The organism is Xenorhabdus bharatensis (assembly GCF_037996705.1).
Classification (GTDB): Bacteria; Pseudomonadota; Gammaproteobacteria; order Enterobacterales; family Enterobacteriaceae; genus Xenorhabdus; species Xenorhabdus bharatensis.
Genome location: NZ_JBBMXG010000006.1, coordinates 115,343 through 219,827, shown reverse-complemented (window position 1 = coordinate 219,827; position 104,485 = coordinate 115,343). Strand labels below are relative to the sequence as shown.

Annotated in this window: 93 protein-coding genes, 1 tRNA gene, 4 pseudogenes and 1 riboswitch (1 of these 99 only partly in view); of the genes and pseudogenes, 58 read left to right on the top strand and 40 right to left on the bottom strand. The window is 43.4% G+C overall.

The window, feature by feature from the left end; translation table 11 throughout:
- The 3 genes from AAC855_RS08260 to pyrB form a co-directional block, all read right to left on the bottom strand.
- Positions 1 to 2,348, bottom strand: a 2,348-nt coding sequence (locus AAC855_RS08260; protein ID WP_340609110.1) for a trypsin-like serine protease, incomplete at its 3' end; no start/stop codon positions are given.
- A gap of 22 nt (positions 2,349 to 2,370) precedes the next feature.
- Positions 2,371 to 4,155: a hypothetical protein gene (locus AAC855_RS08255; protein ID WP_340609109.1), complete on the bottom strand. Its 1,785-nt coding sequence runs from the start codon at positions 4,153 to 4,155 to the stop codon at positions 2,371 to 2,373.
- A gap of 640 nt (positions 4,156 to 4,795) precedes the next feature.
- Positions 4,796 to 5,734 (bottom strand): aspartate carbamoyltransferase, encoded by a 939-nt coding sequence (pyrB, locus tag AAC855_RS08250; protein WP_340609108.1) that lies wholly within the window; start codon positions 5,732 to 5,734, stop codon positions 4,796 to 4,798.
- 409 nt (positions 5,735 to 6,143) lie between these two features.
- On the opposite strand from pyrB, the gene AAC855_RS08245 reads away from it, so the two are divergent.
- Positions 6,144 to 6,896, top strand: coding sequence for a hypothetical protein (locus AAC855_RS08245; RefSeq protein ID WP_340609107.1), 753 nt, complete (start codon positions 6,144 to 6,146; stop codon positions 6,894 to 6,896).
- Between the two features lie 130 nt (positions 6,897 to 7,026).
- Here AAC855_RS08245 and rnz read toward each other — a convergent pair whose 3' ends face one another.
- Together rnz and rtcR are read right to left on the bottom strand one after the other, a co-directional pair.
- Positions 7,027 to 7,944 carry a ribonuclease Z gene (rnz, locus tag AAC855_RS08240; RefSeq protein ID WP_340609106.1) on the bottom strand — a complete coding sequence of 306 codons (918 nt, stop codon included), beginning with the start codon at positions 7,942 to 7,944 and terminating at the stop codon, positions 7,027 to 7,029.
- An 11-nt stretch (positions 7,945 to 7,955) separates the two neighbouring features.
- Positions 7,956 to 9,533 (bottom strand): RNA repair transcriptional activator RtcR, encoded by a 1,578-nt coding sequence (gene rtcR / locus AAC855_RS08235; RefSeq protein WP_340609105.1) that lies wholly within the window; start codon positions 9,531 to 9,533, stop codon positions 7,956 to 7,958.
- 1,096 nt (positions 9,534 to 10,629) lie between these two features.
- On the opposite strand from rtcR, the gene AAC855_RS08230 reads away from it, so the two are divergent.
- From AAC855_RS08230 to AAC855_RS08210, 5 genes are read left to right on the top strand one after another with little or no spacing between them, the layout of a single operon-like run.
- Positions 10,630 to 11,661 (top strand): slipin family protein, encoded by a 1,032-nt coding sequence (locus tag AAC855_RS08230; protein ID WP_340609123.1) that lies wholly within the window; start codon positions 10,630 to 10,632, stop codon positions 11,659 to 11,661.
- 11 nt (positions 11,662 to 11,672) lie between these two features.
- Positions 11,673 to 12,899: an RtcB family protein gene (locus AAC855_RS08225; protein WP_340609122.1), complete on the top strand. Its 1,227-nt coding sequence runs from the start codon at positions 11,673 to 11,675 to the stop codon at positions 12,897 to 12,899.
- A 25-nt stretch (positions 12,900 to 12,924) separates the two neighbouring features.
- Positions 12,925 to 13,722, top strand: a complete 798-nt coding sequence (locus tag AAC855_RS08220) for a nucleotidyltransferase domain-containing protein (RefSeq protein WP_340609104.1) — start codon at positions 12,925 to 12,927, stop codon at positions 13,720 to 13,722.
- A gap of 25 nt (positions 13,723 to 13,747) precedes the next feature.
- Positions 13,748 to 14,293 (top strand): RNA 2'-phosphotransferase, encoded by a 546-nt coding sequence (locus AAC855_RS08215; RefSeq protein WP_340609103.1) that lies wholly within the window; start codon positions 13,748 to 13,750, stop codon positions 14,291 to 14,293.
- 46 nt (positions 14,294 to 14,339) lie between these two features.
- Positions 14,340 to 14,960, top strand: coding sequence for a LysE family translocator (locus AAC855_RS08210; protein WP_340609102.1), 621 nt, complete (start codon positions 14,340 to 14,342; stop codon positions 14,958 to 14,960).
- A gap of 71 nt (positions 14,961 to 15,031) precedes the next feature.
- Here AAC855_RS08210 and argF read toward each other — a convergent pair whose 3' ends face one another.
- Positions 15,032 to 16,045 (bottom strand): ornithine carbamoyltransferase, encoded by a 1,014-nt coding sequence (argF, locus tag AAC855_RS08205; protein WP_340609101.1) that lies wholly within the window; start codon positions 16,043 to 16,045, stop codon positions 15,032 to 15,034.
- Between the two features lie 270 nt (positions 16,046 to 16,315).
- Here argF and rraB point away from each other — a divergent pair, with 270 nt between their 5' ends.
- Positions 16,316 to 16,738 carry a ribonuclease E inhibitor RraB gene (gene rraB / locus AAC855_RS08200; RefSeq protein WP_340609100.1) on the top strand — a complete coding sequence of 141 codons (423 nt, stop codon included), beginning with the start codon at positions 16,316 to 16,318 and terminating at the stop codon, positions 16,736 to 16,738.
- A 52-nt stretch (positions 16,739 to 16,790) separates the two neighbouring features.
- Here the strand turns inward: rraB and AAC855_RS08195 are convergent, their stop codons facing one another.
- Positions 16,791 to 17,294, bottom strand: coding sequence for a GNAT family N-acetyltransferase (locus AAC855_RS08195; protein WP_340609099.1), 504 nt, complete (start codon positions 17,292 to 17,294; stop codon positions 16,791 to 16,793).
- 613 nt (positions 17,295 to 17,907) lie between these two features.
- Between AAC855_RS08195 and AAC855_RS08190 the strand changes: the two genes are divergently transcribed.
- Positions 17,908 to 18,921, top strand: coding sequence for a zinc metalloprotease (locus AAC855_RS08190; RefSeq protein WP_340609098.1), 1,014 nt, complete (start codon positions 17,908 to 17,910; stop codon positions 18,919 to 18,921).
- A 92-nt stretch (positions 18,922 to 19,013) separates the two neighbouring features.
- Here the strand turns inward: AAC855_RS08190 and AAC855_RS08185 are convergent, their stop codons facing one another.
- From AAC855_RS08185 to AAC855_RS08170, 4 genes are all read right to left on the bottom strand, one after another.
- The gene (locus tag AAC855_RS08185) at positions 19,014 to 19,787 is read right to left on the bottom strand and encodes an amino acid ABC transporter substrate-binding protein (protein WP_340609097.1); all 774 of its coding nucleotides are present in this window, start codon (positions 19,785 to 19,787) and stop codon (positions 19,014 to 19,016) included.
- A gap of 40 nt (positions 19,788 to 19,827) precedes the next feature.
- Positions 19,828 to 20,592: an amino acid ABC transporter ATP-binding protein gene (locus AAC855_RS08180; protein ID WP_340609096.1), complete on the bottom strand. Its 765-nt coding sequence runs from the start codon at positions 20,590 to 20,592 to the stop codon at positions 19,828 to 19,830.
- Positions 20,576 to 21,283: an amino acid ABC transporter permease gene (locus AAC855_RS08175; RefSeq protein WP_340609095.1), complete on the bottom strand. Its 708-nt coding sequence runs from the start codon at positions 21,281 to 21,283 to the stop codon at positions 20,576 to 20,578. Before AAC855_RS08175 ends, AAC855_RS08180 begins: the two co-directional genes overlap by 17 nt.
- A gap of 97 nt (positions 21,284 to 21,380) precedes the next feature.
- Positions 21,381 to 22,163, bottom strand: coding sequence for an amino acid ABC transporter substrate-binding protein (locus tag AAC855_RS08170; RefSeq protein ID WP_340609094.1), 783 nt, complete (start codon positions 22,161 to 22,163; stop codon positions 21,381 to 21,383).
- Between the two features lie 439 nt (positions 22,164 to 22,602).
- On the opposite strand from AAC855_RS08170, the gene AAC855_RS08165 reads away from it, so the two are divergent.
- Genes AAC855_RS08165 through AAC855_RS08145 form a run of 5 tightly spaced genes read left to right on the top strand, consistent with a single transcriptional unit; the run spans position 22,603 to position 26,538 of the window.
- Positions 22,603 to 23,304 (top strand): AzlC family ABC transporter permease, encoded by a 702-nt coding sequence (locus AAC855_RS08165; protein ID WP_340609093.1) that lies wholly within the window; start codon positions 22,603 to 22,605, stop codon positions 23,302 to 23,304.
- A gap of 2 nt (positions 23,305 to 23,306) precedes the next feature.
- Positions 23,307 to 23,651 carry an AzlD domain-containing protein gene (locus tag AAC855_RS08160; protein ID WP_340609092.1) on the top strand — a complete coding sequence of 115 codons (345 nt, stop codon included), beginning with the start codon at positions 23,307 to 23,309 and terminating at the stop codon, positions 23,649 to 23,651.
- Positions 23,629 to 24,654: a LeuA family protein gene (locus AAC855_RS08155; protein WP_340609091.1), complete on the top strand. Its 1,026-nt coding sequence runs from the start codon at positions 23,629 to 23,631 to the stop codon at positions 24,652 to 24,654. Before AAC855_RS08160 ends, AAC855_RS08155 begins: the two co-directional genes overlap by 23 nt.
- An 11-nt stretch (positions 24,655 to 24,665) precedes the next feature.
- A complete protein-coding gene (locus tag AAC855_RS08150) occupies positions 24,666 to 25,523 on the top strand; it encodes a sugar phosphate isomerase/epimerase family protein (RefSeq protein WP_340609090.1) in 858 nt (285 codons plus the stop codon).
- Positions 25,510 to 26,538 carry an FAD-binding oxidoreductase gene (locus tag AAC855_RS08145; RefSeq protein WP_340609089.1) on the top strand — a complete coding sequence of 343 codons (1,029 nt, stop codon included), beginning with the start codon at positions 25,510 to 25,512 and terminating at the stop codon, positions 26,536 to 26,538. The genes AAC855_RS08150 and AAC855_RS08145 overlap by 14 nt, the downstream gene beginning before the upstream one ends.
- Before the next feature lie 54 nt (positions 26,539 to 26,592).
- Here AAC855_RS08145 and AAC855_RS08140 read toward each other — a convergent pair whose 3' ends face one another.
- The 3 genes from AAC855_RS08140 to pepA all read right to left on the bottom strand — a co-directional run bounded on the left by AAC855_RS08140 (position 26,593) and on the right by pepA (position 31,664).
- Positions 26,593 to 29,490 (bottom strand): valine--tRNA ligase, encoded by a 2,898-nt coding sequence (locus AAC855_RS08140; protein WP_340609088.1) that lies wholly within the window; start codon positions 29,488 to 29,490, stop codon positions 26,593 to 26,595.
- Between the two features lie 13 nt (positions 29,491 to 29,503).
- A complete protein-coding gene (locus AAC855_RS08135; RefSeq protein WP_340609087.1) occupies positions 29,504 to 29,968 on the bottom strand; it encodes a DNA polymerase III subunit chi in 465 nt (154 codons plus the stop codon).
- Between the two features lie 187 nt (positions 29,969 to 30,155).
- Entirely contained in the window at positions 30,156 to 31,664 is a 1,509-nt protein-coding gene (pepA, locus tag AAC855_RS08130) for a leucyl aminopeptidase (protein WP_340609086.1), read from the bottom strand.
- Between the two features lie 280 nt (positions 31,665 to 31,944).
- Here pepA and lptF point away from each other — a divergent pair, with 280 nt between their 5' ends.
- The 3 genes from lptF to AAC855_RS08115 all read left to right on the top strand — a co-directional run bounded on the left by lptF (position 31,945) and on the right by AAC855_RS08115 (position 35,201).
- Positions 31,945 to 33,048 (top strand): LPS export ABC transporter permease LptF, encoded by a 1,104-nt coding sequence (gene lptF, locus AAC855_RS08125; protein ID WP_340609085.1) that lies wholly within the window; start codon positions 31,945 to 31,947, stop codon positions 33,046 to 33,048.
- The gene (lptG, locus tag AAC855_RS08120; protein WP_340609084.1) at positions 33,048 to 34,124 is read left to right on the top strand and encodes an LPS export ABC transporter permease LptG; all 1,077 of its coding nucleotides are present in this window, start codon (positions 33,048 to 33,050) and stop codon (positions 34,122 to 34,124) included. Before lptF ends, lptG begins: the two co-directional genes overlap by 1 nt.
- Positions 34,125 to 34,532: 408 nt before the next feature.
- Entirely contained in the window at positions 34,533 to 35,201 is a 669-nt protein-coding gene (locus AAC855_RS08115) for a hypothetical protein (RefSeq protein ID WP_340609083.1), read from the top strand.
- Between the two features lie 62 nt (positions 35,202 to 35,263).
- Here the strand turns inward: AAC855_RS08115 and ampH are convergent, their stop codons facing one another.
- On the bottom strand, positions 35,264 to 36,526 hold the full coding sequence (ampH, locus tag AAC855_RS08110; protein WP_340609082.1) for a D-alanyl-D-alanine-carboxypeptidase/endopeptidase AmpH: 1,263 nt from the start codon (positions 36,524 to 36,526) through the stop codon (positions 35,264 to 35,266).
- Between the two features lie 395 nt (positions 36,527 to 36,921).
- Between ampH and AAC855_RS08105 the strand changes: the two genes are divergently transcribed.
- The 5 genes and pseudogenes from AAC855_RS08105 to AAC855_RS08085 all read left to right on the top strand — a co-directional run.
- Positions 36,922 to 37,006 (top strand) — tRNA-Leu (locus AAC855_RS08105).
- 198 nt (positions 37,007 to 37,204) lie between these two features.
- Complete coding sequence (locus tag AAC855_RS08100; protein ID WP_340609081.1) at positions 37,205 to 38,260, top strand: tyrosine-type recombinase/integrase; 1,056 nt, start codon at positions 37,205 to 37,207, stop codon at positions 38,258 to 38,260.
- Positions 38,261 to 38,303: 43 nt separating this feature from the next.
- Positions 38,304 to 38,627 carry an IS630 transposase-related protein gene (locus AAC855_RS08095; protein WP_340609080.1) on the top strand — a complete coding sequence of 108 codons (324 nt, stop codon included), beginning with the start codon at positions 38,304 to 38,306 and terminating at the stop codon, positions 38,625 to 38,627.
- Between the two features lie 22 nt (positions 38,628 to 38,649).
- The gene (locus AAC855_RS08090) at positions 38,650 to 39,135 is read left to right on the top strand and encodes an IS630 family transposase (protein WP_340609121.1); all 486 of its coding nucleotides are present in this window, start codon (positions 38,650 to 38,652) and stop codon (positions 39,133 to 39,135) included.
- Positions 39,136 to 39,144: 9 nt separating this feature from the next.
- A pseudogene (locus AAC855_RS08085) lies at positions 39,145 to 39,372 on the top strand (integrase); the annotation flags it as partial.
- 67 nt (positions 39,373 to 39,439) lie between these two features.
- Here AAC855_RS08085 and AAC855_RS08080 read toward each other — a convergent pair.
- Positions 39,440 to 39,607 carry a hypothetical protein gene (locus tag AAC855_RS08080; RefSeq protein WP_340609079.1) on the bottom strand — a complete coding sequence of 56 codons (168 nt, stop codon included), beginning with the start codon at positions 39,605 to 39,607 and terminating at the stop codon, positions 39,440 to 39,442.
- Positions 39,591 to 40,769 (bottom strand): IS701 family transposase, encoded by a 1,179-nt coding sequence (locus AAC855_RS08075; protein WP_340609078.1) that lies wholly within the window; start codon positions 40,767 to 40,769, stop codon positions 39,591 to 39,593. Before AAC855_RS08075 ends, AAC855_RS08080 begins: the two co-directional genes overlap by 17 nt.
- An 850-nt stretch (positions 40,770 to 41,619) precedes the next feature.
- Between AAC855_RS08075 and AAC855_RS08070 the strand changes: the two genes are divergently transcribed.
- The 3 genes from AAC855_RS08070 to AAC855_RS08060 all read left to right on the top strand — a co-directional run bounded on the left by AAC855_RS08070 (position 41,620) and on the right by AAC855_RS08060 (position 46,960).
- Positions 41,620 to 42,261 (top strand): hypothetical protein, encoded by a 642-nt coding sequence (locus AAC855_RS08070; protein ID WP_340609077.1) that lies wholly within the window; start codon positions 41,620 to 41,622, stop codon positions 42,259 to 42,261.
- Between the two features lie 66 nt (positions 42,262 to 42,327).
- On the top strand, positions 42,328 to 44,325 hold the full coding sequence (locus AAC855_RS08065) for a DNA methyltransferase (protein WP_340609076.1): 1,998 nt from the start codon (positions 42,328 to 42,330) through the stop codon (positions 44,323 to 44,325).
- 4 nt (positions 44,326 to 44,329) lie between these two features.
- On the top strand, positions 44,330 to 46,960 hold the full coding sequence (locus AAC855_RS08060) for a DEAD/DEAH box helicase family protein (protein ID WP_340609075.1): 2,631 nt from the start codon (positions 44,330 to 44,332) through the stop codon (positions 46,958 to 46,960).
- A gap of 66 nt (positions 46,961 to 47,026) precedes the next feature.
- On the opposite strand, the pseudogene AAC855_RS08055 reads toward AAC855_RS08060, so the two are convergent.
- Positions 47,027 to 47,422, bottom strand: a pseudogene (locus tag AAC855_RS08055) (transposase); the annotation flags it as partial.
- A gap of 68 nt (positions 47,423 to 47,490) precedes the next feature.
- Positions 47,491 to 47,613: pseudogene (locus tag AAC855_RS08050) on the bottom strand (IS256 family transposase); the annotation flags it as partial.
- A gap of 76 nt (positions 47,614 to 47,689) precedes the next feature.
- On the opposite strand from AAC855_RS08050, the gene AAC855_RS08045 reads away from it, so the two are divergent.
- The 4 genes from AAC855_RS08045 to AAC855_RS08030 all read left to right on the top strand — a co-directional run bounded on the left by AAC855_RS08045 (position 47,690) and on the right by AAC855_RS08030 (position 50,648).
- A complete protein-coding gene (locus tag AAC855_RS08045) occupies positions 47,690 to 48,028 on the top strand; it encodes a P-loop NTPase family protein (protein WP_340609074.1) in 339 nt (112 codons plus the stop codon).
- 481 nt (positions 48,029 to 48,509) lie between these two features.
- Complete coding sequence (locus tag AAC855_RS08040; protein ID WP_340609073.1) at positions 48,510 to 49,793, top strand: dicarboxylate/amino acid:cation symporter; 1,284 nt, start codon at positions 48,510 to 48,512, stop codon at positions 49,791 to 49,793.
- 292 nt (positions 49,794 to 50,085) lie between these two features.
- Complete coding sequence (locus AAC855_RS08035) at positions 50,086 to 50,364, top strand: type II toxin-antitoxin system RelE/ParE family toxin (RefSeq protein ID WP_340609072.1); 279 nt, start codon at positions 50,086 to 50,088, stop codon at positions 50,362 to 50,364.
- Positions 50,364 to 50,648 carry a HigA family addiction module antitoxin gene (locus AAC855_RS08030; RefSeq protein WP_340609071.1) on the top strand — a complete coding sequence of 95 codons (285 nt, stop codon included), beginning with the start codon at positions 50,364 to 50,366 and terminating at the stop codon, positions 50,646 to 50,648. The genes AAC855_RS08035 and AAC855_RS08030 overlap by 1 nt, the downstream gene beginning before the upstream one ends.
- A 35-nt stretch (positions 50,649 to 50,683) precedes the next feature.
- Here AAC855_RS08030 and AAC855_RS08025 read toward each other — a convergent pair.
- The 4 genes and pseudogenes from AAC855_RS08025 to fruB form a co-directional block, all read right to left on the bottom strand.
- Positions 50,684 to 50,812, bottom strand: a pseudogene (locus AAC855_RS08025) (type II toxin-antitoxin system Phd/YefM family antitoxin); the annotation flags it as partial.
- Between the two features lie 161 nt (positions 50,813 to 50,973).
- Positions 50,974 to 52,674: a PTS fructose transporter subunit IIBC gene (fruA, locus tag AAC855_RS08020; RefSeq protein ID WP_340609070.1), complete on the bottom strand. Its 1,701-nt coding sequence runs from the start codon at positions 52,672 to 52,674 to the stop codon at positions 50,974 to 50,976.
- A 7-nt stretch (positions 52,675 to 52,681) separates the two neighbouring features.
- Positions 52,682 to 53,665 (bottom strand): 1-phosphofructokinase, encoded by a 984-nt coding sequence (gene fruK, locus AAC855_RS08015; protein WP_340609120.1) that lies wholly within the window; start codon positions 53,663 to 53,665, stop codon positions 52,682 to 52,684.
- An 11-nt stretch (positions 53,666 to 53,676) separates the two neighbouring features.
- Positions 53,677 to 54,837 carry a fused PTS fructose transporter subunit IIA/HPr protein gene (gene fruB / locus AAC855_RS08010; protein WP_340609069.1) on the bottom strand — a complete coding sequence of 387 codons (1,161 nt, stop codon included), beginning with the start codon at positions 54,835 to 54,837 and terminating at the stop codon, positions 53,677 to 53,679.
- A gap of 927 nt (positions 54,838 to 55,764) precedes the next feature.
- On the opposite strand from fruB, the gene potA reads away from it, so the two are divergent.
- Genes potA through potC form a run of 3 tightly spaced genes read left to right on the top strand, consistent with a single transcriptional unit; the run spans position 55,765 to position 58,500 of the window.
- The gene (gene potA, locus AAC855_RS08005; RefSeq protein WP_340609068.1) at positions 55,765 to 56,880 is read left to right on the top strand and encodes a spermidine/putrescine ABC transporter ATP-binding protein PotA; all 1,116 of its coding nucleotides are present in this window, start codon (positions 55,765 to 55,767) and stop codon (positions 56,878 to 56,880) included.
- Positions 56,864 to 57,724, top strand: a complete 861-nt coding sequence (potB, locus tag AAC855_RS08000; protein ID WP_099109014.1) for a spermidine/putrescine ABC transporter permease PotB — start codon at positions 56,864 to 56,866, stop codon at positions 57,722 to 57,724. Before potA ends, potB begins: the two co-directional genes overlap by 17 nt.
- The gene (gene potC, locus AAC855_RS07995) at positions 57,721 to 58,500 is read left to right on the top strand and encodes a spermidine/putrescine ABC transporter permease PotC (RefSeq protein WP_228857681.1); all 780 of its coding nucleotides are present in this window, start codon (positions 57,721 to 57,723) and stop codon (positions 58,498 to 58,500) included. The genes potB and potC overlap by 4 nt, the downstream gene beginning before the upstream one ends.
- A gap of 42 nt (positions 58,501 to 58,542) precedes the next feature.
- On the opposite strand, the gene AAC855_RS07990 is transcribed toward potC, so the two are convergent.
- Together AAC855_RS07990 and AAC855_RS07985 are read right to left on the bottom strand one after the other, a co-directional pair.
- On the bottom strand, positions 58,543 to 58,929 hold the full coding sequence (locus tag AAC855_RS07990; protein ID WP_340609119.1) for a type II toxin-antitoxin system death-on-curing family toxin: 387 nt from the start codon (positions 58,927 to 58,929) through the stop codon (positions 58,543 to 58,545).
- Positions 58,929 to 59,150, bottom strand: coding sequence for a type II toxin-antitoxin system Phd/YefM family antitoxin (locus AAC855_RS07985; RefSeq protein ID WP_340609067.1), 222 nt, complete (start codon positions 59,148 to 59,150; stop codon positions 58,929 to 58,931). Before AAC855_RS07985 ends, AAC855_RS07990 begins: the two co-directional genes overlap by 1 nt.
- A gap of 223 nt (positions 59,151 to 59,373) precedes the next feature.
- On the opposite strand from AAC855_RS07985, the gene potD reads away from it, so the two are divergent.
- The 9 genes from potD to AAC855_RS07940 all read left to right on the top strand — a co-directional run bounded on the left by potD (position 59,374) and on the right by AAC855_RS07940 (position 69,462).
- Entirely contained in the window at positions 59,374 to 60,426 is a 1,053-nt protein-coding gene (potD, locus tag AAC855_RS07980; protein ID WP_340609118.1) for a spermidine/putrescine ABC transporter substrate-binding protein PotD, read from the top strand.
- Between the two features lie 377 nt (positions 60,427 to 60,803).
- A complete protein-coding gene (locus AAC855_RS07975) occupies positions 60,804 to 62,204 on the top strand; it encodes an RtcB family protein (RefSeq protein ID WP_340609066.1) in 1,401 nt (466 codons plus the stop codon).
- 466 nt (positions 62,205 to 62,670) lie between these two features.
- The gene (locus AAC855_RS07970; protein WP_340609065.1) at positions 62,671 to 62,994 is read left to right on the top strand and encodes a DUF3761 domain-containing protein; all 324 of its coding nucleotides are present in this window, start codon (positions 62,671 to 62,673) and stop codon (positions 62,992 to 62,994) included.
- Positions 62,995 to 63,662: 668 nt separating this feature from the next.
- Positions 63,663 to 64,442: a protein bax gene (locus AAC855_RS07965; protein ID WP_340609064.1), complete on the top strand. Its 780-nt coding sequence runs from the start codon at positions 63,663 to 63,665 to the stop codon at positions 64,440 to 64,442.
- A gap of 239 nt (positions 64,443 to 64,681) precedes the next feature.
- Complete coding sequence (locus AAC855_RS07960) at positions 64,682 to 66,103, top strand: MBOAT family O-acyltransferase (protein ID WP_340609063.1); 1,422 nt, start codon at positions 64,682 to 64,684, stop codon at positions 66,101 to 66,103.
- On the top strand, positions 66,090 to 67,238 hold the full coding sequence (locus AAC855_RS07955) for an SGNH/GDSL hydrolase family protein (RefSeq protein WP_340609062.1): 1,149 nt from the start codon (positions 66,090 to 66,092) through the stop codon (positions 67,236 to 67,238). Before AAC855_RS07960 ends, AAC855_RS07955 begins: the two co-directional genes overlap by 14 nt.
- Positions 67,213 to 68,430 (top strand): SGNH/GDSL hydrolase family protein, encoded by a 1,218-nt coding sequence (locus tag AAC855_RS07950; RefSeq protein WP_340609061.1) that lies wholly within the window; start codon positions 67,213 to 67,215, stop codon positions 68,428 to 68,430. The genes AAC855_RS07955 and AAC855_RS07950 overlap by 26 nt, the downstream gene beginning before the upstream one ends.
- A 195-nt stretch (positions 68,431 to 68,625) precedes the next feature.
- The gene (locus AAC855_RS07945; protein ID WP_340609060.1) at positions 68,626 to 68,988 is read left to right on the top strand and encodes a type II toxin-antitoxin system HigB family toxin; all 363 of its coding nucleotides are present in this window, start codon (positions 68,626 to 68,628) and stop codon (positions 68,986 to 68,988) included.
- Positions 68,989 to 69,462 (top strand): helix-turn-helix domain-containing protein, encoded by a 474-nt coding sequence (locus AAC855_RS07940; protein WP_340609059.1) that lies wholly within the window; start codon positions 68,989 to 68,991, stop codon positions 69,460 to 69,462. It begins immediately after the preceding gene.
- Between the two features lie 56 nt (positions 69,463 to 69,518).
- Here AAC855_RS07940 and gntU read toward each other — a convergent pair whose 3' ends face one another.
- The 3 genes from gntU to gntR all read right to left on the bottom strand — a co-directional run bounded on the left by gntU (position 69,519) and on the right by gntR (position 72,609).
- Positions 69,519 to 70,856 (bottom strand): gluconate transporter, encoded by a 1,338-nt coding sequence (gntU, locus tag AAC855_RS07935; protein ID WP_340609058.1) that lies wholly within the window; start codon positions 70,854 to 70,856, stop codon positions 69,519 to 69,521.
- Complete coding sequence (gene gntK, locus AAC855_RS07930) at positions 70,853 to 71,392, bottom strand: gluconokinase (protein ID WP_340609057.1); 540 nt, start codon at positions 71,390 to 71,392, stop codon at positions 70,853 to 70,855. The genes gntU and gntK overlap by 4 nt, the downstream gene beginning before the upstream one ends.
- 221 nt (positions 71,393 to 71,613) lie before the next feature.
- On the bottom strand, positions 71,614 to 72,609 hold the full coding sequence (gene gntR, locus AAC855_RS07925; RefSeq protein WP_340609056.1) for a gluconate operon transcriptional repressor GntR: 996 nt from the start codon (positions 72,607 to 72,609) through the stop codon (positions 71,614 to 71,616).
- Between the two features lie 188 nt (positions 72,610 to 72,797).
- Here gntR and AAC855_RS07920 point away from each other — a divergent pair, with 188 nt between their 5' ends.
- The 4 genes from AAC855_RS07920 to AAC855_RS07905 all read left to right on the top strand — a co-directional run bounded on the left by AAC855_RS07920 (position 72,798) and on the right by AAC855_RS07905 (position 76,644).
- Positions 72,798 to 73,226, top strand: coding sequence for a bleomycin resistance protein (locus AAC855_RS07920; RefSeq protein ID WP_340609055.1), 429 nt, complete (start codon positions 72,798 to 72,800; stop codon positions 73,224 to 73,226).
- 138 nt (positions 73,227 to 73,364) lie between these two features.
- On the top strand, positions 73,365 to 74,357 hold the full coding sequence (locus AAC855_RS07915; protein WP_340609117.1) for a hypothetical protein: 993 nt from the start codon (positions 73,365 to 73,367) through the stop codon (positions 74,355 to 74,357).
- A complete protein-coding gene (locus AAC855_RS07910; protein ID WP_340609054.1) occupies positions 74,357 to 75,508 on the top strand; it encodes a BamA/TamA family outer membrane protein in 1,152 nt (383 codons plus the stop codon). The genes AAC855_RS07915 and AAC855_RS07910 overlap by 1 nt, the downstream gene beginning before the upstream one ends.
- Positions 75,502 to 76,644, top strand: coding sequence for a DUF4056 domain-containing protein (locus tag AAC855_RS07905; protein ID WP_340609116.1), 1,143 nt, complete (start codon positions 75,502 to 75,504; stop codon positions 76,642 to 76,644). Before AAC855_RS07910 ends, AAC855_RS07905 begins: the two co-directional genes overlap by 7 nt.
- 104 nt (positions 76,645 to 76,748) lie before the next feature.
- Here AAC855_RS07905 and AAC855_RS07900 read toward each other — a convergent pair whose 3' ends face one another.
- From AAC855_RS07900 to plsY, 3 genes are read right to left on the bottom strand one after another with little or no spacing between them, the layout of a single operon-like run.
- A complete protein-coding gene (locus tag AAC855_RS07900; RefSeq protein ID WP_340609053.1) occupies positions 76,749 to 77,786 on the bottom strand; it encodes a zinc-dependent alcohol dehydrogenase family protein in 1,038 nt (345 codons plus the stop codon).
- A 36-nt stretch (positions 77,787 to 77,822) separates the two neighbouring features.
- On the bottom strand, positions 77,823 to 78,410 hold the full coding sequence (locus tag AAC855_RS07895; protein WP_340609052.1) for a GrpB family protein: 588 nt from the start codon (positions 78,408 to 78,410) through the stop codon (positions 77,823 to 77,825).
- 57 nt (positions 78,411 to 78,467) lie between these two features.
- Positions 78,468 to 79,127, bottom strand: coding sequence for a glycerol-3-phosphate 1-O-acyltransferase PlsY (plsY, locus tag AAC855_RS07890; protein WP_340609051.1), 660 nt, complete (start codon positions 79,125 to 79,127; stop codon positions 78,468 to 78,470).
- A 115-nt stretch (positions 79,128 to 79,242) separates the two neighbouring features.
- Here plsY and folB point away from each other — a divergent pair, with 115 nt between their 5' ends.
- Positions 79,243 to 79,596 carry a bifunctional dihydroneopterin aldolase/7,8-dihydroneopterin epimerase gene (gene folB, locus AAC855_RS07885; RefSeq protein ID WP_340609115.1) on the top strand — a complete coding sequence of 118 codons (354 nt, stop codon included), beginning with the start codon at positions 79,243 to 79,245 and terminating at the stop codon, positions 79,594 to 79,596.
- 161 nt (positions 79,597 to 79,757) lie between these two features.
- Here folB and AAC855_RS07880 read toward each other — a convergent pair whose 3' ends face one another.
- The 4 genes from AAC855_RS07880 to AAC855_RS07865 form a co-directional block, all read right to left on the bottom strand.
- Positions 79,758 to 80,057, bottom strand: a complete 300-nt coding sequence (locus AAC855_RS07880; protein WP_038264287.1) for a helix-turn-helix domain-containing protein — start codon at positions 80,055 to 80,057, stop codon at positions 79,758 to 79,760.
- A 2-nt stretch (positions 80,058 to 80,059) separates the two neighbouring features.
- Positions 80,060 to 80,410, bottom strand: coding sequence for a type II toxin-antitoxin system RelE/ParE family toxin (locus tag AAC855_RS07875; protein ID WP_340609050.1), 351 nt, complete (start codon positions 80,408 to 80,410; stop codon positions 80,060 to 80,062).
- A gap of 248 nt (positions 80,411 to 80,658) precedes the next feature.
- Entirely contained in the window at positions 80,659 to 81,819 is a 1,161-nt protein-coding gene (locus AAC855_RS07870) for a multifunctional CCA addition/repair protein (protein ID WP_340609049.1), read from the bottom strand.
- A gap of 88 nt (positions 81,820 to 81,907) precedes the next feature.
- Entirely contained in the window at positions 81,908 to 82,528 is a 621-nt protein-coding gene (locus AAC855_RS07865) for a TIGR04211 family SH3 domain-containing protein (protein ID WP_340609048.1), read from the bottom strand.
- Between the two features lie 288 nt (positions 82,529 to 82,816).
- Here AAC855_RS07865 and AAC855_RS07860 point away from each other — a divergent pair, with 288 nt between their 5' ends.
- The 3 genes from AAC855_RS07860 to hldE all read left to right on the top strand — a co-directional run bounded on the left by AAC855_RS07860 (position 82,817) and on the right by hldE (position 88,166).
- On the top strand, positions 82,817 to 83,776 hold the full coding sequence (locus tag AAC855_RS07860; RefSeq protein WP_340609047.1) for a CYTH domain-containing protein: 960 nt from the start codon (positions 82,817 to 82,819) through the stop codon (positions 83,774 to 83,776).
- A 16-nt stretch (positions 83,777 to 83,792) separates the two neighbouring features.
- Positions 83,793 to 86,654 carry a bifunctional [glutamate--ammonia ligase]-adenylyl-L-tyrosine phosphorylase/[glutamate--ammonia-ligase] adenylyltransferase gene (gene glnE, locus AAC855_RS07855; RefSeq protein ID WP_340609046.1) on the top strand — a complete coding sequence of 954 codons (2,862 nt, stop codon included), beginning with the start codon at positions 83,793 to 83,795 and terminating at the stop codon, positions 86,652 to 86,654.
- A gap of 87 nt (positions 86,655 to 86,741) precedes the next feature.
- The gene (gene hldE / locus AAC855_RS07850) at positions 86,742 to 88,166 is read left to right on the top strand and encodes a bifunctional D-glycero-beta-D-manno-heptose-7-phosphate kinase/D-glycero-beta-D-manno-heptose 1-phosphate adenylyltransferase HldE (protein ID WP_340609045.1); all 1,425 of its coding nucleotides are present in this window, start codon (positions 86,742 to 86,744) and stop codon (positions 88,164 to 88,166) included.
- 119 nt (positions 88,167 to 88,285) lie between these two features.
- Here hldE and ubiK read toward each other — a convergent pair whose 3' ends face one another.
- Complete coding sequence (ubiK, locus tag AAC855_RS07845) at positions 88,286 to 88,585, bottom strand: ubiquinone biosynthesis accessory factor UbiK (protein ID WP_340609044.1); 300 nt, start codon at positions 88,583 to 88,585, stop codon at positions 88,286 to 88,288.
- Positions 88,586 to 88,880: 295 nt separating this feature from the next.
- A riboswitch (FMN riboswitch) is annotated at positions 88,881 to 89,082 on the top strand.
- Between the two features lie 119 nt (positions 89,083 to 89,201).
- On the opposite strand from ubiK, the gene ribB reads away from it, so the two are divergent.
- Positions 89,202 to 89,855 carry a 3,4-dihydroxy-2-butanone-4-phosphate synthase gene (gene ribB / locus AAC855_RS07840; RefSeq protein ID WP_340609043.1) on the top strand — a complete coding sequence of 218 codons (654 nt, stop codon included), beginning with the start codon at positions 89,202 to 89,204 and terminating at the stop codon, positions 89,853 to 89,855.
- A gap of 331 nt (positions 89,856 to 90,186) precedes the next feature.
- A complete protein-coding gene (gene ygiD, locus AAC855_RS07835; protein WP_340609042.1) occupies positions 90,187 to 90,963 on the top strand; it encodes a 4,5-DOPA-extradiol-dioxygenase in 777 nt (258 codons plus the stop codon).
- 133 nt (positions 90,964 to 91,096) lie between these two features.
- Here the strand turns inward: ygiD and AAC855_RS07830 are convergent, their stop codons facing one another.
- The 3 genes from AAC855_RS07830 to tolC form a co-directional block, all read right to left on the bottom strand.
- The gene (locus tag AAC855_RS07830) at positions 91,097 to 92,257 is read right to left on the bottom strand and encodes a glutathionylspermidine synthase family protein (RefSeq protein ID WP_340609041.1); all 1,161 of its coding nucleotides are present in this window, start codon (positions 92,255 to 92,257) and stop codon (positions 91,097 to 91,099) included.
- A 23-nt stretch (positions 92,258 to 92,280) separates the two neighbouring features.
- Positions 92,281 to 92,955: a DUF1190 family protein gene (locus AAC855_RS07825; protein WP_340609114.1), complete on the bottom strand. Its 675-nt coding sequence runs from the start codon at positions 92,953 to 92,955 to the stop codon at positions 92,281 to 92,283.
- Positions 92,956 to 93,136: 181 nt separating this feature from the next.
- Entirely contained in the window at positions 93,137 to 94,507 is a 1,371-nt protein-coding gene (gene tolC, locus AAC855_RS07820) for an outer membrane channel protein TolC (protein ID WP_340609040.1), read from the bottom strand.
- Positions 94,508 to 94,725: 218 nt separating this feature from the next.
- Between tolC and nudF the strand changes: the two genes are divergently transcribed.
- The 8 genes from nudF to folA all read left to right on the top strand — a co-directional run bounded on the left by nudF (position 94,726) and on the right by folA (position 104,428).
- Positions 94,726 to 95,397, top strand: a complete 672-nt coding sequence (gene nudF / locus AAC855_RS07815) for an ADP-ribose diphosphatase (RefSeq protein ID WP_340609039.1) — start codon at positions 94,726 to 94,728, stop codon at positions 95,395 to 95,397.
- A gap of 106 nt (positions 95,398 to 95,503) precedes the next feature.
- A complete protein-coding gene (cpdA, locus tag AAC855_RS07810; RefSeq protein WP_340609038.1) occupies positions 95,504 to 96,343 on the top strand; it encodes a 3',5'-cyclic-AMP phosphodiesterase in 840 nt (279 codons plus the stop codon).
- On the top strand, positions 96,343 to 96,951 hold the full coding sequence (gene yqiA, locus AAC855_RS07805; protein WP_340609037.1) for an esterase YqiA: 609 nt from the start codon (positions 96,343 to 96,345) through the stop codon (positions 96,949 to 96,951). Before cpdA ends, yqiA begins: the two co-directional genes overlap by 1 nt.
- 131 nt (positions 96,952 to 97,082) lie before the next feature.
- Positions 97,083 to 98,978: a DNA topoisomerase IV subunit B gene (gene parE / locus AAC855_RS07800; protein ID WP_340609036.1), complete on the top strand. Its 1,896-nt coding sequence runs from the start codon at positions 97,083 to 97,085 to the stop codon at positions 98,976 to 98,978.
- Positions 98,979 to 99,017: 39 nt separating this feature from the next.
- Positions 99,018 to 101,273 carry a DNA topoisomerase IV subunit A gene (parC, locus tag AAC855_RS07795; RefSeq protein ID WP_340609035.1) on the top strand — a complete coding sequence of 752 codons (2,256 nt, stop codon included), beginning with the start codon at positions 99,018 to 99,020 and terminating at the stop codon, positions 101,271 to 101,273.
- 77 nt (positions 101,274 to 101,350) lie between these two features.
- A complete protein-coding gene (locus AAC855_RS07790) occupies positions 101,351 to 102,082 on the top strand; it encodes a 1-acylglycerol-3-phosphate O-acyltransferase (protein WP_340609034.1) in 732 nt (243 codons plus the stop codon).
- Positions 102,083 to 102,413: 331 nt separating this feature from the next.
- A complete protein-coding gene (ftsP, locus tag AAC855_RS07785) occupies positions 102,414 to 103,838 on the top strand; it encodes a cell division protein FtsP (protein ID WP_340609033.1) in 1,425 nt (474 codons plus the stop codon).
- Positions 103,839 to 103,942: 104 nt separating this feature from the next.
- Positions 103,943 to 104,428 (top strand): type 3 dihydrofolate reductase, encoded by a 486-nt coding sequence (gene folA, locus AAC855_RS07780; RefSeq protein ID WP_340609032.1) that lies wholly within the window; start codon positions 103,943 to 103,945, stop codon positions 104,426 to 104,428.
- Between the two features lie 56 nt (positions 104,429 to 104,484).
- On the opposite strand, the gene apaH is transcribed toward folA, so the two are convergent.
- On the bottom strand, position 104,485 holds a 1-nt sliver of the coding sequence (gene apaH, locus AAC855_RS07775; RefSeq protein ID WP_340609031.1) for a bis(5'-nucleosyl)-tetraphosphatase (symmetrical) ApaH. Its footprint extends 836 nt past the window's final position; a 1-nt sliver of its 837-nt coding sequence is all that appears in the window; its start codon lies beyond the right edge, outside the window; only part of the stop codon is in view: it crosses the right edge, with 1 base visible at position 104,485.

Genomic DNA, 104,485 nt, shown 5'->3' with positions numbered 1-104,485 from the left:
TCACCGGGAAGACTGGCAGTTCCTGATACCGTCGTAACGGTATCTGAGATATTTTCCGGGTTTGTAAGGTCAACGTCAGGGGTTTCGATTTCAAAATATGTTTTTTGTAAGAAATCTGACAAAAGATGAGGCTCAATATTGAGTCCTAGAGGGATAAACCTGTCCATGACCTCAATATAATAAAGCCCGTCTTTCAATTCAGGAGGAAGCGATAAACTCCAATTTGGAAAATCATGTCTTTTCCCAAAATTACTATATTGTATTGGTAATTCGGAAAAATATTTACCCTCTTTCAATGGGATTTTTACGTAGATATTATTATCATTTCTATTGCATTGAGGGGAATTTGAAGGTGAATGACTGCTTTTTTTCATGCAGATAGAATATTCTGAAGGCAAAAATGTATCATCATTTGAGAGAGTATAACGTTGATTATCACCACCAAAACCAGCGAATGTTTGATTTTGTGTATTAGTGGATAAGATTTTTATTGGTGATTCAATCTTATATTCTTTATTAAAAGAAGGCATAAAATATCCGCCTTCAGATTCGAAAGAGTCATGATACCATAACTTTGGATCACTCGGGTCAACGTTATCCAGTTTTTGTATTGCATTGATATCGACAATCTGTATTGGGATTGAATCAAAATCTTCGTTTGATAAAAAAGAATTTCTTAAATGAAAATTATTTTTATCTTGATGGTTATTTTTACAACTTGCATAATAACCGTTAAAAATACAGACTAGTTTTGCATTGTTAGCATAATTTACATTATATTCTAATATTTTTCTATATATGCTTCCTTTTCTATTTTTGTTTGGCTCAACATTTAAAGTGGAATAATCTTCTGGTTTTAAACTGATGCTGACTTGATCGCTGATTTTTTTCTTTTGGGCTTTTTGAGATATAGTTATATTATAGTTGTCATCTTTTCCTAAATTTTTAAGATTAATATCAGGCATTATACTGCATGACCATAGTCCATTCTCACCTGTTTCTATCAATTGATTGTTTTTTAATCCAGAGCATAATATATCCTGTGTATAACTTTCTTTACCATACTTAGGGTTAGATCTTAATGTCAATTCTATATCAGAACCAGGAGCGGCGTATCCATGTATGGTAAAGTTTTTGGTTAGAACTATTGATTTATTTGATGGATAAATAATACCAGCTTCTTGCTCTGCACTGGGTATTTTTGCTGTTATGGTATCACTCTTCCATGATTTATCATTTCTATTTAACTCTTCAGCTGTAATAGTAATTTCATATTCATTTTTTTCCTTAATTTTTTTAGTAAAATAAGAATCATATGGGATATAACATTTCCATTTTCTGTCTACGCCTACCTTACATTGAGTATTTTTTTCATCTTTGTGATCAATGGAGTAACGAAGATTGATCTCAGTAAATTGATGTCCGAATCCCTCTACAGGTATGTTTTTTCTCCTTTTACTTAAATTTTGACCCCAATCCGGATTATAGATCCATATTTGTTCCATTATGTGAGAAAACCAATTGCCTAGGTTTCTTTTTTCCTTAAAGGCGGTCGTAAAATATTTACCTGTAACATCTGAAGCGAAAAAGAATGGACGAACTTTATTTCTATCCTTAACTTTAAGAGTATCCTTTGTTGTGGATGCAACACCGATGATTGTATCATGCCAAATAATTGGGCCACCAGAGTCTCCAGATTGTATAACTCCTGACTTTAAATCTTCATTTTCTTTTATAAGAATCCCATGATTTGCCTTATAATCTACAGCATTAGTGACAATATTAACATCGGCTCTCTGCTGTTTTTCTCCGGCATTTTTTATCTGATTTCCTGTTGTTGGATCAATTCCCAAATTACCATAGCCATAGATAGAAGCGTTATAATAATTTTTATCTATTTTTTCATAAGCTTCATTATAGTCAAAGAAACGACGAACATGACCATAATTATCTAAACTAATAGGATTATCTAATTTTATTAATGCAAAATCCGCATCCCCAAGGTATTTAGTGAAATTTTTATATGGTGCAGTACCCATTACTTTTTTTTCGTAATTTTCAATCGAATATGTTTCAATTTTTTTATTGTCACCCTGGCAATGTGCTGCTGTTAAAACATAGCCTGGAGAGATCAGAGAACCACTACATGAAAAAATATATTTCCCTGATTTATCTTGACCATGAATATTCACAACCCAAGGTTTGCATTTACTATTTTTACTATCAATACAGCTTTCTTCTCCTCCAGCAATTGTTTCTATTGGATGGGGGGGCAATACAGTATCTGAAAATACATTTATACTGTAAGATAATAAAGAGAGGATAAAAAACACTTTAAATATAATCATAGCAGCCTCCTTAATGGGGAGATTAATTATTTTTTTCAATGCAAGTCATATGGTCATTACCTCCAGTACATTCCAGTTTTTTATCTTTCCTTGCTGGATAATTTCTATTATCAGATGTTTCATGGATAGTAAAAAAGTATACTCCTCGTTTAGCATAATATTCATTGTCTGAACTCCAATTTCCTCTTTCATCAGGAATTATTTCTTCCGATTTTACATCATCAGAAAATATTATTATTTTAGGGTGGAGGCTTTCTTTGAACTCACTGATTTTTTTATCCTCTGTAGGCATGGAAGTTCCATAGAAGTGGATAAATACATTATCGATGATTTCATATTTTACAGAGAAATCTTTTGATTTCAGTATAGTGACTTCGTCATCGCTATTTTGAATAGGAATATTTGGCGTTCCTGTGTTTTTAGCTTTAATTTTTATAAAGCCGGCAGGGGGATTACTCATTTTTGCTTGCCAATTATTTCCAATGCGAGAAATAATTGGGAGAACATGTTCACCATTTGAATAATAGTTTGCAATTACATCGAGAGGTGTTTTTTCCGTTACTTTCCCTTCAATTACAATCTGTTTAGGATTGTCGTCTGTTGAAATAATAAATTTATGCATAACAGGTTTTGTGATTTTTACCGGACAACGTGCTACTCCAAATTTAATTTCTCTTTTTCCGGGTAGATTATTTTCCCCTTTCCTATTCTGGTTAAAAAACACAGATGCTTTATAGTAATTAAAACATTTTGATGTTAAACCTTTAATGCTCCATGTGCCAGAATTAAAATCAACATCAGGGGTATATTCTTTCGTTGGTTCAGAAGGATGAGTGTAATCAGGATCATCAAAACTGGAAATTGATACTTTGATTTTTTTAGCATCATCTGGAATTTTAGAATTAATTAAACCGGATATGTCATATTTTCCATCAGGTATAATTTGAGCATCCTTCATTGACGTTATGGTTGCACCACATGGTGGCCCTTTAATAGTAATTCCTGAATTTTCAATACCCTCAATACTAATTTTTCTGGGAATTATTTCGCAGTTTATCCAAACCTTTGCCTGCCATTGAGCCCCTTTTTCTTCTGTAATCTCAACTTTATATTTATTTTGGTCAAAATTAGTAACAATATAAGGTAACGATTCATCTTTCATAAGACCCTGTCCCATAATAGTGATATAGTTATTTTGGGCTTGTTCTTGTGGAGCGGAGGAAGTAATTTTTGGTGGTGTAAAAATATAATCATCCTTGAGATCTATGTTGATACTATAGCCATCCTCAATCAAAATTCCATGATTTAAACAGCTATAGTCTTTTTTGCAAATAGCGTTGATTTCAAGAGAACAATCGGATGTATTAACCGAACTAAGCCATGGCCCTACAATTGAGTCTGGATGTATTAATAATTTTAAATGACATGATTTATATGCTTGAAGGTTATGATAGGTAGTTGCAGTCCATTCCACGAATTTCTCTTCACCGAGGCAGCTGAATATTGTATCGTAATCTATAATGTTTTCACCATAACTTTCTCCACCCTTCACATAGATATATTCATATCCATGATCTTTTATGCATTTATTATTAATCATGTGAATCTGTAACTTACCAGATTCACTGCTGTTTTTAAAAATTAGATTATATTTTGATGAAAGAATGTTTATATTTTTTACTGAATTATTACTCTCGTAATTTGGAATGAAAGAATGGTTTTTTAAGCTATTTGCATAGCCTCTACTAAGACAAGGGAATAATATGGATAGCGTTATTATATATAAGTTTAATTTATTTATTTTCATATAAAAACCTTAAATAAAAAACATATCACCATGATGGCAAGTTAAATCTATGGAGGTTTTTTATTAAATATAATTTATAAAAAATGTAATGGGATACATTGTGGAAAATCTAGAACCGACCAATTCCATTAAAGGAAAAAGAGCCCATACTTAAGTATGGTAAAGCATCTCAATAATGTCCAAGTTTGGAATTATTTTTTATATTCCTTTTTATATCAGTGCGTTCTCATTGGTTTTGGTCAACTATCCCACAAATGTAAATTGTGAGCGTATCCACTACGATATTTCATCAGGATTACATGTGCGTAATTTCATTTCATCCTTTCAGCATGTGAAAGTTATCAATACATTGCAGAGATATCTGACTATAAAAACAATAGTGGGGTTTTTAGAGGTTCAATCTTTCATTTGATGAATTGAATTATTGGAATAGTATTTAGAGAGGTATTCAATTTTTTGAATCAATATATGACAGTGTATCATCTTTATGATTAGTATTTTTCTGTATTTCTTTATTTTTTAAGGGTTTTTGAAGAAATGATATCAAAGGGGATTGAGAAGAATAATATTATGACTAAGAGCTAATTACCTTAGTCATAATATTTATAACTGCTTATTTATGTTAATTAATTATTCAGCATTAATCTATAGCAACATTTTCATTCAGTACCAGTGACAGCAACGCCTGACGAGCATAAATTCCATTACCCGCCTGCTGGAAGTAATACGCATAAGGCGTTTTATCTACATCAACAGTGATTTCATCAATACGTGGCAGGGGATGGAGTACTTTCAGGTTCTCTTTGACATTCACCAAATCTGCCGCACGTAGCACAAACTGGGCTTTGATATTGGCATATTCAGAAGGATCAAGACGCTCTTTCTGAACGCGGGTCATATACAGAATATCCAGCTCAGGCAGCACATCTTCAAAATTATTGTGAATGCTGTAGCTCACCTGTTTTTCATCCAGCATATGCAGAATATAGTTCGGCATAGAAAGCGCATCGGGCGCGATAAAGCAGAAGTGGTTGCCCTCAAATTTCGCCAGTGCCTGCGTCAGTGAATGGACAGTACGGCCATATTTCAAATCACCAACCATCGCGATTTTCAGGTGATCCAGTTTGCCTTGAGTTTCCTGAATGGTAAACAGGTCTAGCAGTGTCTGGGTTGGATGTTGGTTTGCACCATCGCCGGCATTAATGATCGGAATATGACCGGAAAATTCAGAAGCAAGACGGGCAGCACCTTCCTGTGGGTGACGCATGACAATCGCATCAGCATACTGGCTGATAATAGAAATAGTATCGGCGAGCGTTTCACCTTTTTTTCCCAATGAGGTGTTACTGCTGTCCGCAAAGCCAACCACAGAGGCACCAAGCCGCTGGATAGCCGTTTCAAAAGAGAGACGGGTGCGTGTAGAGGCTTCGAAGAAGCAGCTGGCGATGACTTTGTGCTTCAGTACATCAGTCTGTGGATTGGCTTTCAGGGCGGCTGCCGTCTGCAATACCAATTCAAGATCTGTGCGGCTCAAATCATTAATTGAAATGATATGCTTGCGATATAACGGGTTAGCCATGTTGACATTCCTCTTTTATGACTTTTAGCCTTGGACTGGGCAGACGAAAAAAAGCCCCTCAATTGAGGGGCTTTTAAATGTTCGGTTAGTAATGGGGAAAACAATACGCTCAGGCTGCCCGTTGGCAGTGCTTCGTTAGATTGGCGTTTTGCAATGCAGTATTTCATGTTTTCTCCCGACAAATCGTCGCGCATTATACTCGCGATTGTATTCACTGCAAGATTTGTTGAGAAAAATTTTTGTTTCAAGCAGTGACCCGCAAACGAAGGTGTGCAGGCTATTATCATTCTTTATGATGAGATAGAACTATTTATATTAGTCGCTGTTATCATTGTTAAAAAATAATTTCCCGCTTAATAAGACAGGCTATAATACGTTGTTTTTTATTTTTTTATAAAGAGGATAATTTATGCCTTTTTCACAACCTTTTAGAAATGAGTTTTTTGAGGGTGATCTTATATATGGATTAACTAATGAAAGAGAGAAATATATCAGTGGGTTAGATAATTTTAAAATCGTTGAAAAGAGACTTCCTAAATCAATTTCGGGACAAGAATTTTTTAAACCGACAATGATGAATTATTATTTGATTCCAGTTGAAGAAAGAGAAATGAAGGATTTTGTAGATAAATTTAGGAATAATGCCTGGGCACGTAGTATTCCATGGATGCGTGAGAGAGATAAGGAATACAGAGGCTATCTTAATATTGCTAGTTTTCCTGAGTATGAAAAATATAAAGAAAGTTACTATTCACATCTTAGGAGCCATGAGAAGTATCATACTGTTCTTGAAGAAAATACAACGAAAAATCCTGTCACTATAGGAAGGAAATGTAAAGGAGGAATATCATGGGTCACTATGAGTGATTGCCAGCTTACTGAGGGGATGCATATACATTTCATACTCGATGCGTTAAATATGGAAGCAGTTGTAAATAAATCAAATGTAATGGGTAAATCTATAACAGCAAAAGAGTTGAGATGGATTTATCGGAACAGATATAGTAAAGAAGTTGCGAGTAAAATTCAATTCTGGATGAATAAAAAACCTGTTTCTCCTCCTTGGATTTCAAATGAAGCATTATGGATAAAGTATAAACCGAAGAGAATAACTGATTGTGGTATAAATAAAGGATTATCTAAATTATTTAATATGGATTAGTTTAATCACTCAGGGGATAAAATCCCGTCATTTAAGGCGGGATTGTTAATTTTTTAATTTTACTTTTCTATATGAAATAGAATCGAAAAATTATTAATATTATTTTTTAAGTTAATCTATTTTTATAAAACTATTTAACGACAAATACCGCAAAATCTTCAGCTAAATCAGTATTCGGAAATATTTCCCGACATTCAGCCAGTAAACGTGGACAATCTTCTTTACCATAACGTCCGCTGATATGCGTTGCGATAAACTGTTTTACCTTGGCATCACGCGCCAGTGTTGCCGCCTGTTTAGTGGTGGAATGACCACGCTCATTGGCTTTTGCGGCAAACGCATGTTCCAGCGTGATTTCATGTACCATGACATCAACATTAGCCGCGAGTGTCAGGGCTTCCGGCGTGGGTTCGGTATCCCCGAAAATCGCTAATGATTTGCCACGAATTGGGGCTCCCAGATAATCTTTACCGGAAATTGTCCGCCCATCCTCCAATGTGACCGTACCGCCTTGTTTTAGGGTTTGCATCCACGGGCCACGGGGAATTCCATCCTGATCCAGCTTCTGTGCATCTAGAGTACCGAGCCTGTCATGTTCTTCAATCCGATAGCCATAACATTCCACACGGTGATTCAGGGGATAAGCGGTGACTTTCATTGTGCCGTCATCAAAAAGTAATCCGGGTTGTACTTCAATAATTTCGAGGGGATAGGTCAGAAAGGAGCTGCTTAGTTGCAATGTGGTTTCCACAAACTGGCGTATCCCTTTTGGCCCGTATAGTGTTAATGGATCGGTGGAGCCGCCCATTGATCGGCTGCATAGTAAGCCGGGCAGACCAAAGATATGATCCCCATGCAAATGAGTGATAAAAATCTTTTCCAGTTTGGAGATTTTAATCGGAGAGTGAAGGATCTGGTGCTGTGTTCCTTCACCACAGTCAAACATCCACAGTGCGCTGCGGATCTCCTGTAAGTCGAGAATAAGGCTGGTGACATTGCGTTCTTTAGTCGGGACACCCGCGCTGGTCCCCAGAAATTTTAGTTCCATATCGTTTTCTCCTAATTTTGCTGAATATTTTCCCAGTCTAAGCCGAATCGGGCGAGATATTTACGTAATCTATCGGCATCATTGGGTTGTTTCTTTTGTTGGCGGGAAACAGCGAAGAGCTTACGACCGGCCTCGGATAAACTGGCAGATCCCCGGCAAACGTTGATAACGGTTTCTAATTGCTGGCGATCAAATAGATCAATTTCTGCTAAATGATCCGGTAGTAGGGAGGAACTATTTTCTCCTCGCCAGTGTTGTCTGAGGCGGATGATTTCTTCTTCTGCCAAGTGCTGATTGATGCGGCCATTTTCAGCAAACGTTGCCATGCGGGTGACTGATGCACTTAATTCACGGAAGTTTCCCCGCCACTTGGCCTGTTCTGAGCAGGCAAAACGCAGGTAAATCTGCCGGGCTTCTTTATCAAAACGAACCTGTGTTTGCTGTATTTGTGCATAGCGGGCCAGTTCATAGTCGATATTTGGTTCAATATCTTCACGACGCTGAGCCAGTCCGGGTAACTGATAAGTCCACATATTAATACGGGCATATAAATCTTCACGGAATTTTCCCTGAGTAACCCTATCCCGCAGATCCCGGTGAGTGCCGGCAATTAACTGAAAGTTGCTGTAAACTTCCCTATCAGCGCCATACGGCAGAAAGTTTTTTTCTTCAATCGCCTTCAATAACATCGCTTGTTCATCAAGTCCTAACTCGGCCACTTCATCCAGAAATAAAATACCACCATCGGCTTCGCGTAATAGGCCGGTTCGCTGCTGTATTGCCCCTGTAAATGCCCCTTTGACGTGTCCAAACAGTGTAGACATGGCATTATCACCGCGCAATGTTGCACAGTTTACTTCGACAAAACGCCCTTTAAGCAGATGGCGTGATTGGCGGAGTTGATAGATACGCCGAGCCAGAAAGGATTTGCCGGCTCCGGTTGGCCCGGTCAACAGGATCGGTGCGGAAGAGCGCAGCGCAACACGCTCAATCTGTTCTATCAGGTGGTTAAAGCTGGCATTGCGCGTAGCGATGCCGGATTTCAGGAACGCCACTTGCTCTTGTTGTTCACGCAGAAAGCGGCTGGTTAGCGTGGTATAGCGACTGAGATCTAAATCGATAACAGTATAGACTCCTTCAGGATGACTATCGCGGTCGCCATTTCTGGGAGATGTTTGAATCAACTGAGCTGGCAGATAACGGGCTTCAGTCAGCAAAAACCAGCAAATCTGGGCAACGTGAGTACCTGTCGTGATATGTACCAGATACTCTTCATTCTCAATATCGAAAGGATAGCGAACCGCAAAATCAAGCAGGGCGGTATAAACTTCTTCAAAATCCCATGGATCATTAATCTGAACTTCTTGCAGAATAACCCGGGTCTGTGGGGAGGTTTCTTCAATATCTTCTTTAACCCTTTGTGCCAGACTGTAGTTATCTGCCTGATAGAGTAATTCCAGCCTGTCAATTGGCAGCTCAGGCTGCTGGCATAGCCCAATAGTAGGACGCCATTTTGTCCAGCGATTCGCTTTTTTCCCACGTCTATCTAATGTTGTTCCTAAAACCCCAATAGCAACTCTGCGTTTCATCCTTGCCTCTGTTATTGATTATCTAAATTTATAAAAAACGATATAAAAAGATAAGAAAATCAAATGACAAAAACAATCATTGAAAATAGGGAAAAATAAAAAACTTTAATTTTCATTATGATAATAAATATTTTTGCCTATTTTCAAAGTTGGCACGGGATTGGCAATAACTATAAGCGTCAACATGCTGGAATTGCATGGGTTCTGAACCCAGCCGGTACATCAGTAATGGCATGAGGCCATTTCACTGTATGTATTCCGCCAGCGAGGGACGTTTAGCGAATAATACAGGGTTACATTGGGTTCGAGTCCCAAGTTCGCACCATATAAGGGATATGGTCTTTTACTCTCCAAGTAAAACACAAAATAAAATATAGAAGTGAAAACCCCTGTGACTGCCACTTGAGAGTCACCGCTTTGAAAACCCGGTAGATGATGCTGGGTTAAGGGCAGAATACTGAGCTGCTGCTGTCTGAGTACCGATGTATTTCCCCCTTGGCTTCGCCCTGATGCCCAGTTTTCAGAGTGCAGGGAATGAAAAGGAAAAATAACTATGATGAAGAAAATAAAAATATTGCAGGGACAAATTGGTTTACTGGCAAAAGAAGGTGAGTACTTACGGGTTTTAACCGCAGGTGAATATCGTTTTAGCGATTGGTTTAACAAATTGCAATTGACGACTTTTAACCTTAGTGGTGGCGCAATAGAAGCAAAATTGGCAGAGCATTTGCGCCAGTATCATGCCGATTGGGTCGAACAGTATTGTGATGACATCCAGCTGGCTGAAGATGAGATGGGGCTATTGTATGAGTATGATTTACTGAATGAAATTATACCATCTGCAACTCGCCGCCTATATTGGAAAAATAGTGGGTTACGCCGGTGTGAAATCCGTAAAACGACGGAACAGGAAATTTCACCTGAATTAGTCTCCCTGTTGCACGCTGCAAAAACCCATAAACGCACTGTGAAAGGGTTGGATAATATCCTGATTGCACAGATCCCAGTATGGCAGGTCGGCATTTTGAAAATTGATGGCACTGTACAGGAGCTGTTACAGCCAGGTCTGTATGGATATTGGCGTGTTGGCTATGACATCTCTGTGGAAATTGTCGATACCCGTTCACAAGCTAAGGTTGAAGACAATCTGGCAGAACATCTACGTCAGCAGCATAGCGATTGGGTCGATGAATTTTGTGATGGTATTGAAATTGCCGATGATGAAATGGGGTTGCTATACGAGCATGCTGTGTTGGTCGAAATTCTGCCTCCGGCAACCCGTAGTTTGCAGTGGAAGAATGGAAATCCCCGCCGCATAGAGGTACTGAAATCCTCTGAGCTGGAAGCTGATGCTGAATTGGTTTCACTATTAATGTCTGCTATGGCGCGAAAACGCAGTGTGAAAGGCTCAGATAGTGTATTGATTACTCAAATCCCGGCTTGGCATGTAGGGGTTTTGAAGGTTGATGGAATTGCACAGGAATTATTACAGCCGGGATTAAAAGGTTATTGGCGTGTCGGGCATGATGTGTTTGTTGAAATTGTTGATACCCGGTTACAGGTACTGGAAATCAGCGGTCAGGAGATACTGACCCGTGACAAGGTAAATCTGCGCATTAACTTATCCGCTAACTGGCGTTATCAGGATGTTCTGATGGCATATGAACAACTCAGTGATCCAGTTTCATATCTGTACCGAGAGTTGCAATTTGCTTTGCGTGAAATAGTAGGCACGCGCTCACTGGATGAATTGTTGGAGAATAAGCAGGTTATTGATGATCTGGTTGGTGAAAAGATCCAGCAAATTGCCCGGCGTTTTGGGTTGGAAGTGGCATCACTTGGTGTGAAAGACATTATTTTGCCCGGCGATATGAAGACTATTCTGTCGCAGGTTGTGGAAGCAGAAAAGTCTGCACAGGCGAATGTTATTCGTCGTCGGGAAGAAACTGCAGCAACCCGATCGCTTCTGAATACCGCAAAAGTGATGGAAAACAATCCGATTGCCTTACGCTTGAAAGAATTGGAGACACTGGAAAGTATTGCGGAACGTATTAATCAGATCTCAGTGTATGGCGGTTTAGATCAAGTATTAAACGGATTGGTACAAATTAAAGGAGAACAAAAATGACGATAACTGAAATGAAAACCAACGCTTATAACTTATTGACTCAGGATAATGGTGCTCCGGTAAAAATGTGGACGAATGGGGTGCCCGTTGATCCAAAAGCGATTACTCAATTACAAAATACGGCCAAGATGCCTTTTGTATTTAAGCACTTGGCAGTGATGCCGGATGTGCATGTCGGTAAAGGTTCTACTATTGGGAGTGTAATCCCGACTCGTGGCGCTATTATCCCGGCAGCCGTTGGGGTGGATATTGGCTGCGGAATGATTGCTGTGCGTACTTCATTGGTGGCATCGGATTTACCGGATAATTTGCTGAATATCCGCCATGCTATTGAAGCTGCTGTACCACATGGTCGTACTGTGAACCGCGGCGGGCGGGATAAAGGTTCCTGGAATAAGGTGCCGGAAATGGTGGATCAACATTGGGCAACGTTGGCTGATCGCTTTAAACATATCACCGATAAATACCCGAAACTGCTGAACACCAATAACCGTCAGCACTTGGGAACGTTGGGAACAGGGAACCATTTTATTGAGCTGTGCCTTGATGAAGCGGATCGCGTTTGGGTAATGCTGCATAGCGGTTCCCGTGGAGTAGGAAATGCCATTGGTAATCTGTTTATTACACTGGCGCAGAAAGATATGCAGCAACATATCGCTAACTTGCCTGATCGTGATTTAGCGTATTTTGAGGAAGGAAATCGTTACTTCGATGATTATATGGAAGCAGTGGACTGGGCACAGGACTTTGCGCGCCAGAATAGGGAAGTGATGATGCATCGTGTACTTGAGGCGTTATCACGCGAGATACCAAAACCGTTCACAACACAGCAGGAAGCGGTGAATTGCCATCATAACTATGTACAGCGTGAGCAGCACTATGGTGAAGAGGTTTTGGTAACCCGTAAGGGAGCAGTATCCGCCCGTAAAGGCCAGATGGGGATCATTCCGGGTTCGATGGGGGCAAAAAGTTATATTGTCCGAGGGCTTGGAAACGAAGAGAGTTTTTGCTCATGTAGCCACGGCGCTGGGCGTGTAATGAGCCGTACTGAAGCGAAAAAACGCTTTACAGTGAATGATCAGAAACAAGCGACTGCGCATGTGGAATGCCGAAAAGATAGTGATGTCATCGACGAGATCCCGATGGCGTATAAAGATATTGATGCAGTAATGGCTGCCCAATCTGCATTGGTGGAAATCGTGCATACTTTACGTCAGGTAGTTTGTGTAAAAGGTTAGAAAAATCGCAGTAGGAAAAAAGAAAATGGAAAGGGAAGCAGAAATCGTCAGCCCGGAAATGCGGGCTCGTATTAAAAGAGAGCTGTATAAAATCGAACAGAAGTATGGTGTGCGGATACTGTATGCCTGTGAGTCTGGCAGCCGAGGATGGGGCTTTGCATCACCGGACAGTGATTATGATGTGCGATTTATTTATGTTCACCCCGTGGACTGGTATCTCAAAGTGGAAGCCGGGCGGGATGTGATTGAACAGCCGATATGTGATGAACTGGATATCAGTGGCTGGGAATTGCGTAAGGCTTTAAAACTGTTGAAGCAGGCAAACCCCACTTTAATGGAATGGCTGGATTCTCCCGTCATCTATTATGCAGATGCGGCTGCGACGAATGGACTGAAAGCGATGGTGCCGCATTTCTTTTCGGATATTAAAGCGCGTTATCACTACCTTTCAATGGCGAAGAAAAACTTCAGGGGTTATTTGCAGGGTGAGCAAGTGCGGCTAAAAAAATACTTTTACGTATTGCGTCCGTTACTGGCTGTACGTTGGATTGAGATGGGTAAAGGTACTCCCCCTATAGATTTTGAAACGCTGGTGGCTGGTACAGTTTATGATCCTCAATTGAAAGCAGAAATTGCAGATTTACTGCGAATTAAACGCACTGTAAATGAAGCAGAATATGGCGCGCGTAAACCGAAAATTCACGCTTTTATTGAATCAGAACTGGATGAAACATTAGTGCGTTGTGAACTTCAGGGTCATCGTGAACGCAGTCAGGATCTACTTGATAGTTATCTGAAGCGTTGGGTAATGAAGAATAGATAAAAAACGCCGATTACTGAGGGAAAATATGGATCATATCGATACTAAAATCAGCAAATTTTTAAGTTACGTATTGCGTCATCAGCCTGAATCTATTGGCTTAACACTGGATAGTGAAGGCTGGGCGGATATCAGTACGTTGGTTAAATGTGCTATGAAGCAGGGAAAGCGGCTGAATTACGCGATGATTGAGAAAATTGTTGCGACCAACGATAAAAAACGCTTTGCTATTTCGGAAGATCGGAAACGTATCAGGGCTGTACAGGGGCACTCAGCCAAACGGGTAGATATCGCTTATCTGGAAAAGAGACCTCCGGCCGTTTTATATCACGGTACAGCAACCCGCTTTCTGGATTCTATATTTAAACAAGGGCTGGTGGCGGGAAATCGCCATTATGTGCATTTATCGGCAGATGAAGTGACCGCGATTAAGGTGGGTCAACGACACGGCAAAGTTGCTGTTCTAAAGATTGATGCTCAATTAATGTATGAGCAGGAAATTAAATTTCATCAGGCAGAAAACGGTGTCTGGTTGACTAAGGCGGTTCCTGTCGCATATATCAGTATGAAGTAACATCATAATTAAACATGTTTATGCACACTTAACTCTGGAGATAAAAATGACAGTTTTGGATTCTCTATTGGCATTTATGGTTGCTGCTACATTATTAACATTAACGCCTGGTCTGGATACGGCTTTAGTTTTAAGAACTGCTGCGGCGGAAGGTGGGAAAAAAGCCTTTCAGGCCGCGCTTGGGGTTGATGCCGGATGTTTTATATGGGGAGCGATGGTGGCATTTGGTTTGGGTGCATTAATTGCTGTGTCTGAACTGGCATTCAATATTCTGAAATGGTGTGGTGCGCTGTATTTATGTTGGTTGGGTCTCCAGATGATCCTGCGTCCTAATTCCGATCTTGGGGGGGATAGTACTTCTTCGGTTAAAACGTCGAACTGGTTTATCAGGGGTATGTTGGGAAATGTGCTGAATCCAAAGGTAGGTGTGTTTTATGTCTCTTTCTTGCCTCAGTTTATTCCTCAGGGGCATTCACCCATGATCTGGACATTTGGCTTAGTTGCTATTCATGTCGCACTGGGTACGATATGGTCACTGATTCTGATTTTTGCCACACGTCCGCTTTCCCATGTGTTAAAGCGTACGAATGTCATTAAGTGGATGAATCGGGCGACGGGAGGATTATTTCTGTTTTTTGCGGTTAATCTGGCGTTAAGCCGGCGGTGAGTGATGGAGAATAGTGGCTTGTTTCAGCGAAAAAGACAAGCGGTGCTTAAGTGCACCGCATAATACTTTAATCATAAATCCAGCTCCTGTACTAATGTAGCCACCATAACAGCCTTAATCGTATGCATACGGTTTTCTGCCTGATCAAAAACAATGCTGTATTCTGATTCAAACACATCATTCGTCACTTCCAGACCTCCTGATAAGTTGAATTCTTCCGCAAGCTGTTTACCAAGAATAGTTTCTTCATCATGAAAAGCCGGCAGGCAATGCAGGAATTTCACATTTGGATTTCCCGTTAGTTTCACGAGATCCATATTGACCTGATAAGGCGTTAATAATTCAATACGCTCCTGCCAGACATTTTTAGGTTCACCCATGGAGACCCAGACATCGGTATAAAGGAAATCGGCTGCCTGTACGCCCGTCGCGATATCTTCCGTCAGGGTGATTTTTCCACCTGTTTTCGTTGCCTGTTTTTGGCATTCATTCACTAATTGAGCATCTGGCCAGCAGGTTTTTGGTGCAACCAGACGTAAATCCAACCCCGTCAATGCCGCAGCTTCCAACAAGGTATTACCCATGTTGTTACGGGCATCGCCCAGATAGGCCAGTTTGATTTCAGTTAATGGCTTTCTACAGTGTTCCTGCATCGTCAGTAAATCTGCCAGTAGCTGAGTCGGATGAAACTCATCCGTCAGCCCATTCCAGACGGGAACACCAGCATATTTTGCGAGTGTATCGACTATTGCCTGCCCATAGCCACGGTACTGAATACCATCATACAAACGCCCAAGAACCCTTGCTGTATCACTGATCGACTCCTTATGCCCAATCTGGCTGCCGCTGGGGCCTAAATAGGTGACATTAGCCCCTTGATCATGTGCTGCAACTTCAAATGCACAGCGTGTGCGAGTGGAGTCTTTCTCAAAAATCAGGGCGATATTCTTTCCTGCCAGTAAGGGCATTTCTTTACCTGATTTTTTATTCGCTTTTAATTTCGTTGCTAAGGATAAGAAAAACGCAATCTCTTTAGGGTTGTAATCAAGTAATCTCAGGAAGTGGCGCTGAAAAAATGGATTCATATGGCATTTTCTCCATAGGGCAAAATTGAATTAATATGCACTATATATCGATAAAAAATCTTATTGCAAGCGCTATATACACAATGGATTTCAAGATGTGTCGCGGCAGCAGATGAAGTGTGTATTGAAGATTTAAGGATAGCCAAGAGAATCGTGACCCGGCGCTTAAGGCCTGTACTTTTGGTTTAACAGCATGGGATAGCTATATCCTTTGCAAAGAAAAGATGGGAGAATGCGGAACAGGATAGCCAACTGACAGAGGGGATTGGCATGGCAGACCCACATGCACTGGAAGAACAGCGCGAAGAAACTCGCTTGATCATCGAAGAGTTATTGGAAGATGGCAGTGATCCTGATGCGCTTTATATCATTGAACACCATTTTTCAGCGGACGACTTTGACCGTCTGGAGAAAGCCGCAGTTGAAGCATTTAAACTTGGTTATGAAGTGACAGATGCAGAAGAGCTGGAAACAGAAGATAGCGTTATTTTGATGTGTTGTGACGTAGTCAGTGAGAGCCGCCTGGAAGCTGATCTGATTATCGCTCAGGTTGAGCAATTGATGGATTTGGCTGAAAAAATGGGTGTGAATTATGATGGTTGGGGAACTTATTTTGAAGACCCTGATGCGTCAGATGATGACGATGATGTAGGTGATCTCTTCCCGGAAGAAGATGAACACAGATTACACTGAGTTTTTCTATCGCATTTGCCCCACGGTTCACGCGGGGCATATTATTATCGTTTTACAGCATCTTAACCATTCTGACCTCACAATCACTGTGCCCAGTATTGCCTAATGGCGCATCAAGGTAACTGAACCCCAGCTTTTCATACAGAGCGATGGCGGCTTTCAGGTTTTCTGTCGTTTCTAAATAACAGCGAGTGAAACCCTGTTCCACCCCGAATTCCAGTGATTGTTTTACGATTTGTCTGGCAACACCCTTGCCCCGTAATACTGACGAAAGATACATTTTTTGCAGTTCACAGGTATCACTATCACCTCCTGACAGCGGAGCAACGCCACCACCTCCAACAACTTTCCCCGCCATTTCAACAACCCAGTATGCACTGCGGGGCTGGCTGTAAACTTCGTACAGAGTATCCAGAATTGGGTCAGCAACGGCGAAGCCTTTGTCAGCGGTTAAACCGTGCTCGGCGGATACCTCGCGAATAATGGTGGCAATATTAGGGTTATCTTGTTGGGTAATAGGGCGGATGATGTAGTCGGATGTTGTATTTTTGACCATTGTTCCCTCGTTATGTATTTTGATTTTTTTGGTACTGGATGACAGGCTTGACTAAGCGCTTTGGGTAATAGCATGAATTGAATATATCCTGAAATCAACTGTATATAAAAGGATTTAATTTTATTTTCTCAACCTATTTAAAATTTTTTATGGCAAAATAGCAGAATTAAAAATTAGACACTATAATAAAGAATTATGGTCACGAAAATATAGAACTTCACTGGTTCTTTCTGGTTTTTATTTTAGCTTAATTATTATTTTTATTTAATTGTCATAAAATGTATTTTTGTTCCCTGTGTGCATCTTTCATGTGATGTAATTACTTTGAAAATAATGAGACGCAATTCATTTTAATATCATATCAAATTTTTCGGAATGATTAATTAACATGGAAAATTTAATTTTATTTATTGTTTTTATATATTTTTAATTTTTTTCGCATGGCTGGAGTCATTTTGCACAATAAAATTGATGGTTTAATGATGGTTATTTAAATTTTCTCCAAAGCTGAAAGTTTATGTGGAATGTATTACAAACTCGGATGATCAGGAGAATGAACTGATAGTACTATTATGGGCTGGATGGGATATTTGGTAATGTAGGAGAAACTATAATGAATCTAATAAAGAAAATATTTATTTTAATATTCATGGTATCGTCGTTTCCGCCATTTTCTGCCATAGCAGATAATAAAACGCTATCTGATAGTGATCCCAAAAACTTTGTTGTCGGTTTATTTTTTGATGAAAATGGTGATACCTACAATCCTCTAGTAGGGTATGGCAGTGTACTACGATATACACTGTCTGATCCAAATTTATCAATACAGTATACACACCATGATGATGTTGAAAATATTCCGATTGCACCACTTATGCAACGCGCTGCAGTATATTGGAGTCGTGTGACAGCACCACATTTCACTGTTAGGGAAAGGAGAGAAGGAGAATCTGCAAATTTCATTTTGCAAACGATGCTACCTGTTATGCTAGATAGTAGTAATGCAGACCTTTATCTTGGGAATTTAGAGGCATACACTGTTTTCCCACATTCGAGAGAATATGCAGAGGATGTGAGGGACTACGGCATCACATCAGCAGGGATATTTTTCCGGCCAAGTACTCTTATAACAGATGATGTTTTCACCAACTGGGAAGACGCTATGGGGAGAGGTAGATCTTTTAGAGAGTATGCAGAGCATAATACATATGCACTGATACTTCATGAGATGGGACACGCTCTAGGATTAGCTCACCCTGATGAGATTGTTAATGGGCCAAGTTTCGTTACAGATATACATCCACGCATTTATAGAACGAATTTGTACGATGTATATTGGTTGCCCGATAGCCATGAAACTCCAATAATGCTTCAACATTTAACCGATTTTTTACTCACTCTACGGCAAAGACTTGGACAAGATTTAACGCTGGATAATATTGCTGTATCTGAACAGGAAATAAATGTGATATTAAGTCAACTTTCTTTTGATTGTCGTCCACATCGGGAAAATTTCGACATATCTTCTCGTTCACTTTCGCTTACAAAAAGTAAGTATTGTAATCATAGTACCGTTTATCCTCTGGCAAAAAGGATAGTACCAATTATTACGGCTCTGTCGCATTAATGTAGATTTAGAGTAGCTCGATCAGATTATATCCGACGCTTTGCAGAAGATAATGCAATTGAAGAATATAATCTGATCAGTTGGTTAACTAATTACTTAGAAATATCAGTGCCAAAGTATTTCTCGGAAATACGGGCGTAAGTTCCGTCATCTTTCATGCCTTGCAGTGCTTTATTAATCGCTTCGACTAATTCAGGATCACCTTTGCGCATTAAAACGGCCGATTTACTGGCATCAGTCTGCTGAGCGACAATTTTAACCGGTGCATTCGGGCGTTGGTTTTTGAAGTCAAGAAATGACAAACGATCATTCAGAGTGGCATCAGCCCGACCGGTGGCAACTAAATCAACGGACTGATTAAAACCATCCGTGCTGACCAGCGTAGCACCATAAGATGTTGCTAATTGCCCGTAGTTGCTGGTTAAAGATTGCGCGGATCGTTTTCCTTTGAGGTCATCAAAGGATTTGATGCTGTTATTGTTATCACGGGTGATCAGAACAACCTGAGATGTTGTGTAAGGGATTGAAAAGCTGAATTTGGCTTCCCGTGCAGGAGTCACACCAACCTGATTAACAACCGCATCAAAGCGTTTAGCATCCAGCCCTGCAATTAAACCATCCCACTTTACTTCCGTAAACTCAGGTTTAACATCCATACGACGTGTAATTTCTCTGGCAATATCGACATCAAAGCCGGTTAATTTATTGCTGGCATCATGGTAGGTAAATGGAGGATAAGTCCCTTCTGTACCAATTTTAAATACGCCTGAGGCTTTTATGGCATCAAAATCTTTACCGGCATAGCTGGGAGCAGAGATAGCAAGAGTCACGGCACCTGCAAGCAGCAATTTTAAGAATACTTTCATGATGTTCTCCAAATGAATTTTTAAAAAATGTTGTGGCTTTCTATATTTGCCAGTCCGGTAAAGTTTCAGTCAGAGTTGAAACAAACTCGATGGTGCGCTGGTGATCCGGGCGGGTGAACATGTGTTTGGCGCTTCCCGATTCGATAATTTCCCCGAATTCCAGAAAGATAACATCATGGGCAAGATTAGCAGCCAGACGCAGATCGTGCGTTGCCATTAACATTGTTGTCCCTTCATCTGCTAACTGTTTCAGTACAGAAACGACTTCTTTTGATAGTTCAGGGTCAAGGGCTGAAGTCGGTTCATCACATAATAATACCTTTGGTGATGGTGCCATCGCTCTGGCGATTGCAACCCGCTGCTGCTGACCACCGGATAATGTGGTTGGCCACACATCCGCTTTATGCGACATTTCAACCTTTTTCAGTAGCTCCATCGCCCGCTCTCTGGCACGTTCGCGGGGCCATTTCTGTACCCAAATCAGCCCCTCCATGATGTTTTCAATCACAGTGAGATGAGGAAAAAGCTGGAAATTCTGGAATACCATGCCGGTTTGCAGACTAAAGCGCTGGATTTCCTTGTGGGAAAGGCGTTCTTTGCCGGTAAACGTAATTTTTTCTTTCCCCAGCATAAGTTGGCCGGCTTGTGGAATTTCCAGCAGGTTAATGCAGCGTAACAGGGTGCTTTTCCCACTGCCGGAAGGCCCAATAAGGGCCGTCAGGCTGCCTTCCTTAATCGTCAGGTTAATATTTTTCAGCACCTTTTGTCCGTCGAAACTTTTTTCAATGTTAGAGAGCTGAATCATTATTGACTTCCTTATTATTGCCATTTTTAGCGTATTGCTGGGAGAACTTGTTTTCCATACGGGTTTGCAGTGCTGATAACAGCGAACTCAGGAGCAGATAAAGGACGGCTGCTTCGGTGTACAGGATCAGGGGCTGGTATGTCACAGCGGCGATGCGCTGTGCAGCCAGAAACATTTCCGGTACGGTAATAACAGACGCCAGTGAGGTATCTTTCACCAGCGAAATAAAGGTATTTGACAGTGGAGGAATAGAAACTCTTGCTGCTTGTGGCAGAACGATACGTCGCAGGGATTGCCACCAACTCATCCCGATAGAATGGGAGGCTTCCCATTGGCCTTTAGGAACCGAATTAAGCGCAGCCCGGATAACTTCTGATGTGTAAGCACCAACATTCAGCGTAAAACCAATCACGGCAGAGGTGAATGCTTCCAGTGTAATGCCAATGCTGGGCAGTGCATAAAATATCAGAAACAGTTGCACTAATAGTGGTGTCCCGCGGATCAGCCAGACATAAAAACGTACAACTACAACCAATGGCTTAGGCCCGTAAAGCCTGATCAGGGCAACGATAAACCCCAGTGTAAGCCCGAGGGCAAATGTGATCAGGGTGAGGGGAATAGTGAATGTCAGGCCTGCGTAAATCATCGGCCAAAGAGAATCCAGTGCTAAGCTGAGCCAGGATGGAGTCATATATCGTTCCTATATTAACATCAAAAAGTATTTATTTTTTATAAGATTGTTTTAGTGATGATATGGCAATAAGAGAGCATCCTTATATAAAATAAAGTTATAGCTTAGAACTGGCGGATCCGTGACTAAAATACTTGTCCCAGATACGTTGATAAGTTCCGTCAGCGTTGATTTCAGTAATGGCTTCATCGATTGCAGCTTTTAACTCGGTATCGTTTTTACGTAGGAGTACCGCAGTCTGTGCTGCATGGGTATCCGTTGCCACAATGTGTACCGGTGCTTCCGGGCGATGTTTTTTATAATCGAGGTAAGACAGTTTATCGTTGATGGTGGCATCTGCACGGCCCGTACTGACAAGCTCAACTTCTTGATTAAAGCCATTTGTCCCGATAATTTCTGCTCCGTGCTGACGCGCAATCTGGGCGAAGTTATTGGTTAAAGTATGGGCGGATTTTTTACCTTTTAAATCACTAAACGTTTTAATCGTATTGTTATCGGTTCTGGTAATCAGAACAGCTTCTGAAATGACATAAGGTAAGGAGAAAATATATTTTTTCTGGCGTTCGGGAGTAATAGCAATCTGGTTCATCACCGCATCTGATCGTCCGGCATCCAGACCCGCAATCAGCCCATCCCATTTCCCTTCAATAAATTCAGGTTTGACTTTCATTCGCTTGGCAATTTCACGACCGATTTCTACATCAAATCCCGTTAATTTTCCCGAAGTATCATGATAACTGAATGGAGCATATGCACCTTCTGTCCCGATCCTGAATATACCAGAGGACTGTATCTTATTTAGGGTGGATTCTGCATAAGTTAAATGTGTAAAGCCCAGTTGGATAATTCCTGCCAAGAATATCTTCTGTATAATTTTCATTTTACCTTCCTGATAATGAGAGTTATTATCAAATATAATACATGACTGGCTTTTTAGTCCCAATGATTTATATATAATATGAAATTATATATTGTATTTTAATTCTCATATGAAAATATTGTGAGAAAACTAATAGTTCATACCTGTTCTTGTAAACAATGTTGATTACTTCCATTTTTTAATACTAGATAAACACTTTTTAAAAAACATATTTGTTTTTTTGTTTTTTATATCTATTTGATTTTAATTGATTTTATTTTTGTTATTTAAGGGGGTTATTAACTCTGAATAAAAACAATTAAATGTGAAAACTACATTAATAATAATTGTTCTCAATAAGATAGCGTCAAAAACATTGAAGCATCATTTTTTTTAATGTAATGTTTTTCCATATTGTTATTTTCTGTGTGAATTTATTGATATTAAAAGTTGGGGTTCAATGCAAAGTTCATTATTTAGAAAAGGAATGTTAGATTCATTACCTGTTTGCATTTCTTTTTTCCTCATTTTTGCATCCGTTGGTGCTCTGTATCAAAATAAAGGGCTTTCATTAATAGAAGCAATGGTGGGTTCTGTATTCACTTTTGCTGCACCTTTGCAGGTCGCGGTTGTTAATTATCTTGCTAATGGCGCACTTTTATCAGTGATCATACTAACTCTGATCATTAACTTCCGCTTTTTTCTGATGTCGATGGTTATGTCGCAGTATTTTCATGGCATCTCAAAAAGCAAGGTTGTATTGTCAATGTTGGCATTCAGTGCCAGCACATATACTGTGACCCACGCTCATTTAGTTGCGGAGAAGATCCCTGAAGGAAAGGCACAGTTTAATTATTATCTGGGTGTATCTGTCCCTAGTTTTGTGATCGCTGTTCTTGCAACCTTATTGGGGTATGTGTCTTCAGATTATTTGAATTATGATTCAATCTCTCTTTTTCTCGTAATGTTAATTCCGATTCATTTTTCCTCTCTTACCGCTAAGCGGGCCGGAAAAGATTTGTCCGTTTTTGCTACGCTGGTAGGTGGGTTATGTGCACCATTCATCAATGAATTAAATATTCAGCTTATGGATATAGCAATACCCATTATAGTTGGAATGTGCATTGCATTTTATGAATTAAAAATTAAAAAGGGAGCCTGAGCATGATTATGATCTTATTGATGGGAGCGATCAGTTACCTTCTTCGGGTTATGCCATTTTTAATGGGTAACAAGAAAATTAAGAAAGATGGTTTTCTTATTACCTCTTTAGATTATGCAGTATGTTTTATCCTTGGCAGTATTATTGTAAATATATCTCTTGGTAATATAAAAATCAGCGAATTAATTTATCATTTTGAAATTAAGTATGCTCTTGCAATTATTACGGTTATAACTGCTTATTTTATCAGTAAGCGCACAGGCTCTATATTAAAGAGCTTAATTATATCATCTGTTTTATTTACATTAATATCATGGTGGGTTAATGAAAAAAATATGTTTTTTTGATACGACATTGAGAGATGGTGAGCAGGGGATTGGGTGTTTACTCTCGAATGAAAAAAAGTTGAAATTGTTACCACGTTTAATTGATTTAGGGGTTGATTCTATTGAGATTGGCATGGTAACAGATGAAGATAGTGAAAAGTTTTTTTATGAGGCCGCATCATCTAATATAGATTTTAAAGATACTTATATTGCCTCTTTATGCCGATTAAAACCTGATGATATTAAAAGAACAATTTTAGCTTTAAGTCGATTTAAAAAGACCAAATTAAACTTGCTGTGTGTTGGCTCAGAAATACATATCAGAAAAAAGTTTGATTCTACCAAAGACAGTATATTATTGATGCTGAAAGATTCTTTGGAATATATCGCTAATAGTGATTACACAGGTAAAGTATCAGCTATTTTAGAAGACTCATCAAGAGGGAGTTATGATCTTTTAGAAGAGAAAATTGAGTTGCTGACAGCTTACCATGTCAACGATATCTGCTTTGCCGATACAACAGGTTGTGCTACACCGCTATATATCAGTAATCTGATTAGTTATTTTAAAAATAAGTTTCCGGGTATACGGTTCTCTGTTCATTGCCACAATGATTTAGGGCTGGCGGTTGCTAACTCAATCAGCGCAATCGATGCCGGAGCAGATGAAGTACAGGTGACACTGGGTGGAGTCGGTGAGCGTTGTGGTAATGCGTCGTTTGAAGAAATAATGGCAATTTTGTCATATAGAAGTGAATATAAAAATAGGTTTAAAGCAGATATTGATATGAAAGATCTGATTAACCTATGCAATTTTTATTATGACATTATCAATAAATTGCCTCATCCTAATAAACCTTTATTAGGTAAATATGCGTTTTCAACTTGCGCAGGTATTCACCAAAACGGAATTAAAAAATTCCCTGAAACTTACGAATTTATCAACCCTGATACATTAGGTTTGGAACGAAAGTTTTATTTTAACAGATTATCAAGCAGTAAACTTTCTCAGCAAGATATTTAATAGGAATGGTTATGAATTTTTCTCAGAAAATTGGCTTCTCAACAAACATTTTTGAAAACCCGGCAGATATAGACGTTTTGGTTGAACAATTAAGTAAAGATTTTAAGCGTATTGAAATTGAATTTGAAAAAGAATTAAGAGATTTAATTGATTATCATCCTGAGAAATGGAATGAGAAAGTTGCTGTATTGAATAAGTTAAAAGAAGATAACGATCTTTACTATTCTGTTCACGCGCCTTATATCGGTATCAAAACAGATATTGCGAATAGTGAAGAATTAGATAGAATTATTGCGGTTGATTATCTTGAATCATTCATTTATGAAGCAAAGAAGATCGGTGCTGAATACATTACTATTCATCCCGGCTATCTTGAATTTGATGATAATGGGATCTCTGATTTTGATTTTCAGCAACTGTCTAAATCTATCCAGAAACTATCAGAAGTTGCAAAAGAAAATGGCATGACTATCCTGCTGGAAAATACCGGAAGTGATAGAGAAAAGTATATCGTTCTGAGTGATGAACAGCATGAGATCTTATGCCATCAGTACGGTGTTTTCCTGACTCTGGACATTGTGCATTTTGAATCATTTATGCATAAAAACAGTACCAGAGAATATAAAGAAGGATTAAAAAGAATTCTACCCTATATCAGGAATGCACATTTTAATGATGTACTGAATGGTGAACACGTTCATTTACCATTGGATGAAGGCAACTTCGACTATCACAAAGTATTATCTTATATGGTGAGTGAAGGTTATCAGGGGAATTTTATTATTGAAGAATCAGGTGGTGGCTTTTCCCCGGAAGAATTTATTATCGCAGGGAAGAAGTATGTTGAATGTTTGAATGGCATGGAATGATCCTAATTGTAAAATGAAACATTTTGTTAGTATTAATAAAACTGAAATCGAATTTTTTTCTGATGAAAACATAACTATATTGGAACAAGCTGAAAGTAACGGGCATTCTTTAAAAAATGGTTGCCGGTTGGGGGCTTGTCGGGTCTGTAAGTTAAAATTATTATCCGGTGATATAGAATATACGGTCGGGAATAAAATTGGTTTAACAAAGAAAGAACTGGACGATAATTACTTTTTACCATGCTGCGCGATTGCTAAAAGCAATATTGTTTGTGAAGCAGATGGTGATGATAAGATGCTTTCAGATACCAAAGAAGGCGCTGTTATATGTGATATAACAAGATCACCCGGAATCACGGTTATCAGATTTAAATTATCGAAAAGATCTAAGATGGATTTTATTCCGGGGCAATATATTGGTATAGAAGTCCCTAATGGAAAATGCCGGTATTATTCTGTCGCTAATATCCCGAAGGATGATGGATATGTTGAAATTCATGTCGCTAAGAATAAAAATGGTGTGTTTTCAGATGTGATTTGTGAAAAGCTGAAAGTCAATGATGTATTGTGGATATACGGGCCTTATGGTGATTTTATTTCGGATTATCATGATGAGGTAAGAGATGTTGTTTTTGTTGCGACAGGAACAGGATTTGCTCCGATAAAATCCATAATCGAATCTGGCGTATTCAAGGAACGAAATATCCATCTTTTTTGGGGAGGAAGACGAAAAACCGATCACTATTTCTCTGAGATTGTAGATAACTGGAAAAATACATTAGGAAATTTCAATTTCCATATGGCGTTATCACGGTCGGATGAAGAAGAGCATCCTGAAATCCATTGTGGGTACGTGCAGGAAGTCTTTAAAAAAGAGATTGGTCTGAATAATCAGATAGAAGTTTATATGTGTGGTTCTCCTAATATGATCAGTGATATGTCTGAGCTATTAAAAGAGCGTTATCAACTGAATGAAGATTATATTCATGTTGATGTATTCTATCCCAATAGCTAATAATCAAAAAAAGCCACTGCAAATATACAGTGGCTTAATTTAATTCAGAAAATCTTACAGAGCAGCGATAGTTGCTTTTTGTGCCAGTAATTTTTCTTTAGCTGCATTGTTTGTTGCCAGACGCTCACGTTCTTTGGCAACAACGGCTTCTGGTGCGCGGCTGACAAATCCTTCGTTGGATAGTTTGCCTTCGATGCCACTGATTTCTTTATCCAGCTTCTCGATTTCTTTATCCAGACGTGCCAGTTCTGCATCTTTGTCTACTAAACCAGCCATTGGGATCAGCACTTCTGCACCGTTGATAAGCTTGGTCACAGAAACAGGAGCTTCTTCGCCTGCTGCCAGAACGGTAACAGAGGAGAGACGGCCCATTGCCTGAAGGAAGTTCAGGTTTTCAGCGACGCGGCGCTGTGCATCGGCATTCGCATCACGCAGCAGAACCTCCAGTGGCTTGCTTGGTGCGATGTTCATTTCTGCACGGATATTACGTACAGCAATGATCGCCTCTTTAATCCATTCCAGATCGTTCAGCGCCAGTTCATCAACTTTCGCCTGATCGAATTCAGGGAAAGATTGCAGCATGATGGTATCTGCATCAATGCCCTTAACCACTTTCACACGTTGCCAGATGGTTTCGGTGATGAATGGAATGATTGGATGAGCCAGACGCAACAGACCTTCCAGCACTTCGATCAGAGTATGACGTGCTGCGCGGACTTCTGCTTCAGAACCTTTATTGATAGCCGGTTTGGAAAGTTCCAGATACCAGTCACAGAATTGGTTCCATGTGAATTCGTAAAGAATATTAGCGGCGATGTCGAAACGGTAAGTATCCAGCGCTTCGCGATAAGCTTTCACTGTCTGATTGAATTCTGCCAGGATCCAGCGGTCTGCCAGTGACAGTGACATTTCGCCACCATTTTGACCACAGTCCTGTCCTTCGGTGTTCATCAGCACGAAACGGCTGGCATTCCACAGTTTGTTACAGAAGTTGCGATAACCTTGCAGGCGTTTCATATCCCAGTTGATATCACGACCCGTAGAAGCCAGTGCTGCCAGAGTGAAACGCAGGGCATCAGTACCGTGGGCTTCAATGCCTTCCGGGAACTGTTTTTCAGTACGCTTGCGGATTTTCTCTGCCATTTGTGGCTGCATCATATTGCCGGTGCGTTTTTCCAGCAGATTTTCCAGCGGAATGCCGTCAATCATATCCAGCGGGTCGATAACGTTCCCTTTGGATTTAGACATCTTCTGGCCTTCTTCATCGCGGATCAGACCTGTCATATAGACCGTCTTGAATGGCACTTGAGGTTTGCCATCTTCATCTTTGATGAAGTGCATGGTCATCATGATCATGCGGGCAATCCAGAAGAAGATGATATCGAAGCCACTGACCAGTACATCGGTCGGGTGGAACGTTTTCAGTGCTTCAGTCTGTTCAGGCCAGCCGAGGGTTGAGAATGTCCACAGACCGGAAGAGAACCAAGTATCCAGCACATCATCGTCCTGAGTCAGAGTAATCTCTGCACCCAGATTGTTTTCGCGGCGAACTTCTTCTTCATCGCGACCCACATAGACATTGCCTTCTGCGTCATACCATGCCGGAATGCGGTGGCCCCACCACAATTGACGGGAAATACACCAGTCCTGAATATCACGCATCCAAGAGTAGTACATGTTCTCGTACTGTTTTGGTACGAACTGGATGTCACCATTCTCGACGGCTTCAATCGCCACTTTTGCCAGAGGTGCGGTGCGGACATACCACTGGTCAGTCAGCATTGGCTCGATGACCACACCACCACGGTCACCATAAGGAATGGTCAGATCGTGAGGCTTGATTTCTACCAGCAGACCCTGTTTTTCGAATTCAGCAACGATAGCTTTACGGGCGGCAAAACGTTCCATGCCACAGTATTCAGCCGGGATCTCGGTTGAATAAGCGTCAGAAGCTTCACCATTGCTATTGAACACTTCTGCGGTTTCGCGGATATCACCGTCGAGTGTCAGGATATTGATCATCGGCAGGCTGTGACGCTTACCGACTTCATAGTCATTGAAATCGTGGGCCGGCGTGATTTTCACACAACCAGTGCCTTTTTCCATATCAGCGTGCTCATCGCCCACGATAGGAATACGACGGTTTACCAGTGGCAGAATGATTTCTTTGCCAATCAGATCTTTATAACGTGGATCTTCCGGGTTAACAGCAACACCGGTATCTCCCAGCACCGTTTCCGGGCGGGTTGTCGCAACAATCAGATAATCTTTGCCTTCGGCTGTTTTCGCGCCGTCTGCCAAAGGATAACGCAGATGCCACATTGAACCTTTGACTTCGCGGTTTTCAACTTCGATATCAGAAATTGCTGTGCGCAGTTTTGGATCCCAGTTAACCAGACGCTTACCACGATAAATCAGGTCGTCCTGATACATGCGTACGAAGGCTTCTTTAACGGCTTTTGACAACCCTTCATCCATGGTGAAGCGCTCACGCTCCCAATCCACAGAGTTACCCAGACGACGCATCTGGTTAGTGATTGTGCCACCGGATTCCGCTTTCCACTGCCAAATCTTGTCAATAAAAGCATCGCGGCCATAATCGTAGCGAGTTTTATTTTCTTCAGCTGCGATTTTGCGCTCAACAACCATTTGCGTTGCGATGCCTGCGTGGTCAGTACCGACCTGCCACAGCGTATTTTTGCCCTGCATACGCTGGTAACGCACCATCGTATCCATGATAGTCTGCTGGAAGGCGTGCCCCATATGCAGGCTGCCGGTCACATTCGGCGGTGGAATGACGATGCAGAAGCTTTCACGGCTGGTGTCGCCATTTGGCTTGAAATAACCACTCTTTTCCCAGTGATCGTAAAGAGGTTGCTCTATCTCTGTCGGGTTATACGTTTTATCGAGAGATGGCTCAGATTGCGTTTTAGTAGCGGGTGTCTTTTCCATTTTATCTTGATATTTAATAGGTTGGCGGGGTTGCCATGGTCAAATTAAAGCCGACGCTACGATAGGATTTATATCGTTCGCGAGCTAACTGTTTCAGATTTTCATCAATAGGGACGAAGTCTACCACTTCATGGAAAGCTGTGGCAAAGTCTGCAAAATGAGGAAGCAGTGTTATCAGAATATCACGGGGAGCATTGCCCCTTTTCTGCGGCCAGCATAATTCTACAGGTGCGCCATAACGGGGGCCTTCTCCTGCAAGGTTGTGTGGCACAAACTGGCTCGGCTCTCGCTGCCATAGGACTTCATCCAGCTTTTCGGCCTGCTGCTGGCTTTCACAAGCAATCAGAACCCGCTTCCCTGCACGCCATTGGTCAGCAGCAAGCTGACATGCCAGCCACTCATGTGGCTGTAAATCATCTAAACACGATGATTTTTCCGGTGACATTTTTTCCAATAAATAGAAAGTGGCGTTTTTCATAGTCTCATGATTATCGAAAATAGGTTACAGAAAAATGGTTAAACGATAGGTAAGGTGACGGAAAAAGGGTATTGCAGCAGCAATACCCTTTTCTTTAATACCTTTTTATCGCCATCATTTTTCAGGTTGTAACTCGAAATCTGTTGGGTATACGCCATATTATTATGCAAAAAATGGCGGAGGGGTATTAATCATCAGCATTAAGACCTGCACGATTTAACAGGAATTGTGCCAACAGTGCAACCGGACGACCTGTTGCTCCTTTCTGCTTACCTGAACGCCATGCTGTACCGGCGATATCCAGATGTGCCCAATTGTATTTAGCCGTATAACGCGACAGGAAAGCACCGGCAGTAATCGCGCCGCCAAGACGCCCACAGGAGTTAACCATATCCGCGAAATTGGATTCCAACTGCTCGGAAAACTCATCGCCCAACGGCAGACGCCATGCCCGATCACCGGCCTGTTCTGACGCATTCAGCAGTTCATGCGCCAGTGGATTATGGTTGGACATCAAACCAGTATAATGACTGCCTAATGCAACCATACATGCACCTGTCAGTGTGGCGACATCAATAACCAGCTCTGGCTCGAAACGCTCAACATAAGTCAGCGCATCGCACAGCACCAGACGACCTTCCGCATCGGTATTCGTGACTTCAACGGTCTGGCCGGACATTGTGGTTAAAATATCCCCGGGGCGATAGGCACGGCCACCGGGCATATTCTCGCATCCAGCCAGAACACCGATGACATTGATGGGTAATTGCAGCTCAGCCACAATTCGCATAGCACCATAAACAGAAGCCGCACCGCCCATGTCGAACTTCATATCTTCCATGCCATCGGCTGGCTTGAGGGAGATACCGCCGGAATCGAAAGTCAGGCCTTTACCCACCAGTACGATAGGTTTCGCATTCGGGTCTTTACTGCCTTTATATTCGATCACTGACATCAGGGATTCGTTCTGAGAACCCTGACCTACCGCCAGATAGGCATTCATGCCCAGCTCTTTCATCTGCTCTTCACCAATCACTTTGGTAACCAGATTTTCAGCGCTGTCAGCAAGCTGACGTGCCTGTGAGGCAAGGTACGCAGCATTACAGATATTAGGCGGCATATTAACCAGATCTCTTGTCGCCTTAATGCCGGCAGCAATGGCAAGGCCATGCTGAATGGCACGTTCACCGCTGGTCAGCTCGCGGCGGGTCGGCACATTGAAAACCATCTTGCGCAGAGGCCGTCGCAGTTCAGTTTTGCTGCTCTTAAGCTGGTCGAAGACATACAGTGACTCTTTTGCTGTTTCGACAGCCTGACGTACTTTCCAATAGTTGTTGCGTCCCTTGACGTGTAATTCAGTCAGGAAACAGACAGCTTCCATTGAGCCGGTTTCATTGAGGGTGCTGATGGTTTTCTGAATAATCTGCTTATACTGGCGCTCATCCAGTTCACGCTCTTTTCCGCAACCAACCAGCAGAATGCGCTCAGACAGCACATTAGGAACATGATGCAGTAGCAGGGTCTGACCCACTTTGCCTTCAAGTTCACCGCGGCGCAGTAAGGCACTGATATAACCGTTACTTATTTTGTCAAGTTGTTCTGCGATAGGGGAAAGACGGCGCGGTTCAAATACGCCGACAATAATACACGCACTGCGTTGTTTCTCCGGACTACCGCTTTTTACACTAAACTCCATGCGTTCTCCTGAATCTTAAAGACAAAGACAGATACAATCGCTAAAATACCATGTTCCGCATTAAATCATCCCAAATAAAGTTCTCTGTTATGTTAAGCTGAGCATATTAATTTTAGATACTTAGCCAACGATAAGTATGCTCTAATTGAGAACAAATATATGGAATGCTTTGGTATCATTTTAGCTACGGGGAAGCCAAACTGATTCATATAAATGGTAGATATACGACGAAGTTAGCGACTTTCCTGCAAAAAGACAAGTTTTCACAGGCGTAATAAGCGTGATCATCATTAGATATCTGGTACGGGAAACCCTGAAAAGTCAAATCGCAATACTTTTCATCTTACTGCTGATCTTTTTCAGTCAGAAATTAGTTGAGGTATTGGGCGCGGCGGTGGAAGGTAATATTCCCGCAAATTTAGTTTTATCTTTGTTAGGGTTAGGTGTGCCGGAGATGGCGCAGCTAATTTTACCCCTGAGTCTATTCCTCGGGGTGTTAATGACATTCAGTAAACTCTATACGGAAAGCGAAATTACTGTCATGCATGCCTGCGGTTTAGGTAAAAGCGTGCTGGTGAAATCCGCCCTCATTCTGGCTCTGCTTACAGCGATGCTGGCTGCGGCCAACGTTATCTGGTTCACTCCGTGGTCATCCAAGTATCAAGAACAAGTGCTGGCAGATGCGAAAGCAAACCCAAGCCTTGCCGCAATAATGGAAGGGCAGTTTAAACCTTCCAATGATGGCAATATGGTGCTGTATATCGGTAACGTGAAAGGGAATAATTTTGAAAATGTTTTCCTTGCCCAGCTTCGTCCGACGCATAATCAACGGCCCTCAATCGTCATTGCTGATGGCGGGCATATGGAAGCATTACCCAACGGCAATCAGGTTGCGGTACTTCATACAGGAACGCGCTACGAGGGAACGGCCTTGTTACGTGATTTCCGCATTACCGATTTTAACGACTATCGTGCCGTTATCGGGCATCAAGACCCGGATGTAGACAGCGGTAAAGTTGAACAAAAATCAATGACTGAACTATGGCATAGCAGCAATGATAAAGATGCCCGCGCTGAACTTCACTGGCGTCTGACTTTGATTGCCTCTGTCCTGATTATGGCATTGATGGTTGTTCCCCTCAGTGCAGTCAACCCACGACAGGGGCGCGTACTCAGTATGCTGCCAGCCATGTTGCTCTACCTGATTTTCTTCCTGCTGCAAAGTTCCCTGCGTTCGGCTGGTGGTAAAGGGAAGCTTGATCCTATGATCTGGATGTGGCTGGTTAACGGCGTGTATTTTGCTCTGGCACTGGCGCTCAACGTATGGGATACCACCCCGATGCGTAAACTGCGTTCACGCTTTAAGACTCAAGGAGCTGCCTGATGTTTGGTGTATTAGATAGATATATCGGGCGGACAATCCTGCAAACCATACTGATGACACTGTTCACGCTGGTGTCGCTATCCGGCATTATTAAGTTCGTCGATCAGCTGCGTAAAGTCGGGCAGGGCGAGTATACCGCCCTTTCTGCCGGTATTTATACCTTGCTGAGTGTTCCCAAAGATATCCAGATTTTCTTCCCGATGGCGGCTTTGTTGGGCGCGCTTTTGGGGTTAGGTGCGCTGGCAACCCGCAGTGAGCTGGTGGTTATGCAGGCTTCTGGGTTTACCCGTCTTCAGGTTGCCGGTGCGGTAATGAAAACGGCTATTCCGCTGGTTTTACTGACAATGGTGATAGGTGAGTGGGTTGCTCCGCAAGGGGAGCAAATCGCCCGTAATTTCCGCTCACATAAAATGTATGGCGGTTCTTTGATGTCCACCTCGAAAGGGCTTTGGGCAAAAGATGGTAATGATTTCGTCTACATCCAGAGTGTTGGGAAGGATAGCTCTCTGAACGGTGTCAGTATCTATCATGTTGATAACGACAAAAAGCTATTATCTGTGAAATATGCGGCATCTGCTGTGTATGATACGGAAAATGCGCAGTGGAAGTTATCTCAGGTGGAAGAATCTGATTTAAATCATTTTGGCCGGATCACCGGTTCACAGTATATCTCTGCTGACTGGAAAAGCCGACTGACACCAGAAAAACTGGGCGTTGTTTCCCTCGAGCCTACCGCGCTTTCTATTCGTGGTTTGCATCAATACATTACTTACCTGAAACAGAGTCAGCAGGATGCAGGGCGCTACGAACTTAATATGTGGAAAAAGGTTTTTGCTCCGTTATCCGTGGCGGTTATGATGTTGATGGCACTTTCCTTTATCTTCGGACCGTTGCGTAGTGTTCCTATGGGATTCAGGGTTGTAGTAGGGATAAGCTCAGGCTTTGTTTTCTATGTCCTCAATGAGATATTCGGCCCGCTCAGTCTGGTTTATAGCATGCCACCAGTATTGGGTGCATTGTTGCCGAGTCTGCTGTTCTTTATGGTAAGTGTTTACTTACTTTTGCGCAGAAAATAATATCAACCAATTGAAAAATAACTTTATTTATTGATCGCCTTTATCTTCAACGGTAGAGGCGATTTTTTATTTTTTCAAATGAGAGTGAAAACCACAGTCTTTAGACGGTGACCTTGAACTTAAATATTTTGACGTATATGCGTTTAGTCAGGACTGACGATTTTAGTCGGTGGTAGTTTATTTATTGAATAATAAAGGAATTAATTTTTAGCTAGAAATTAGTTTACTTTTATTACTAGTTATTTAGTATAGATTCACCAACATTGATTATATTTTGCAGTGTTTTTTATCAATTATTAATTGTTTTTTTATCAGGGAAGTTTTCAATATGGCCTTACTAAAACCCAACGAGCATCATTAATACATCAAGCTTATCTATTGCTGGGTAGTTAATATGAGGGCTTTTTCATGAAGTACTTTAAATTTTTTTCAGAAGGATTTTCTCTCTTTGAGGATGTTCCTTATAACGCGACTGATGAATATCGATTAACTATATCAGGCCATGGAAGTTTGGATGGAGGGATTGAAATATTGGATCAGCCTTCAAATTTCATTGGACCAGAAAAGTTGATATCTATTTTAAATAATTACTTTGGGAATGATATTTTTAAATACCGTCATATACGTCTATTATTTTGCTATTCGGCAGACAATAAAAGTTGGTATAGCGGTTCTTTTGCAGGCAATTTTTCTCGGTTACTCCCTGATCCTAAACGGTTTATCGTTGAAGCTTACGAAGGAACGATTGGCTTGGCGATGACTGCTTGTTATGAAAGGGATGAGACCTTAAGCTTTGAAGAGATATCACGATTCAATCGAACTAACTATCGTGAGGAAAACCCTAAAATGATATTAGCATCTGATTATGATACCAGTGATGTCAATAATCTTTTGTTTCGAAGTAGTAAAATAACACATCATAAAATCAATCAGTTAAAGAATGCGTTTTGGAACTCAGTGGATGAAATTGAAGATACCTTTGATTCTTGTGAACCTCTTAGGCTAATAGATATTGTTGCATCCAGAATATATTTTTGTAATGGAAAATCGAGCAAAAATATAAATGATTTCCGTTAATCTCCATCAAATATAGCCTGAGTTTTGATGGAGATAAACTCAGGCTGTTATTTTTTATAGGCTTATTTCTTTACCAATTCCATTACCGGTTGCTCTGGAATCTGGTTATGATTCTGCGCCAGTGCAGTGACCAGCTCATTGACTCCTTTAGTTACCTGATGAAACTTACTGTGCTCTTTTCGGGTCATTACGATAAAAACCCCAATATTTTGTTCAGGGATCATCGCCATATAAGTGTTGAAACCGCCGCCGCCGCCTGTTTTCTGATAGATACCCGGAACATCTTTCTTACCGTTCATATAAACCCAGCCAAGCCCGATACCATCGGCTTTTCCTGCTACATCCATGCCTTTGATTGAGGCCAGCTCAGTGCGTTTAAAATAAATACCCTGTTCACGGCTGGCAGTCTGTTTTCTCAAATGATTGTGGGAGGATAAAAACTGCTGCATCCAGCGCTGCATATCGGCGGGAGTAGAATAAATACCGCCACTGCCTGCGGCGGCGATGGTACTGAGGCAAGGGCTGGATTTTATCCCCTCCATTAACCGGGCACATTGGGCAGGAGTTGGTGTTAGGGTTGTATCCTTCATCTGATAAGGGAGGGTAATTTCTTCTTGCAGCAGGCGGCTGTATGGTTCACCTGTTGCTTTGGAAAGGGCATCTGCTAATAAATCATAGGCCAGATTAGAATAAGAAGCGGTTGTTCCGGGGGCGGTTTCTAAATCTGCATTTTTCAGCCAGTTCCATCGGTTGGACTGAGTTGGCCAGATAAATACCGGTCGTCCCCATTTTCCTCCGGGTTGTTCCCGTGGTAACCCACTGGTGTGGCTTGCCAGATGATACAAGCGGATTGGCTGGCCGGCATCAAAATCGGGAACATGCACACCATGATAAGTATATTTTTGTAATGGATCGGTGATTTTAATCCGCTTTTGCTCTGCCAGTTTGATCATGACTTCGCTGGTCATCAGCTTGGAGATTGAGGCGATGCGGATTAAAGAATTTTGGCTGGGTTTAATCCCGCTCCCTGGATAAGTTTCCCCAAAACTATGATGTATAACTTGATTATTATCAATCACCACTATCGCCATGCCTAGCGGGTTACCTTCACTAAAGATTGACTGGGCATACTCTTTGACCAGTGCTGAAGCCATTTTCCGGTTTGAAACATCGCCATCAAACACTTCCCACTTTGTAGGCTGTTTTGTAGATTGTTTACTTGAATGCAGTATTTTTTTCTGGTGTGAATTGCCAGAAGCGGAACAGGCTGAAAGCGCTAATGAAAGAGCGGAAACAACACAAAATTTATAGAGCCGTTTGTTCATTTTCGGATTAACCAATCAGGGAGCGTAATGCATGGGAAACTTAACCGTTATTTATTTTTCTTAAATATCGCAATAACGGCACCGATAACAAAACCCAGCAGAATACCTGCGAATATCCAATTGATAAGCGTCATACTGATTTACCTCAACAGCAGTGTTTTATAGTATTTTATTCTGAATTATATAAGGAGATTATGGGTTGTCTATCGATGATAAGAAGTTATAAAAGGTCGATTTATGTTACATAGAATAATATGGGCTTAAATTTGAGCGATTTTATGTGAAAGTTATTGTGTTTGCTTTTTTTTTCAGCACTTGAACAAAATTGGAAGGATAAGTGTTGCGAATGGTCTTCGGGCAAGTATAATGGCTCTCGTTTTCCGACCCCTTTCAGTGCCGAAGTGGCGAAATCGGTAGACGCAGTTGATTCAAAATCAACCGCCTTCGGGTGTGCCGGTTCGAGTCCGGCCTTCGGCACCATCGGAACATCTATAGACGTCAACGGGCGTCTTTTTTTGTGCCTGAAATCCAGTACTCGCAAGGCTTTCCTCGCTTTTTCACTCAACCTAAGTCAACCTGATTCAATCTACATCAACTTACTGATGCGGGTACAACTGCGGGTATATCGCTGTTCGATAATGTTTGTACCCACACAGACCCCTTGAAAGGATACTCATCATGGATCTGAGTGATGTGAAGGTTCGTTCGGCAAAGCATGAAGCAAAAGCCTATAAGCTGACTGACGGTGAAGGTATGGTTTTGCTGGTTCACCCTAACGGCTCCAAATACTGGTGGCTTCGTTATCGCTTTGGCAGCAAAGAGAAGATGCTGGCGCTAGGGAAATACCCCGAAGTCTCGCTGGCGGATGCCCGGGCACGCCGGGATGAAGCCCGTAAGCTGTTAGCTAATGGTGTTGATCCCAGTGAGAACAAGAAAGCCGTTAAGGTAGAGCAGGAGCAAGAGGCGATAACGTTTGAAGTGGTTGCCAGAGACTGGCACGCCAGCAATCAGAAGTGGTCTGCATCACATAGTTCTCGTGTATTGAAAAGCCTCGAAGATAATCTCTTTGCTGCTATCGGTAAGCGGAACATTGCGGAACTGAAGACCCGGGATCTTCTTGTACCCATTAAAGCGGTGGAATCATCCGGGCGGCTCGAAGTCACCGCTCGATTACAGCAACGTACTACTGCGATTATGCGTTTTGCTGTGCAGAGCGGTTTAATCGACTACAACCCCGCACAAGAGATTGCAGGTGCAGTTGCCACGGCAAAAAGGCAGCATCGTGCGGCTCTGGAGCTTAACCGTATACCTGAATTACTTCATCGCATTGATCACTACTCCGGCAGGCCGTTAACCCGCCTAGCGATTGAACTCACCTTGTTAGTTTTCATTCGTTCAAGCGAACTTCGTTTTGCCCGCTGGTCAGAAGTAGATTTTGAAACTGCCATGTGGACGATTCCAGGTGAGCGTGAACCGCAGGAAGGTGTTAAACATTCTCAGCGTGGCTCAAAGATGAAGACGCCGCATCTTGTTCCCCTGTCGCGACAAGCTCTCTCTATCTTCGAAAAGATCAAAAGCATGAATGGGAATCGTGAGCTGATTTTTGTGGGCGATCACGATCTGCGTAAGCCGATGAGTGAAAACACGGTGAACAAGGCTCTGCGAGTAATGGGCTATGACACGAAAACGGAAGTCTGTGGGCATGGTTTCAGAACTATAGCAGAATCATATTAATATGACATAATATCTGGATTCACATAACAAAGGATAAAGTGCGATGGGCTACAGTCTGGATTTTCGAAAGCGAGTATTGGCATACAAAGAAAAGTATTCGTTGACATTCGAACAAACGAGTCACCATTTTGATATTTCTATGCGAACTTTATTTCGGTGGCATCACAAAATAGAACCCTGTGTGACACGGAATAAGCCGCCCACGAAAATCAGTGATGAAGCGCTTCTCACCGATGTCCAAAATTATCCCGATGATTATCAATGGGAAAGAGCAAAACGCTTGGGTGTTGCGCAGTCTGCTATCCACTACGCCTTGAAACGGCTGAAAATAACGGTCAAAAAAAACGCTAAGGCACCCCAACGCTGACGCTCAGGATCGTCAGGCTTTTATCGAACGCATCGACTACTATGAACAAGCGGGGAAACCGATTGTTTATCTGGATGAAAGCGGTTTTGCCCAGTCTATGCCCCGTACACGCGGCTATTCGGCGAAAGGGCGGCGCTGCTTCGGGACACACGATTGGCAGGCCAAAGGCCGCATCAATGTCATTGGTGCGATCCTCAAAAAGACCTTCGTGACCTTAAGCTTATTTTCGGGAAGCATTAATGCGGATGTCTTTCACGCCTGGATGACACAAGATTTGCTGCCCAAGCTCCCCAGCGGCGCCGTGATTGTCATGGATAATGCCTCATTCCATAAACGGCATGACACGATAAAAGCGGTAGCAGACCACGGTTGCCTGTTGGAATGGTTACCCCCTTATAGCCCGGATTTGAATCCCATCGAACCGAAATGGGCTGAAGTCAAAGCGATAAGAAGGCGAGAAAGGTGTTCAATTGACGAGCTGTTTATGGAACACGTGAAATGTGTCTAATTATTCTGATTTGGCTATATGGCATGTAGTTCGCTGATTGAGTCAGGGCTCTGGTCTAGGGATGCAGTGGAACGGCAGATGAGCCATATGGAACGTAACTCTGTGCGTGCGGCTTATATTCATAAGGCCGAGCATCTTGATGAGCGTAGACTGATGCTGCAGTGGTGGGCTGATTTTCTGGATGCGAACAGGGATAAGGAGGTGAGTCCGTTTGATTTTGCTAGGCTTGGGCGATGAGCAGCCACGATTTATATCCTACGTTGAGTACTACCCTGCATGAGAAAGACTTTAAGATTACCTAGTACTACAGTCGTAACTGTTCCGTGACCAAATGTCCTTCTCGGCGGCGGTAATGAAATTGTTGCGCACGGTATTGATGTCGTCGTCGCCAGTTTGACCAATAGAGGATCTGTTCGACGGTTTCCCCGGCCTTGAACATCAGTTTTGACAGCAGCTTACGCAGTTCCGACACACTCAGGGCTATCAGTCCCTCTGGCGTTTTTTTTCTCCTGGAGACGCAAAATAGCCAGAACGGCATGAGTCAATAACGACAGCGTAATATGCAGCGTAATATGCCGATACCAACTTTTCCATTGTCTCACTTCGTATTGATCCAGACCGCATTCGCCTTTCGTTTCCTCAAAACCACTTTCGATTTCCCAGCGATGTCCGGCCACCTGAACCAGCGTGTTGAGAGCCTGGTCTTCGCGGGCATAGACGAGATAGTAAGCCCGTTCTTGCTTTTCATCCCGGCTACGCCGGAGCAGCAAATAATGGCCATAACACGGCGCCGCTTCACTTATCTGCGAACGCCAGAGAGAGAGCCGCGCCCAGTCATACCAACGTTCTCCTTTTGTCCCCGACCCCGCTGAGAGTTTTTTCCAATTCTCCGGTGTCAGGCTATCAGCAATCCTATCCGCTCTGACAAACCGAGGCTGTTGCCACCAGAGTCGTTGATTTTTTGGGATCGCCAAAACAAACGTCTGATGCCGGGATTCCAGCCAGCTACGCAGGCGGGGGTCACGATCATACACCGCATCGGCCGTGACCCAGCGACAGGGAATACCCGCATCTAAGGCGCGTTCCAGCATGTGCCGGGCGAGCTGAGGTTTGGTGGCAAAGCTCACGGAATCCGGGATCCCGGCGATTTTACAACGGGGGCGATCCTCAGTCCACTGTTCAGGCAGGTATAAGTCCCGGTCAATAAAGGCATGGCCGCCGTTGCTCGCGTAGCATAGGAAGACGCCTATCTGACTGTTTTCTACCCGTCCCGCCGTTCCACTGTACTGACGTTGTACCCCGGCAGAGTGGGTGCCTTTTTTGATAAACCCGGTTTCATCAACGATGAGGATACCTTGCTCATCGCCGAGATGCTCCGTCACATAGTCACGCAGAATGTCGCGGGCCGCGTCGGCATCCCAAAGGGCGCGTTCCAGAAAATACTGAATACCATCAGGTGAGCGTTCACCCAGCCATTCCGCCAGTTGCCAGCCATTTTTACGTTCAACATCACTGAGCAATCCCCGAAGATAATCCAGACAATGTTGTTGAGAGGCCGCCGTGTGAAACAGCGAAGCCAGACGGGAATGGATGGCCAGCAGCTCCTGTTCCCAGAGGTTGACAGGTGAGGTCATGGGATCCCCCCTTGGTGTGAGGAAGAAGAGAACTCTATAATGACACAATACGGAGCACGACTGTAGTACTAGATTGATCTCCAGTTGACGCATGTGAGCAAGAACAGCATCCTTAGCACCTATAACCATGCCTAGGATCTTGATAGCAGGCGGGGGATAATGAGGTAGCATATTGATTATTTTTAAAACGAAGGGGTTATGCCAACGCCACTCGTAAGGTAGTAATTGGTAATAAAAGCTATCAACGCCAGTAAGGATAATGGCGTTGATAGATTAGCTTTTTTTTGCCGTAAAATTCAAATGTTGAATAAAGCAACATAAATGGTGTTTTATACTTGATGAGGTATCACATCAAAATGAGAGTATAACACCATGGCTCCGTACCAGACATGTATCGCATTAATTGAATTATGTTGATGGTCACAGGGTGTGGTGGATCTAGCCACCATACCATGCGGAACAGTTTCGGCACCATATAAGGTATGTCATCTAGAAGGTAATCGTATCGTCCAAATGTTGATACGTGTGTAGGTGGAAAGCTCTCTAAGGGGTCTAATGCCAAACTGTACCGGAATGTACTCCAGATCCGTTTTTGTGCTTCTAGAGTCAGGCTAGCTAAATAACCATTCATTTAACGCCTAAAGCCAATCCCAACTTATATCTAATATATTAATTTTCTTTATAATCAATATTTTACTTAATTTTGCGTGTTCCCATTTAAAGAGGGATTCAATTAAAATGGCTATCGAATCACAAATTGATTCAAATTATGATTCTATTTTTGATTCATTTGTTGACAGGGGTTAAGATTCATGTATGCTAACTCAATGTCAAACACAAGAGCCTAATCATGAGCCTATTAAATAATCTTAATAAAAAATTTAATTCTGATATTAAAAACACTGTGACCTTAAGTGTTCGAGTCACTAATGAAGAAAATGCTGTACTCCAAGAAATTGCCGATGTTGTTGGCTGTACAAGACAAGATGTTATGTATCAGTTGATCTCCGACTATGCTATCCCCGAATGGTGGAAGATGAAAATGGAAAGTGAGAATGAATTAACAGATATTGCTGATGAAAATAGCGGTGTTTCTTATTTCCTCTTAAATACTAATAAAACAAATAGCACCGTTGACCATAACATCATTCTGGAGCAAGGAATTGCTGCAACTTTCGAAGATGATTATATAGGGAAAATCAATAGAATAAAAAAAGGGGATGTTGTTTTCTTATACGAATCAGGGTCAGGGATTGTGGCATATGGTTTTGGTAGTGGCCAGAACATTGATGAGCCTAATCCAGAAAAAATTAACCATAACTCAATGCGATATCAGGTGTTATCTGATTTTTCTTTGCTGGAAAAGCCTTTATCTGCAAGAGATGTAAAACGAGTACTTGAAAATGATATACCTTTCGCTCAAACACTGTCACGCGTTAAAAATGGTGAAGTGTTATATAATTATCTAAAAAATAAAACTAATCTCGCATAAGAGAAAGTATTTTAATTTATTTGGTTATTAAGGTGATTGTTTTTTAATCTTTCATAAGGTAATGGCATGCAAACCGAATTAATAAAAGAACTGAACAAGGTTTTAAAAGGTTTTTCGCAATTCTGGAACGGAGAGGAATTGCACCGCTCAATGGTGATTGAAGCTATCAGTAAAAAACAGCCAGATCTAATCAAGGCATTGGTCACTAATGAAAAAGTGCGTTCTGTTTATGGTACGGATGTTGATGGTATTTTCATCTTTGACTTTGATAAATTATGTAGCCTGCTCAAATACAAGGAATACTGGGCTAACAGCTTCACTAAATACCGGAACAAAGTGGGATTAACAAGTGAAGGTAAATACATTGATTACAGCTCGGATGTAGTACTTGACTTCCCCTTTAAGGATTGCATTCTTGAAGGCGGGATGACAAAAGAGGAAAACGGTAAAAGTGAATTGTACTACAATGAGATAATTGCAAAGGATGAAATAGATAACCTTTTATCCCCAAAGGCTTTTACATCTATAAAAAAATATAATAAAGAATCTGTTTCTGACAGGCTATTATCATTCATCTCAAATGATAATATTTTATTAAAAGGGAATAATTTAATAGCACTACACTGCTTGAAGAAAAGATTTATTAATTCAGTTAAGTTAATCTATATCGATCCACCATACAACACTGGAAACGATAGTTTTAGGTACAACGATAAGTTTAATCGTTCTACATGGCTTACGTTTATGAAAAATAGACTATCAATCGCAAAAGAATTATTAAGCGATGATGGTATCATATTTGTTCAATGTGACGACAAGGAGCACTCCTCCCTGAGATTTTTAATGGATGATATTTTTGGTAGGGATAACTTCCTAAACAATATCGTCGTAAAGACTTCTGATCCTTCAGGATTAAAAGTAGTAAATCCGTCACCATATTCTCAAACAGAATACCTTCTAATGTTTTGTAAGGACAGGAGCAAGTACACCTACACACCTCAGTTCGTAAAAAGCTCTTACGACCCATCATACGGGAAATTTATAAAAAACATAAATGATGACTATTGTCAATGGGAGACGTGCTCTTTAGCTGAACATTTCGCTAAGTGTAAGGGTTTTAATAGCGTTAAAGAAGCAAAGGAAAAATATGGTCGATTAGATTTTGACGAAGGAATGGCTCAATTCGCGATTGAAAACGCAGATGCTGTTTATCAAGCAACCGCAATAAGCAATGCGGCTGGCAAAAAAATCGTAGAGATTAGGGATGAGTCTAAAAAGAATCCGGGTAAAATCTATAAAGTAGAAAGGGATAACGACAATATATATATTATTAACGGAAGACAAATATATTTTTATTCTAATAAGGTCAAGAATTTAAATGGAACTCTGACCCCCACCATGTTACTTACTAATCTATGGCTTGATATCCCGTGGAATGGAATAGCTAATGAAGGTGGTGCTATTTTTAAAAATGGGAAAAAGCCTGAAAAACTGATTCAGCGGTGTATTGAGTCATGTACAAAAGAAGGTGACTTGGTTTTGGACTTCCACCTTGGGAGCGGAACAACAGCAGCAGTAGCCCATAAAATGGGGCGTCGCTATATTGGCATTGAGCAAATGGATTACATCAATGAGATTACCGTGCCGCGCCTGCAAAAAGTCATCGAAGGCGAGCAGGGTGGTATATCCAAAGACGTTAATTGGAAAGGTGGGGGAAGCTTTGTCTATGCCGAACTGATGGAGCTGAACGCGTACTTCGTGCATGCAATCCAGAAAGCGCAGTCTACTGAGGAACTCGAAAAACTGTTTTCCGTAATGAAAACGGAGGCGCACCTCAATTATCAGGTGGCACTTGAAAACGTGCTGTCCGCTGAGTACGAAATGGAAGGCATTCCACGAAAAGTTGCATTCAGCGAGTTGGAACTGCACGAGCAGAAGCAGCTTCTGATTGAAATACTTGATAAAAATCAGCTCTACGTGAACGCCTCGGAGATGGACGACTGCGATCTGAACATTTCAGAGAGCGACAAAGCTTTCACCCGCAGCTTCTACGGTATGGAGTGACGGCATGGCGAAGAAACCGAAATCAGGCGGCAGTGAGAAGCTACTGTTTAACAAGCTGAAGCAATTTGACGAACCCGGTCTGTTCCATGACAACTACCAGACGCCGGGCTACGTTCAGGCGAACCTGAAGGACGAGTTGCGTCCGTATCAGCACGGGGCACTTCGTTACCTGCATTATACGCAGCGTAAGCGGGAAGAGGCACTGCTGCATTACCGCCACCTGCTGTTTCACATGGCAACCGGTGCTGGAAAAACGATGGTGATGGCGGGAACGATACTCTATTTGTTTAAAGAGTACGGGTATCAGAACTTCATCTTCTTCGTGCATACCGACGCGATTATCCAGAAAACCCGCGAGAACCTGCTTAACCCACAGTCGCCGAAGTATCTGTTTAGTCAGGAACTGGAAATTGATGGAGAAAAAATCACCATTTCACCAGTGGAGACGTTTCCGTCTGTACCTGAGCACAATACGATTTATCTCAAGCTCTCGACCATCCATAAGATACACGACGAGCTGAACAGCTATCGTGAGAACAGCATTACCTATGAGGATTTGAAAGAAATCCCGCTAGTGCTACTCGGTGACGAAGCGCATCACTTCAATGCCGGCACCAAAGCTAAAGGCAAGGTGAAAACCTCACCGGAGAACGAGGAGCAGACGTGGGAGCGCACGATTGAGAATATCCTCGACCTGCGACTGGATAATCGCTTATTTGAGTTTACCGCGACCATTGACCTTGCAAATAAAGATATCGGGCAGAAATACCGTGACAAGGTGGTGTATCAGTATGATCTGAAACAGTTTATGTCAGACGGTTACTCGAAAAAGGTCATGCTGCTGGAAGCCAACCAGAACGACCGTGACAAGATGCTCGATGCCGTGCTATTAAGCCAGTACCGTAAGCTGACGGCAGCGGATAACGGCATCGCTGGCTTCAAACCGGTCATTCTGTTCAAGTCGAACAAAATTGCCATCTCAAAGGCGAAGCAGGATGAATTTTCGCACCTGATTGCCGAGCTGACACCTGAGAGCGTCAGACGTCATCTGGCGAACAAAAAAGTACAGCTCAGTTCTAACACCAGTATCTGGCATAAAGTGATACAGCGTTACGCTGAGAGCGATTTGGTGACAGTTATCGGGCAGATTCAGGAAGATTTTAACGACTTCAATCTGCTGAACGTCAATAAGTCAGACCTGCTGGAAGAAAACCCCGTTCTGCTGAACACGCTGGAAGAAGTCGATAATCCGGTGAGAGTCGTCTTTGCAGTGGCAAAGGTCAATGAAGGTTGGGATGTACTCAACCTCTACGATATTGTCCGCATCAGCGAACAGGCGAGCAGCAGCAAAACCGGCACGGACAGCGAGGCGCAGCTTATCGGGCGCGGTGCACGCTATTATCCGTTCCGTTATGACGGCAAGCGGAGCTTCACCCGCCGGTTTGATAACAGCGCGAAGGATTTAAGCGTGCTGGAACAACTGCACTATCACACCATCAATGAACCGGCGTACATCAAAACGCTGCACGCTTCCCTTGAGCAGGCGGACATTGACGTGCATCAGGATGGTGGCGGCACAATCGAACACGCTAGGCTGAAAGAGGACTTTAAAAAGTCCGCCATCTATCAGACGGGTAAACTGTACTTCAACGAAGTGGAAGAGATAGAGAGCAGCAACCGCTGCTGGGAAACGTACTCACTGGAAACGCGTTTTGAAATATCGTATCAGACCGCCGGTGAGGAGTCACTGGACAACCTGACAGGGGTAACGGGCAACGTCACGAAACATGAACCGCTGGTACTGGATGAGCGTTTTTACCGCAAAGCGATGCAGAGAATCCGCTTCTACGAGCTGGATAACCTGCAACGCTTTTTCCCGAAGCTGACTGGTATTCGTGAGTTCATCGGCAGTGAAGCCTATCTTGGCAAGCTGAGAATCACCGTCACCGTGCCGCAGCCGCTGGATTTCTCTGCCGTACCGGCAAAAGAAAAACTGCATCTGCTGGAAAACGTCCTGCTACGTATCTCAGAGAACGTACGGCGCAATGACCAGAAGGTGAAAGGCACATATCGCTTCATAAGCCTGCCGGTGAAGGACGTTATCAAGGACTACAGTCTGCACATTGACCCTTCCGTGATAATTAACCAGAAAATCACTGCCGCGCAGACCATCGGTAAAAAATGGTACGTGTATGACAACGCGATACTGAATCAGCTTGAGCATCGTCTGGTGAAAATGCTGGAAGCCTTTATGCCGAAGCTCAGAGCCCGTTACGACGATATTTATGTACTGCGTAACGACGAACAGTCAACGCGCTTTAAGCTCACTGAGTTCGGCGGCGTGCGCGGCTTTATGCCGGACTTCATTATGATACTGACGCGCCATGCGGATAATGCTTACTGGCAGGTCTTCCTTGAGCCGAAGGGAGATGACAGATTGCTGGATGACGCATGGAAAGAGAAAATGCTGGAAACCCTGAATGACAGGGATCGCATTGTGATTGATGAAAGTGAGGACGTCAGACTGGTTGGGATTAAGTTCTTTGCCAACAGTCAGATGGAGGCATTTGTCAGCGATATGCAGGATAAAATTAACGATGGTGAGCCACTGGAAATCTCATCACTGCTGCTTTGAACACTGCAATTAAGAAAAGCGGAGCCTTGTGCTCCGCTTTTACTGTTGTTGAAATTCCATTCCCTATACATCCGCGTCATACCGCTCTTTGAACGCAGCGGCTATCTCACGGGTGGTCATCCCTTTGGCATACAACGCGAGGATCTGGTTATCCATCCCGGTAATACGGGTCTGATTTTTCTTCACCAGTTGTGGTTCGAAGGAGCCATCACGATCGCGCGGAGTACGCAGTTCCAGTGGGCCGTCGCCCGTGATAACGCTCTTTGTGGAATAACCGTTGCGGGAGTTAGTTCCCGGTTTGGGCTGGTTTTTCTCGTACCCGAGATGATGCGTCATCTCTGCATTGAGTGCAGTCTCAACGCTGATCTTTTTCAGCAGACGATCAAACTGGCTGAGGTCTTCAGGGGTTTTGAGGTTTTTGGCCAGTTCGTTAGCCAGAGCCTGTAACTGTTTTTCGTCCATAAATTAACCTTCATTTGATACTGGATTGAACACATCAAAATCAGGCAATTACACAAATCTATGTGCAGGCTCTGAAGGGCCGTTTCCACGGTCAGTTTTTTGAGGAAACGGGAGAGCTGACTTAAATCTTCGGGCGTTTTGAGATTTTTAGCCAGCTCAGTAGCCAGGGCTTGTAACTGTTTCTCGTCCATCTTTTGACCTGTATTAGTTGATAAATTAAACATATCAAAAACAGGTAATTACACAAATTTAGAAACAGGGTCTGATATGGCAATTAAAGAAGAAAGCTGGGTTATTGATGGAAACTACGGAAGATGCTTGCCACAACGCTTATCCAGAGCAACAGGAGTTATTTTATTAGATGTTTCAACGCCATTGAGCCTGCTTCGCTATATAAACAGAACGTTATTCCAGCGTAAACGGTATGGTGGATTGGAAGGCAATCAAGACTCAATCAAATGGGAGATGCTTCACCACATCACTGTTGTTACACCCAAAAATCGAAAACGTTATGCTGCAATGTTTGAAAAATTAGCTATGCCAAAAATAAAACTCAGTTCCCTTAAAGAGATGAAAAAACAATTCGATAAATGGGAACTATTTTAAATAAAAACTGATATAAATTAGTTTTCATTATATTTATATCTAAAATAATCAGATTAATTTATTTTAGATATAAAATATAGATTTAAAATTCATAATGTTATTATTTTCATGAGTTTTTTATTTCCAGTTAACTGCTTATTCTCTATAGCGTATTTTTGGTTTTTTCTTGCATGCCAGATAAATTTTAGGTTTGTTTATTTAGAATTTATCTATTTAAATCTTATTCATTCTATATTTAAAATCCATCGTTATGCAGGTTGTAGAATTCTTATGAAATAACATTTTTAAATAGAATAAGTAACAAAATATAGCCAGACAACCAAAGGATAAATCCGAGTAAGCAGCATAAATGTACACTCTGCACGTCCCTTGTCCTGCGTTTTCACTTTGTTAGCAGCCTGATAAATGTAACTCATTGTTAAGTTGTAAGTAAAAAGACAGCGTAACTAGTTTGGTCATTACAAAAAATAAGGGGATAACAATGAAGAGGCAACACCTGATGAAGCAGATCGTTATCGCCATTTTGCTTGGCGTGATAACGGGATGGGGATTTAATCGTTATCTTGATGCCGGTCAGGCAAAAGAAATTGCCTCTTATATCAACATTATTACCGATGTCTTTCTGCGTCTGATAAAAATGATTATTGGGCCACTCATATTTTCCACGATTGTTTCCGGATTAATGTCAATTGGAGGGTCATCCTCTGTCGGGCGGATCACTATCAAAGCAATGATATGGTTTATTGTTGCTGGCTTGATTTCGATTAGCATTGGCACTCTGATAGCTAATCTGTTCCAGCCAGGGGTTGGGTTGAATATTGCAATTCCACAACATGGAAATATCGATACGAGTCTGAATGCTGGTGAGTTTTCCTTGAAAAATTTTATCAGCCATATATTTCCCAGTAGTTTTGTGGAAGCCATGGCAAATAATGAAATCTTACAGATCCTTATTTTTTCTCTCTTTTTTGGTTCAGCATTGTCATACATTTGCCGGAATAGTCAGAAAACAAGCCCTATAGTGACTATGATTGAAGATCTGGGATGCATTATGTTCCGCATCACAGATTATGTTATGGCATTGGCTCCTATTGCGGTATTTGCTGCCATTGCCTCTGCGATTACTATTGAAGGGATGGGGTTGCTTTATGAATATGGAGAATTAATTGCTCTCTTTTATCTGGGGATACTTTTACTTTGGTGCATTTTACTGACGGTTGGGTTTCTTTTCCTCGGCAAGGATGTTTTTTTGCTGATGAAACTTATCAGAGAGCCTACCATACTAGCCTTTGCCACCGCGAGTAGCGAATCAGCCTATCCAAAAACTATGAATGCACTGAATGGCTTTGGTGTGCCGAAAAAAATTTCCAGTTTCGTATTACCTCTGGGTTACTCATTTAATCTTGATGGTTCAATGATGTACCAATCCTTTGCTATTCTCTTTATCGCGCAGGCTTACAATATTGATTTGAGTATCACAGAACAGATCCTGATTATGCTGACGCTGATGGTCACCAGCAAAGGTATTGCTGGAGTCGCTCGTGCTTCTGTAGTCGTTATTGCCGCCACTCTCCCAATGTTTAAACTACCTGAAGCAGGCATATTATTGATCCTCGCTATTGATCAACTCCTCGATATGGGGCGCACAGCCACTAATGTGGTGGGTAACTGCATTGCTACATCAGTCATTGCTAAAATGGAAGGAAAGAGGAGTAGTTCTGAATCCGAAGTGCAGGAAAAAGAGTTTGTTGGGCGTGATAGTTAAATGAGTAGGGGAATTTCTGTATTTTTCGTTTTTACATATGATTGATATATTTGGTGTTAGGATATTTTTTAATAAAATTAGATTTGTCACTAAATAGACTCGCTATTTTTTGTATTAGATAGAAAAAATATAATAAATATAGCTAAATTTATTACTTTAATTTAGAGGGGATATTTACCAGTTTAATTAATAAATTGGTAATGAAATAATTCATCAAGACTATAACATTATAAAAGTGTTGTAGAAGGTGGAACATACGTTATACTGTTCCATAGTTAGGAACATGATTATCATGATCAAGAGTTTCAAGCACAAAGGACTGAAAAAATTTTTCTTAAAGAATGATAGTAGTGGATTGGAACAAAAACTAGTTCCTCGAATAAAAAACCGACTTACAATTATCGACTCTGCCAGTTGTATTGAGGCTATTAATCTTCCCGGTTATGACCTTCATGAATTAAAAGGTAATCGTAAAAATATCTGGTCAATCAAAGTATCAGGAAATTGGCGTATCACATTTAAATTTATAAACGGTGATGCTGAAATTCTTAATTTGGAGGATTATCACTAATGCAAATGGCTAATCCCGCACATCCTGGTGAAATTATTGCAGAAACATTAATCGAAATGAATGTGAGTTTGCGCCAGTTTGCTAAAGCAATGGAAATCGCGCCTTCTACTGCTAGCAGGCTTCTTTCAGGACAGACATCTGTCACTCCTGAAATGGCGTTGAAGTTATCCATAGTGATTGGCAGTACACCAGAAACGTGGTTAAAAATACAGGCTAATTACAGCTTGCGAGAGGCTGAAAAGCATCTTGATTTAAGCCACTTACACCGTTTAACGTTTGCTTGATTTTTATACCTGAGGCATAAAATGCAATTGCATCATCTCTTTTTTCTTTTTTCATATGATTCAATTAAATAAGCCGGAATTCCATTTTGAGTGACTAATATTGGTTCTGATAGCTCAAGTATTGCGGCATGCCTCTTTATAAAAGAAATAGTTTCAATTTTCATTTAAGTCTTCTGACAAATTTATTTTATTTGCTTGTAGAGTGATACTAACATTCGATGATGGGTTTTAATTTAGACTATAAAGACCAAGGTCAATATTCGTTTTTTGTTCTGCTGGGTGATTTGAGGAGTTGCAGTTTAACCACAACTCCCTGACAAAAATCTCAACTTACTACCTGAATTTCTTTCTTCTTTACTATCCCATAAACTCCGGCTGTCGACACTGTACCCGCTAAAATAGCGCCCAAGTAAGGCAATACAGGCGTAATTGCGCCCGGTATCAGTAATACAAACAGTCCGCCATGTGGTGCCATCAGTTGTACGCTGAAGTACATCGAAATCGCGCCTGTAACTGCACCGCCGAGAATACAGCTCGGCAGTACTCTTACCGGATCTTTCGCCGCAAACGGAATCGCTCCCTCAGAGATAAAACACAGCCCCAGTACCAATGCTGCTTTTCCGCCTTCGCGCTCATTTTGGTCGAATTTATTTTTCGCAATCACTGTTGCCAGCCACATGGCTAATGGTGGAACCATGCCCGCTGCCATAATTGCTGCCATCGGGCCGTAGCTTTGGGCACTCAATAATCCGACGCCAAAGGCATAAGCAGCTTTATTCACCGGCCCACCCATGTCGGTGCACATCATGCCACCCAGTATTGCACCAAGGATCACGGCGTTAGTGGTTCCCATCGATTTCAGCCAGTGAGTCAGCCATTCCATAATCTCAGAAACGGGTTTGCCGACGATGTAAATCATGATTAATCCTGTCGCCAGTGTTGCGGCCAACGGAATAATCAGGATTGGTTTTAATGCCTCCATGCTTTGTGGTAGGAGAAGTCTGGTTGTCAGTAATTTGGCAACATAACCAGCAAGAAAGCCTGCAATGATCCCGCCGAGGAAGCCTGCGCCAGTACTAACGGCGAGCATTCCGCCGACAAGTCCGGGAGCTAACCCTGTGCGCCCAGCGATGGAGTAGCCTATGTAACCGGCGAGCACGGGTACCATGAGGGCAAGTGCCGAGCCGCCGCCGATTTGCATCAGAGCTGCCGCCAGTGTGCCCGGTTCTTTAAAGGCTTCGATGCCAAAGATAAATGATAATGCGATGCACAGGCCGCCTGCGACGACCATGGGTAACATGTAGGAAACGCCGGTCATCAGGTGCTGATAAATGCGGGTATTTTCCGGATTGTTTCTACTGGGAACAGAAATTGTGCTGGTAGCAGTATAAATTTCAGCTTTGGTCAGGGCGTTCTCCAACTCGTTGGCGGTTTTTTTCAGGGCTGCCCCCGTTGAGGTGCGGTAAAGGCGTTTGCCGGAAAAAGGCGTGAGTTCGACCTCGATATCGGCTGCAACAATCACGAGATCGGCCGCCGCGATTTCGGCATTAGTGAGAGCATTTTCGCTTCCCACGGAACCCCGGGTTTCGACTTTGATTTGCCAGCCGCGTTTTTGTGCTTCTGTTTCCATTGCTTTGGCTGCCATAAAGGTATGGGCGACACCGGTTGGGCAGGCGGTGATGGCAACGATGTTGACAGGCTGTTGCTGTACCTCGCTTTCTGCTGTATCAGCAGTGTGTTGCTGATGATAAACACTCGCTTCTGTTTGGGCTTTGTGGAGAAATACCTCGGATTCGCTGATTACCTGTTCTGCGGAGCCAATGAATATTTTCTTTCCATACAAATTATTGCCGGGCAGATTCAGGCTGTCCGGTACAGATTCTCCGATGATGATCACCAGCTCAGCCGTACTTAGATCGTCAGTCAGGGTAAGACCATGTTGGGCTATGACATTCTCCAGTGTTTGTCTGGCGAAGTAGGCGCGTGCTTGTCCTTGTTTCTCATTGCTAATAATCAGTATGTTCATGGCGTTCTCATCTTATTGTTGTTTGTTTTTCGATGGTTGTCTTTTTCGATTGTTTTTTTAATGAAATGAGTTCCACTTTTGTCATCAAGCAGGCGAGTTGCTGGCGGTCGATATTGCCGACGTTACTTTGGCTGACGGTCATGGCAGAAATGGCGGTGGCAAGGCGCAATGTATGTTCGCAGGGTTGTCCCATCATCAAGCCGTAAATCAGGCCACCCACCATGGCATCACCGGCGCCGACGGTACTGACAATTTCACAGTGCGGTGGTCTGGCGTGCCAGGCTCCGGCTGAGTTAACCAAAATGGCCCCTTCTTCGCCTAATGAGACGATGACATGTGAGATCCCCTCCGCACGTAGTTGCTGGGCAGCGCTGATGATATCTTCCTGAGTCAGTAAAGATCTGCCTGCCCAGATTTCCAGTTCATGGCGGTTCGGTTTAACCATCCACGGTTGTGCTTTAATTCCGGCAGTGAAGGCTTCCCGGCTACTATCGAACACAACACACATACAAGCTTCGCGCAGTTGCTGCATCCAGTCAGTGAAGTCATCCGGCTCAACGCCTGCTGGCAAGCTGCCACTGACGCACACCATGTTGAATTCCCGCAGCCATGTGAGGGAGTTTTTGGCAAAGCTCTGCCAGTCTTCTTTACTGATATTGAATCCTGAAAAATTGAAATCGGTGACAAGGCCGTTCTGTTCGGTGAGTTTGACGTTGATGCGCGTCCGGCCTTCTACTATCTGGAATCGGTCAGTGATGCCCAGTTCTGCGAAAGTTTTTTGGAAGCTGCTCTGGTTCTCTTTACCGAGAAAACCACCTACCGTAACATCGATACCGAGTGTTTTGAGGATCTTAGCAACGTTGATGCCTTTGCCTGCCGGATATAATCCCGCAGTTTGGATCCGATTAACTTGACCGGTTTTTATATCTCCGGTTAACCCGACCAGATCGTAGGCTGGGTTGAGGGTGATGGTGGCTACTCTTTTATTCATTCCATGTTTGTTCATGCGATATCTTCACCCAGATTGTTGTTGATAAGATTTTTGATGGCCTCCAGAGCCTCTTTGGCATCCGGGCCGGAAGCAGTAAAACGGATACGGTCTCCCCGTTTAATGCCCAAACCTGCAACCAGCATCAGTTTGCGGCCATCAACGGGAATGGTGTCTCCATCCAGAGGAGTGATGGTAATGCGGCTGCTGAATTGTTTGATGGTATGAACCAACAGTGCGCTGGGGCGGGTGTGTAGCCCGTGTTCATTGGGCAGGATAAAATCTGCGGTCAGGGTATTTTTTGCTTGTGATGTAGCTTGCTGTGAGGCCTTAGTTGTCAGTAATCTAATGAGTTTTGCATTATCTTGAGCCTGTTGCAGTTGTGCCCCTTTTCCTTGTTGAATTAGGGTGTTGAGATTAGTCAGCAGGTGATGCAGCTGATCGTCGGCGTAGGCAATGGTGATGAGCAAACTGATCGGTTTTTCATCAAGATTATCGGTACTCATATTGAAGGAATATTTTGGACGTGCGATGGCAACGGCATTACGTAAGCTACCCCGTGAACTGTCACTCAGCCAGATCCCTTGCCCCAGATGTATGGGGGATCTCGCGAGAATATCGGCAATAAATGCGGCATTCACCGAGCTGGTTTTTTGCAGGCGAGCGAGATTGAGCGCCTGCAAGGTTGTCAGATCTCTGGTGTCAATATCCAGTGTGATTGTGGAGGCATCCAGTAGATAGGGGGGTTGTGGGTTCATGAGTAAATGGTAGAGTTCATCTGCCGAGGTGGTTTTCGCCATCTGGCTGGCTCGATTTTCATCATTGAGAATGGGGAGTAACTGGTGTAGCAGCTTCAGATGTTCGTCAGATTTTGCCGCAATGCCGATAATGATGTAGGCAGTCTGGTTATCACCCCAGTCAACACCATCCGGGAATTGCATCACTTGTACACCCGTGTGAAGTACGTTTCCGCGTGTGGCATAGGTGCCATGCGGAATGGCAATACCGTTACCCAGATAGGTTGAAGATTGTGTTTCACGCTCCAGCATCCCATCAATATACTCTTTACTGGCATATCCGGCGGTAGTTAAAGCATCGGCAACCTGCTGAATTGCATTTTCTTTATTGTCAGCATGTGCTGCCAGATGGATATTTCGTAATGTTAGGTGAAACATTTTACCTCCCTATGTACACTTCGTCTTTCAAGTTGCCTCTTTGTTGGCTGCGCTCGCTCACCCCAGTCACATAGTTATCTATGCTCCCGCGGATGAACTCCCTTGCCGCCGCGATGCATCTTGAAATCCATTGTGTATAAAATTGATTGAAACGATTCAGTTTTTTGGGAATGAAAAACCGACGCTCAATAAATTCACGTTATTTTTTTATTAAGTAGGTGAATGGTTTTATTTTTCTACGTTGAAGTTACATTAACCCTAACGCTAGGAAATAGTATAGCAATTGATATAATGTGATTTTTATTAGTAACTATTTTTCATAATTATTAACTGATTGTTTATTGATTTTTGATTACTCAGGGAAGATTTGCTAATCACCTGTATTATCAGGAAAGTATCGTTAAATAGTTAATGTGTAAAGTCACGTTTTATATTATTTATTGAAAGAGTGATAGCGATCTTAATTATTTAAATTTTAGTTAAATTAAATGATTATAAAGTTAATTATTAAAATAATAAAAAAACTATATGAATAGATTAATATATTATCTTATCAAAGGAGTGTTCTATTTCTGAACGTGAATTCTTGGTCTGAAAAAGGTTTTAGGCTGTTGTCTTGGGAAGAGAGGGGGTGTACTGTCTTTTTTGACTGAAAAACAGTCAGCAAAAGCTTGCTCCGGACGGGAGAAATCCGGTTCAAAATGGCCTTAAAGGTTAACATACATGAAATGTTAATAAAAAATGGCACATTGTCATTAATTCGGCTTTCAATTTCGGCGTACTGCGTTTATTATGCGCGCTTCGTAATTTCAACCGGCGCCACTGGCTTTGAGCTTCAGCGGAGAAATAATGCTTCCTGTTAGCTGACACAGTCTTTTCCCGTGGCGGTTCTATCTGCATTATTCCAAGGGATAGATGATAGCATAAATGACTGAGAATACCTCTCTGACACCACTCGTTGAATTAAAGTCCTTAAGTAAAGGCTTCGACGGCAAGCAAGTTATTTCACAGCTCGATCTGACAATCAATGATGGCGAGTTTCTGACCATCCTTGGTCCATCCGGTTGTGGTAAAACCACAGTACTTCGTCTGATCGCTGGGCTGGAAGATGCTGATAGCGGCAAAATTTTATTGGAAGGGCTGGATATTACTGATATCCCGGCTGAGCACCGTCATGTGAATACGGTTTTCCAAAGTTATGCCCTGTTCCCTCATATGACCGTATTTGAAAACGTTGCCTTTGGACTGCGTATGCAGAAAACACCGGAAAAAGAGATTGCTCCGCGTGTTGAAGAAGCACTACGTATGGTGCAGCTTGAAGAGTTTGCTCAACGTAAACCTGCACAGCTTTCCGGTGGTCAGCAGCAGCGTGTGGCGATAGCCCGTGCGGTTGTGAATAAACCTAAAGTTCTTCTGCTGGATGAGTCTCTGTCAGCGCTCGATTATAAGCTGCGTAAGCAGATGCAGAATGAGCTGAAAGCGCTCCAGCGTAAACTCGGTATTACTTTTATTTTCGTCACGCATGATCAGGAAGAAGCGCTGGTCATGTCTGACCGCATCGTGGTTATGCGCGATGGGCGTATTGAACAGGATGGTTCTCCGCGAGAGATCTACGAAGAGCCGAAAAATCTGTTTGTTGCCCGCTTTATCGGCGAAATTAATATCTTTGATGCCAAAGTATTACATCGTGTTGATGAGCAGCGAATACGTGCCGATGTGGAAGGCCATGAGTGTGATATTTTCACTGATCTGCCAGTAACAGCCGGACAAACATTGAAGGTGCTGTTGCGCCCGGAAGATCTGCGGGTGGAAGAGATCAATAATGGTGAGCAGGTATCGGGCCTGATTGGTTATGTTCGCGAACGTAACTACAAGGGAATGACGCTGGATTCTGTGGTCGAAATGGAAAACGGCAAAATGGTGATGGTGAGTGAATTTTTTAACGAAGATGATCCGGATGTTGACCATTCCCTGAACCAGAAGATCGCAGTGACTTGGGTAGAAAGCTGGGAGGTTGTGCTGGTCGATGAAGAAGTCGCGTAAACTATTCCAGAACATCGTCATTACAGGCATCGTATCCTGGCTGATGCTGTTTGTCTTTCTGCCGAATCTGATGATCATCGGCACCAGCTTTCTGACGCGTGATGATGCCAATCTAGTGCAGATGGTATTTTCTCTGGACAACTATAGCCGCCTGTTCGACCCACTATACGCAGAAGTGTTAATACACTCGCTGAATATGGCGGTGATTGCAACGTTGTGTTGTCTGGTTATCGGCTACCCGTTTGCCTTTTTTCTGGCGCGGATGCCGAAAAAACTGCGTCCGCTGATGCTGTTCTTGCTTATTCTGCCATTCTGGACGAACTCGCTAATCCGTATTTATGGATTGAAGATGTTCCTCAGCACCCGTGGCTACATGAATGATTTCTTGTTGTGGACAGGGATTATTGAGAAGCCACTGCGCCTGATGTATACCCCGGAAGCTGTGGTGTTAGGACTGGTTTATATTCTGTTGCCATTTATGGTGATGCCTCTTTATTCGAGTATTGAAAAGCTCGATAAACCCTGTCTGGAAGCTGCGCGCGATTTAGGGGCAGGGAAATTGCAGACTTTTATTCGTATCATCATCCCACTGACGATGCCGGGTATTGTTGCTGGTTGTCTTTTAGTTCTGCTACCGGCAATGGGGCTGTTTTATGTCTCTGATTTGATGGGTGGTGCGAAAAACCTGCTGATTGGTAACGTCATTAAAAGTCAGTTCCTCAATATTCGAGACTGGCCGTTTGGTGCGGCAACCAGTATCTGTCTGACGTTGGTAATGGGTATCATGCTGTGGGTCTACTATCGTGCGGCTAAGCTGCTGAACAAGAAGGTGGAGCTGGAATGATCGGACGCCTGTTGCGCGGTGGCTTCATGACCATCGTTTACGCTTACCTGTATATCCCGATTATCATTCTGTTGGTAAGTTCGTTTAATAAATCACGCTTTGGTATCAACTGGCAGGGTTTTACAACCGAATGGTACAGCCTGTTATTTAATAATGACAGTCTGCTGCAAGCAGCAGGACACTCCCTGACAATGGCTGTGGTCTCCGCAACATTTGCTACATTGATTGGTTCATTAACGGCAGTTGCGCTGTATCGTTATTCATTCCGTGGCAAAAAATTTGTTAGTGGGATGCTGTTTGTGGTGATGATGTCACCGGATATCGTGATGGCGATTTCACTGCTGGTGCTGTTTATGTTGCTGGGAGTGTCACTGGGCTTCTGGTCACTGTTGTTTTCGCACATCACTTTTTGCCTGCCGTTTGTGGTAGTGACAGTCTATTCCCGCCTGAACGATTTTGATGTCAAAATGCTGGAAGCAGCCCGTGATTTGGGAGCAAGTGAATTAACGATTCTGCGTAAGATTATCCTGCCACTGGCGATGCCGGCAGTGATGGCGGGATGGTTACTGAGCTTTACCCTGTCCATGGATGATGTCGTTGTTTCTTCATTTGTGACTGGGCCGAGTTATGAAATTCTGCCACTGAAGATTTATTCAATGGTAAAAGTCGGTGTTTCACCGGAAGTAAACGCACTAGCTGCTATTTTGCTGGCTTTGTCACTGGTGTTGGTACTGATTAGCCAATTTGTGATGCGTGATCGCACGGGTAAGTCTTAGAGGCAATCTAAATTAAGCGCAGTCAGATTGGGCTGCGCTTTTCTAAGCGTTGAGCTTCGGTTCGAAATATTCTCGGAGCTTTAGTGCCAGCTGTTTAGGTATAAAGTCTCCTTTAGCCGCTTTCACGGTTAACTCCACTAATTCTGGGTGGTCATAAACTTCTACCCCATTACGTTTCAGAAACAGCATTGTGGTGTTCAGTGCTGTACGCTTATTACCATCCGTAAAAATATGGCCACGAGCGATAGCAAGCCAATATGTTGCAGCGAGTTCGTAAATATCGGTGATGCCTTCGTAAAATTCTCGATTCATTACCCGGCTGACAATTGCATCAGCCCTGCCTGAATCGCTCATTCCGGGTACTCCTGCATAGCGACGTAAAAGGTAATCATGAAGAGCAATGACTTCATCTGGAGTGACGTGCCTAATCATCGATCTGTTAATTCTCTGTTTGATTTATCGAATAGCCCGACGATATCAGCAAATTCGGCATCCAATTTTGCTTTTTTAAGTGCTTCAAATTCTTTTTTACTAATAATTACAGCCGCTTCTCTGCCACGTCGAGTGATCTCCACTGGTTGACCAGCTACAGCTTTATCGATAACAGCAGCTAAGTTTTCACGAGTTTGTGAAATAGTAAATGTATCCATGATGTTCCTTCTTAACTTTATATGTATGGTTTTTGTTCATTGTACAACTGAATCCACCTAATTGTACAATTCACAGACTTACACATGATAAGCGGCTTTACCCCATGAAAGGGCGCTTTTATAATAGCCGCTTTTTGGGGTAGGTTTATATCGAACCTGCTGTATATAGGAATGACGCGATAATAACGCATCAACTGCGGGGAAACACTACATGAAAAACAGCATGAAAAAGTGGTTCTATCTGTTAGCCGCCGGGATGATGGCATTAAGCATTGGTTCGGTCAATGCTGCTGCCGAGAATGATGGCAAGACACTCTATTTTTACAATTGGACTGAATACGTTCCACCGGGTTTGCTCAACCAGTTCACTAAAGAAACCGGAATCAAGGTGATTTATTCCACCTATGAATCCAACGAGAGCATGTACACCAAGCTGAAAACTTATAAAGACGGCGCTTATGATTTGGTTGTGCCTTCCACTTACTTTGTCTCCAAGATGAGCAAAGAAGGGATGCTGCAAAAAATCGATACAAACAAGCTCAAGAATTTCCATAATCTTGATCCTAGTTTGCTGCATAAGTCGTTTGACCCGAAAAACGAATATTCCATCCCCTATATTTGGGGGGCGACGGCAATTGGTGTTAACAGCGATAATATCGATCCAAAAACGCTGACTTCTTGGGCTGATTTCTGGAAGCCTGAGTACAAAAACAGTTTGGTATTGACGGATGATGCCCGTGAAGTCTTTCAGATGGCGTTGCTGAAGATGGGGCATTCCGGCAATACGACCGATCCGAAAGAGATTGAAGCTGCGTATCAGGAACTGAGAAAACTGATGCCGAATGTACTGGCCTTCAACTCGGATAACCCGGCTAATCCATTTATGGAAGGTGAAGTTGATGTCGGCATGATGTGGACAGGTTCTGCTTTTGTTGCACGTCAGGCGGGAACTCCTGTTGATATTATCTGGCCGAAAGAAGGTGGAATTTTCTGGATGGATAGTCTGGCTATTCCGGCAAATGCCAAAAATGTCGAAGGTGCGATGAAGCTGATTGATTTCTTGTTGCGTCCTGAGATTGCGGCGCAAGTTGCAGAAACCATCGGTTATCCGACGCCGAATCTGGCTGCGAAAAAATTGTTGCCGGCTTCTGTATCAGGGGATAAATCACTGTATCCTGATGATGCGGTGATCCAGAAAGGGGAATGGCAGAGCGATGTTGGTAATGCTAATGTCCTGTATGAAGACTATTTCCAGAAACTGAAAGCAGGCCAGTAATTCAGTATTAAATTTAGCGAGAAGGGAGCATTTGGCTCCCTTTTTTAATATGTGAATCCAAGTATTAATGTTATAAAAAGAGGTATTCAAATTGAGATGTCAAAATAAAGATTATTGGGACAGTTGGTTTGATAATGAAAATCCTACACCTGATTTTATGGTTAATAGGTCGTAGCCAGATGAGCAAAACAGAGAAGAGTTCAATTAAGCAAGGATTAAAATTTAACAATTAGATTAATGAATCCTCTTTACATCCTGAATTTCTACAACTAGTATACCCAGCTCAAACCTTCCTGAATTATGCTGCTGCAGGAAAAACAAGACTTCTTCCCCCTCAAAACGGAAGAAGCGATTTTTTGTTTTTCTAGGTAGCTTACATGTCTACATTAAATCGTTTACAAAAACGTCTATCCCGTCAGGGAATTGAAACTTATTACGAAAACAATACTTATCATTTCAATCAAAATCAGGTGGAAGCTAAAGTCCTGTTACCGGAATCTTTGCCACTGGAAGAAAAAGCCGTACAGCAATTACTTGATTTGGCTGCGGTTCGGGTGCCCGGTAGCGATGCAAAAGTTTGTCAGGCTCGTGCAACGCCAGATTTTCATCCCGGTACAACAGCGCCTGTTGGCAGTGTTGTGGCAACTACAGAAGATTTGGTGATCCCTGCTGCAATTGGTACGGATATTAATTGTGGTATGCGTCTGCTGACAACCGGGTTGAGCTATGAAGAAGTAAACAGCCAGAAAGAAGCATTGACTCAGCAGCTAAAAAACGTCTTATTACTGGATCAACGCAATGTCCCTGTTACTCCACAATCATTTAGCGCCTTATTTGATGAGGGATTGGCTGCATGGTTGCAGGAATTACCCCGACAGGGAATTTGGCAGCAGGCTGATTTCAGCCGGATGTATGCTGAATTAAACGCAGTATTGAGTACACATGCAGTAAAAGCGCATAGTCGATATGCTCCGGAAGCGTTTTTTGAACAGCGGGAAATTATCCGGCCAGCCAGTCTGGGAACGGTTGGTTCTGGTAATCACTTCGTGGAGTTACAGATCGTGGATACTATTTTCGACAGGCATGCGGCTTACTCTGCTGGTCTGCGCGAGGGTGATATATTGATAATGATCCATACTGGTTCACGGGATGTAGGGTTCTATGTTGGTCAGCGTTGGTCTGATAAAGCGAAGGCACTTTGGCCTGCGGCAGAAAAATATCCGGCTTCAGGTCTGTTTGGTCTGACGGCAGAGCATGCGCAGGAGTACTTATTAGCGATGGGCGTTGCTGCACGTTATGCGTGGGCGAATCGTATTGTGCTGACTGAATTAGTGCGTTCGCAATGGCAAAAGGTATTTGGACAGGATAAAAGCAGCCTGCTTGTCGATCTCTCGCATAATATTATTTTTCCTGAACAGGGCATGAACCTTCATCGTAAAGGTGCCACTCCGGCACGAACCGGGGAATTGGCATTAATTCCCGGTTCAATGGGTGATTATTCTTATCTGGTCATGGGAAAAGGTCATTCAGACTGGTTATGGTCATGCTCACATGGTGCCGGTCGTTCCGTTCGCCGTCAGGAGATGCGTAGTAAAATTCTAAAACCACAAGAAAATCACGGCTTGCCGTGGCAGTGCATTACCCTGAAAAATGAGCGTTTACGGGAAGAGGCCCCTTCTGCTTATAAACCCATTACACCTGTTATTGAAGTTCAGGAACAAGCTGGATTAATTAAATCAGTGGCAAGAGTCAGGCCATGGATTACGTTTAAGGCCTGATATTAGCGAAGGTTTAAAGGCTGGTTTTGACTAGCCTTAATTATTCAAGAAACATCTTCAGGATTATTTATCATATTCATTCAAATAAAAAGTCAATATTTGATGATTTTTAATCATTAATTGAAGAAAAAATTTCATATGGAATTGTGAGTTTTGGTCATTTTATTTTTTTCTTGTTTTAAGAAAATAAATGAATTTATCCGATTTAATAAATCTAAAATAATAATTAGTTTTTTATAAGCCAATGAATCAATCATCTTTGCTTTTCCAGTCAAAAACAGGCATTGGATTACTACATAATTAAGCTTGATTTTTTATTTTTTCCTTATGTTGAATAAATGTTTTCATAGTCTATTAAGTCGTAACCATTATTTATGTTAAGTTTGTAATCGCATCATTCAAAGCTATACTCCAAACTGCAAGAGTTGATTTCGGGTTAAAGTACTTCTAACCAGAGGATTTATATATGAAGAACTTGAAGTTATCAGTTGCGGCATTACTGGTGTTGTTTTCAAGTGCAGCACTTGCAGCGCCAGCAGTACCAACAGAACCTGTTTCTAAGCCTGTAATACCCGTGGAAAAAAGTATAAAGTCGGTAAAAAATAAAACCGGTTCATTAGAAAAACAAGTGCAGAAGAACAGTAAGAAATCAACAAAGAAAACCAAGAAAAGGAAAGCGACTCCAACAAAGGCGGTAAATACCGCACTTTGTAAAGACGGAACATATAGTAAGAGCAAATCACGCAAAGGTGCATGCTCTCGCCATGGCGGGGTTGCTAAGTGGTTGTAGTTTTCCGTTGATTTCTTATCATATCCAATTAGGGAGCTTAGGCTCCCTAATTATTTTCCGATTGATATCGTTTGAATTGGTTAAAAATAATATATCGATTATCGTAGAAAATAGTATTTTACCGATATGAGTAATGTGTTTTTTATTTTAGAATGTATCTAATTGTAATGAAGGAATGAGTTTTGATTTTTATTAATAGGGAAAGTATGGATGAGGTTATATTAAATCATTTGATTTAAATATGTCCCTATTATTTATTTAACTTCATTGTTTAAATATAACTAACCACAAAAATAGATAATGAAAAATAGATAAAATCATATCTGATAAGTTATGTTGTATAGCTAATATTTTATCAATCGAGTGAATGTGGTTGGAGGGTGATTTTTTTATTTAAAATAAATGAGTTGATAATGTTTTGCTGAACATGATTTTCCTTTTTTTAGGTGTGAAATGAATATATTAATAAGCGTTATTTCGGGATAAAAATCCAATAACCATTACACTAATTTACTATGTTGAGTGAAAAATATAGATTATTATCAGTAACGTGCTAATATTCGTTACGTAAATAGTTTGTGCGAATCACGAATAAAGATAGCTATAGATTAATTGCTTTGTTAATATTCGTGTGTTTTCACTCAGAGTAATAAAACGAGGAGAAGCAAATGCCCTCTAAAATGATGAGGACAACTGCGGTCTTCGCTTTCTTTCTCTCTTTGATCTTTACTGGTTTGAGCAGTGCTTCAAAAAATAGCTCAAAAATGGAAGAGTATTCTCACAGTGGCATCAAACATCACCTGCCTGATTTGCGAAAATACCCTTCTGGTGTACCCAGAAAGAAAGCGTTTTTGAACCTTGTTGTCCCTGTAATCGATAAGCATAATCAACAGATTATGCGAGACCGTAAATGGATTCTGTCACATCGTCATATTTCTAAATGGTCTGCACAGGATACCAGGAGGTTGCAAAGGATCTGTTCTGATTACAAAATGACTTGTACCTCACCAAAACATATCAATTGGCAGAAGCTAATTAGTCGAGTTGACATCATTCCAACCCATTTTGTTGCTACTCAGGCTGCGGCAGAATCTGGTTGGGGAACGTCAGAACTTGCGCAGAAAAACAATAACCTGTTTGGAATGCGCTGTGGCTCATGTGGTCATGCCAAAGGGAAAGTTAAAGGCTATTCCGTCTATGATACGATTGAAGATTCAGTCATTGCCTATATGAAAAATATGAATACGCACCGTGCTTATGAGTCACTGCGTATTTCACGGGCCAGGCAACGAACAGCGCAGATGCCGCTGAATACCAGCAAACTTATCGATAATTTGCATGGTTATTCTGAATTAGGTGCTGTCTATAATCGTTATTTACATCGGGTATTTGATGGAAATAAGGAATTGATTTCACAGGTACTGGAATACGACAGTTATAGCCAATAAAGGCCAGCAATATGGTAATTCATCAAATAATCCGCACCGTATTAATTACGCTGCGGATTATTTTTTATTACGATATCTTCAGTTAATAGATTTGGGATGGCATTCCAGAGGAAACGATATACAGATAATAAAAAAGCAATCGATATATTATCTATTGTAAATATAAACAAATTCCATAACATAGAGGGGAACTGGATTATGTTTTTCCTACAATGATAAATGGTTAGTTAGAGCCTAATATGAACTTCTTTTCTTTTGAGTTTCTTGGAGCATTTGTTATTTTGCTCTTTTTTTACTGGCTGTTACAGAAAGCCCCCAGGCTACAAAATGGATTGTTAATTTTAGTTAGTTATTTATTTATATTCTCTTTTGCAGCAAATTTTGTTTATGTTCTATTCATCTACACTCTGTTTATTTATTTTTTAGCCAATATTCTCAGTCGGTATTTATCTCATAAAATTATATTTACTTTACTGACATTGGGTATCCTTGGCTGTTTTACGGCATTCAAATACTATTCTTTCTTTCAGGAGGCAATACAACAGGCATTAGGAAGTATAGGCCTTAATGTAGAGCTACCGGTTCTTGAACTGCTATTGCCATTAGGATTGTCATTTTATGTTTTTCACTCAGTCAGTTATGTCGTTTCTGTCTGCAAGAAAGAACTTTCACCCGCTTCATTACCAGACGTTATCCTGTATCTTTGCTTTTTCCCAAGCCTTGTAGCAGGACCAATCAATCGGGCCAAAGATTTTCTCCCACAGATTCAGGCACCATCCAGAGTTATTCAGGAACCCTTGAAAGCCTTGCTTCTGATTGCGCTGGCTGTTGGAAAACTATTTCTGCTCAGTTCAACATTGACCGAAAATTTCGTTAATCCGGTATTTGAGGATCCGGTCGGTTACCATGCAGGTCAGGTTTTGGTTGCGATTTATGCTTATGCATGGAATATCTATTTTAACTTTTCCGGCTATACCGATTTGGTGACAGGTATAGCGCTATTGCTCGGCTTCAGAGTGCCGCAGAATTTTAATGCCCCTTATCTGGCTGAGAACCTACAGGTGTTTTGGCGTCGTTGGCATATCAGTCTGTCTACCTTTATTCGTGACTATGTTTATATTCCTCTGGGAGGCAATAAAAAGGGCGCTATCCACAAAAGTTTGAATCTATTTGCTGCGATGGTTATCTCCGGAGTGTGGCATGGTGTGGGGATAAATTTTATTCTTTGGGGCGCGATTCACGGTCTGGGGTTAATCTTCCACAATATAAAGCGCTTCCTGTTCTCTTCATCAGGAAAAAATCATGGAATATCAGCTAACAACCCTGTTTTGTTATTTTTATCCCGCGTGATGACATTCCATTTTGTTTGTCTGGCATGGGTGTTTTTCCGAAGCCCAACACTGAATGATGCTTTGGCGGTACTGGGTCAGCTTTGCTCTGGTGATATTTTTGCATCTTTGCTTTCCAGTAGTGCTTTGTTAGCCAGTTTTTGGGGGCTGTTTATTGCTTATCCATTACTGGTGAAGATCAGAAATTCAATGGAAAGAAATGCCCGGCATATTTCATGGCTATATTATCCGGTTCCTCTGGCACTGGTTCTTACATGGGTATTTATGTTGTCACCTCCCGGAATGCCAGGGTTTATTTATGCTAACTTCTGAATTTACATCTACGTTTAAGAGTGTCGGACGGGTTATTTTCATCGTTTTTTTAACCACACTACTGCTAATCTGGCTGAATCAAAGTTCACTGGATAATTTCTGGCAGCAGAAATATCACCGCAATAGCCCGTGGACTGCCCTGAAAGGTGAGCCGTTATGGGATTTGGGAAATAATATCCAACAGGGAGCGATTGCGGCTGGTGAGGCGTTTATGGCACATGCAGGCGGCCATCATCAGGCGAAATCACAGCAAGCTAGTGATAGCAGCGGCTCTTCCTCTGCGTTACCGCCTGAATTTCAGGTTGGGTTACATTTTTTGCAGGGTTATATTTATCCGGTAGAGAATCGTTATTTAAAATTCCCTGATTTATTAAGGAAGGATATTAAAATCCACTCATCCCCTTTATTGGTCAATGATCAAAAGACCAATCATCCGGTTGAAATCATTCAGAAAACAGAGGTCAGGCTAGGGAGCAGGGATAAGGTACTTTTTGCCGGGGATTCGATGATGCAAGGAGTGGCCCCACATCTGAAGCGCCGTCTTTATCAGGAGTATGGTATTTCCGGCATCAATTTGAGCAGACAAAATACCGGGCTGACCTATTCTGGTTTCTTTGACTGGCCGAAAACGATCCGCAATGCGTTAAATCAGGATCCGGATATCAGGTTGGTGATCGTATTTTTAGGGCCGAATGATCCGTGGGGGATTCCCGCAAAGCCCGGCGAAAGTTACCTGAAATTTGCGAGTGAAAGTTGGGAAAGCGTTTATCGCCAGAGGATCGGAGTCATTCTTAATGATGCCCGTGAACATAATGTCGATGTTATCTGGATCGGCCCGCCTAATATGCGTCAGAAAAAGCTTTCCGGCAATATGGCTTACCTCAGTACATTGTATCAGGCAGAAGTGGCAAAAATGGGTGAGATTTATGTTTCCGTCAATGATATGTTCAAATATCAGTCAGAAAATTATTCAGATTATATTGGCGATGGTAGCAGTACAATCAAACTCAGAAGTGGTGATGGTATTCACTTTAGTTTGAGTGGGCAGAAAGTCATTGCTGACTCTATTTTTTCACTAATCACCGCTATTGAGGAGCCAGCTGAGGAAAATGCAGCCATTCAGACAATTCCATAGATTTTACCGGTTAATGGGAGCTGGTTTAATTATCTTGCTTTCCATGGGCTTATTATCATGCCGTGAGAAAAAGCCTCTGCCTTCATCAGAATCTCAGGTAATGCAGGTAAATTATCAGAAGCAGCTAGTGGATTTTTCTGAACCTAATCTCGGATTGTTGGCTGGTAAATTACGCCACAGTCATTCCCAGCCACTGCATATCGTACAATTAGGAGACTCTCATACTGCCGCTGATTTTTTCACAGGTAAACTGCGGGATTTATTTCAGCAGCGTTATGGCGATGCGGGGCTGGGTTTTGTCAACCCGATGACTATTCCGGGGCAGCGCAGTGCGAGGGTTAAATTCTCCGGTGATAAGACGGAATGGTGGCTTTCTTCCAGCCGAAAAGAGGACAGGGCTGATTTTCCTCTGGGGGGATTTATCGCTACGCCCGAACGTACTGGCAGCACAATAACAATGAATTTATCTCCGCCGGACAACCACAAGTATCGAATGCGTGTTCTTTATCAGTCTCATGATGACACTTATCTGAAGCCGCAATCCTCTCCTTTATGGCGATTACCTGCAACACAAAGTGAATGGCGTTTTTCACCGGATAACTCTGCTTTTTTTCCGCTTAAGCTCTCTGCACATGATGCTCAGTTAAAAATTGGTGGTTGGCTGATCAGTCGCCAGAATAGCGGGGTTATGCTATCTGCACTCGGGATTAATGGTGCGACCATTAATATGCTGAATAAATGGCAGCCGGAATGGATTAATACTCTGGCACAATTGAAGCCGGATTTAGTTATTCTCGCTTATGGCACGAATGAGGCCTTTAATGATGCTTTAGATCTTGATGCTTATCGTCAGGAACTGACCGCGAAAATACAGCGGATCCGCAGTGTTATACCCGAAGCGGTGATCCTGCTGATTGGGCCGAATGATTCTTTGAAAAACAAATATGCGACAACGTGCGAAGAGCAGCAACCAGCGTTGCTTAATGATGTTATTCGGATTCAGCAGGAAGTCGCCAGAAAACAACATACGTTGTTCTGGAACTGGCGGGCATTTATGGGAGGAACATGCTCAATTCGCAACTGGGAGCAACAGGGGCTTGCGCGCCCTGATTATATCCACCTTTCCGCTGCGGGTTATGAACGTAGTGCGGAAGGGCTTTATAAGCAGTTTATTGATTTAGTCGGGGAGTAAATCGGTGGTGAGGGCAGGAGAGCTGGAATGGCTTGCCTGCTTTATTGCGACTTAATTGAACCAATATATTTTCTGCTTACCTTGAGTGGTATCCTCAAAAACTCTTCATATTGCAACATGATGTGAGCAAACCTCATTCTATTTGCGATGGGTTTTTGGCAAATATCGCATATTGCGATACCATGAGAATCAGGCATGCGAGTTATCTCGGTTAAAACCATAACGGATGCAATGTTAAAACATGCTCAGTGGAAAGTTGGTTTAAAACTGTGGCTGGATGTGTTTGACAAATCATCTTTACATTTTGAGTCATACAGTCAGATTTTGAATGTCTGGAAAAATGCTTCTGGATGGAATGTTGACCGTATACCACATGAATTGTTGGAGAAAGGGAGTAAGAAGGGGCCTCTTGATATTTATATCTTTGATGTACATAAAAATAAATGTCGCATTATTGCATGGCTTAACCCTCATTCTGGCTCTCTGTACGTCAAAGATGTTTGTTCACACGCTGAGTACGATAAGTGGTCGAAAAACCAGACTAAATCGAAAAGGTGAATGATGAGAAAAGTATTACTCAATTCAGAAGGAACTGAGGAGCTCTTTAAAAATTTACCTGTTATATTACGGGCAATATCGGATCAGCTTAGTTCCGTTTCTTTATTATTCTCTGCTTGTATGGAACCTATCGAAAATGATGAAGATCTTAAAGCAAGAATGGAGATTATCGATGAGTTGTATTCGTACTCTAATGATGTAAAAGATATTTCAGCTCAATTGGCTGAATTGATATCTGATCGGGTGTATGAATATGAAAAGCAGAACGTTAAAGTTCCACCTGTAAGTCAGGCAGAAGCTCTCTCATTTTTTATCAAAGAGAGAAATTTAAAGCAGGTAGATTTACGTGAGGTTGCGACTCAGAGTGTTATTTCAGAGATTATTCATGGAAAAAGAGCGATGACGCTCGAACAGGTAAAAGGGTTTTCTAAATTTTTCAATGTCCCAGTTGAGACTTTTATGGACATACTTTGAAATGAAAAACGGCACATGATCCATCAGATAATGTGCCGTTAATTTTTTTAGATTTATTACAGCAGTGCGAAATAGATCATGCCGATAATGGCCCCGGTGGTGCCTAAAATCGTTTCCATGATCGTCCAGGTTTTTAAGGTCTGCCCTTCAGTTGCACCGGTAAATTTGCCGAACAACCAGAAACCGGAGTCGTTGACATGACTGAGGATCAGAGAACCTCCTGCGATACAGACGGATAGTGCTGCCATTTGTGCACCGGAATAACCTAATTCACCGATAACAGGCAGCACTAAGCCTACAGTGGTCAGGCAGGCAACAGTGGCAGAACCCTGAATCACACGCACAGCTCCCGCCAGAATAAAACAAGCCAGAGCGATTGGCAGACCCGCTCCAACCAATGCGTTACCTAATGCAGGGCCAACACCGGAATCAACCAGTACTTGTTTGAAGACGCCACCCGCACCCGTCACCAGCAGGATAATTCCCGCTGGCTGGAGTGCCGCAGAGCACACTTCCATCACTTTTTCTTTGCTCATACCACGACGGATTGCCAGACCATAAATAGCCACCAGACAGGCAATTAAAATCGCAGTAAATGGATGCCCGATAAACTCCAGCCACTGATACAGCGTTGATTGTTGATCAACAAACCGGGCCGCGATGGTTTTCAAACCGACTAATACCAGCGGGAACAGTACCAAAGCCAGACTTAAAGCAAAGGAAGGCATTTGGCTCTTACCAATGCTTGGGGTACTCAGATCGTTGGGTAGATCCAGCGTAACATGTTTACTGATGAAATTACCGTATATCGGGCCAGCCAGTAACATACCGGGAATTGCTGCACTCAGGCCAATCAGGATCATCCAGCCAAAATCCGCCCCCATTTGGGAGGCCAGCATCATTGGTGTCGGGCCCGGTACCAGAAATGCCGCCGCCGCCGCAACACCGGCAAACAGTGGAATCGCCAGCTTTACTACATTGCCGCCAGTCCGGCGGGCCACCGCAAAAACCACACCTATCAGCAATACGACAGCGACATCAAAAAACAAAGGTAATGCACAAATAAGACCCGCAACACCCAGCGCATAATTAGCCCGTTTTTCACCGAAACTACCCAGTAATTTCACTGCGATCTGATCTAACGCGCCCGTTTCATGCAGGATTTTTCCAAACATAGCCCCGAGCGCAACAACGACAGCAAGGAAGCCCAGTGTGCCTGACATGCCGTTTTGCATCGTTTGGGTAATTTTTTCTAATGGCATACCGGAAAAAATACCGGCACCCATTGAAACCAGCATTAAGGCGATAAAAGCGTGCATTCTGGCCTTCATTACTAAAAACAGTAACAGAAGAACAGAGCCGACAGCAGTCAGCACCAATGTTAATGTACTCATGAATGTCCCTCAGTAATACGTTCAATTGTTGTAATTGTATTTTTAATTACTTCGTCAAGACTTGGTTTGATATCAATGAAATGAGCATCTTTTTCATCAATTGTCGGCTCTTCCAGTGTCTCAAATTGTGAGATCAGCATCTGCGGTTTGAAAAAGTGCCCTTTGCGCGCTTTCAGACGGCTTTCAATTAATTCAAAATCTCCCTGCATATACAAAAATGACAGGTTTTTATTGCCACTACGCAGAATATCTCTGTAGTGTTTTTTCAGGGCTGAGCACACCAGCAAAGAAACGCTATTAGTACGCTGCATGGCAAAAATGGCATCGTTGAGGGCTTCCAGCCACGGTTGACGATCATCATCATTTAAAGCATGACCCTCAGCCATTTTCTGAATATTGGCGCGGGGATGAAGAAAGTCGCCATCTAAAAAAGCGGCACCCAGTTCACGGGCAACACCATTGGCAACGGCAGATTTACCACTGCCGGATACCCCCATCAATATAAAAACGTGGTTTGGTCGCTGGGTATCGCTCATATCAAACTCCTTTGTGCAGATTTTGCCACTTCGCTATCCCCGTGGTTGATCTGCAAAATTTTCTCTGTGAAATATTACCTGCGTAATGTTACCGGTAACTATCTATCAGCAACATTATCAGTAGCAAAGGATGGTGAGCAATCAATCAAGATTGGCAAAAAAGGAAAATGTGAGGCTTATCGCAATTGAAGGCGGGAAAGCATCATTTTAAGCTACAAAAATTAAACACTTTCGCCTAATGAAAGTGTAAAACCAACATCAATAAGGGTTTGTTCCAGTTTTTCACCTTTCAGGCGAGCGAGCAATGCTTCTGCTGCCTTGCGGCCCATTTGGTCACGAGGTGTTAATACGCTGGCAAGTTTTGGTGTCATTACCTGACCAACATCATGCCCGTGAAAACCAGCGACAGAGATATCTTCCGGTACCTTAATCCCCTGACGCTGACATTCAAAGATAGCACCAATCGCGATATCGTCATTGGTACAAAATAGCCCGTCAACATCAGGGTATTTCAGGCGGGTTTCCTGTAATAGCTGGGCACCTAATGAGTAGGATGAACTCACCGTCGTCATCATTTTCCTTGGTTGCAGACCGGCACTATGCATTGCCACTTCATAGCCTTGCAAACGTATCAGCGTCCTTTCATCCTGTCGGGCCCCGAGGTAGACGATACTCCGGCATCCACGTCCGAGCATGGATTCCGTCATCTGGCGCGCAGCTTCAAAATTATCAATACCGACAGCGACATCAAGGCAGGGTGAGACACTGTCCATTAATTCGACGACGGGAATGCCGGTAGTTTCCAGTACTTTCAGTGTCTTGGGAGTATGCGTCCGTTCAGCCAGTATCAGACCATCAATATTATAGGAAAGCAGGGAAAGCAGACGTTCTTCTTCTTTCTGTGCAGAGTAACCGTAATGAGCAAGCATAGTCTGATAGCCATGACGGTCAGTCATATATTCAATGCCGCGGATTACTTCAGCAAATACCTGATTAGTCAGTGAAGGCAGTAAAACACCGATTGTTCGGCTGGTGGAGTTGGAGAGAATATCCGGCACACGATTAGGAATGTAACCCAGTTGATCCAGCGCTGCCGCAATCCGTTTTCCCAAAGGTTCAGAAACTTGATTGGGATTGCGTAAGAAACGGCTGACTGTCATCTTTGTGACACCGACGAGATCTGCAACATCTTGTAAAACGGGGCGTTTTTTCTTCATTTTCAATGCGGTGTAATCAATATTGGAGGGTACAAACTAATAAAGTGTGTTTTTAACATATTTGGACATCATGATAATACGATTTTTAGCAAAAAACTCTGGCTAACTCACATTCCATAGATGCTCTATTTATTCATAAGCTGTAATAATGTTTTTGTAGATAGGAAATCAGAATAAACCGGATAGATATGAATACAACGACTGATATAACCTATTGGAACCGAATGGTTCCTGAGCTGACGGTTACCGATTTTTCGCTTTCTTTTGACTTTTATCAGCGCATATTGGGTTTTAGCGTATTGATAAGACGGGAAGATCCCGATTTTGCTTATCTGAGTTTGGGGGAAGCACAACTCATGCTGGAAGCATTTCATGATAGTGGCTGGAATACCGGAGAGTTGAGTAAGCCACTGGGACGTGGGATTAATCTTCAAATTGAAGTGGATAATGTGGCTTCTTTACTGGTTAGGCTGAAGGATAACGGTATTAAATTGTATCGTGAAGTAACAGATAACCATTATTGCATCGGCGAGACTTCGGTATGCCAGCGCGAGTTTCTCGTGCAGGATCCTGATGGTTATTTGCTCCGATTTAGTCAGTTTATCGAGAGTACATGAAATAATTAGGATGAAAAACAATCAATTCAAAATGATTTATTTCATGTTAGTTATTCATTTTTAAGCATTTTAGGTTAACTTTAAGTGGCAGGGGTTATGCTAGTCTGCCGAGTCTTCCATTTTTCCTTTGAGTTTATTATGACCTTAACTAACTATAGCAAATTGTTAGCAACTGCATTCTGCCTTGTAACTTCATATAGTTATGCAGACAGTGAACGCCCGCTTTTTTCATTGACGATGACTGAGTCTGGTGTACAGCAAACGAATAGTGATGGTAGTTTGTCCCATTCAGCTAAATCAGAGTCCCGCATTCTGCCGATTTGGGGGGATGAAGCCCGAGCCAGAGGCTATGATCTTCCTGAACCATTCGGGGTCAGTTATGGTTATATGAACCTGCGCCAGAATGTGATTGTGGATAGTATTAAGTTTGGATTTACTAACCCAGAAATAAATGAAGCCTGGAAAGATAAGATTATTGTCAATGCAGGAAATACCCGAAGTAAAAATGAAACTCATTTATTGAAACTAGATACATGGGTTTTACCTTTCCTGAATGTATATGGTGTTTATGGAAAGACTAAAGGTAAGTCTGAAACAAATTTGGATAATATTATCGTCTTCGGAGATGCTGATACGTTTAAAAATATTCCTTTTGAGCTAAATTTTAAAGGAAAAACCTATGGCGGGGGGGCAACATTTGCGGGTGGGTATAATCAGTTTTTTGCTACTTTGGATACAAACTATACCAGAACTAATTTAGATATTTTAGATGGGGATATTAGTGCTTTTGTTGTCACGCCTCGTGTGGGTTATGAATTTGTCTTCAGTCCACTAATTCCCGAGAAGGGAAATAGCAAAGTTCAGGTATGGATTGGTGCCATGTATCAGGACATTACTCAGCGTTTTAAAGGTGATGTCAGTAAATTGAACTTACCACCTGAAATTGACAGCCTATTTAATATGCTTAAGTCTAGCTCAGATATAAATTTTGACGTCAAACAACACCTTGCCCATAAATGGAATAATACAGTTGGTGCTCGTTTTGAGGTCACTCGTAATTTCAATCTATTATCAGAAGTGGGTTTTGGTAACCGAAACAGCTTCTATATTTCCGGCGAGTTTCGTTTTTAATGGTGCGCTTTACGACTATCAAAAGGCTGGCGATATCCAGCCTTCTTATTTTGACGACCTCAGCTGCTCATGCAGATATCCTGCCTGACCGCCAAAAAATTGACGGTTGGCTCAGTGAGTTAGGTGGGGATAATCAGTTCGACGCCAGCAAGAAAATTGACTGGGGTGTATTGCCCGGCCCTTTTTATACACCGGAAATGGGAGTCGGGCTTGGTGTGGCTGTGGTCGGGCTTTACCGCCCTGACAGTCACGACGATATTAGCCAGAACTCTTCACTGGGGCTCAGTGGGTTTGGCTCATCCACCGGCGCTTTTGGCCTGAACTTTACCAATTACAACTTTCTTGCCAGTGACCAGTGGCGGTTATTTATTTCTGGCACCCTCAATAACATACCGACCTATTATTGGGGGAAAGGTTACAGTGCGGGAAAAGATAACAGAAATAAACAAAGTTATCGTTCGCGTGAGTTTGATATTCGCCCCCGAGTGCTTTATCGCGTTGCCGATACCACTTATATGGGGCTGGGCTTTAATTTCTCCTCCGTCAATGCCGGTGATACTGATGCTCAGGCGAAAAAATATTTTGAGCAGTCTGTTGGCGGAGCCTCAGTTATCAGTTCAGGTGTAAGTGCATACTTCAGTTATGATAGCCGGGATTTCCTGCCCAATCCGCAGTATGGTCAGGCGCTTGAGTTGATTTACACCTATTTCTCTCCTGAATTAGGCGCAGACTCTCGTTTCTCTACGACACAGTTACAGTTTTCGACTTATCACCAGCTATCTGAAAAAACGGTACTCGCTTTTGATAACTATGCGCGTTTTAGCGCCGGTGAAGTGCCGTGGAACCAGCTATCCTTGTTGGGAAATAGCCTGCGTATGCGCGGTTATTATGAAGGGCGTTACCGCGACAAAAATATTTTCACAACTCAGTTGGAGCTGAGGCATAAGCTGGACTGGCGCCACGGCGTTGTCGGCTGGGTTGGAATGGGAACGCTGAGTGATACTCCGTCAACGTTGGGAGAACGACATTGGCTTCCTTCAATTGGCGTCGGTTATCGTTTTGAGTTTAAACCACGTATGAATGTCAGGTTAGATTTTGGTATTGGAAAAGGCAGTACCGGGTTTTATTTTCAGGTTGGAGAAGCATTTTGAAGTATTTGGTCACACTACTGTTAAGTTTTCTGCTGACAGCCTGCCAAAACAAATCAGCACCGGTTACAACTATTGAGCCGATGCTCAAAAGTACGACATATGAACAGGCAAAAACGGATTGGCTAGCCCTGCCTCCTGTTCAACCTCCTGAAGGTCTAAGAGCATGTTGTGCTTTCGGTTATGACCTTAAAGTGAATACATTAGGGCTTTCTGTACCTCTCTATCATATTGATAATATTGTTGAAGCAAATAAATTGGGAGAACATCACTATAACGATAGCGTTCTTGGTGCAAGCGCGGCGTTATTGGGTGTCAGCAATGAAAAAATCGGCCTGCTCTATACCGAGAAAGGCGGATTCATTGATATTTCCCATGTCAGGGATACTGCGGACTATACGCTTTATCTTTTTAGCCAGATTTATGCTCGCCTTGGCCAAGAATGGACATTGTCTTTGGATGATGAGCTGGCCGCACGTAAGATTCGCTTTTTTGCATTTACCCCGCCCACAGATCCCGCAGAACGCTATACCCTGAGTGCGTATCTGGCTGCAAAGCTGGCATTTCAGTTAGCCGCTTGGCATGAGATTGCTCAATGGTATGGTTATCAGTCTATTCCCGGTTTTTCAGAGGCGATTTCGGCCTTTTCTCCGGAAGATCTCTACTCCAATTTATTAGGCGCAAGACTGGCACTGACGCTTATTCTGCAAGGTCAGGTATCTTCTGTGAGCCACTTTTCTGCTGCTATTGCGAATATCCTGCCAATTGCCTTAGATGAGCTGGGAGCTTACGACAGGTCAGGTACAAAGAGGATGTTTGATAAGGTGGATGGTTTATGGTGGAACAGCTACCAGCGTATCCCGCAAAAGTTTCTGGTATTGCGCAGGGATTATGAAACTCAGGATAATCGTTATCCATTAATGCCTTTCGGCAAGGAACAGTTTGCTTTACGCCTTTCGTTACCGGATTCCTATCGGAATTTTTCATTGGATAAACTGGCTGAATTTCAGTTATGGCCAACAAAGAGCATGAAAAACTTACCTTCACCGCAACATTATTGGTCAGTGAAAGATTTTCCAATGTTGGCAGAGAATGCTGAAAAACAAGACAGGTATCAGCAACAGTTGAATGGCAAATAGCTTTTGTGACACTAAGCTGTAGTGTGTTTTACCTACTGTTTTTCAGTGGGTTTCAGCATGTAGCAGGAAAAGTTGTCATCCCGAGACTTTTCCTGCTACATCAATTATGCTGACAGGACGATTTTCAGTGCCTTCTCTTTGGCGGCATTCCCAAATATGTCATAAGCGGTCTCTATTTCACTCAATGAATAATGGTGAGTGACCAATTTTTCCGGTGAAATCTTACCGGATTGAACGCTTTTCAACAGCATGGGCGTGCTGCTTGTATTGACCAGCCCAGTGGTGATGGTGATATTTTTGATCCAGAGATTTTCCAGATGTAAATCGACGGATTTGCCATGAACACCAACATTGGCAATAAATCCACCTGCGGCGATGATATCCTGACATATCTGGAAAGTCGCGGGGATCCCCACGCACTCAATTGCAACGTCAACCCCAATGCCATCAGTCAATTTGTGGATCGTATCAACCACGTTTTGCCGTGTCGGGTTGATAATTGTGTTGGCACCAAACTGCTGAGCAACGCTGAGGCGATTATCATCGGTGTCTATCATGATGATATGTGCCGGAGAGTAAAACTGGGATGCCAGTAGCGCAGAGAGCCCGACAGGCCCTGCACCGATTAAGGCGATGGTATTGCCCGGCTGAACCCTGCCATTGATCACACCAATTTCAAGCCCGGTCGGCAGAATGTCGCTGAGCATTAAGGCGGCTTCTTCATCAACACCTTCTGGCAGACGATGAAGGCTGTTATCAGCATGGGGAATACGGACTTTTTCGGCTTGTGTACCGTCGATTTTATGCCCCAGAATCCAGCCCCCATCTTTACAGTGCGCATAAAGTTGGCGCTTACAATAGGGACAACTACCACAGACGGTAATACAGGAGATGATGACTTTATCACCGACGTTGAGGTTACGGACAGAATCGCCGATTGATTCAACAATACCAATACCTTCATGACCCAGTATTCTGCCCTGCTCGACAGTAGGAACGTCTCCTTTGAGGATGTGCAGGTCTGTCCCACAGATAGTGGTTTTGGCAATGCGAACAATAGCGTCCGTGGGCTCAATGAGTTGGGGTGGCGCTTTCTCTTCCCAACGTTTTTTTCCGGCTCCGTGATAAACAAGTGCTTTCATATAACCCCCTTCACAATGGTTTTACAATGTTAAGAACTACAGTAAGCCTTGGTGCTTGAATATTTTCATGTATATTTCATGCACAACCGCATGTTTTCTCTGATTGTAATCTATGACGTGAGTTACATTATCTGCTGCCTGAAGTTTAGCAGAAATATAGCGTTCCCGATCTTCAGGATGTTTCCTGAGCCAGTCGCGAAATAAAATATGGCGGATATGTTCAGGGCAGGCTGGGCCAAATACGTGGAGGTTGGCTCTTGGCTTTGCCAGACGAAAACAGCGATGCTGATAAAAGCTGGGTTCACGTACGGTTAAGTAATAACCTAGCTTTTCCAGTGCTGGCAAATACTTTTTTTCCTGTCTGGGATCTTCCACAATAAGATCGATATCGATGATTGGTTTGGCGGCAAGATGGGGGACAGACGTTGAACCGACATGCTCCAGCCGGAGAACCGCGCTGCCCAGTACAGATTTTATATCAGCAGAAAGTTGTTGCCATTGAATGACCCATTCTGGGTCATAATCCACGACTTCGATGACTTCTTCGATAGGTTTTCCATGTACCCATGGGTTTTCATTGGGATCTGGCGGCGGGAAAAAAGTAATCTCTTTTGGGACAACCATTGATGTCTCTCCATGCTCTTTGGAAAGAGGAATAGCCCCCTTGCGGGGACATTCGTGTTAATCGTCCTGTTGTTGCTGTTCCTTCTCTGCCTGAACTTTTTCTTTTTCAGTCATTTCTTTTTTCTTTTTCAGTTTATGCCAGATGCGGCTTTCCTGCCCTCGCCAGAGACGCTGAATATTATCGTGGTGGCGCATAAGTATCAGGCATGAAAGCATGGCGACGGGAAAGGTAAATTCAGGTTTAAACCACCAGACGTAGAAAGGTGCAACCAGCGCACCGACAATTGCGCCCAATGAAGAGTAACCGCTCAATAATACGGTCAGCAACCAAGTACCGGCAATTAACCCCATAAGATCCCAACCAATGGCAGCGATGGCACCGAATGCAGTGGCAACACCTTTACCGCCTTTGAAATGGAAGAAAACGGGATAAATATGCCCTAAACAGGCTGCGATAGCGATAATACCTAAATAAAAGGGTTGAATGTTGAGCTTATATGCCAGCCAGACAGGGATCATGCCTTTCAGTACATCGCAGATCAGTACTGCCAATGCGGCACCTTTTCCGCCGATACGCAGTACATTTGTTGCTCCCGGATTACCGGAACCATGCTGGCGCGGATCGGGTAATCCTGCCAGACGACAGATCAATATCGCGCTGGATATAGAGCCACACAGATACGCGAAGATGATCATACCAAGCGCGATAGCACTCATAAGATATCTCCAATCACCAATGAATAAGGGTCGTTTTCTTTACTATAACAATGGATAATACGCACATTTAGTCGGAAGTGGTATCCGGTGAACTAAAAAACGGGGAAACAGCGTGATGGATATCGTATTTATTAAAGAATTAACCGTTATTACGATGATTGGCGTATACGACTGGGAACAGACGATTAAGCAAAAGCTGGTGTTCGATATCGAAATGGGCTGGGACAATAAACGCGCCGCTTCCAGTGATAATGTAGAGCACTGTCTGGATTATTCTCAGGTTAGTGAAACGGTGATCCGGCATGTAGAAAACCAGCGGTTTGCACTGGTCGAACGTGTAGCTGAAGAAGTGGCGGATATTTTACTGAATCAGTTTCATTCGCCGTGGGTCAGAATTAAAGTCAGTAAGCCCGGCGCTGTGGCACAGGCAACCAGTGTGGGTGTCGTGATTGAACGTAAAGCCAGCTAGCACTGGATTTTTAACGATTTAATATGCTGATTATAAAAGATAATATTGATAGCATTTCCACATTGCATCCACTTTATAACTGAAATCTTTAGCAAAAGCCCCTCATATAGAGAGAGGGGCTTCATATAATCCACGTCACGTTTTCTTTTTGACCTTCTAAATCATAGATGAAATGCCACACGCTTACCGGTTGGAAGTGTCACATCAATACTTAATTCTCCCCCCAAAGCAGCTACATATCGCTTGAGCGTTGAAAGACGCGGATCATGGTCGGTATTTTCCATTCGAGCGATAGAAGGTTGCTGAACACCCATAGCGGCTGCAAGCTCCGCCTGTGACATGTCTAATTCATCACGTAACTGGCTAAGAGCCAATTTGATGCTAGCCTGTTCAACTCGCTTTTCAACGCGCGCCTGCATTTCCGGGCTTTCTTGCGCTAACAATTTTCTGTAATTAGACATCATTATTTCTCCAGATTGTCCAAGTGACGGCGATACTCGAAATCAGCTTTTCTTATCATATCCTTGTAGAACCGCTTTTCATTTTCCCCGCTTTTATTGCCAGCACATAAAACGATTGCGCATCGCTTAGGGTCAAAAGCAAAAAAAGCTCTAATCGGATCACCGGCGTGTTGAATACGCAATTTCTTCATGTTTGGGAAGTCGGAGCCATATAGCGTATCAACATAAGGTCTACCAAGATTCGGGCCAAACTTTTCCAGTACTCCCATTGCTTCATAAATTGACTCCCTGAGTTCACCACTCTGAGCCAAAAACCATTCGTCAAAGTACTCTGTCGTTATAACTTCCCACATACCGACTCCATAACTTATTCGTTATAATTGACGGTATAACATATTTGTTATATTGCCAATATTAATATTGAAGACGGACAGCATTCTTTTCGCTTTATTACGGGCTACCAAAGCACATAACCGTCTGCTGCTCTTTTTCAGGTTGGATCGTTCAACCCCACCTGAATAAATTTCAACAGACTGCTTTGGCTTTATAACAGTAATGCAGAGAATTTATCTTATTAACTTAAATGATATTTTTCAGCCAGCTAGTGCTGGCTTTTTTCCCAGTCAGCGATGGCAAGTTGGCGTTGCCGCTCTAATTCTGTGCGGATCTCTGCTCCCTGAAAACCCCGGGCAATGATTTGCTGAACGCTCACTTGAGCAGCAACAGCAAAAGCACCACGTAGATAGTTTTCAGAGGGATAGAGCGGTGTTTTCGATCCGGTTAAAGCACAGATATCGGCTTTACTACAGACAATTAATTGCTCAAGACGTTGCGGTTTGCGCCATACGTCGATGGCATTGAACAGCGCCAGCACTTTTTCTGGCGGTAGTTGTTGAGCTGTTTGTACCCAATCAGAATATTGAGCCACGATACCGGCAAGATCCCGTACCGAATTAGGAACACGTAACCGTTCACACAACTGTTTAATCTGTTCATTTTCGATGTGAGTACACAGTGAAGCAAACCGAATATCAGTATCAGTGCTCAGGTAAGTCGACATTTTCAGGATGTTCAGTGAATGAACGCCTATATTTATATCTGTGTACTTGAGAGGGGCATCAAGCAGGTTATTGAGTTCCGGAAAAAGGACAGCCAGAGCGCCACAATTGCGTAAAACCTGAAAATAAACCTGTGGGGATTGCGATGCGAGTGCTTTTTCCGTTTCCCGCCAGACTCGCTCAGGAGTTAGGGATGACAATTCACCACTGGCTGTCATTTCAGTGATCAGCACCTGCGTTTCCGTTGCGATGGAGAAATCTAAATGCGCAAACCGGGCTGCAAAGCGAGCCAGACGTAATACCCGCAGCGGGTCTTCTGCAAATGCGGCTGAAACATGACGAAGAATACGGTTTTTCAGATCTTCAACACCCTGATACGGGTCGATCAATTCACCTTCGGCCGTTTGCGCAATGGCATTGATAGTCAGATCCCGACGCAACAGATCTTCTTCTAGTGTGACATCAGGAGCGGCATAACAGGTAAATCCGGTATATCCCTGACCGGATTTTCTCTCTGTACGTGCCAGCGCATACTCTTCATGGGTTTGAGGATGCAGGAAGACGGGAAAATCTTTCCCGACTTGTTGATATCCCTGTGACAGGAGTTCTTCCGGGCTGCCGCCAACAACAACCCAGTCTCTTTCTGTAACCGGCAGATTCAACAGTTGATCACGAACGGCTCCGCCAACCAAATAAACTTTCACGCTTGTGTCCTTTAACGCTATTTCCTTAAAACTATATGCTTGAATCTATATTCTTAAACCCTACATCATTAAAACCAGCGCTTTTAAATCAGCTCATCCAGCGATCTTTACGTTTCCGGCGTGGAATGATATGCGGCAGAACAAGCCCCAACAGTAGGCCGATACCAGCGACTGCACCGCCATACATGAACCACTGCAAAATGATTTCTCTTTGTTTATCATCGAGCTGTAGGTTGGCAATTTCTACCTTTTTCTCTGCTACAGTCAGCTTGTTCTGGAGTTTGGTATTCTCGGCTTTTAAGTCATTGATGATTCTATCGCTGGCAGCGACTTTGCCCTGCATTTCAGCAGTACGTTCATTCCAGCTATTATCAATATTAGCCAATTGCTCGGTCAGCGTTTTGATTTTCTGCTCCATCGCGGGAATACGCTCGCGCACACTGGGAATAGCGCTGAGTTCACTGGATAAGATCCAGCTTGTACGTCCTTTGCTGTCCTTTATCTGCAAGTAGCCATTCTCTGATTTAGGATTTACCAGAATGACTTCTGAACCGGCATTCAATGAACCCATGATGCGGTTCTGAGTACTTGGGCCGCTACGAATGTAGGCTGATAGTTCATCGGAAACATAACGTTTTTCTTCAGCATGCACGGATAACGGAAGTGTAAAACCAAGTAATAAAATAAGTAATCGATGTAGTTTCTGCATTCTGTTGTCAACTGTTTTGGTGTATGTGATTAACGTGATTCAAGCTATCCAATTTTTCAAACTACTCAGGCTGATAGTAAAGAGTTAAGTTTGTGGGTGCAATCAGTAAACCAGAATGAACCTTCAATCAACTGACCGAATATCGATATTGTTAGGGTTTTTTTGATGGAGTAGCACAATCATTGTTGAGAGAACAGGCGATTGTGGTTTATTTTTCATATTCTGAAAAACTTCTCTGAAGAATTTCCCTGAACAGACCGTGCAGTATGAACCGAGAGAGAGATAGATATGCGTTCTGTAGAAGTAGAGTTGAAACTGTCAGTAAAACCCGAAACGATATCGACAGTACGCGACCGATTATTCCAGTTTCCTAATCATTACACCTCACCACAACATTTGACCAATATTTACTTTGAAACACCGGATAATCAGCTGCGTCGCTGGGACATGGGGCTGCGTATTCGTGGCTTTGACCAACAGTATGAAATGACGATTAAAACAGCGGGGCAGGTTATTGGCGGCTTGCATCAAAGACCAGAGTTCAACGTTCCTCTTCATCAGCCAAAACTGGATTTAGCCCGGTTTCCTGCTGATATCTGGCCTGAAAATACCGATATTGCTCAATTACAGGTTGCGTTGAGGGATCTGTTCAGCACGGATTTTTCCCGTGAAAAATGGCTGGTGAGCTATGGCAAGAGTGAAATAGAAGTGGTTCTGGATCAGGGAGAAATCCGCGCCGGAGAGAAAACCTCGCCGATTTGTGAATTTGAACTGGAGCTGAAAACCGGGCAGGTGTCTGATGTATTGTCATTAGCAGAAGAGCTGGCAATTCAGGGGGGATTACGGCTGGCAAACAGTAGTAAAGCGGCACGGGGTTATGCGCTTGTCAGAGAAGTCTCTTCTACTAACTCGGTTGGTATGGAGGCGGAACTCTCTGAAACACCGAAATGGCAGCAACCATTATCTGTTCTTCTGACAGATATCCTGCAACAGTGGCAGGAACAAGAGGAAGGCTGGCTGGCAGGGATAAATGCAGGAAAAACAGGTTTAGAGAAAGTGTTAAAACGGGCAGGGCTGCTGGTTGAAAAACAAGGCGGAACAGCGCCGGCACTGGGTTTATTGGCTGAATTAGAAGAGAACTTATCCACAGTCGATGCAGAGACTGGTGCCGAGAACCTGTGTTACAGCGCGAAATGGCTGCAATGTAAACTGGCTCTGACTCAATGGTTGATGACCCAATTACCATAAACAATGGAACCTGACTATGCTGCCACTTTCATCCGTTTTAACTCATCAATTGAAGCATACGGTGATGCACTTTCAGCCATCATTCCGGCAATCAGAGGTCGTCACAGACAACTTCGCACCTCATGAACAGGCGGTACTGGCAATAAGTGATTTTGTAGCAGAAAATCTGCTGACTCGCACTGAGTGGCTGGATGAGATCCGTCAGGATCTTCCACAGCCTGATGAGTGGCAATACTATTCTGCATGGCTGAATCAGGTTCTGTCTTCAGCCAATGACGAAAATGGACTAATGCGGGTGTTACGTCTTTTCCGCAACAGAATGTTGGTGAGAATTGCATGGTCACAGGCTCTGCCTAGCAGTACAACAGAGCAGACACTGCAACAATTGAGTGTACTGGCGGAGACGCTGATTATTGCTGCCCGTGACTGGTTGTACCGGCATTGCTGTCAGAGTTGGGGAACGCCCACGGATCAGGCTGGTGTCGCACAGCCGCTATTGATCCTTGGTATGGGGAAACTGGGGGGAGGAGAACTGAATTTCTCTTCTGACATTGATCTGATTTTTGCCTATCCAGAAAACGGTGTGACACGAGGTGGCCGTCGTGAAATGGATAATGCGCAGTTTTTTACCCGGTTGGGGCAAAAACTGATCAAGGTATTGGATCAGCAGACGATTGATGGTTTTGTTTATCGTGTTGATATGCGATTACGCCCGTTTGGTGATAGCGGGCCGCTGGTATTCAGCTTTCCGGCACTGGAAGATTATTATCAGGAACAGGGACGGGACTGGGAGCGTTACGCGTTAATAAAGGCGCGGATTCTGGGGCATGATGATCAGGCGTACTGTAACGAATTACGCCAGATGTTAAGGCCATTTATCTATCGCCGTTATATCGATTTCAGTGTGATCCAATCGTTACGCAACATGAAGAATATGATTGAGCGGGAAGTTCGTCGGCGGGGTTTAAAAGACAACATTAAATTGGGGGCTGGCGGAATTCGGGAAATTGAATTTATCACACAGGTATTTCAGTTGATCCGTGGAGGGCGAGAGCCCATTCTGCAATCCCGCTCATTATTACGGGCACTGGAAGCCATCGAAACATTGGCATTATTGACTCAGGAGCAGGTCAGACAACTCAAAGAAAGTTACCTGTTTTTACGTCGGCTTGAGAATTTGCTGCAATCCATTCGTGATCAACAAACTCAGACGTTACCGGAGAATGAGCTGGATCGTGCCCGTTTATGCTGGGGAATGGGATTTTCTGATTGGGATCAATTAAGCGTAGAAACAGAAAAAAAGATGCGGGTTGTGCGGGATATTTTTCAGCAACTGATCGGTGATGAAACTGAGGGTAATAGTGAAGTCTCTGCTCATGTGCCGTTTAAGAGCTTATGGCTGGAATATCTGAACAGCGATGAACTGATAGCACTTGTTCCTCATCTCAGTGAATCTGAAGCTCAAAAAATGCTCGAGACGATGGTGTCGCTACGTAACGATATCAGCAAGCGTACCATTGGCCCACGGGGTCGTGACGTGCTGGATCATCTTATGCCACGTCTGCTGACAAAAATTGTGGCAAGAGAAGATACCAATACCGTATTGGAGCGGGTGATTCCTTTATTACTGAGCATTGTCAGCCGGACAACCTATCTGGAGCTGATTCTGGAGTCAGAACAGGTGATGACCCACGTTATTCGCTTGTGTGCCGCTTCTCCGATGATTGCCTGCCAGCTTAGTCAACATCCTCTCTTACTGGATGAATTACTCGATCCGACTTCATTGTATAAGCCATTACCGCTGGAGGCTTACCGGGATGAACTGTATCAATACTTATTGCGTATTCCCGAAGATGATGAGGAGCAGTTACTGGAAGCATTGAGGCAGTTCAAACAGGCGCAGCTATTTCGGATTGCCGCAGAAGATATCGCGGGTGCTCTGCCGGTGATGAAAGTCAGCGATCATCTGACTTATCTGGCTGAAGCGATAATCGGTGCGGTCGTGCATCTGGCGTGGAACCAGATGGTAAAACGTTTCGGTACACCCACTCATTTATCGCAACGTCAGGGGCTTGGTTTTGCCATTCTGGGTTATGGCAAATTAGGTGGGTGGGAGCTGGGTTATGGTTCTGATTTGGATCTGGTGTTTTTGCTGGACTGCCCGATAGGTGTTATGACTGATGGCGATCGTTCCATTGATGCCCGTCAGTTTTATTTGCGTCTGGCCCAGCGGATCCTTCATTTATTCAGTACCCGAACAGCTTCAGGCGTGTTGTATGAAGTCGATGCCCGATTGCGTCCGTCCGGCGAGTCAGGAATGTTAGTCAGTACGCTGGAGGCCTTTGATGAGTATCAGAAAAAAGAGGCATGGACGTGGGAGCATCAAGCGTTGATTCGTGCCCGGATGGTATTTGGTGATGAAAAAATGCGGCGCGATTTTGAGCGTATTCGCTGTGAAACGCTGTGCATGCCACGGGAGCCTGAATTGTTGCGCCAACAGGTACGTGAAATGCGTGAAAAAATGTATCGGCATCTGGGAAGCCATCAACATGGTCAGTTTGATATTAAAGCTGATCCCGGAGGGATCACAGACATTGAATTTATCGCCCAATATCAGGTACTGCGTTACGCGCCGGAAAACGCCAAACTGGCCCGCTGGTCTGATAATGTCCGCATTTTTGAGCTAATGGCTGAATACAATATTATGGGTGAGGAGGAAGCAACCGCATTGACACAGATTTATATCACTCTGCGTAATGAACTGCATCAGCTTGCTTTACAGGCACTATCAAGCCATGTGCCTGCTGAACGGTTCACCCAACAGAAAACACGCGTACACAATAGTTGGCAGAAATGGCTTGGAGATAAAGCACAGTGAGTTCGGCTTTTTCTGAGGGTTCTTTCTGGCATTCTGGCGGGTTATGGTAATATCCGCCACAATTTATTCTGATATTTGGAGCATGGGATGAACGTAGCACTCCCTGATTTTCACCGTGCAGGTGTTTTGGTTGTTGGCGATGTCATGTTAGATCGCTATTGGTACGGCCCAACCAGCCGCATTTCACCGGAAGCGCCGGTTCCTGTTGTTAAAGTTGATACTATTGAAGAGCGTCCGGGCGGAGCAGCTAACGTTGCTATGAATATCGCATCATTGGGTGCGCATTCACATTTGGTCGGGTTGACTGGTATTGATGATGCAGCCCGTGCATTAAGCGAAAAACTGAGCAGCGTGAAAGTCCGGTGTGACTTTGTTTCCGTTTCAACCCATCCGACTATTACGAAATTACGCATTCTTTCGCGTAATCAGCAACTGATCCGTCTGGATTTTGAAGAAGGGTTCCAGAACGTAGATGCGCAGCCAATGCTGGAGAAAATTCAGCAATCTCTGCCAAATATCGGTGCGTTGGTATTGTCCGATTATGCTAAAGGGGCGTTGAGTCAGGTTCAGGCAATGATTAAGCTGGCAAATGATGCTGGTGTTCCTGTTCTGATCGACCCTAAAGGCCACGACTTTGAGCGTTATCGCGGTGCAACACTGCTGACTCCGAATATGTCAGAATTTGAAGCGGTGGTGGGTCATTGCAAAGATGATGATGAACTGGTGCGCAAAGGTACGCAGTTGGTACAGGATCTGGAACTGAAAGCGCTATTAATCACCCGTTCAGAGCGTGGTATGAGTCTGCTGCGTGTCGGGCAGCCTCCTTTACATCTGCCAACTCAGGCGCAGGAAGTTTTTGATGTTACGGGTGCAGGTGACACGGTAATTGGTGTGCTGGCAACGGCAATTGCCGCAGGTAAACCACTGGCTGAAGCCTGTTATCTGGCTAATGCGGCGGCGGGAGTGGTAGTCGGTAAACTGGGAACCTCCACGGTTTCCCCGGTGGAATTGGAAAATGCCGTGCGTGGGCGCGCAGAAACAGGCTTTGGTGTGATGAATGAATCACGCCTGAAAGAAGTCGTTGAGCAGGCGCGTCAGCGTGGTGAACGTATCGTAATGACGAACGGCTGTTTCGATATTCTCCATGCCGGGCACGTTTCTTATTTGTCCAATGCCCGTAAACTGGGTGACCGCTTAATTGTGGCGGTTAACAGTGATGCTTCAACCAGACGCCTGAAAGGTGAAACGCGACCAGTGAATCCACTGGAGCAGCGAATGATTGTACTGTCTGCACTGGAATCAGTGGATTGGGTTGTTGCATTTGAAGAAGATACACCGCAGCGCCTGATTGCGGGTATTTTGCCTGATATTCTGGTTAAGGGCGGGGATTATAAGCCTGAAGAGATCGCCGGCAGTGAGGAAGTCTGGGCCGCTGGTGGTGAAGTGCAGGTGCTGAATTTTGAAGACGGGATCTCAACGACCAATATTATTAAGGCGATAAAAAGTCAGTAATTTTATCTGAGCCATAATGCCGTTATGTTTTTTGCGTAATTTAACGGATGACATAAACGGCATAGCCTGAATGCTGAATGATTGGGAGAATTGTCTTTTATTGCAATTCTCCTTATGGATTAATCAGCTTTCTTTTCGCCATTACTCTCTTCAGCAGCAATCGCTGTTTTTGGGGTTTCGAAACGTGCTTCCAGCTCATTCAGGCGCTGTTCCATACTCACCAGTTTTTCACGGGTACGCAGTAAAACCTGAGTCTGAACATCAAATTCCTCACGGTTGACGAGATCCAGCTTGCTCAACTGAGATTGCAATACAGTGCGCAATTTTTTCTCTATATCATCACCAAACTCTTTTACACCTTTCGGCATTGCATTGTGAATTTGGCGGGCAATTTGTTCAATTTTTTTCGGATCGAGCATAATGGGTATCCTTTTACTGACAGCATCGTTTATACACGTCGTCTTTCAAGCTGCCTCTTTGTTGGCTGCGTTCGCTTACCCTAGTCACATAGTTATCTATGCTCCTAGGGGTTTACTCCCTTGCCGCCGCGATGCAGCTTGAAATCCATTGTGTATAGTCACCGGGCTGTTATTAATAAAAATAATGTTGTCGCTATTTTAATACCTGTTGGCGAAAGCACAAATGATTGAGCGACAGGTTTTATATTTGGTTTTTACCAATTGCCCTGATGAAGCATTAACGTTATAGTCGAATGGTTTATCTCAGGGCAGGGTGAAAGTCCCTACCGGCGGTAAAGTGAAATTATCTTCAGGTAGTTTCATGAAGCCCGCGAGCGCTCTATTTGTCGTTATTCCGTTGTTGTTAAAAATTAAAACAACCGGGGTATAAATAGAGGTCAGCAGATCCAGTGTGACTCTGGAGCCGACGGTGATAGTCCGGATGGGAGAGAATAACAGCATCAACCGGGCGCGTGCGCTCGTCTGTTGTTTTTGTTGCTTCATTTTCAAGCAATGTCAACTCCTCAAAATCGCCCTGATTCTGGTAACCCATATACTTAAAAGAGGTTTCTTTACCATGAATCAGACGCTACTTTCTTCCTATGGCACTCCATTCCAACGTGTTGAACGCGCGATCGCAGCTTTACGTGCAGGTGGTGGGGTAATGGTACTGGATGATGAAAATCGTGAAAATGAAGGGGATATGATTTTCGTTGCCGAAACCATGACTATAGAACAAATGGCATTAACCATCCGTCATGGCAGCGGAATTGTTTGCCTCTGCATGACAGAAGAGCGCCGTCGGCAATTACAGTTGCCTATGATGGTGGAAAACAATTCCAGCCAGTATCAGACGGCTTTCACTATTACGATTGAAGCTGCACAGGGAGTGACAACAGGCGTCTCTGCCGCAGATCGTATTACAACCATTCGTGCGGCTATTGCAGATGGCGCACAGCCGGATGATCTGAATCGTCCGGGGCATGTTTTTCCGCTGCGGGCGCAGAACGGTGGGGTTTTAACCCGTCGTGGTCATACAGAAGCAACGATTGATTTGGTCAAACTCGCAGGTTTCAAACCAGCGGGTGTGTTGTGTGAGCTGACAAATGATGATGGCTCCATGGCCAGAGCACCTGAGGTGATTGAATTTGCTAAACAGCATGATATGCCAGTGGTCACAATTGAAGATTTGGTTGAATATCGCCTTAAAATGGAAAAAGCTGTCAGCTGATTCAGCACGGTGGTTTTCTTCTACTGATATCGCCTTCCATTAGCATGGAATATCTCATGGTTCTTAGTTTGTAGCTGATAAAACTAAATATTGAGCCATGATGGGTAAAAAAAGTTCGGAATAAAAGGCCGAACAGGATAGAATATATCAGTTCTTATCGCATGTACGCTTATAAGGCCGCAGCCCACACCCTGTGGCCTTTCAGTATTTTTAAAGTACCCCATCATTTTTTGATTGGCCATATTCAGGGAAGAAACATCATAATCTTGCCATAATTTTTTTGTCGCTATCCATAATCCACCATGTTTGATTTGCTGTATGAGGGACGAGAATGAGTCTCCTGAGAATACCCGCCTTGTTCATTGGTCACGGTAGTCCAATGAATGCCATTGAAGATAATTGTTATTCACGAGCTTGGTTTGAATTAGGGCAAAAATTGCCCAGACCAAGAGCCATTCTGGTAATTTCTGCGCATTGGTATATAGATGGTACTGCTGTGACGGCGATGTCTCAGCCCAGAACTATCCACGATTTTGGTAATTTCCCCCGTGAGTTGCATGAAAAACAGTACCCAGCGAAAGGTTTTCCTGAACTGGCTGTTTTGGTACAGGATATTCTTGAACCGATTGAGGTCGAAACTGATTTTGATGAGTGGGGATTGGATCATGGCTCTTGGGGAATATTAGCTAAAATGTACCCTGATGCTGATATTCCGGTGATCCAGCTGAGCATCGACCGTAATCAATCGACGGCTTTCTATTATGATATAGGTAAAAAACTATCTATGTTACGGGATGAAGGCGTTATGATCATCGGCAGCGGGAATGTTGTCCATAACCTGCCCGCCGAAGAGCTGGGTGCAGAGCCTTACCCGTGGGCACTCTCTTTTGAGCAATTTGTGCGTGAAAACCTGACGAGCATTGAAGAACCACATCCGTTACTTCATGCTTTGGACAGGGAAGATGGTAAATTATCCCACCCGACACCGGAACACTTTATGCCACTCTTCTATGTACTGGGAACATGGGATAAAAAAGAGCCAATTTCAACACCTGTTGAAGGGATTGAAGATGGCTCCTTAAGTATGCTGACAATCCAATTAGGGTAATGCCTGCCATCGTTTGAACGAACACTTTTTGGCTACGCCCAGTCACCCCAGTCACCTAGTTATCTATGTTTCTGGGGGCTTACTACTTGTTCGCTAATGCCATGCCATTCAAAATCGATTGGATATGACTGAATTAATCCAGAATGATATGTGGATAGAAGCGGGACAGATCTTGTGTGATTAATTCACGATCTTCGCGGATACAGATACCCGCAGCCTGATCGTCAACTAACCAGCTTCCTACCAGCGCATGGTTATCGCCGAATTTAGGCAGGGCATGGAATTGCTGAACAATCATACCTTCCTCCCCATAAGGGCCATCGGCACTGGCAATTTCCCGGCCATTCTCGATAATACGGATATTGGCTCCTTCACGAGAAAATAAAGGCTTAATCACGTAGCTGCCCATATCTGCCGGGCGTTCATCAGCGAAGTAAGCAGGCAACAGATTAGGGTGGTTCGGGAACATTTTCCACAGCATCGGCAACAATGCTTTGTTGGAAATAATACTCTTCCATGCTGGTTCGAGCCAACGGACTCCCGCATCAGCCAGTTTGGTTGAGAAGATTTCACGCAGCATGAATTCCCACGGATACAGCTTAAACAGATTACCGATCACTTGATCCTGTAAATCCGTAAACTGACCTTTTTCACCCAGACCGATATCTTCAATAAACAGGAATTCTGTCGGAATACCGGCTTCTGAAGCACAATCCTGCAAATACTGGATTGTGCCTCGGTCTTCTTCACTATCCCGACAACATGCCATATGCAGCAGACCAAACCCGTGTTTTTCGCGTAACTGCTCAAAACGTTCGATCAGCTTTTCCTGTAGGCTGTTGAATTGGTCTGCATTTGATGGCAGGTTGCCGGCATTGACCTGATCTTCCAGCCAGATCCACTGGAAGAATGCCGATTCATACAGTGATGTCGGGGTATCGGCGTTATTTTCCAGCAATTTTGGTGGGTTCTGACCATCGTAGGCGAAATCCAGCCGGGAATAGAGTGAAGGCTGGCTGGTGACCCATGAAGAGCGGACAAATTCCCAGCAATGCTTCGGGATCTGGAATTTTGTCAGCAGCTCTTCACTATTGACGACTTTTTCCACAACCTGCAAACACATCTGATGCAGCTCTGCGGTAGCATCTTCAATTTCTTCAATCTGATTCAGACTGAACTGATAATAGGCCTCTTCACTCCAGTAAGGCTGGTCATACATAGTATGGAAATTGAAGCCATATTCTGTTGCTTTTTCACGCCAGTCCGGGCGCTCAGTAATACTAATGCGTTTCATCTTTACTTAATACTCACTTTGACTTAACCACCCATTGAACGGGAAGAACTGGAACTTGAGCCAGCAGATGAACGCTGCATACTGGATTGTTTTGCCACCGAATCACCGAACCCGCCACGGGTAACTGTCGTTGTGGTTGCCGGTTTTGGTGCCATTGCGGTTTTTGGTACAGACATGCTACGACCGCCAGCGGTAGCCGGGCCATAACTTTTACCTGTAGCGTCAACAAATTTACCATTAGCCGGGCTGCTGGCTGATTTTGATGAGAACAGTGGCTGCGAAGGCGCAGATCTGTTACCCATCAATTGCCCCATCATATAACCCGCCATCAAAGGCATCCAGAAGCTTCCGCCACTGCTTTGTGCCTCAGCCTGACTACCGACGCCTGCTTGTGCAGGAGCCTGAGTACATTGCTGTTCACCAAATTCAGCCACGCAATCTTCACGGGTTGCATATTTTGGTGCAGTTTTTTCTGCTTCTTTCAGGGCGTTGTTATAAGCAATGGTACATTGTTCACTTTGAGAAGGATTTGCCTTGGAGCACTCATCGGCATTGGTATAAAGCGATACCGTTTCATCGTTCTGTTCACAGGCAGAAAGCATGAAAACAGCACTGACAGCGAGTGCCACAGGTGCCAGACGATATTGTTTCCACGCTTTGCGGAAACTATCGCGGTTAATCTCTTTTGTCCGTTTCATTGTCATAGGGAGCATCCATCTTAAAGGTATCAGATTAGATTAAGAGCTAATCCCACCAGTCATTCACAATGGGATGGCTCATTAGGATCTATTAAAAAATAGCCCACACAACGGCGGGCTGTTTATTGAGTATAGCGCGTTTAATATAACGTTTTTTAATCTAAAACGATAGCGCATTAATTCATCGAATTGATGGTGTTTTCATCTCTTTAATAATATTGCTGGCAGAGGTTGAAACCTGTGTTCCCAGTAAATTATTCAGTGCCACCAGATCGTCTTCGTTCAAAGTACCACGGGATTGCTGATTAACCAGTAGACTGATCAAGTACTTATATCGTGCCTGAGAAAGGTTCTTTTTGGCTTGATACAGTTTGGTGGTTGAGTCCAGCACGTCAACGATAGTACGGGTTCCTACCTGATAACCGGCTTCCATTGAGTGCAGTGAACTTTCTGCGGAGAGCACGGCTTGTTTGTTCGCTTCAATGCTACTGATAGAAGCTGCAATATCATTGGAGGAAGAACGAACATCCTGAATCACCTTACGGTAAGTATTTTCCAAATCCTGACTGCTGGAGAGGAAATCATATTTAGCCTGTTCTACCTGAGAGCTGGTTGCACCGCCGCTGTATAGTGGCACACTGAATGAAACAGTGACAGAATTATTGCCTTTATATTGATTGCCGCTGTCACTGGCACTACTGTTGTGCGTGTGGTTATTCTCAATCCCTGTACTGGCTGACAACCCGAGAGTTGGCATATAACCAGTCTGAGCATCTTTGATTTGCTCACGTTTCAAATCCTGCATCAGGCGTGCAGATAACAGGTTGAGATTGCGGGTTTCGGCTTCTTTCAGCAAGTCTTCAGCCGGTTTTGGCTTACTTGTCTTGAAATGGTCAATGTTCAATGAAGCCAGCTGTGGATAATAAACACCAGTAATCAGGCGCAATTTTTCCAATGAATTATCCAACTCGTTACGGTCAGAAACTTCTTGTGCCAGCATATAATCATACTGAGCCCGGGCGTTCTGGACGTCAGTAATGGCGGCCAGCCCGACATTGAAGCGCTGGGTTGTCTGATCCAGTTGCCGGTAGAGTGAGGATTTCTGAGCTTCACTATAGGTCAGAGCATCAATTTTGCTCAGGACATCAAAATAAGCGTTGGCGGTATCCAGAATTAATTTCTGCTGGGCTGCCTGATAGCTGATATCGGCGATCCCTGCTTTCTTTTCTGCCTGATTCAGTTTACTCCAGAAGGACATATCAAAAATGCTTTGTTTCAGTGATAAGCCTGCGCTGGTACCATGAGTTTCCTGTTTACTGTTGCGAAAACCTTTGCCATAGTTGGCCCCCGCATTCAGGCTTAATTGAGGTAGCAAAGGGCTGCGGGCGACATCAATCCCTTCAAAAACCGAATTGCGATCAGCCAGCGCCTTAAGCAATTCAGGGTTAGTTTCTTTAGCCTGTTTATAAATTTGTAACAGGTCTTCTGCGTGGCCTGAAGTACTGAAACCTACCAGATTCATAGCGATAAAAAGAGATAGCAATTTTTTCATTTGCGTTCCTTGTTGTGCAGCTATTTTGCTTAAGTTGCCTCTGCATAAAAACAATATCACAGATTCTAGCAGAGAATACTTGCAGTATAAGGTGGCTGATTGTGCCATATTGCCTTATTTTCTAGTGTGTTTGTATCTTCAAAATCAATTTATTTAGAACAATGTGAGAAAATACATTTTAATAGTAGAGAATTAAAAGATAACAAACAGGAGCTTTTATGCGCGAAGATCTTACCTCACCGCTTATTTCTACAAAATCGATAGATTCAGAAAAACCATTTACGTTTTCGAAACAAGATGTTGAAGTCATTTCCCGAAAAACACTTTATCACGGTTTTTTCAAAATGACGGAGTATCAATTCAGACACCGTCTGTTTCGTGGAGGATGGAGCGAGAATATTAAGCGTGAAGTATTTGAACGGGGTCATGCCTGCGTTTTGTTGCCTTATGATCCGGTACGCGATGAAGTTGTCCTGATTGAACAGATCCGTATTCCGGCGATAGAAACCAGCCAGACGCCATGGTTGCTGGAAGTGATTGCCGGCATGATTGAAGAAGGGGAAGATGCTGAGCAGGTTGTCCGCCGTGAAGCGATAGAGGAAGCGGGTATTGAAGTCAAACGTTGTCAGCCGGCCCTGAGTTACCTTGCAAGCCCCGGAGGAACAACAGAGCGCATGAATATTTTTGTAGGAGAGGTCAATGCTTCTACTGCCTCCGGTATTCATGGTCTGGAAGGGGAAAATGAAGATATCCGGGTATTGACTGTCAGCAGAGAGCAGGCTTATCAGTGGGTTGAAGAGGGAATTATTGATAATGCGGCTTCAGTTATTGCAATACAGTGGTTGGCATTGCACCATGAAAAACTGAAAAAAGAGTGGCTGGAAAGATAAGCTGCAATTTTGCGTTGGGAAACGTGAAGTGTGCCCCAGTCAGCAGATCTTATGTATAAAGACACGTTAGAATGACCCTCTATGATCGACAGGAAAAGGAAACCATTTGGAAAGCCTGCTTGAAATACCTGTGGCGAAAGGTGCCACAGCAAGAATATTGCAAATCACTGACATGCACCTTTTTGCCAATAAAGGTGGCTCACTGCTGGGTATCAATACCTACTGCAGTTATCATGCTGTGTTGGATGCGATCCTTGAGCAGAATATTGATATTGATTTGGTCGTTGCGACCGGCGATTTAGTTCAGGATCAGACTCCCGGTGCCTATCAGAATTTTGTTGAAGGCATTACCCGTTTGCCCGCCCCTTGTGTCTGGTTACCCGGTAATCACGATTATCAGCCTGCTATGGTTGATGTACTGGCGGCGGCGGGGATTTCACCTTCCAAGCAAATACTTATTGGCCAGCACTGGCAGCTTATCATGCTGGATAGTCAGGTACAGGGTGTTCCCCATGGTGAATTAACGGAATATCAGCTGGAGTGGATGAGTAGATGTCTGGATGAACACAGTGATCGTCAGGCGATTGTCATGCTTCATCATCATCCTGTACCATCAGGCTGTACATGGCTGGATCAGCACAGTTTACGTAATGCTCCTGCACTGGCAGAATGCCTGAAAGGTAAATCGCAGGTGAAAACAATATTGTGCGGGCACATCCATCAAGAGCTGGATGTCGTGTGGAATGGCATCCGTGTGATAGCAACACCATCAACCTGTGTGCAATTTAAGCCACATTGTACTAATTTTATGCTTGATACAGTGGCTCCGGGTTGGCGTTACCTTGAATTGCCTGTGACTGATGGCGGAGAAGCAGAATTGCAAACGCAGCTTTACAGGCTCAAGAGTAATGAATTTTGCCCGGATTTAGATTCGGACGGGTATTAATGTCAACATTACTTTACCTACATGGTTTTAACAGTTCATCCCAATCAGCAAAAGCAAATGCGCTGAAAACATGGTTGCACCAGCAGCACCCTGAAATAGAGATGCTGGTGCCACAATTACCCCCTTATCCCGAAGAAACAGCAGCCTTACTGGAAGAGATAGTGATGAGCCGCTCAGGGGAACATATCGGTTTGGTTGGTTCCTCATTAGGGGGTTATCTGGCCATCTGGCTTTCACAATGCTTTGGCTTGCCAGCCGTAGTCGTCAACCCTGCGGTTCGTCCATTCGATCTTCTTCAGGATTATCTTGGGGAAAACGTGAATCCTTATACCGAAGAGCGGTATACTCTTGAAGAAAGCCACATTCATGACCTCAAAGTAATGCATATTGACCCGCTGGAATCACCGGATCTTATCTGGTTATTGCAACAAACCGGGGACGAAGTGCTGGACTACCGTCAGGCAGTTGCTTACCTGATGCAGTGCCGACAAACCGTCGAGTCTGGTGGAAATCATGCATTTATTGGTTTCGAATACTATTTTCCTCAAATCATTGACTTCTTGGGTCTAGCCAGCGGCAATAGTAAAAAAATTGCCAAAAATAGGTAAGCGACTGGTATTATCAACAGTATCTATCCAATGGATTCCGGGTTAATGCCGTTCTGATGGCATTCCGGGATACGTAGGGTAATCAATACTGATTGGCCCTTTAATCATGAAGCAACCGACAGAATTACAACATGACTCAATCTAGTTATAACGCAGAGGCCATTGAAGTCCTCAGTGGCCTGGAGCCAGTTCGTCGCCGCCCAGGAATGTATACCGACACCGCCCGCCCGAACCATCTGGCACAGGAAGTGATCGATAATAGTGTGGACGAAGCGCTAGCTGGTCACGCGAAGCATATTCAAGTGATTCTCCACAGCGATCAGTCTCTGGAAGTGATAGATGATGGCCGTGGTATGCCGGTTGATATCCATCCTGAAGAAAAAGTATCAGCAGTTGAATTGATCCTGACCCGCCTGCATGCAGGGGGTAAATTTTCCAATAAAAACTATCAGTTCTCCGGTGGCTTGCACGGGGTTGGTATTTCGGTCGTTAATGCCCTGTCCAAACGGGTCGAAGTGACTGTTCGCCGCGACAGTCAGGTGCATCAGATCGCCTTCGAAAATGGCGATAAAGTACAGGAACTGGCTGTGATAGGCAGTTGCGGAAAACGTAACACCGGAACCAGTGTGCATTTCTGGCCGGATGAAAGCTATTTCGATACGCCTCGTTTTTCGACTTCACGTCTGGCTCATTTGCTGAAAGCAAAAGCGGTTCTGTGCCCCGGCGTTGAAATTGTTTTTAAAGATAAACTGGCCGGAACCGAGCAGAAATGGTGTTATGCCGATGGGCTGACCGACTATTTGCTGGAAGCGGTTAATGGGCTGGTGACATTACCTCAAGCCCCATTTGTGGGTACACTCAGTGGCGAAACTGAAGCTGTAGACTGGGCGCTGCTCTGGCTGCCGGAAGGCGGTGAGTTACTGGCGGAAAGCTATGTTAACCTGATCCCGACGATACAGGGTGGTACTCACGTCAATGGGTTGCGTCAGGGGTTGCTGGATGCCATGCGTGAGTTCTGTGAATTCCGCAACATTTTGCCTCGTGGCGTCAAACTTTCTGCTGACGATATCTGGGATCGCTGTGCTTATGTGTTATCCCTCAAAATGCAGGATCCACAATTTGCCGGGCAGACTAAAGAACGTCTGTCATCGCGCCAGTCTGCGGCTTTTGTTTCCGGTGTTGTCAAAGATGCATTCAGTCTGTGGCTGAACCAGCATATTCAGGAAGCAGAGCAATTAGCTGAAATGGCTATTGCCAGTGCGCAGCGCCGCATGCGCGCAGCCAAAAAAGTGGTACGTAAGAAGCTGACCAACGGCCCGGCACTGCCGGGGAAACTGGCTGACTGTACTTCACAGGATCTGAATGTCACGGAACTGTTTCTGGTGGAAGGGGACTCTGCTGGTGGCTCAGCCAAGCAGGCCCGTGACCGCGAATTTCAGGCCATTATGCCTTTGCGCGGTAAGATTCTGAATACATGGGAAGTTTCTTCGGATGAGGTATTGGCTTCGCAGGAAGTCCATGATATTTCGGTGGCAATCGGTATCGATCCTGACAGCGAAGATCTTAGCCAGCTGCGTTACGGTAAAGTCTGTATTCTGGCAGATGCGGATTCCGATGGCCTGCACATTGCAACGCTACTGTGCGCCTTATTTGTCCGCCATTTCCCGACACTGGTCAAACGTGGTCACGTTTATATGGCGATGCCGCCACTGTATCGCATCGACCTTGGCAAAGAAGTTCACTATGCACTGGATGAAGGTGAAAAGAGTGCGGTACTTGACCGCCTGAGCCGTAAGCGTGGTAAGCCGAATGTTCAGCGCTTCAAAGGGTTGGGTGAAATGAACCCGATGCAGTTGCGTGAAACTACGCTAGACCCCAATACTCGCCGTCTGGTGCAATTGACTATCAATGATGAAAATTATCAGGAAACCCTTTCCGTTATGGATATGCTTCTGGCGAAGAAACGCTCGGAAGACCGCCGTAACTGGCTGCAAGAAAAGGGTGATTCCATTGATATTGAAGTATAACGCACGATAGTCAAGACAGATTTTGAGGAAATTATTAACATGAGTGAAATAACTCACGACGGTGTGGAGCGCCAACCGCTCCACACCTTCACTGAAAACGCCTATCTGAATTATTCCATGTACGTGATCATGGACAGGGCGCTGCCTTTTATCGGTGATGGATTAAAACCCGTGCAGCGTCGTATCGTCTACGCGATGTCAGAGCTTGGGCTGAGTAGCAGTGCAAAATTCAAAAAATCTGCCCGTACTGTCGGTGATGTACTGGGTAAATATCATCCACATGGTGATAGTGCCTGTTACGAAGCGATGGTGCTGATGGCACAGCCTTTCTCTTACCGTTATCCACTGGTGGACGGTCAGGGAAACTGGGGTGCTCCGGATGATCCTAAATCTTTCGCGGCAATGCGTTATACCGAATCCCGCCTGTCTAAGTACGCAGAGTTACTGCTGAGTGAACTGGGTCACGGGACAGTAGACTGGGTACCAAACTTTGATGGCACATTGCAGGAGCCGAAAATGCTGCCTGCGCGTCTGCCAAATATCCTGCTGAACGGCACAACAGGCATTGCTGTTGGTATGGCGACGGATATACCACCTCATAACTCACGTGAAGTGGCCAATGCACTGATTGCTATACTGGATAAGCCAGAGTCTTCGCTCGATGATGTGATGGACTACGTTAAAGGCCCGGATTACCCGACAGATGCGGAAATCATTACTTCGAGAGAAGATATCCGTAAGATCTACAAAAATGGTCGTGGCTCAATACGTATGCGTGCGGTGTGGTCAAGAGAAGAGGGTAACGTGGTTATTACCGCTCTGCCACATCAGGTATCTGGTGCGAAAGTATTAGAACAGATTGCCAGCCAGATGCGCTCGAAGAAGTTGCCGATGGTTGATGATCTGCGGGATGAATCTGATCACGAAAACCCGACTCGTCTGGTCATTGTGCCTCGGACTAACCGTGTGGATGTCGAGCAGGTCATGAACCACCTGTTTGTCACAACCGATCTGGAAAAGAGCTATCGTGTTAACCTCAACATGATTGGTCTCGACAATCGCCCAAGTGTTAAAGGTCTGGTTGAAATTCTCAGTGAATGGCTGGTATTCCGTCGTGAAACAGTACGTAACCGCCTTAACCACCGTCTGGAAAAAGTGCTCAAGCGGCTGCATATTCTGGAAGGTTTGCTGGCAGCCTATCTTAACATTGATGAAGTAATCCATCTCATCCGTAGTGAAGATGAACCAAAGCCAGTGCTGATGCAGCGTTTTGGTTTAACTGAAACACAGGCGGAAGCGATTCTGGAACTGAAACTACGTCATCTGGCAAAACTGGAAGAAGTCAAAATCCGGGGTGAGCAGGCTGAACTGGCAAAAGAGCGGGACAAACTTCAGGCTATCCTTGGCTCTGAACGTAAGCTGAACACGCTGCTGAAAAAAGAGATTATTGCAGATGCGGAAAGCTATGGTGATAAGCGTCGTTCTCCGCTGAAAGAACGCTCAGAAGCGAAGGCGATGAGCGATCATGATATTCTGCCGTCAGAGCCGATTACGGTTGTTATGTCTCAAATGGGGTGGGTTCGTAGCGCGAAAGGGCATGAGATTGATCCTAGCGGTTTAAATTACAAATCGGGTGACAGCTATCGTGACGCTGTGCGTGGTAAGAGTAACCAGCCGGTCGTCTTTATTGACAGTACCGGGCGCAGTTATTCTATTGATCCTCTGGATTTACCTTCGGCCAGAGGGCAGGGAGAGCCTTTAACCGGCAAACTGGCATTACCGGCCGGAGCATCCGTTGAGCATCTGCTGATGGCGAAAGAAGATCAGAAACTCCTGATGGCATCTGATGCGGGTTACGGTTTTATCTGTACCTTCAGTGACTTAATTGCCAAGAACCGGGCAGGGAAGGCACTGATTACATTGCCACAAAATGCGAAGGTCATGTCTCCATTGGAGATCGGCAATGAACAGGATGATATGCTACTGGCGATCACCAAAGCGGGACGGATGTTGATGTTCCCTGTCGCCGATCTCCCGCAACTGTCAAAAGGTAAGGGCAATAAAATCGTTTCCATTACCTCGGCACAGGCGGCTTCGGGAGAGGATATATTGAGCTGGTTGCTGGTATTACCGCCAAAATCTTCAATCACGCTTTATTTCGGTAAGCGGAAATTACAGCTTCAGCCAGAGGAATTGCAGAAATTCCGGGCAGAAAGAGGCCGTAAAGGAACAGCACTGCCGCGTGGCTTGCAGCGTGTTGAGCGTGTAGAAATAGAAACACCTAAATCGAACTGAATATAACTTCATTTTTATATACTCAAATAACCCTGAGCAGGCCAGTACAACACTGGCCTGCCTTGCAAGAGGAAACTATGCTAACCATTATTCGTGGGATCATTGTTATTCTGTTTACTTTTCTAGTTTGTATATTTGGCGGGATTTACTGTTTATTCAGCCCCCGTGATCCACGCCATGTGATGACTTTTGGCCGGGCATTTGGCAAGCTGCACACAATATTCGGCATCAAGCTTATTGAGCGTATTCCTGAAGATGCACCACAAGTTGGCCCAAGTATCTATATCGGTAATCACCAGAACAATTTCGACATGATAACCATGTCAAACGCTGTACAGCCCCGCACGGTGACTGTAGGTAAAAAAAGTCTGGTTTTTATTCCTTTCTTCGGTCAGTTGTACTGGCTGACAGGTAATATCCTGATTGACAGACAAAACCGGACAAAAGCACACGGGACAATTTCACAAGTTGTTGAGCAAATTAAAAAGAACCGTGTTTCGGTCTGGATGTTCCCGGAGGGTACCCGTAGCCGTGGTCGTGGCTTAATGCCGTTTAAAACCGGCGCCTTCCATGCAGCCATTGCGGCCGGAGTACCGATTGTACCGGTTTGTGTTTCCTCAACTCATGGCAAAATCAAACTCAATCGCTGGAATAATGGTACGGTCATTGTTGAAATGCTGCCGCCGATTGATACCACGCAATATACAAAAGAGCGGGTTCGTGAATTGGCTGAACATTGTCATCAGGTGATGAAGGCTAAGATTGAAGCGCTGGATAAAGAAGTTGAGGAGCTTAACAAGCGCAGCTAATTTGAATTATAAATAACTTACGCTATTTTTACGCAGTACTCCTTTCTGATATGGGGATGAATTCTAACTATAAATTTAAGATAGTTTTAGAATTTATCCCCTGTTCGCGATATGATTGTCTTTTGATAAATTAACGTTTTTTATTAAACGCAATCGATAAGATATAGACCTATACCCAGTGGGTTTCAAAGCGTGTCCACAAAGACGCGGTTTGGAAGACGAAGGGTAATACTGCCACGATGTAATTTGAAATCAATCAGATATGGATAAGCACTCAATTTGGGTCGCTATTCTTTTTTTTCGTGGAGCTTATTCCTGCCGTGGAGAAAATATGTCACTGAGTCGGCGCCAATTTATTCAGGCATCTGGTCTAGCAGTATGTTTAGGAGCGCTCCCCTTTGCTGTTCAGGCTGATAAAGCCCAACAAATAGCATTACCTGTTCCCCCCTTACTGGAATCTCGCGGTGGTCAGCCCCTGTTTTTAGCTCTTCAGAGAGCCAGTTGGTCTTTTGACGGGCACAATAAGGCATCAGTGTCGGGTATCAATGGCCTTTATCTCGGGCCGACCATTCGTGTCCGTAAAGGGGATAACGTTAAACTGATATACAGTAATCGCCTGTCAGAGCCGGTTTCAATGACTGTAAGCGGGTTACAGGTACCCGGAACACTGATGGGAGGTGCATCACGCTCTATACCTTCTCACGGGAGCTGGTCTCCGGTCATTCCGATTAACCAGCCAGCAGCAACATGTTGGTATCACGCTAATACACCACACCGAATGGCGGAACAGGTTTATGCAGGGTTAGCAGGCATGTGGCTGGTGGAAGACGAAAATAGTCATCGCCTGCCTTTACCCAGACATTATGGCGTCGATGATTTTCCGGTTATTTTGCAGGATAAGCGGTTGGATAATTTTGGTACGCCCCGCTATGACAAGGTTTCTGCCAGTCAGGGATTCCTTGGGGATACACTCGTTGTAAACGGGGTAGAAAACCCGTTTATCGAAGTTGCCAAAGGGTGGATCAGGCTGCGCCTGTTAAATGCAGCCAATGCCCGCCGTTTCCAATTGCAGCTTAGTGATGGCAGGCCTTTCTACATGGTTGCGACAGATCAGGGATTATTGCCAGCGCCGGTAGCTGTTCAGACACTTTCACTGGCACCGGGAGAACGCCGTGAAGTGTTGATTGATATGTCGAAAGCAGACAGTGTTGTTATCACAGCAGGAGAATCTGCCGGCATGATTGATCGGCTGAAAGGGCTGTTTGAACCATCCAATAAATTGCGTTCAACAAATGTTCTGACGATTAAATCAGGTGGGTTGCTACCTCTGGTCACAGAAGAATTGCCTTCTCAGCTTGTAGCCGATACGACTGGCATTGATTCCTCAATCCACAACCGACAAATTGTGTTAGGGGATGAAACACAGGGCATCAATGGAGCACGACTGAATCCAAACCGAATCGACATGACCAGCCGTCAGGGAGCGTGGGAACGCTGGGTAGTGACAACATCGATTCCGCAGCCTTTCCATATCGAAGGGGCCAGATTTAAAGTTATCAACCACAACGGGGTACAACCGGAACCGCAGGATTATGGTTGGAAAGATACAGTCTGGGTGGATGGCAGAACCGAATTGTTGGTCAATATGATGCAGCCATCCTATGAACACTACCCGTTTATGTATTACAGCCAGATATTAGAATGGGCCGATCGTGGTGTGGCAGGGCAATTGGTAGTGACTCCGGCGGGGATGTAAGGAAATACGTTTCACATTGATAAGTTGCTAATCTTATCGACTGTGACTATCCCTTTCCGTATAGTGTCCGCAATTTTCATACTACTTGCCTGTAAGGTGACTTAATGAATATCAGCTTGATTGCTGCAATGGCGATGGATCGTGTTATTGGTCTGGACAATGCTATGCCGTGGACTATTCCGGGTGATTTAGCTTGGTTTAAGCGTAATACACTCGGAAAGCCGGTTGTGATGGGAAGAGTAACCTATGAATCGATTGGTCGACCTTTACCGGGGCGCCTGAACATTATCATCAGCCGTCAGCCAGGCAGCGATGATCGTGTAACCTGGGTCAGTTCTATCGAAGAAGCTCTGGTTGTGGCTGGTGATGTGGAAGAAATCATGGTGATAGGCGGAGGTAAAATTTATGAACAATTTATTCCTCTGGCCAGTCGCATGTATCTGACTCATATTGATGCAGAAGTCATCGGGGATACCCATTTTCCTGATTATGAACCCGATGAGTGGAGTTCGGTTTTCACTGAATATCATGATGCCGATGAGCGTAATTCACACAGCTACTGTTTTGAAATTCTGGAAAGACGCCAGTAATTATTTTTCTCTGTCAGGTTTGAGAAATGGAGTGTCAGAAGACCCTCCATTGAACAT

Coding starts and splice junctions, on each gene's coding strand:
- AAC855_RS08195 (WP_340609099.1), bottom strand. CDS start 17,294: ATGGTCAAAAATACAACATCCGACTACATCATCCGCCCTATTACCCAA.
- AAC855_RS08175 (WP_340609095.1), bottom strand. CDS start 21,283: ATGACTCCATCCTGGCTCAGCTTAGCACTGGATTCTCTTTGGCCGATG.
- AAC855_RS08165 (WP_340609093.1), top strand. CDS start 22,603: ATGCAAAGTTCATTATTTAGAAAAGGAATGTTAGATTCATTACCTGTT.
- AAC855_RS08065 (WP_340609076.1), top strand. CDS start 42,328: ATGCAAACCGAATTAATAAAAGAACTGAACAAGGTTTTAAAAGGTTTT.
- AAC855_RS08115 (WP_340609083.1), top strand. CDS start 34,533: ATGAAGTACTTTAAATTTTTTTCAGAAGGATTTTCTCTCTTTGAGGAT.
- yqiA (WP_340609037.1), top strand. CDS start 96,343: ATGTCAACATTACTTTACCTACATGGTTTTAACAGTTCATCCCAATCA.
- hldE (WP_340609045.1), top strand. CDS start 86,742: ATGAACGTAGCACTCCCTGATTTTCACCGTGCAGGTGTTTTGGTTGTT.
- AAC855_RS08155 (WP_340609091.1), top strand. CDS start 23,629: ATGAAAAAAATATGTTTTTTTGATACGACATTGAGAGATGGTGAGCAG.
- AAC855_RS07920 (WP_340609055.1), top strand. CDS start 72,798: ATGAATACAACGACTGATATAACCTATTGGAACCGAATGGTTCCTGAG.
- AAC855_RS08045 (WP_340609074.1), top strand. CDS start 47,690: ATGGCAATTAAAGAAGAAAGCTGGGTTATTGATGGAAACTACGGAAGA.
- AAC855_RS07940 (WP_340609059.1), top strand. CDS start 68,989: ATGATGAGAAAAGTATTACTCAATTCAGAAGGAACTGAGGAGCTCTTT.
- AAC855_RS07895 (WP_340609052.1), bottom strand. CDS start 78,410: ATGGTTGTCCCAAAAGAGATTACTTTTTTCCCGCCGCCAGATCCCAAT.
- rraB (WP_340609100.1), top strand. CDS start 16,316: ATGGCAGACCCACATGCACTGGAAGAACAGCGCGAAGAAACTCGCTTG.
- AAC855_RS07970 (WP_340609065.1), top strand. CDS start 62,671: ATGAAGAACTTGAAGTTATCAGTTGCGGCATTACTGGTGTTGTTTTCA.
- AAC855_RS07910 (WP_340609054.1), top strand. CDS start 74,357: ATGGTGCGCTTTACGACTATCAAAAGGCTGGCGATATCCAGCCTTCTT.
- parE (WP_340609036.1), top strand. CDS start 97,083: ATGACTCAATCTAGTTATAACGCAGAGGCCATTGAAGTCCTCAGTGGC.
- fruB (WP_340609069.1), bottom strand. CDS start 54,837: ATGTTTCACCTAACATTACGAAATATCCATCTGGCAGCACATGCTGAC.
- parC (WP_340609035.1), top strand. CDS start 99,018: ATGAGTGAAATAACTCACGACGGTGTGGAGCGCCAACCGCTCCACACC.
- AAC855_RS08160 (WP_340609092.1), top strand. CDS start 23,307: ATGATTATGATCTTATTGATGGGAGCGATCAGTTACCTTCTTCGGGTT.
- AAC855_RS07915 (WP_340609117.1), top strand. CDS start 73,365: ATGACCTTAACTAACTATAGCAAATTGTTAGCAACTGCATTCTGCCTT.
- AAC855_RS08220 (WP_340609104.1), top strand. CDS start 12,925: ATGGAAAGGGAAGCAGAAATCGTCAGCCCGGAAATGCGGGCTCGTATT.
- ampH (WP_340609082.1), bottom strand. CDS start 36,526: ATGAACAAACGGCTCTATAAATTTTGTGTTGTTTCCGCTCTTTCATTA.
- AAC855_RS08095 (WP_340609080.1), top strand. CDS start 38,304: ATGGGCTACAGTCTGGATTTTCGAAAGCGAGTATTGGCATACAAAGAA.
- pepA (WP_340609086.1), bottom strand. CDS start 31,664: ATGGAGTTTAGTGTAAAAAGCGGTAGTCCGGAGAAACAACGCAGTGCG.
- pyrB (WP_340609108.1), bottom strand. CDS start 5,734: ATGGCTAACCCGTTATATCGCAAGCATATCATTTCAATTAATGATTTG.
- AAC855_RS08215 (WP_340609103.1), top strand. CDS start 13,748: ATGGATCATATCGATACTAAAATCAGCAAATTTTTAAGTTACGTATTG.
- gntR (WP_340609056.1), bottom strand. CDS start 72,609: ATGAAGAAAAAACGCCCCGTTTTACAAGATGTTGCAGATCTCGTCGGT.
- rtcR (WP_340609105.1), bottom strand. CDS start 9,533: ATGAAACGCAGAGTTGCTATTGGGGTTTTAGGAACAACATTAGATAGA.
- gntU (WP_340609058.1), bottom strand. CDS start 70,856: ATGAGTACATTAACATTGGTGCTGACTGCTGTCGGCTCTGTTCTTCTG.
- AAC855_RS07960 (WP_340609063.1), top strand. CDS start 64,682: ATGAACTTCTTTTCTTTTGAGTTTCTTGGAGCATTTGTTATTTTGCTC.
- AAC855_RS08060 (WP_340609075.1), top strand. CDS start 44,330: ATGGCGAAGAAACCGAAATCAGGCGGCAGTGAGAAGCTACTGTTTAAC.
- potA (WP_340609068.1), top strand. CDS start 55,765: ATGACTGAGAATACCTCTCTGACACCACTCGTTGAATTAAAGTCCTTA.
- folA (WP_340609032.1), top strand. CDS start 103,943: ATGAATATCAGCTTGATTGCTGCAATGGCGATGGATCGTGTTATTGGT.
- AAC855_RS07945 (WP_340609060.1), top strand. CDS start 68,626: ATGCGAGTTATCTCGGTTAAAACCATAACGGATGCAATGTTAAAACAT.
- argF (WP_340609101.1), bottom strand. CDS start 16,045: ATGAATCCATTTTTTCAGCGCCACTTCCTGAGATTACTTGATTACAAC.
- glnE (WP_340609046.1), top strand. CDS start 83,793: ATGCTGCCACTTTCATCCGTTTTAACTCATCAATTGAAGCATACGGTG.
- AAC855_RS08210 (WP_340609102.1), top strand. CDS start 14,340: ATGACAGTTTTGGATTCTCTATTGGCATTTATGGTTGCTGCTACATTA.
- AAC855_RS08135 (WP_340609087.1), bottom strand. CDS start 29,968: ATGAAAAACGCCACTTTCTATTTATTGGAAAAAATGTCACCGGAAAAA.
- tolC (WP_340609040.1), bottom strand. CDS start 94,507: ATGAAAAAATTGCTATCTCTTTTTATCGCTATGAATCTGGTAGGTTTC.
- AAC855_RS07830 (WP_340609041.1), bottom strand. CDS start 92,257: ATGAAACGCATTAGTATTACTGAGCGCCCGGACTGGCGTGAAAAAGCA.
- potB (WP_099109014.1), top strand. CDS start 56,864: ATGAAGAAGTCGCGTAAACTATTCCAGAACATCGTCATTACAGGCATC.
- AAC855_RS08075 (WP_340609078.1), bottom strand. CDS start 40,769: ATGACCTCACCTGTCAACCTCTGGGAACAGGAGCTGCTGGCCATCCAT.
- AAC855_RS08190 (WP_340609098.1), top strand. CDS start 17,908: ATGAATCTAATAAAGAAAATATTTATTTTAATATTCATGGTATCGTCG.
- gntK (WP_340609057.1), bottom strand. CDS start 71,392: ATGAGCGATACCCAGCGACCAAACCACGTTTTTATATTGATGGGGGTA.
- rnz (WP_340609106.1), bottom strand. CDS start 7,944: ATGGAACTAAAATTTCTGGGGACCAGCGCGGGTGTCCCGACTAAAGAA.
- AAC855_RS08030 (WP_340609071.1), top strand. CDS start 50,364: ATGCAAATGGCTAATCCCGCACATCCTGGTGAAATTATTGCAGAAACA.
- AAC855_RS08145 (WP_340609089.1), top strand. CDS start 25,510: ATGGCATGGAATGATCCTAATTGTAAAATGAAACATTTTGTTAGTATT.
- AAC855_RS07865 (WP_340609048.1), bottom strand. CDS start 82,528: ATGCAGAAACTACATCGATTACTTATTTTATTACTTGGTTTTACACTT.
- AAC855_RS08170 (WP_340609094.1), bottom strand. CDS start 22,163: ATGAAAATTATACAGAAGATATTCTTGGCAGGAATTATCCAACTGGGC.
- fruA (WP_340609070.1), bottom strand. CDS start 52,674: ATGAACATACTGATTATTAGCAATGAGAAACAAGGACAAGCACGCGCC.
- fruK (WP_340609120.1), bottom strand. CDS start 53,665: ATGAATAAAAGAGTAGCCACCATCACCCTCAACCCAGCCTACGATCTG.
- AAC855_RS07880 (WP_038264287.1), bottom strand. CDS start 80,057: ATGTCTAATTACAGAAAATTGTTAGCGCAAGAAAGCCCGGAAATGCAG.
- ygiD (WP_340609042.1), top strand. CDS start 90,187: ATGAGTCTCCTGAGAATACCCGCCTTGTTCATTGGTCACGGTAGTCCA.
- AAC855_RS08035 (WP_340609072.1), top strand. CDS start 50,086: ATGATCAAGAGTTTCAAGCACAAAGGACTGAAAAAATTTTTCTTAAAG.
- AAC855_RS07790 (WP_340609034.1), top strand. CDS start 101,351: ATGCTAACCATTATTCGTGGGATCATTGTTATTCTGTTTACTTTTCTA.
- ribB (WP_340609043.1), top strand. CDS start 89,202: ATGAATCAGACGCTACTTTCTTCCTATGGCACTCCATTCCAACGTGTT.
- AAC855_RS08100 (WP_340609081.1), top strand. CDS start 37,205: ATGGATCTGAGTGATGTGAAGGTTCGTTCGGCAAAGCATGAAGCAAAA.
- AAC855_RS08245 (WP_340609107.1), top strand. CDS start 6,144: ATGCCTTTTTCACAACCTTTTAGAAATGAGTTTTTTGAGGGTGATCTT.
- AAC855_RS07950 (WP_340609061.1), top strand. CDS start 67,213: ATGCAGCCATTCAGACAATTCCATAGATTTTACCGGTTAATGGGAGCT.
- AAC855_RS07875 (WP_340609050.1), bottom strand. CDS start 80,410: ATGTGGGAAGTTATAACGACAGAGTACTTTGACGAATGGTTTTTGGCT.
- AAC855_RS08150 (WP_340609090.1), top strand. CDS start 24,666: ATGAATTTTTCTCAGAAAATTGGCTTCTCAACAAACATTTTTGAAAAC.
- AAC855_RS07985 (WP_340609067.1), bottom strand. CDS start 59,150: ATGGATACATTTACTATTTCACAAACTCGTGAAAACTTAGCTGCTGTT.
- AAC855_RS08255 (WP_340609109.1), bottom strand. CDS start 4,155: ATGAAAATAAATAAATTAAACTTATATATAATAACGCTATCCATATTA.
- AAC855_RS07900 (WP_340609053.1), bottom strand. CDS start 77,786: ATGAAAGCACTTGTTTATCACGGAGCCGGAAAAAAACGTTGGGAAGAG.
- lptG (WP_340609084.1), top strand. CDS start 33,048: ATGTTTGGTGTATTAGATAGATATATCGGGCGGACAATCCTGCAAACC.
- plsY (WP_340609051.1), bottom strand. CDS start 79,127: ATGAGTGCTATCGCGCTTGGTATGATCATCTTCGCGTATCTGTGTGGC.
- AAC855_RS07975 (WP_340609066.1), top strand. CDS start 60,804: ATGTCTACATTAAATCGTTTACAAAAACGTCTATCCCGTCAGGGAATT.
- AAC855_RS07965 (WP_340609064.1), top strand. CDS start 63,663: ATGCCCTCTAAAATGATGAGGACAACTGCGGTCTTCGCTTTCTTTCTC.
- potC (WP_228857681.1), top strand. CDS start 57,721: ATGATCGGACGCCTGTTGCGCGGTGGCTTCATGACCATCGTTTACGCT.
- AAC855_RS07825 (WP_340609114.1), bottom strand. CDS start 92,955: ATGAAACGGACAAAAGAGATTAACCGCGATAGTTTCCGCAAAGCGTGG.
- AAC855_RS07955 (WP_340609062.1), top strand. CDS start 66,090: ATGCTAACTTCTGAATTTACATCTACGTTTAAGAGTGTCGGACGGGTT.
- AAC855_RS08185 (WP_340609097.1), bottom strand. CDS start 19,787: ATGAAAGTATTCTTAAAATTGCTGCTTGCAGGTGCCGTGACTCTTGCT.
- AAC855_RS08225 (WP_340609122.1), top strand. CDS start 11,673: ATGAAAACCAACGCTTATAACTTATTGACTCAGGATAATGGTGCTCCG.
- AAC855_RS07860 (WP_340609047.1), top strand. CDS start 82,817: ATGCGTTCTGTAGAAGTAGAGTTGAAACTGTCAGTAAAACCCGAAACG.
- AAC855_RS08070 (WP_340609077.1), top strand. CDS start 41,620: ATGAGCCTATTAAATAATCTTAATAAAAAATTTAATTCTGATATTAAA.
- potD (WP_340609118.1), top strand. CDS start 59,374: ATGAAAAAGTGGTTCTATCTGTTAGCCGCCGGGATGATGGCATTAAGC.
- AAC855_RS08180 (WP_340609096.1), bottom strand. CDS start 20,592: ATGATTCAGCTCTCTAACATTGAAAAAAGTTTCGACGGACAAAAGGTG.
- nudF (WP_340609039.1), top strand. CDS start 94,726: ATGCGCGAAGATCTTACCTCACCGCTTATTTCTACAAAATCGATAGAT.
- folB (WP_340609115.1), top strand. CDS start 79,243: ATGGATATCGTATTTATTAAAGAATTAACCGTTATTACGATGATTGGC.
- AAC855_RS08040 (WP_340609073.1), top strand. CDS start 48,510: ATGAAGAGGCAACACCTGATGAAGCAGATCGTTATCGCCATTTTGCTT.
- ubiK (WP_340609044.1), bottom strand. CDS start 88,585: ATGCTCGATCCGAAAAAAATTGAACAAATTGCCCGCCAAATTCACAAT.
- ftsP (WP_340609033.1), top strand. CDS start 102,414: ATGTCACTGAGTCGGCGCCAATTTATTCAGGCATCTGGTCTAGCAGTA.
- AAC855_RS08140 (WP_340609088.1), bottom strand. CDS start 29,490: ATGGAAAAGACACCCGCTACTAAAACGCAATCTGAGCCATCTCTCGAT.